Below are 113,558 nucleotides of genomic sequence, written 5' to 3'. Positions count from 1 at the left end.
GTGGACGGACTCCGCGGTCCGCCGCTACGTCCGCGACGCGGGACCGCTTCTCGACCGGCTCCACAAACTGACCCGCTCCGACTGCACCACCCGCAACAAGCGCAAGGCCGCCGCACTGTCCCGGGCGTACGACGGCCTGGAGGAGCGCATTGCCCAGCTCCAGGAGCAGGAGCAGCTCGACTCGATCCGCCCGGACCTCGACGGCAACCAGATCATGGAAATCCTGGGCGTAGGACCGGGCCCGACGGTGGGCAAGGCCTACAAGCACATGCTGGAGCTCCGCCTGGAGCACGGTCCGATGGAGTACGACACGGCGGTGACGGCACTCAAGGAGTGGTGGGCCGAGCAGGGCTGAGATCGCCGAACGGGGTCATGTTTCACGTGAAACATGACCCCGGGCCGAGTGGACTGTGGGGGGATGTTTCACGTGAAACATCCCCCCACAGCACGCTTGACCGCTACTTGTTGTCTCCGAGGCAGAGAACGAACGAGTCGCTGCCTTCCTTCCACTCAAGGGCAGCGGTCGTTCCCTTGACGGACTGGCAGGCGATCGTGGACACGCTGGTGCTGCCGTCCTTCTTGAGGACCTTGTAGTCCGCCTTCGGGTCGCTGCAGTCCAGCTGCTTGACCTTCACATCGCTGTCGGTTCCGTTGTTCGTCAGGCAGTCCCCGACAGCCAGCTTCTTGGCGTCGTCGTTGTTGTGGTTGAGGTACCAGCCGCCGGCAACGACGATGAGGCCGACGATGATGCCGCCTATGCGCAGGTACTGCCTGACGCTGCGCTTCGGCTGCTGTGGGGGCACCGGAGCGTACGGCGCGCCCGCCTGCGGCGCTCCCGGCTGCGGCGGGTACGGGGCCTGGCCCTGTGCGAACGGGTTCTGGCCCTGGGGCGGCGGAGTAGTCACTTGGGGGTCCCCCTAGAACGTGGGTGCGCATGGCTGGAACATGGGTGCGCATGGCGCGAGGTAAGACCCACGTAAGTTAGCGGTTCCCACTGACAACCCTGTAACCCAGGGCCCCTCTGTTTCTTTGATGTGACACTTACCGGCGCTCAAAGCGGCCCATAGCCACAGCAACCGCTCCGTAGATGACGGCGACCGTGACCACCAGGACCGGGGAGCGGCCGTCCGGCGGGAGCATCAAGGCGGCTGCCCCGGCGGCGCCGACGAAGGCGACGTTGAACAGAACGTCGTAAACGGAGAAGATCCGGCCACGGAAGCCGTCCTCGACGCAGGACTGCACGATCGTGTCCGTGGCGATTTTCGCCCCCTGGGTGGTCAGTCCCAGGACGAAGGCCGCGATCAGCATGGGGACGGTGGCGAAGGGCAGTCCGAGGGCCGGTTCCAGGACCGCGGCCGTCGCGGCACACACGGCGATCCAGCGCCCGGGGCCTAGCCGTCCGGCCGCCCAGGGCGTCACCAGGGCCGCCGCGAAGAAGCCGGCACCGGACATCCCCAACGCGAGCCCCAGCAGGCGGAGTCCGCCCTGCGGGGTGGAGGAGAGGGCGTACCGGCACAGCATCAGCACCATGACCAGCAGCGCGCCGTAGCAGAAGCGCATCAGCGTCATCGTGAGCAGTGCCCAGACGGCCTCCCGGCGCTGCGGCGCGGCCAGATGCCGTACGGCCGCCAGCAGTTCCCGCGCGGTGCCCACAAGCGCCGCGCCCAGGTGCGGAAGTTCATGGTCGCGGTCGGGGCCGAGCAGTCCGGGAGCCATGGTCAGCGAGGCGAGGGACGCACACAGGTAGAGGGCGGCGCCCAGCAGGACCACCGCGGCGTCCGAGTCCGACACCACCAGCCGTACGAGGAAGGCGAGACCGCCGCCGGCGGTCGCGGCGAGCGTTCCGGCGGTCGGGGAGACGGAGTTGGCCATCACCAGGCGCTCGGTGTCGACCACCCGCGGCAGGGAGGCGGAGAGTCCGGCGAGAACGAAGCGGTTGACGGCCGTGACGCACAGCGCGGAGACGTAGAACAGCCAGTCCGGCACCTGGCTGACCATCAGGACGGCCGTGCCCGCCGCCAGCACGGCGCGCAACAGGTTGCCGTACACGAAGACCTGACGGCGCCGCCAGTGGTCCAGCAGGACGCCCGCGAAGGGGCCGACGAGCGAGTACGGGAGCAGCAGCACGGCCATCGCCGAGGCGATCGCGGTGGCCGAGGTCTGTTTCTCCGGGGAGAAGACGACGTACGTGGCGAGCGCGACCTGATAGACCCCGTCGGCGCACTGGGAGAGCAGGCGTACGGCGAGCAGGCGCCGGAAGTTCCGGAAGCGGAGCAGGACGCGCAGGTCGCGAACGACGGGCATGGGGCACAGCCTCACACATGCGGGAGGGTCCCCGGGGCTGGAAACCCGGGGACCCTCACAGCCCTGGCAGGAGCGTTCTCGGTCGAGCGCCCGTCTCAGCGCTCGACGTCGCCGCGGATGAACTTCTCGACGTTCTCGCGGGCCTCGTCGTCGAAGTACTGGACCGGCGGGGACTTCATGAAGTACGAGGACGCGGAGAGGATCGGGCCGCCGATCCCGCGGTCCTTGGCGATCTTCGCGGCACGCAGAGCGTCGATGATGACACCCGCGGAGTTCGGGGAGTCCCAGACCTCGAGCTTGTACTCCAGGTTCAGCGGGACGTCACCGAAGGCACGGCCCTCGAGGCGGACGTACGCCCACTTGCGGTCGTCGAGCCAGGCCACGTAGTCGGACGGGCCGATGTGGACGTTCTTCTCGCCGAGCTCCCGGTCGGGGATCTGGGAGGTGACGGCCTGCGTCTTGGAGATCTTCTTGGACTCCAGGCGCTCGCGCTCGAGCATGTTCTTGAAGTCCATGTTGCCGCCGACGTTCAGCTGCATCGTGCGGTCCAGGACGACACCCCGGTCCTCGAACAGCTTCGCCATGACGCGGTGCGTGATGGTGGCGCCGACCTGCGACTTGATGTCGTCACCGACGATCGGGACGCCCGCCTCGGTGAACTTGTCCGCCCACTCCTTGGTGCCGGCGATGAAGACCGGGAGGGCGTTGACGAAGGCGACCTTGGCGTCGATGGCGCACTGGGCGTAGAACTTCGCCGCGTCCTCGGAACCGACGGGCAGGTAGCAGACGAGAACGTCGACCTGCTTGTCCTTCAGGATCTGGACGACGTCGACCGGCTCGGCCTCGGACTCCTCGATGGTCAGGCGGTAGTACTTGCCGAGACCGTCGAGGGTGTGGCCGCGCTGGACGGTGACACCGGTGTTGGGCACGTCGCAGATCTTGATGGTGTTGTTCTCGGAGGCGCCGATGGCGTCCGCGAGGTCGAGGCCGACCTTCTTCGCGTCGACGTCGAAGGCGGCGACGAACTCCACGTCACGGACGTGGTACTCGCCGAACTGCACGTGCATCAGGCCGGGGACCTTCGACGCCGGGTCGGCGTCCTTGTAGTACTCGACTCCCTGCACCAGCGACGCGGCGCAGTTGCCCACGCCGACGATGGCTACGCGAACCGAACCCATTCCGGTTGCTCCCTGTGTGTACGAGTGAGGCCCTGCGTGGGCTTCACGTGGCGGTGTCGTCGGGCGTATCCGTCCCGGGGGTGTCCCCGGGACGGGGCAGGCCGCCCGTCGCTCCAAATGATGTGTCCTGCTGAGCGGGCCCCCCGGACGCGGAACCCCTGAGGTCCCGCCCGGCCCGCTCGCTCTCGATGAGCTCGTTCAGCCAGCGCACTTCGCGCTCCACGGACTCCATCCCGTGGCGCTGGAGCTCAAGCGTGTAGTCGTCGAGTCGCTCCCGGGTACGGGCCAGCGAGGCGCGCATCTTCTCCAGGCGCTCCTCAAGCCGACTGCGACGGCCCTCCAGTACGCGCATGCGCACGTCGCGTGACGTCTGTCCGAAGAACGCGAACCGGGCGGCGAAGTGCTCGTCCTCATACGCGTCGGGGCCGGTCTGCGAGAGCAGCTCCTCGAAGTGCTCCTTACCTTCCGCCGTCAACCGGTAGACGATCTTGGCACGGCGTCCCGCGAGGGGAGCGGCCAGGGCGTCCTCGTGGGTGCTGCCCGGCTCCTCGATCAACCAGCCGTTGGCGACCAGCGTCTTGAGGCAGGGATAGAGCGTCCCGTAGCTGAACGCACGGAACACACCCAATGACGTGTTGAGTCGTTTGCGCAGCTCGTAGCCATGCATCGGAGACTCGCGGAGCAGGCCGAGTACGGCGAACTCGAGGATGCCGGAACGCCGGCTCATCGTCGCCTCCTCTCGTCCTTATCTCTCGCTGATGTATCGACTCGATACATCAGCACGATAGAACGGCCTTCCGCATGCGACAAGAGGGGGGGCGGTGAACGGGATCACATCACCGATTCGCAGGAGGCAAGTTGCCTGATTTGTGATGAATATCCGTAAAAGCAGGTTTTGGCGGTGCGTAGTCTGTGCGGCATGCACACCGCCGGGAACCAAGTGACGTCTGGGGAGCGTCCACGTCCTCGGTGCAGTACGGGTGAATGCAAAACCGACCACATCCGTACTTCGGGGGGACCGGAAACCAGCCGCCTTTTCCAGGCGCGCAAGGGTGCGCCTGCCCGAGGAGTAGTCGTTCGATGAGCGAGCACCGTCGCAAACCGCCGCCGCCGCAGGGAGGCGGACGTGCCGCGGCCCGACGCGGCCAGTCCGGCTCGTCCTCCGGCCGCCGCGCGGCACCGCGAGGCGCCACCGGGTCCCCTTCCGACTCCTATGGGTCCGGTGCCTATGGGGCCAGAGCCGAGGAGCGCCCCTACGGCAGCCGTGCCGAGGCCCGTCGGGCGGCGCAGAGAAGCACGGGAGGCCGCCGCAGAGCGGTCGACGAGGGTCCGGGTGGCCGACGCGGCGGCCCGGGCGGGCCGGGGCGCGGAAGAGGCCGTCCGATGCCCGCCAAGAAGCGGTTCATCGACTACCCGCGCTACGACAAGGACGGGTGGCACCGCTGGGTGCCCTCCTGGAAGCTCGTCTCCGGGATGTTCATCGGCTTCGTCGGCAGCCTGGTGGCCATGGTCGGCGTCGGCTACGCGATGGTCTCCATCCCCAATGAGAACGACGCGGCCAAGTCCCAGAACAACGTCTACTACTGGGCCGACGGCTCGCAGATGGTCGCCACCGGCACGGGCGCGAACCGGCAGAACGTCACGATCGACCAGATCCCCGACGCCATGCAGTGGGCGGTGATCTCGGCCGAGAACAAGAGCTTCTACCAGGACTCGGGCGTCGACCCCATGGGCATCGCCCGCGCCCTGGCCAACATGGCCAGCGGTGGTCAGACGCAGGGTGGCTCGACGATCACCCAGCAGTTCGTCAAGAACACCTACCTGAGCCAGGACCAGACGCTGTCCAGGAAGTTCAAGGAGATGTTCATCTCCATCAAGGTGGGCACGAAGCTCTCCAAGCAGCAGATCCTGCAGGGCTATCTGAACACCTCGTACTACGGTCGTGGCGCGTACGGCATCCAGGCGGCCGCGCGCACCTACTTCGACGTGGACGCGGTCAAACTCCAGCCGAGTCAGTGCGCCTTCCTCGCCGCGCTGCTCAAGGGCCCGACGTACTACGACCCGGCCGGAAACTCGGACATCGACCCCGCGGCGAACCCCGACGCGAACCGCAAGCGCTCCGAGGCGCGCTGGAGCTGGATTCTCGGCGAGATGCACAAGGACAAGCACATCACCGACCAGCAGTACCAGGAAGCCATCAAGTCGTATCCGAAGCCTCAGGGCCGCAAGGCGACCAAGGGCATGACCGGCCAGATCAGCTACCTGGCCGACACGGCGAAGAAGTACGTCCTGGCGCACTCCGACATCTCGGAGAAGGAATTCGACCAGGGCGGCTACCAGATCTACACGACGTTCAAGAAGGACAAGGTCGACGCCCTGAGCGCGGCCGTCAAGAAGATCGAGAAGCAGCGGCTCGACCCGAAGACGCGCGAGAAGGACAAGTACGTCCAGTTCGGTGCGGCCTCGGTGGTGCCCAATGACGGCGCGATCGTCGCGCTGTACGGCGGTGCGGGTTACGAACACAACCATTTCACCAACAACGCCGACACCTCGGGTGTCCCCGTCGGTTCGACATGGAAGCCGTTCGTCCTCGCGGCGGCCATGCAGTACGGCACGTACAAGACGAACCCCCAGGGAATCTCGCCGCTGAGCAAGTACAACGGCAATGACCACCTCAAGGTCAGGCAGCAGGACGGCTCCTATGTGCTGAACAAGGACAACTCGGTCTTCTACCAGAACAACGAGAGCGACCACCGCTGGGGCTACATCACCCTGCGCAAGGCGATGGAGCAGTCCATCAACACGCCGTTCGTGCAGCTCGGCGTGGACGTGGGAATGACGCACGTACGAGACGTCGCCAAGGCCGCCGGCATCCTGCCCCAGAGCATGTCGCAGAACCTCAACCCGTCGTTCGCCATCGGTACCTCGACCCCCAGTGCGGTCCGCATGGCCGACGCCTACGCGACCTTCGCCGCCTCCGGCAGGCAGACGGACCCGTACTCGGTGACCAAGGTCAAGAAGAACGGGCGGGACACGGGGAGCTTCACCAAGCCGAAGTCCTCGCAGGCGATGCCGTCGGACATCGCGAACAACGTCACCGACGTGCTGCAGAACGTCATCCAGAACGGTACGGGTCAGAACGCCAAGGCCCTGGGCCGTACGGCGGCGGGCAAGACCGGTACCACCGACAGCAACAAGTCGGCCTGGTTCGTCGGCTACACCCGGCAGCTGTCGACGTCGGTCGCCATGTTCCGCGAGAACCCGAAGGACCACGAACTGCTCTCCATGAACGGCACGGCCGGTGTCGCGTCCATCCACGGTGGTGACATTCCGACCTTGGTGTGGACCGAGTACATGAAGGAAGCACTGAAGAACGCCAGCGACCCCGGCTTCCCGGAGGCCACCAAGATCGGCGAGGTCGCGGACGAGGCGGGCGCTCCCTCCCCGACCCCGTCGGTCACCATCACTCCGAGCGAGACCCCGAGCGAGACGCCCAGCGAGACGCCCAGCGAGACGGCCACCCTGCCGTCCCCCTCCGCGACCGAGACCTGCAGGTTCAAGTTCAACTGCGGCACCACCACTGGCGGGGCCACCGGCGGCACGGACGGTGGGGTGACCACATCGCCGACTCCCACGGACACGTCGGGTACCGGCAGTACCAGAGGCAACGGCAACGGAGGGTTCTTCGGAGGGTCGACAGGCTAGTCGGTGAAACGTCCGGTTGGTGATCATTTCGCCCGCCGAGGGTGTTTCACGTGAAACACGGGGCCGCCGTACCTCACGAGGTGCGGCGGCCTTCGGCGTACTGCTGGACACGTACGGCAGGATGTGCCCCATGCCCAGTGCAGAAACGACGCCCACGAGCGTGCACGAGCCGGATCCGGTGCGGCCGACCAGGGAGGACGAGGTCGCCGCGGCCGGCAGTGAGCTGATCGGCGGCCCCGTCGGGCGGTACGCCCTGCTCGGAACGACCTGGTGGACCCCGGTACGGGTCGTGGTGCTGGTGGCGATCGGCATGTTCGCCCTCGGCCTGGTCCAGAAGGCGCCCTGCTACGACGGCGCCTGGTTCTTCGGCGCCAGTTCGCAGTACACGCACGCCTGCTACTCGGACATCCCGCACCTCTACCAGGGGCGCGGCTTCGCCGACGGGCTCGTGCCGTACTTCGACAAGCTCCAGGGCGACATGGAGTACCTGGAGTACCCGGTCCTGACCGGAGTGTTCATGGAGGTGGCCGCCTGGCTCACCCCCGGCAGCGGCAGCCTCCAGCACCAGGAGCAGGTGTACTGGTTCGTCAACGCCGGGATGCTGATGGTGTGCGCCGCCGTCATCGCCGTCTGCGTGAGCCGTACGCACGCCCGGCGCCCCTGGGACGGCCTGCTGGTCGCCCTGGCGCCCGCCTTCGCGCTCACCGCCACCATCAACTGGGACCTGCTGGCGGTCGCTCTGACGGCCGCGGCGATGCTGATGTGGTCGCGGGGCCGCTCCTTCGCGTTCGGCGTCCTGCTGGGGCTCGCCACGGCCGCCAAGCTCTATCCCGTCCTGCTGCTCGGCGCGCTGCTCGTGCTGTGCTGGCGCGCGGGCAAGTGGCGGGACTTCGGCGTGGCCCTGGGCGGGGCGACGGTCGCCTGGCTGGCCGTGAACCTGCCGGTGATGGCGTTCGCCTTCGAGGGCTGGTCGAAGTTCTACACGTTCAGCCAGGAGCGGGGGGTCGACTTCGGCTCCTTCTGGCTGATCTGGGCCCAGAACTCGACCAGCCCGCCCAGCACCGACACGGTCAACACGCTCGCCACTCTGCTGATGCTGCTGTGCTGCGCGGGAATCGCGGTGCTCACCTTCACCGCTCCGCGCCGCCCGCGCTTCGCCCAGCTCGCCTTCCTGATCGTGGCGGCCTTCATCCTGACCAACAAGGTCTACTCGCCGCAGTACGTGCTGTGGCTGGTGCCGCTGGCCGCACTGGCCCGGCCCAAGTGGCGTGACTTCCTGATCTGGCAGGCGTGCGAGGTGGCGTACTTCCTCGGGATCTGGATGTACCTGGCGTACACGACCAGCGGAGACGCCCACAAGGGACTGCCGACCCATGGATACCAATGGGCGATCGCGGTGCATCTGCTGGGCACGCTGTACCTGTGCGCCGTGGTCGTACGGGACATCCTCATGCCGGAGCGGGACGTGGTGCGCCGCGCCGGTGACGACGACCCCTCGGGCGGCGTGCTCGACGGCGCGCCGGACGTCTTCGTGCTCGGCGCCGCGGCCCATCCCCCGCGGCACGCCGCCCATTTCGACGCTCCTCAGGTGGGGTGGGGCAGCCCGGAGGCGGAACCTCCGCCAGGTCGTTCGCTCTGAGCGAACAGGTCCCGGACGCCCGCGTCACGCGGGGGCGGCGGGCACGGAAAAGGCCGTACACGGAACTCCCGTGTACGGCCTTTCGGCTGTTCGTGGGCCGCTCACCGGTCCACGAGCCGGTCGAACTGCGTGGTGGTGTGCCGCAGATGGGCCACCAGCTCCTCACCGACCTTCGGCTCGGACGCGTCCGCCGGCACGAACAGGATCGACACCTGCATGTGCGGCGGCTCGGCGAACCAGCGCTGCTTGCCGTCCCAGACGAACGGAGAAAGGTTCCGGTTCACGGTCGCCAGGCCGGCCCGTGCGACGCCCTTGGCGCGCGGCATGACGCCGTGCAGCGCCTTCGGGGCCTCCAGGCCCACCCCGTGCGACGTACCGCCTGCCACGACCACCAGGAAGCCGTCGGAGGCCGCCTTCTGCTGGCGGTAGCCGAACCGGTCCCCCTTGGCGACGCGCGTGACGTCCAGGACCGCCCCGCGGTACTCGGTGGCCTCGTGGTCCCCCAGCCACAGCCGCGTGCCGATCCGGGCGCGGAAGCGGGTCTGCGGGAACTGCTGCTGGAGCCGGGCGAGTTCGTCGGCCTTGAGGTGGCTGACGAACATCGTGTGCAGCGGCAGCCGGGCCGCGCGCAACCGGTCCATCCAGCCGATGACCTCCTCGACGGCGTCCGAGCCGTCGGTGCGGTCCAGCGGCAGATGGATGGCGAAGCCCTCCAGCCGGATGTTCTCGATGGCGGAGTGCAGCTGCGGCAGGTCCTGCTCGCTGATGCCGTGCCGCTTCATCGTGGACATCACCTCGATGACCACACGGGCGCCCACGAGGCCGTACACGCCGTCGATGGACGACACCGAGCGGATGACCCGGTCGGGCAGCGGTACGGGCTCCTCGCCCCGCCGGTACGGCGTCAGCACCAGCAGGTCACCGCCGAACCAGTCCTTTATGCGCGCGGCCTCGTACGTCGTACCGACGGCGAGGATGTCCGAGCCCAGGCGTGTGGCCTCCTCGGCCAGGCGTTCGTGCCCGAAGCCGTAGCCGTTGCCCTTGCAGACCGGGACGAGCCCCGGGAACTGCTCCTGCACGTGCTTGTGGTGCGCACGCCAGCGCGCGGTGTCGACGTAGAGCGTGAGCGCCATGGCCGGACCTGGAACCTTTCTCGTGGCTGCGGGGTGTCAGAGGTATGGAAGCACCGAACGGGACATCAGCGACGTGACATGTAGATGTCGAGAGCCTTGTGGAGCAGCTTGTTCAGCGGGAAGTCCCATTCGCCGAGGTATTCGGCGGCCTGCCCGCCGGTGCCCACCTTGAACTGGATCAGGCCGAAGAGGTGGTCGGTCTCGTCCAGCGAGTCGGAGATGCCGCGCAGGTCGTAGACCGTCGCGCCGAGCGCGTAGGCGTCGCGCAGCATCCGCCACTGCATCGCGTTCGACGGCCGGACCTCACGGCCGATGTTGTCGGAGGCGCCGTAGGAGTACCAGACGTGCCCGCCGACGATCAGCATGGTCGCCGCGGAGAGGTTCACGCCGTTGTGGCGGGCGAAGTAGAGCCGCATGCGGTTGGGGTCCTCGCTGTTGAGGGCCGTCCACATGCGCTGGAAGTACGACAGCGGGCGGGGCCGGAAGTGGTCGCGCACGGCCGTGATCTCGTACAGCCGCTGCCACTCCTCGAGGTCCTGGTAGCCACCCTGGACGACCTCGACGCCGGCCTTCTCCGCCTTCTTGATGTTGCGGCGCCACAGCTGGTTGAAGTTCTTGTGGACCTCTTCCAGGGAGCGGTTGGCCAGCGGCACCTGGTAGACGTAACGCGGCTGGACGTCCCCGAAGCCGGCCCCGCCGTCCTCGCCCTGCTGCCAGCCCATACGGCGCAGCTTGTCGGCCACCTCGAAAGCGCGCGGCTCGATGAAGTCGGCCTCGATGTCACGCAGGCGCTTCACGTCCGGGTCCTGGATGCCCTGCTTGATGGAAGGGGCCTCCCAGCGCCGGATGATCACCGGCGGGCCCATCTTCACGGAGAAGGCGCCCTGCTGCTTGAGGTGGGCCAGCATCGGCTGGATCCAGTCGTCCAGATTCGGCGCGAACCAGTTGATGACCGGCCCCTCGGGAAGGTAGGCGAGGTAGCGCTTGATCTTGGGCAGCTGGCGGTAGAGGACCAGACCCGTGCCGACCATCTCGCCGGTGCGGTCGTCGAACCAGCCGAGGCTCTCGGACCGCCACTCCGCCTTGACATCGGCCCAGGCCGGGACCTGCATGTGGCTCGCCGCCGGCAGGCTCTGGATGTATGCCAGATGCTGTTCGCGGCTGATGGTCCTCAGGGTCAGGCTCATGTCGGGGGCGCTCCTCGGGCTGGTGTGTCTCCCCATGGGTACAGGGGCTCCGGCTCTCGCGCCGAAGCCTACTGCGCCTTGCGGGCGCCCCGACTGGGCGCACGGGTCCTTCGCCCCGGCCTGTCGCGCGCCGAGGGTGGTCAGGGATGTTCTACGGATGTTCGAGGAACGGCGTCCGGACGGTCATCCGAGCCCGCCGAACAGTCCGCCGTGCGCCATTCCCAGGTAGAAACCGACGGCCGAGGCACCGAGACCCAGGATCAGACCGAGGCGCTCACGTGTGGTCTCCGAGATCCACTGGCCGTAGGCGCCGGTGATGATCCCCACCAGGCCCGTCCAGGAGCTGATCAGGTGGAGGTTGTCGAACATCGCCGTGACGAAGGACGTCACACCCAGGACCAGCGTCACCACGGTCAGCGCGTCCTGGAGGGGATGAGGTTTGCCGTCCGTCGCGAGGAAGGATCCGGCGGTGTTGGGTCGCAATACCTGCTGTGCCATGGGGCACCTCCTGCGGAAGGCGGCGCATCGTAGCGCCATACACACCCGACGTGTACAGATTGGCGGTCCCCCCGGCCGGATTTCAACCGGAAGCCGGTGTGCGGGTACTCTGTACCGTCTGCACCGGTGTCTGCCCAGGCCACCGCGGAGGCTCCCGGCGGGAGCCTCCGATTGTCAGTGGCGGCTGTTTTACTGACAGACACTGTTGCGTACGCATCACAACCCTCCTGCCACGGAACGACCGTGGCCGCTGAGTCCAAAGGAGGTGGGTTCCACATGCGTCACTACGAGGTGATGGTCATCCTCGACCCCGATCTGGAGGAGCGCGCTGTCGCCCCCCTGATCGAGAACTTCCTCTCCGTCGTCCGTGAGGGCAACGGCAAGGTGGAGAAGGTCGACACCTGGGGCCGTCGTCGTCTCGCGTACGAGATCAAGAAGAAGCCCGAGGGCATCTACTCGGTCATCGACCTGCAGGCCGAGCCTGCGGTCGTCAAGGAGCTCGACCGCCAGATGAACCTGAACGAGTCGGTCCTCCGGACCAAGGTCCTCCGCCCCGAGACCCACTGAGCCCTCCCGCTCAGCTGATCTCGGAATTCGAGTAGCAGCAACCAAGCAGCCAGAGCAAACCCGCCGAGAGGTTCCCCATGGCAGGCGAGACCGTCATCACGGTCGTCGGCAATCTTGTCGACGACCCCGAGCTGCGCTTCACCCCGTCCGGTGCGGCGGTCGCGAAGTTCCGCGTCGCGTCCACTCCCCGCACCTTCGACCGTCAGACGAACGAGTGGAAGGACGGCGAAAGCCTCTTCCTGACCTGCTCGGTCTGGCGTCAGGCGGCGGAGAACGTCGCCGAGTCGCTCCAGCGAGGCATGCGCGTCATCGTGCAGGGCCGACTGAAGCAGCGGTCCTACGAGGACCGTGAGGGCGTCAAGCGCACGGTCTACGAACTGGACGTCGAGGAAGTCGGCGCCAGCCTGCGCAACGCCACGGCCAAGGTCACCAAGACCTCCGGTGGCGCTCGCGGTGGCCAGGGCGGTTACGGCGGCGGTGGCGGCCAGAGTGGCGGCGGCTGGGGTGGAAACTCCGGCGGCGGCCAGCAGGGCGGCGGCGCTCCTGCCGACGACCCGTGGGCGACCGGCGCTCCCGCCGGTGGCAGCCAGGGTGGCGGCGGCTGGGGTGGAAACTCCGGCGGCGGCGGTGGCGGCTACTCGGACGAGCCCCCCTTCTAGGTCTTCGGACCGAGGGCGGGTCGTACCCAAACTTCTTGATCACACAGGAGAAACACCATGGCGAAGCCGCCTGTGCGCAAGCCGAAGAAGAAGGTCTGCGCTTTCTGCAAGGACAAGGTCACGTACGTGGACTACAAGGACACGAACATGCTGCGGAAGTTCATTTCCGACCGCGGCAAGATCCGTGCCCGCCGCGTGACCGGCAACTGCACGCAGCACCAGCGTGACGTCGCCACGGCCGTCAAGAACAGCCGTGAGATGGCGCTGCTGCCCTACACGTCCACCGCGCGATAAGGGAAGGGTGACCGACACATGAAGATCATCCTCACCCACGAGGTCTCCGGCCTCGGCGCCGCCGGCGACGTCGTCGACGTCAAGGACGGTTACGCTCGCAACTACCTCATCCCGCGGAAGTTCGCTATCCGCTGGACCAAGGGTGGCGAGCAGGACGTGGCGCAGATCCGCCGCGCCCGCAAGATCCACGAGATCCAGACCATCGAGCAGGCCAACGCTGTGAAGGCCCAGCTCGAGGGTGTCAAGGTCCGTCTGGCCGTCCGCTCCGGCGACGCCGGTCGTCTCTTCGGTTCCGTCACCCCGGCCGACATCGCTTCCGCGATCAAGGCTTCCGGTGGCCCCGAGGTCGACAAGCGCCGCATCGAGCTCGGCGCGCCGATCAAGACGCTGGGCGCGCACGAGACGTCCGTGCGTCTGCACCCCGAGGTTGCCGCCAAGGTCAGCATCGAGGTCGTCGCGGCGTGACGCTGCGCTCAGCTTGATCAGCTGAGAGGGGCCGCCTCCTACGGGGCGGCCCCTCTTCCTTCGCGTGCGGTGTCGGCACGGCTGCGTGCCGGGCGCTGCATGTTTCACGTGAAACGGTCAGCGCGTCGCACCCGTCACGATCCACCGGCCCGAACGGGCGCGCAGCCAGAGGGTCAGCATCCTGACCGTCATCATGAGCGTCATGGCCGCCCAGAGTGCGGTGAGGCCACCGCCCAGCGCGGGGACGAGCAGCGCGGCCGGGGTGAACACCGCCAAGGTCACCACCATGGCCCAGGCCAGATAGGGCCCGTCCCCGGCGCCCATCAGGACACCGTCCAGGACGAAGACGATCCCGCAGACGGGCTGGGAGAGGGCCACCATCAGCAGTGCGGGCAGCGCCGCGCCCTTCACCACGGAGTCGCTGGTGAACAACGGGAGGAACAGCGGCCGGGCGGCCACCACGAGCAGGCCCAGTACGACACCGGTGGTGATGCCCCACTGGACCATGCGGCGGGACGCCTCTCGGGCGCCCTGGGCGTCATCGGCGCCGAGACAGCGCCCGATGATGGCCTGACCCGCGATCGCGATGGCGTCGAGAGCGAAGGCCAGCAGGCTCCACAGGGACAGGATGATCTGGTGGGCGGCCATGTCGGCGTCACTGAGGCGGGCCGCGACGGCCGTGGCGATCATAAGAATCGCCCGCAGCGACAGCGTACGGACGAGCAAGGGGGCACCGGCCTGTGCGGAGGCTCTGATGCCCGCGGCATCGGGGCGCAGGGACGCTCCGTGCTTACGGGCGCCCCGGACCACCACGGCGAGATAGACCATCGCCATGCCGCACTGGGCGATGACGGTTCCCCAGGCGGAGCCGGCGATGCCGAGTCCGACGCCGTAGACGAGTCCGACGTTGAGGACGGCATTGGCGACGAAGCCCGCGACGGCGACATACAGCGGGGTCCGGGTGTCCTGGAGCCCGCGCAGCACCCCGGTCGAGGCGAGCACGACCAGCATCGCGGGGATGCCCAGGGCCGAGATGCGCAGATAGGTCGTCGCGTAGGGAGCGGCGGTGTGCGATGCGCCGAAGAGGGACACGAGACCGGGCGCCAGGGGCAGGACGGCGGCGATGACTGCGGCTCCGAGCAGGAGCGCCAGCCAGATGCCGTCCATGCCCTGGCGTATGGCCGCCTGGAGGTCGCCCGCGCCGACGCGGCGCGCGACGGCGGCCGTGGTGGCGTAGGCGAGGAAGACGAAGACGCTCACGGCGGTTGTGAGGAGGGCCGAGGCCACACCGAGGCCGGCGAGCTGGGCGGTGCCGAGATGGCCGACGATCGCACTGTCGGCCATGACGAACAGCGGCTCGGCGACGAGTGCGCCGAAGGCCGGGACGGCCAGCGCGACGATCTCGCGGTCGTGCCGCCGTCGGGTGGGCCTGGGGGTCGCGGGAGCCAGTGGCATGGGCACTAATCTAATCGTCCACAGGTAAGAGGTGCAAATGCTTTCCAGTCCTTACCTCCCGTCTGACGTCGCGTAGGCTCGCGCACCGTTCGAACCGATCTTGATCCGACCGGAGAAGTTTTTCTTCTGCACAGCCGGTGGACGACAACCTTGCAGGTCAGAGCGATTTCTCTAGGGGGATCGAGGGCTTGTTCACAGGGCTGTCCACCGGGTCGTGCACAGGTTTTGCCAGTTTCTCCACAGCATCCGGGCCGTCGTCCACATGGCCTGTGGATAACCAGATTGGCTGACGGTGCCGACAGGCCTAACGTGGTCCGGCGCCCGCTCGGTCCGCCGACCTCGGAAACGTCACAAATCCGACGCGACGGAACCGGAGTTGGGCCTCTCAACTGTCAGTGTCGTGCCGTAGAAATGAGGGGCACGGCGAGGTCCGCTGGGCGGACGGGAGGAGGTGGCTCGGTGAGCATTTCCGAGCCCTTGGACGACCCGTGGGCCGACAGCGGTCCCAGTGATCGTCTGCCGGCCTCCCGTCGGCGCGGGGACGGCGGCCGGAGCCGTGACGAGCAGCACGACCGGGGCCGGGAGAACGGCGAGTGGGACGGCGGCGGCTCGGCCTTCGAGCGGGTGCCGCCACAGGATCTCGACGCCGAGCAGTCCGTCCTCGGCGGCATGCTGCTGTCCAAGGACGCCATCGCGGACGTCGTCGAGGTCCTCAAGGGCCATGACTTCTACAAGCCCGCCCACGAGACGATCTACACCGCGATCCTCGACGTCTATGCCAAGGGCGAGCCGGCCGACCCCATCACGATCGCCGCCGAACTCACCAAGCGCGGCGAGATCAACAAGGTCGGCGGCGCCTCGTATCTGCACACGCTCGTCCAGACCGTGCCGACGGCGGCCAACGCCGAGTACTACGCGGAGATCGTCCACGAGCGGGCCGTACTGCGCCGCCTGGTCGAGGCCGGCACTCGCATCACCCAGATGGGATACGCGGCCGACGACGATGTCGACGAGATCGTCAACCGCGCCCAGGCCGAGATCTACGCCGTCACCGAGCAGCGCACCAGCGAGGACTACCTGCCCCTCGGCGACATCATGGAGGGTGCCCTCGACGAGATCGAGGCCATCGGCTCGCGCAGCGGTGAGATGACCGGTGTGCCCACCGGCTTCACGGACTTCGACTCGCTGACGAACGGGCTGCACCCGGGCCAGATGATCGTCATCGCGGCCCGCCCCGCCATGGGTAAGTCGACGCTCGCGCTGGACTTCGCCCGAGCCGCCTCGATCAAGCACAACCTGCCGAGCGTCATCTTCTCGCTCGAAATGGGCCGCAACGAGATCGCGATGCGTCTGCTGTCCGCCGAGGCCCGTGTCGCCCTGCACCACATGCGCTCGGGCACCATGACCGACGAGGACTGGACACGACTGGCCCGCCGTATGCCGGACGTCTCCGCGGCCCCCCTCTACATCGACGACTCCCCGAACCTGTCGATGATGGAGATCCGCGCCAAGTGCCGCCGTCTGAAACAGCGCAACGACCTCAAACTCGTCGTCATCGACTACCTCCAGCTGATGCAGTCCGGCGGCTCCAAGCGTGCCGAGAGCCGTCAGCAGGAGGTCTCGGACATGTCCCGTAACCTCAAGCTCCTCGCCAAGGAGCTGGAGGTCCCGGTCATCGCGCTCTCCCAGCTGAACCGTGGCCCCGAACAGCGCACCGACAAGAAGCCGATGGTCTCCGACCTGCGTGAGTCCGGCTCCATCGAGCAGGACGCCGACATGGTCATCCTGCTGCACCGCGAGGACGCGTACGAGAAGGAGTCCCCGCGCGCGGGCGAGGCCGACCTGATCGTCGCCAAGCACCGTAACGGCCCGACCGCGACGATCACGGTGGCCTTCCAGGGTCACTACTCGCGGTTCGTCGACATGGCCCAGACCTGAGAAATGAACTCGACGCACAGCGCCGCACCGGATGGACTGGGCTCATGACGACATCGCAGGAAGAGCTGCTCCCCGGTACGCGACGAGCGCTGCTGCACCGGATCGCCGAGGCACAGGCGGAAGGGCGGGCGCCGTCGCTGGTGGCGGCTGTGGTGAGGGACGGCAGGGCCGTGTGGCACGGTGCGCGGACCTCGGTGGACGGGCACGCCCCGGACGAGAACGTGCAGTACCGGATCGGCTCGATCACCAAGACCTTCACCGCCGTCCTCGTGCTGCGGCTGCGCGACGAGGGACTGCTCGACCTCGGTGACCCCCTCGAGAAGCATCTGCCGGGCACCGGCGTGGGGGAGGCCACCGTGGCCGAACTGCTCGCCCACACCGGCGGGCTGGCCGCGGAGTCGCCCGGGCCGTGGTGGGAGCGCACACCCGGGTCGCTGCGCCCCGAACTCGCCGACGTGCTCGGTGAGCAGCCCTTCCTGCACCCCGTCGGCCGCCGTCACCACTACTCGAACCCCGGCTACACGCTGCTGGGCGCGCTGGTGGAGGAGCTGAGGGGCGCTCCCTGGGAGGACGTCCTGCGGCGCGAGATCCTCGAACCTCTGGGCCTGAGCCGGACAAGTGTGCAGCCCCAGGCGCCGTATGCGGGTGGCTGGGCCGTGCATCCGTGGGCCGATGTGCTGCTTCCTGAGCCCGCCGAGGATCTCGGGAGAATGGCTCCGGCTGGACAGCTCTGGTCCACCTCGGGCGACCTGGCGCGGTTCGCCGCCTTCCTGGCCGCGGGGGACGACCGGGTGCTGAGCGCCGAGTCCGTACGGGAGATGCGTATGCCGGCCGCACCCGCCGAGGCCGCGGATGTGGCGGACGGCGCCGCCTACGGACTCGGCCTGCAGATCCAGCACCGCCACGGGCGGCTGCTGGTGGGGCACTCGGGTTCGCTGCCGGGCTTCCTGGCGAACCTCATGATCAGCGTGGCGGACGATGTCGCGGCCGTGGTGCTGGCGAACTGCACCTCCGGCCCGGTGCTGTCCGCGGTGGGTGCCGATCTCGTCCGCATCGTCGCCGAGGCCGAGCCACGGATCCCGGAGCCGTGGCGGCCGTTGAGAGAAGCCGACCCGTCCGTGGTGGAGTTGGCGGGCCAGTGGTACTGGGGCACGCAGGCCTTCGCCCTGCGGGTGACGGCTGATGGGCTCATTTCGCTCGGGCCGCTGTCCGACAACGGCCGACGGTCACGCTTCCGGGCCAACGGCGACGGCACTTGGACGGGCCTGGAGGGCTACTACGCCGGAGAGCTTCTGCGGCCCCTACGGCGCCCGGACGGGGCGGAGAGCCATCTCGACCTCGGGTCGTTCGTGTTCACGCGGCAGCCGTACGAGGAGGGGGCTCCGGTGCCCGGTGGGGTGGATCCGGAGGGGTGGCGCGGGATCGGCTAGAGAGTCCCGTACAGGAGGTGGCCTGTTTCACGTGAAACAGGCCACCTCCTTGTGTCTGTCAGAGCTGGAGCTTGAAGCCCAGATGTGAGGCCGTGAAGCCGAGTCGCTCGTAGAAGCGGTGGGCGTCGGTGCGGCTGACGTCGGAGGTCAGCTGCACCAACTGGCAGCCCTGGTCGCGGGATTTGTCGATCGCCCACTGGATCAGCTGGGTGCCCAGACCGCTGCCGCGCTCGTCCGCGTGGATGCGAACCGCCTCGATGATCGACCGGGTGGCACCGCGCCGGGACAGCCCGGGAATCAGGGTGAGCTGGAGCGTGCCGATGACGCGACCCTCGCGCACGGCTACGACCACCCGCTGGTTCGGGTCGGCGGAGAGCCGCTCCAGCGCGGTCAGATACGGGGCCAGGTCGTCCGGTGACTCGCGCCGTGCCCCCAGTGGGTCGTCGGCGAGCATGCCGACGACGGCCGGGATGTCGTCGGCGATTACGGGGCGTATCTCGAGGTCTCCCATGCCCGCACCCTATGCGGGCACGCTCAACGACTCGACCACCCGTACCAGCGGGGTGAGCTCCGGGTTCCTGGCCGCCTCGTCAAGGGCCTCACGCAGGGCGGAGTCATTGGTCGGACGCGCCTCTTCGAGCAGCTTCAGGCCCGCTTCAGTGACGTTCGTGTAGATGCCACGGCGGTCGGTGGGGCACAGATAACGCTCGAGGAGCCCGCGGTCCTCCAGGCGCGTGACAAGCCGGGTGGTGGCGCTCTGGCTGAGGACGACCGCGTCGGCGACCTGCTTCATCTGCAGATGCCCACCTTCGCCGTCGTGCTGCCGGCTGAGCACGTCCAGCAGGGAGTACTCGCGCACGCTCAGATCGTGCTTCACCTGCAGGGCCCGCTCGATGTGGGCCTCGATCCTCCCGTGCAGCAGGGAGAGGGCACACCAGCCCTGGGCGAGGGCGGTGAGCGTGGGGTCCGTCGCTGTCATGGGCGTTCTCCTCCGTCCCGGAGCGGCTGAATCCCAGGATAGGGCAACTCCGCGACAGCCCGCTGTTGCATATAGCCCGCGTCTGCAACTATTGTGGACACACGCAAAGCGCTACTGCAATCATCTGGGAAGGGTATACCCCCACATGCCTCTCGCGCTCCTGGCCCTCGCGATCGGGGCCTTCGGAATCGGAACGACCGAGTTCGTGATCATGGGCTTGCTGCCCGAGGTCGCGGGTGACTTCGGCGTCTCCATCCCCACTGCGGGCCTGCTCGTCACGGGCTACGCGCTCGGTGTGGTGATCGGCGCTCCGCTGATGACCGCGCTCGGCACCAAGGTCTCGCGCAAGCGGATGCTGATGCTGCTGATGGGCCTGTTCATCGCCGGAAACCTGGTGTCCGCCCTCGCCCCCGCCTTCGCCGTCATGCTGATCGGACGGGTGATCGCCTCGCTCGCCCACGGAGCCTTCTTCGGCATCGGCTCGGTCGTCGCGGCCGATCTGGTGGCCCCGGACAAGAAGGCCGGAGCCATCGCGATGATGTTCACCGGCCTGACGGTCGCCAACGTCGTCGGTGTCCCGCTGGGCACGCTTGTCGGCCAGCACGTCGGCTGGCGCGTGACTTTCGGGATCGTCGCCGCCCTCGGCGTCGTTGGCCTGGCCGGCATCGCCAGGCTGGTACCGGAGCTGCCCAAGCCGGACGGTGTGCACCTGCGCCACGAACTGGCCGCCTTCAAGAACGCCCAGGTCCTGCTCGCCATGGTGATGACCGTCCTCGGCTTCGGCGGCGTCTTCGCGGCCATCACGTACATCGCGCCGATGATGACCCATGCCGCCGGCTTCGCCGACGGCTCCGTCACCTGGCTGCTGGTCCTCTTCGGCCTCGGCATGGTCGGCGGCAACCTCGTCGGCGGCAGGTTCGCCGACCGCGCGCTGATGCCCATGCTGTACGTCTCCCTGGGCGCCCTGGCCGTCGTGCTCGCCCTCTTCACGCTCACCGCGCACAACAAGATCGCGGCAGCCGTGACCATCGCCCTCATCGGCGCCCTGGGCTTCGCGACCGTCCCGCCGCTGCAGAAGCGCGTCCTCGACCAGGCGCACGGTGCGCCCACCCTGGCCTCCGCCGTGAACATCGGCGCCTTCAACCTCGGCAACGCGCTGTCCGCCTGGCTCGGCGGCATGGTGATTGCCGCGGGCTTCGGATACACCGCCCCCAACTGGGTCGGCGCCGCTCTTGCCGCAGCCGCGTTGGTCCTCGCCGTCCTCTCTGCGGCCCTGGAGCGCCGCGACAGCGGGCCCTCCGCTGTGGTGGCGGGCGGCGCACCTGCCGCACAGCGGACGGCCGTCCACCACTGAGCCGCACCCCACACCGAGCCCGACCCCCGCAGTACCCCAAGGAGAAACACCTCATGAGCACCACCGCCGTCGCCCCGCTCACCACCCACGACGCCGAGACCCTCATCACCGAGGTCCGCCGCGCGGCGGAGGCCGCCGGAGTCACCGTCAGGGTCACCGTCCTGGACGCGGGCGGTGATCTGCTCGCCTTCCGGCGCGACGACCGGGCCGTGCTGATCTCCGGGGAGACCAGCACCCGCAACGCCTACACGGCGCTCCAGCTGAACGCCCCCACCGCGGACCTCGTCGACGCCGTCCAGCCCGGCGGCCCGTTCCACACGCTGCCCACCGCGCTCGACCGGCCGCTGCTGTTCATCGCGGGTGGTATCCCGGTCCACCGCGACGGCCGTCTGATCGGTGCGATAGGCGTCGTCGGCGGTGCGCCGGAGCAGGACCACGGTTTCGCGCTCGCCGCCGTGGAGACGCTTGCCTGATCCAGCGTGTTCCCCGCGGCACGGCCGGCTCCCACCACACGGCGGGAGCCGGCCGTGCCGTACGTACGAGCGTTTCTCAGCCTGCCGCGACCGTCACCGGAGCGAACCGCCGGGTCCAGTCCCCGGGCAGTTCCGTGATGCCGTACGTCATGACGGCGTTGGAGGACACGGACTGCAGCCCGCGCTCCTGCGCCCAGGCCACAAGCTCCTCGTGCCGTACGTCGATGTCGATGCGGAGCGGACGCTCCGTGCGGGCGGCGAGCGAGGTGAGCAGAGCCTTCGCGGTCTCCGTGTCATGGGCGATCAGCGGGCCGACGACATGGGTGTCCATGTTGGGCCAGGCGGCCGTGTATCCGACGATCCGGCCGTTTTCCTCGGCGACGCGCAGCTGGTCGGCGAAGGCGGGCAGGCGCGTGATGAGGTGCGTGCGATCGGCGCCGAACACCTCTTCGTCGAGCCGGAGGATCGAGCCGAGGTCCTCGGCGGTGGCCGAGCGCGTCACCACCCGAGGCTCCGGCCCGCCCGGCGTGAAGTGTCCCCGGAGCATCTCCGCCCGCCCGGTGACCTTGAAGCCGAGCTCTTCGTACAGGGGCCGGCCGTACGGCGTCGCATGAAGCGTGAGCGGGGTGGTTCCCATCGTCGACATCACGTGGCACATCAGCCGGCGTCCGACGCCCTGGCGGGCGTGCCTCTCGGCGACCAGCACCATGCCGATGCCCGCAAGATCCGGCCGGTCCCCGGGGCCGTACTCCGTGACGACGTAGGCGGCGACAAGGCCACCGTCGGGGTCGTCGATGCCGTGGCCCTTCCCGGCCGTGAGGAGGAATCCCCACTTGTGTTCCTCGCGGGGCCACCCCCGGTTTTCTGACAGATCGGCGCAGGCGGTGAGATCGCGAGGCGTCAGTCGGCGGATGGGCAGAGCGGCGAGGGAAGGAGTCGGCACGCAGGTCAGGCTGTCCGACCGGCACCCCTGACGTCCACCTGATTCGGGGGGACGCATGTGCTTTTGGCCATGCCGTGGCCATCCGTACAACGTGTGGACAAGGCGGGTTGTTTCACGTGAAACATGGGGGACCCGATGAGCTTCGACGCCCATGAGACACGATGGACGCTCATGGTCAGCCGAGGTCGGGGGCGTGCATGGCGCGTACGCCTTCGATATTGCCGTCCAGATAGTGCCGCAGCGACAGTGGCACGAGATGGACCGAGGCGATGCCGACCCGGGTGAACGGCACGCGGACGATCTCGTACTCGCCGGCTGGCTCCTCCACTTCGGGGCCATGGCGCAGGGCCGGGTCCATGGACTCCAGCCGACAGACGAAGAAGTGCTGCACCTTCACGCCGGTCGCGCCACCGTCCTCACCGATGTGCTCCACGGTGTCCACGAAGCAGGGCACCACATCGGTGATCTTGGCGCCGAGCTCCTCGTACACCTCGCGGTGCAGGGCGTCGACGACGGTCGGGTCCTCCGGCTCGACCCCGCCACCGGGAGTGACCCAGTAGGGATCGACACCGGGCTTGGTGCGCTTGATCAGGATGAGGTCATCGCCGTCCAGGAGGACGGCACGGGCGGTGCGCTTGACCACGGGTCGGACGGTCATGGAGGAAATGTGGCCCGGCTGGTTCCACGTGAAACATCACAAACTGCCACCGTCCCATCGCGTGGCGTGATCCGCGCGCCGGGGACGCTCAGCCCCAGTCCGTGGCCGCTCGCTGGAGCCACTCGTACGCCCGCGCGACATGCGGCATGGCGAGCGTGCCGGTGCGTACCACCAGGAAGTACGTGCGCAGGGGCGGCACCGCGGGATCGTGGAGTGCGACGACCTCCCCGAGGCCGAGGGCGGTCGCGCACAGATAGCGCGGAAGCACCGCGAGCCCCGCGCCCGCGATCGCGCATGCGAGGACGGCACGCAGATCGGGGACGATGACGGTGCCCGAGGCGGCCGGGCGGGAGTCGAAGACGGAGGCCCAGTAGCGGGAGACGAAGGGCAGCGACTCATGGACCTCGACGACGGGCAGGTTCTCCAGGGCGGGTGCGCCCTTGCGGCGCAGCACCCCGGAGCCGATCTCCACGGCCCAGCGCGGCGCCGCGACCAGTACGTGCTCCTCGTCGCAGAGCGCAGTCGCCGTGAGCAGCGCGCCGCGCGGACGGGCCGTACTGATGGCCAGATCATGATGTCCGGCGGCCAGCCCCTCCAGGGTCTCCTCCGCGTTCCCGAAGGAGGCGCGCAGCGCGAAACCCTGGCCGTCCTCGCCGGTGAGCTCCGTGAGGACGGGCAGTGCGCGCTCCGCGGTGAACTCGGGCGGACCGGCCAGATGCAGGGTGCGCAGCGAGAACTCGTCGTCGAGTCCCGTCTCGGTGATCTCCACCAGGGCGTCGAGGTGCGGCGCGGCCTTGTGGGCGAGTTCGTCGCCGATGGTCGTCGGAGTCACTCCGCGGGCCTGCCGCAGGAACAGCGGGCGCCCCAGCTGTCTTTCCAGGGTGCGGATCTGTGAGGTGACGGCCGGCTGCGAGAGGCCGAGCAGGGCGGCGGCGCGGGTGAAGGAGCCTGCCCGGTGCACGGTCACGAAAGTGCGCAGCAAGGCCAGATCCATGGCGCGCCCTCCCCTTTCCCTGCCCTTCTCCGGCCCCCAGGCAGGGCCCAACTATAAATAAGTCGATAGGTCTCTGTCGCTACGGTGATTGGACACTGACACAGAGTCAACTAGCCTTGTTCGCGCGGTTCTTCGCGCGCAGAACCGGGGACGGTCCGAGCCACGAGGGGGGAGGCTCGGACCGTCCGTTGTACGTAGCCGGACCCCGGGCGGGCGTCCCCGAACCGGTCAGTCCGCCGATGCGTCGAGCGCCCGGAGCACGTCCGCCACCAGATCCTCGGCGTCCTCGGCACCGACCGACAGCCGGATGAAGCCCTCCGGCACCGGATCCCCAGCCCAGCGCCGCCGCCGCTCGGCGGTGGACCGCACCCCGCCGAAGCTCGTCGCGTCGTCCACGAGCCGCAGCGCTTGGAGAAAACGCTCGGCACGCGCGCGCGTGGGCAGCGTGAAGGAGACCACGCACCCATAGCGCCGCATCTGGCGCGAGGCGGTCTTGTACGAGGGGTCGTCGGGCAGACCGGGATAGCGCAGCCCGGTCACCTCGGGCCGCTCGCGCAATGCCCGCGCGAGCGTGAGGGCGGTGGCGTTCTGCCGGTCCGCGCGCAGCTGGAGCGTGGCGATGGAGCGGTGCGCCAGCCAGGCCTCCATGGGTCCGGCGATCGCCCCGACGATCTTGCGCCAGCGGCGTACGGCGGCCATGGCCTCGGCGTCGTGGCCGGCGACATACCCCAGGAGGATGTCCCCGTGCCCGGTGAGCTGCTTGGTGCCGCTGGCCACGGCGAAGTCGGCGCCCAGCTCCAGCGGCCGCTGCCCGAGGGGCGTGGCCAGGGTGTTGTCGACGGCGACCAGGGCGCCACGCGCATGTGCCGCCTCGGCGAGCCGCCGGATGTCGCACACGTCGAGGCCCGGGTTGGACGGGGACTCGATCCACAGCAGGTTCGCCCCGTCCAGAACCTCCAGCTGGGCGTCGTCGCCGGTGGGCGCGGTACGTACCTCGATGCCGTAGGCCTCCAGCTGGGCGCGGACCATGGGCAGCACCTGGTAGCCGTCGCTCGGCAGCACCACGGCGTCCCCGGCGCGCAGCTGGGAGAACAGCACCGCGGAGATGGCCGCCATGCCGGAGGCGAACACAAGGGTCTCGACGCAGTCCTGCCCGGGCGCCTCCAACTCGCCGATGGCCTGCTCCAGCAGGGTCCACGTCGGATTGTCGTCACGCCCGTAGGCGTACGGACCCGTCACCTCGCCCGGCAGATGGAAGTGCGCGGCGAAGACCGGACCGGGCAGGGTCGGTTCGTGCTTGACCGGTTCGGGCAGCCCGGCGCGCACCGCACGTGTGCCGTCCCCCGTACGGCCGTCGTCGGTCGCGGAATCGCTCATGCCACCCGTCCCTCCACCTGCTCGCGCACCGCGGCGAGCAGACCCGTGCTCGCCGCCTCCACCATCTCAAGACACTCCTCGAAGCCGCTCGTACCCCCGTAGTACGGGTCCGGTACATCGAGGTCGTCGCCTGCGGCGGGGTCGTACGAGCGGAGCAGCCGCACCTTGAGTGTGTCCTCCTCCGTGGGCGCCAGACGGCGCAGGGCCTTGAGGTGGCCGGCGTCGAGGGCGATCACGAGGTCGAGGTGCGAGAACCACGAGGCCCGGAACTGGCGGGCCGTGTGATCGGTGTCGTAGCCGTGCTCCTCCAGGACGGAGACGGTGCGCGGGTCCGCGCCCTCGCCCTCGTGCCAGTCGCCGGTGCCGGCGCTGTCGATCTCGACCAGGTCTGTCAGGTCGGCCTCGGCCACGCGCGCGCGGAAGACGAATTCGGCCATCGGGGACCGGCAGATGTTGCCGGTGCAGACGAAGCAGACGCGGTACGCCATCGGGGTCAGTCCTTGCCGTCGGGCAGGACGACGTTCAGTGCCCAGGAGACGATCGAGATGATCAGGCCGCCGAGGACGGCGGTCCAGAAGCCGTCCACGTGGAAGCTCAGGTCGAGCTTGCCGCACAGCCACGAGGTCAGCAGCAGCATCAGCGCGTTGACCACCAGGGTGATCAGGCCGAGGGTCAGGATGAACAGCGGGAAGGTCAGGACCTTCACGATCGGCTTGACCAGCCAGTTCACCAGGCCGAAGAGCAGGGCGACCACTATCAGCGTGCCGATTTTCTTGCCCGTGCTGTCACCGGTCAGAGTGATCTTGTCGAGCAGCCACACGGCGACCGCCAGGGCCCCGGCGTTGGCGATCGTCTTGACTACGAAATTCTTCATGTGTCTGATCGTGGCAGACGTGACCGGATCTGAGCAGTGAGCAAGGGCGGGCAAGTGCGATGAAGGCATTCCGGTTGGATGAACTGGAGGCGGAGCGTGCCGCCAACGAGGGTGCCTACCTCCAGTTTCTGCGGGAACGCAACATGTCGGTCGGTCTGTACGCCCTCAACGCGGGCGAGCACGACCCTCAGAAGCCCCACAACCAGGACGAGGTGTACTTCGTCGTGAGCGGCCGTGCGTCGATCACGGTGGGCATGGAGACGACCCAGGTCGCGCGCGGCAGCGTGGTGTACGTGCCGGCCGGGGTGGCCCACAAGTTCCACCACATCAGCGAGGATCTGAGGGTCCTGGTGCTCTTCTCTCCCCCTGAGGCCTGATCCCGCGCCTCAGGGTTCCCTAGGGGAACGGTCAGGGGAGGACAAGGGGTGCGAGGCCCCCGCCGGACCCCCTGGCGGCTCTAGCATCGAGTGCAGGACTTCGAGAACGCACAAGACTGCAAAGGACGAGGGCAATGCGAGAGATCTTCACGGGACTGCCGTGGTGGGTGAAGTGGATCGCGGTGCCGGTCATCGCCCTGGTCGTGTTCGGCGGGCTGATAGCCAGCGTGGTCGGATTCGTGGTCTACCTGCTCTTCAAGGTTCTGATCTTCGTCGCTCTGGTCGGCGGACTGATCTACGTCGTGCGGAAGTTCATATCGGGTTCCTCGTCGCGCAGCGACTGGTGAGGGCCGTGGGAAACGGGTGGCGGTAACAGGAATCGCCTGTTCCCTCGGGCGAGGGAAGTTTTCCGGGCAGGCCGTCTGACAGCGGTGGCGGGCCGTTAAAGTCCGGAATTCGACGCGGGGCCCAGCCCCGCGGGCGGCGTACACCCCACCCGTGTTCCTCCGCACGGGCTGCCCCCTCGCGCTTCGGGAGTGACCCTTGGCCACGGCTGACACCGCACCCGCAGTACCGCACGCACCCCCCGCACAGCCGCGCTCCTCCACACCCCCCGCGCAGCGGCCGACCTCCGCGGCGGTGCCCGAACAGCCGCACTCCGCGACCCTCATCGGATCCGTGCAACGGGCGATGCGGCTGCTGGAGACGGTCGCCGAGCACGAGTACGGCGCTCCCGCCAAGCAACTGGCCCGCGAGACCGGCCTGGCGCTCCCGACGGCGTATCACCTGCTGCGCACCCTCGTGCACGAGGGCTATCTCCGCCGTGACAAGGGCCTGTTCTTCCTCGGAGAGGCGGCCGAGCGGCTGGGCAGCAGCGGAGCCCAGCAGAAACGTCGCAGCGCGGTCGCGGCCGCGCTCGCGCAATGGCGCGATTCCATCGGTGTGCCGGTGTACTACGCGATGTACCGGGACGGCGAGATCGAGGTCATGTGCGTCTCCGACACCCCGAGCACCCCGGCGGTCGAGGAGTGGGCCGACTTCCGGGAAACCGGGCACGCGCACGCGATCGGGCAGTGTCTGCTGTCCCAGGTTGACGAGGATGCGCGCCGCGACCACCTCGACCGCTACCCGGTGCTGCCCCTCACCCCGTACACCGTGCGCGACAGTCAGAGCCTGCTGCGGCGTCTGGACCGGATGCGCCGGATGGAGCCGGTGACGGAGCGGCAGGAGTACGCGCTGGGGACGGTCTGCGCGGCGATCCCGATCACGGTCGGTACCACGGCGGCCACGATGGCCCTTTCCCTGCCCGCCCACCAGGCGGACCGGCTGCTGCCCGCGGCCCGGCAACTGCAGGCCGAGGTCGGACAGCACCTGGGGACACTGGCGATCTCTATCAGTATCTGAAAACTCACTCCTTGTGATCTCACATGTACTTTCTGCAAGATTTGACCAGCGTCAAGGAATCAATCCGGCCGGTCGGTGTCATAAGACGGGGTAGGCGATGCGCGAGTCCGTACAGGCAGAGGTCATGATGAGCTTCCTCGTGTCCGAGGAGCTCTCCTTTCGCATTCCGGTGGAGTTGCGTTACGAGACCTGTGACCCCTACGCCGTACGGCTGACCTTCCATCTGCCCGGTGATGCCCCGGTGACATGGGCCTTCGGGCGCGAGCTGCTGATCGACGGGGTGGGCCGGCCGTGCGGGGACGGTGATGTGCACATCGCGCCCGCCGATACGGACGTGCTGGGGGAGGTGCTGATCCGCCTTCAGGTCGGTGGCGACCAGGCGGTGTTCCGGTCCTCGGCGCCGCCGCTCGTGGCCTTCCTCGACCGTACGGACAAGCTGGTGCCGCTCGGCCAGGAGGGGGCGCTCGCCGACTTCGACGCCCATCTCGACGAGGCCCTGGACCGCATCCTGGCCGAGGAACAGAGCGCCGGCTGACGCGCTACGGCATGGCGGGCGAGGCGCCCCACGATGGCGTGCGGGGCGCTGCAGTAACGCTTCTCCTCGTAGGTCGTCGGCTCACCTCATAGGTCACCGGTTCTGCCGGAGCGTCACCTCTTGCGGCGCCGGCCCCGTCCACCGCGCGCCGCGGCGGACGGGACCTCGGCAGGCTTCCCCGCCCCCGCCTTCCCTGCCCCCTGTCCCGGCCTGTCGGCCGACACCACGAGGGCGGCCAGGGCCGTGGTGACCGGCACCGAGGCGACCAGGCCGATCGAGCCCACCAGGGTGCGCACTATCTCCTCCGCCACCAGTTCGCTGTTGGCGACGCTCGTCACGCTGCTCTGCGCGATCGAGAAGAGCAGCAGCAGCGGCAGCGCGGCACCGGCATAGGCGAGTACGAGCGTGTTGACGACGGACGCGATGTGGTCACGGCCGATGCGGATCCCCGCCCGGTACAGTCCGCGCCAGCCCATCGACGGATTGGCCTCGTGCAGTTCCCACACGGCCGAGGTCTGGGTCACGGTCACGTCGTCCAGGACGCCGAGTGAACCGATGATGACGCCGGCCAGCAGCAGACCGCTCATGTCGATCGACGGATACAGGCCATGGATGAGACCGGTGTTGTCGTCGGTGTTGCCCGTCAGCGCGGCCCAGTCGATGAACTCCGAGCCCAGGATGCCGATCAGCAGAAGCGACACCAGCGTGCCGAGCACCGCGACCGATGTGCGGGCCGACAGACCGTGGCACATATAGAGCGCGATCAGCATGATGGCGCTCGACCCGACCACCGCCACGACGAGTGGGTTCGAGCCCTGCAGGATCGCGGGCAGGATGAAGAGGGTCAGCACCAGGAAGCTGACGGCCAGCGCGACCAGCGCCATGACGCCGCGCAATCGGCCCACCACCACGACGGCGAGCGCGAAGATGCCGGCCAGCAGCGCCATCGGGAACTTCCGGTCCACATCGGCGACCGAGTACTGCAGCTCCTTGGGTGCCGAGGGCTCGTAGGCGACCACAACCTTCTCGCCCTCGTGCAACTGCCGTGACTGGTCCGGCTGCACGATCTCCGTGAACGTACGGCCCTTGTCCTTGCCGGTGTCGACCTGGATCGTCGCCTTCTTGCAGGTGCTGTTCTCCTCCTTCTGGGCGGAATTATCCCTTGCGGTGGGGGTGTCGCCCGTCGGCGCCTGCCCCGAGGCGTTCACCGACTTGCAGCTCACCTCGACGACCACGGTGACCGTGGCCTGCTGCGTCTGCCGGTCGAAGCCGACTCCCGTGCGCTGGTGCGGCGGGGCTCCACCGGGCCAGAGCACGACGAGTCCGACCACGACCGCCGCGGTGAACGGGATCAGGATCGCCGCGATGACCTTGCGCAGATGCTGGGAGACGGGCGCGGCGGGGCCATGGCTGTGGCTGTGCGAGTGGCCGTGGCCGCCGCTGTTTCCGGCACCGTGCCCGTGTCCCGGGGCCTGTCCATGGCCGGACCCGTGGCCGTGCTCATCGCTGGCACCGTGGCGCTCGTGGTCGTGTCCGCCGCGCTGTCCGGGGCCGGGTCGGCGCGGCGGCTCGGGCGGCGGGTAGGGGTACTGCTGTGTCGTGGTCACCGCCAGATCATTGCAAGAACGGTAGGGGCCCTCTGTTCACCGCGACCGAATTGACGCTAGCGTGGAGGCACCTTTGCACACGCGGGAGCTCGGAGCACCGGGCTGAGAGGGCGCTGACCTCCGTATTCGCGATGTTTCACGTGGAACTGAGTGATGTTTCACAGGAAACGCCGGCCGAGACGGAAATCGCTGCGTCGACCGCTGAACCTGTTACCGGGTAATGCCGGCGTAGGGAGTAGGTCTCATGACCAACAAGGACGCACGCACGCCTGCCTCCATGCAGAACTCTGCCCAGGGTGAGGCCGGGAAGTCCATCGGCTGGCACAAGGGGTATGTCGAGGGCTCACGCCCCGATGTACGTGTGCCGGTTCGTCAGGTGCACCTCACCAACGGGCAGTCGGTCACGCTGTACGACACCTCAGGCCCGTACACCGATCCACTCGTCGAGACGGACGTCCGCAGGGGCCTACCGCCGCTGCGGGAGAACTGGATCATCGCCCGCGGCGACACCGAGGAGTACGCGGGCCGTCCCGTCCGTCCCGAGGACGACGGGGTCAAGCACACCTCTCCCCGCGGCGGTCTGCGCAACCTCGACGCGGTCTTCCCCGGACGCCCGCGTCTGCCGCGCCGCGGCCGTGACGGCACGGCGGTCACCCAGCTCGCGTATGCGCGCCGGGGCGAGATCACGCCGGAGATGGAGTTCGTGGCCGTCCGGGAGAACGTTGCTCCCGAGGTCGTCCGCGAGGAGATCGCGGCAGGCCGGGCGGTGCTGCCCGCCAACGTCAACCACCCGGAGATCGAGCCGATGATCATCGGCAAGCGGTTCCTGGTGAAGGTCAACGCCAACATCGGCAACTCCGCGGTGACGTCCTCCATCGAGGAGGAGGTCGAGAAGATGACCTGGGCGACCCGCTGGGGCGCCGACACGGTCATGGACCTGTCCACCGGCCGCAATATCCACACCACCCGCGAGTGGGTGCTGCGCAACTCCCCCGTCCCCATCGGCACCGTGCCGCTCTATCAGGCCCTGGAGAAGGTCGACGGCAGGGCCGAGGAACTGACCTGGGAGATCTACAAAGACACGGTCATCGAGCAGGCCGAGCAGGGCGTGGACTACATGACGGTCCACGCGGGCGTTCGCCTGCCGTACGTCCCGCTCACCGCGAATCGCAAGACCGGCATCGTCTCGCGCGGCGGCTCGATCATGGCGGCCTGGTGCCTCGCGCACCACAAGGAGTCGTTCCTGTACGAGAACTTCGAGGAACTCTGCGAGATCCTCGCCGCCTACGACGTCACGTACTCGCTGGGCGACGGCCTTCGGCCGGGCTCGATCGCCGACGCCAACGACGAGGCGCAGTTCGCGGAACTCCGGACGCTCGGGGAACTCAACCGGATCGCCAAGCGTTTTGATGTTCAGACCATGATCGAGGGCCCGGGACACGTCCCGATGCACAAGATCAAGGAGAACATCGACCTTCAGCAGGAGATCTGCGATGAAGCTCCGTTCTATACGCTCGGCCCGCTGACGACGGACGTCGCGCCGGCGTACGACCACATCACCTCCGGCATCGGTGCCGCGATGATCGCCTGGTGGGGCACGGCCATGCTCTGCTATGTCACGCCCAAGGAGCACTTGGGCCTGCCCAACCGTGACGACGTCAAGACCGGCGTCATCACCTACAAGATCGCCGCCCACGCAGCCGACCTCGCCAAGGGGCACCCCGGTGCGCAGGAGTGGGACGACGCGCTGTCCGACGCGCGCTTCGAGTTCCGGTGGGAGGACCAGTTCAACCTCGCCCTGGACCCGGACACAGCACGGGAGTTCCACGACGAGACCCTGCCGGCGGAGCCGGCCAAGACAGCTCACTTCTGCTCGATGTGCGGGCCGAAGTTCTGCTCGATGAAGATCTCCCAGGACATCCGGCGTGAACACGGTGGCAGCCGGGTGGAGATCGAGGAGGGCATGGCTCAGAAGTCGAAGGAGTTCGCTGCCGCGGGCAATCGGGTGTATCTGCCGGTCGCCGACTGATCCGGCGGTTGTTCCGTCGCCGGTTGCCCGGCCTGCGCCCCGTCGGGGGCGCAGGCCGGGGCTATTCCGGCTGGTGTTCCGGGCCTCCGAAGTCCGGGCTCGTGTAGTCCGGGCTGGTGAAGCTCGGGCGTGGGCCCGGGGTGCTGCCGTCGTCGGGGCTGCTGAAGCCCGGGCGGTCGTAGCCGAGGCGCGGCATGCGGCTGGTCGGTGCCGGAGGGGCCGTGCGGTGCAGCGCGGTCGTGCCGGGGTTGGCGAGGGCTTCCTGGAGGAAGGGGAGGATGCCGCGTTCCAGGAGGGCTTCTCGCCAGGCTTCCCTGGCCCGGGTCACCTCCCCGTTCGCCTCGCCGTAGGCCCCGGCGTCCAGCGAGGGGCTGTTGCGCAGCGCGGTGAGCAGCAGCCCGACCGCGGCGACGAGGATCGCGGCCGCGGTCATGGCGCCGAACACCCATCCCGCGGTCAGCATGGTCTGGGCGAATGCCGGCTCGGGGTCGAGCATCTTCAGGATGTAGCCGACGAGCAGGAATATCGCCGCGGCGGTTCCGGCGAGGACGGGGGCGAGGACCGCGACGACGGCGACGGCGCCCGCGCCGGTGGTCTCGGCGGCCTCGCCGAGGGTGGTGGCGAGCCCCATCGCGCCCGCGGCGCCCGGCTCACCGGAGCCGGATTCACCGCTGGACGACGGGGTGGACGACGCCGGTTGGCGCAGTTCCTCGCGGACCTTCACATAGTGCTGGTACTCGGTCGCCGCGGCCGCCGTGATGAGTGTGGTGGCGTTCAGCGCCATGGTGCGCAGCTGTTCGGTGTTCAGCCGCTGTCCCACAGCGGCCAGTTCCGGGCGGTGTGGTGCGGAGCGCAGCGCCTCATCGAGGATCCGCTCGTATTCCTGGCGGTCCTCGCTGTGCAGGTGCTGCGGAACGCTGTTCATGTGCATCCCCCGATGCTCCGTAGGGCTTGGGGCTCGCACGCCGGCGAGCCGTCGGGCAGAAACGGAGGGGAGCCTGCTACGGATAAGCCGATGGTAGAGCCGCGACGGCACGCGGTGACAGGGGGTTGCCAGAAATTGGGTGCTGGCCTGCATGTACGCCGTCGGGGGACGCTTGCCCGTCGAACGCTCAGTTATCCAGGGGAAGTTGCTGGACCAGCAGCTTTCCGGCCATGGTCACGCCGCCGTCCATGGCGATGGCCAGGCCGTCGGCGTAGACGTGCGGTCCTTCGACCACGGGACCGGCATCCTCCTCGCCGTCCTCGGACCCGACCTCGCCCAGCAGGTACGGAATGGGGCTGTGGCCGTGAACGATGCGCGTGCCGCCGTACGTATCGAGGAGGGAGCGCACGGCGTCGGCGCCGCCCTCGTCGCGGAAGGAGAAGCGCTTGGTGAACTTGCGGAACAGGTCCCAGCATTCGTCCGCGTCGTTGCGCGTGAGCGTCTCGCGGACCGTGTCGTTGACCGCCTCGATCGAGTCGCCGTAGTCCAGGTAGGCGGTGGTGTCGGAGTGGACGAGCAGATAGCCGTCGACCTCCTCGACGGCGTCGAGGCGGGCCATCCACTGCAGATGGTGGTCCTGGAGGCGGTCCATGTCGGTCTTCTGGCCGCCGTTGAGCAGCCAGGCCGCCTGGAAGGTGGCGGTGCCCGCGCCGGAGTTGACGGGGGTGTCGCCGAACCGCTTGGCGCCGAGCAGCAGGAGTTCGTGGTTGCCCATGAGCGCCTTGCAGTAGCCGCCGGCCGCGGCGGCCTCCGCGGACAGCCGCATCACCAGGTCGATGACGCCGATGCCGTCCGGGCCGCGGTCGGTGAAGTCGCCGAGGAACCACAGCCGGGCGGTGCCCGCGCACCACTGGCCGGCCGAGTCGATCAGGTCCTTCTCCCTCAGGGCGGTGATCAGGTCGTCGAGATAGCCGTGCACGTCCCCGACGACATACAGCGGGCCCGTGCCGGTGGTCTGCCGCGGGGCCGGCGCGGGCGCCGGGTCGACGGGCACCTGGAGCGTGTCGCCCCGGTTGATGACGGGCAGGTCGCGCTGGGTGGGCGAGTACCCCTCCGGGTAGCCCTCGTCCACGGGGGCGACGGTGTTGCCGGGGCGGGCGCTGTGGGCATACGGACCGGTCTCATGGACGTACCCGGGTACCCGGAAGTCGCGCAACGTCGCCGTCCGCTCCACCTCGGGTCCCTGACCGGCCCCCTGAGTCATCAGACCCCTCCACCATCGCGCCGCATCTGCACCGGTTCGGACTGCCTGGTCGCAGCGGCCCGCGGTGTCGTGGGCCCATCATAGGAATGCGGATCGCGCCATGTGATGACCCAGGGGTGGTGAATCGGAGCAAGACTCCAGTTCAACGCGGCTTTCGCCCCGTTTGGGCAGGGCTTTCACCTTCCGATGGCAGCCTGAAGAACCCCTGGCACCGAGCGGACGACCTCCTGGCGTCAGGCTGACGACCCGCTGTCGCACACCGACGACCCACTGTTGTGACGCGGACGATCGCTGCCGTCGAGCCGATGACTCCCCGCGGGCGGCTGTCGAGTCGGGCCCGGAAGGTGTGATGGGCTCGTGACCGCCGGACCCCCGTTGCCGCTGCCCCCACCCGAGGGTCGGCCGGGCTTCCATGAGCCCGGCCCGCCGGCCCGGTGGTGGCTACTTCTCCTCCGGCATTCGCGGAGGGCTGACCGTCGTCCGCGGCGAACGGCGCTGGGACGAGGTGCGCACGATCAGTTCGGTCGGTATCACCTGCTCGACCGGGTGCTCCGAGTCGACTCCCTCGATGGCGTCGATGAGGAGCTGGACCACGGCCGTGCCGATGCGTCGGGGCTTGAGGGAGAGCGTGGTGATGGGCGGCTCGGTGTTGGCGTACACCGTGGACTCGCTGCAGCACACCAGCAGCAGATCGTCCGGGACGCGCAGACCGTAGCGGCGGGCGGCGGCCAGCAGGTCGGTGCCGTTGGGGTCGAAGAGGCCGTAGACCGCGTCGGGGCGGTCGGGGCGGGCCAGCAGCCGGTCGGCGGCGACGGCGCCGGCACACGGGTCGTGCGCCGGGTAGGCCTCGTACACCGGGTCCTGGCCGACCCGTTCGCACCAGTGCAGATACGCGGTGGTCGACAGATGGGTGTACGTGTCCGTCGTCGTCCCCGTGAGCAGCCCGATCCGGCGGGCGCCCGCGTCGGCGAGATGGTCGAGGATGCCGAGTACGGCGGCCTCGTGATCGTTGTCGACCCATGCCGTGACCGGGAGCGAACCGACCGGGCGGCCGTCGGAGACGACCGGCAGGCCCTGCCGGACCAGCTCGCTGACCACCGGGTCCTGGTCGGAGGGGTCGATGACGACCGTGCCGTCCAGGGCGACGTTCGACCACACGTCGTGGCGCGAGGTCGCGGGCAGGATCACCAGGGCGTAGCCGCGGGCGAGTGCGGCCGAGGTCGCGGCGCGGGCCATTTCGGCGAAGTACGCGAACTCGGTGAAGGTGAAAGGTTCATCCCCGTACGTCGTCACGGTCAGGCCGATGAGCCCCGACTTGCCGGTACGGAGCGTGCGGGCGGCGGCCGAGGGGCGGTACCCCAGCCGATCGGCGACCTCGCGGACATGGCGCCGGGTGGCGTCCGGGAGCCGGCCCTTGCCGTTGAGGGCGTCGGACACGGTCGTGATGGAGACCCCGGCGGCGGCGGCGACGTCTCTGATGCCTGCTCGACCCGGCCGACTGCCTCGACGTGAGGTTTCCGCGCGGCTCACCTGGTGCTTCCCTGCTGCTGTCATGGCGAGCCGATAGTAGGGCTCAGGCGGTGGGGTAGTGCGGACGCATATGCACGCGTTGACAGGCACGTTTCTGCATGGTCATAAGGGGTCAACTGCCTTAGAAAGAAAGTCAGTTGAACGATCCAATGGCAAGACGTGACTTGTCGGCGCGCATGGGCCTGCCAAGGGCCCGATGTTTCGAAGAGGTCTCAACTCACCTTGACGAGCGATGCGCGCCACGGCGCGAGCCACCGGCGCGTAGATATATGTGCGACGCGCCCCCCGTTTCGTACATCTTCATGCGGTGATGCCCCTGATGCGGGTGGGGCTGATGTGGTTTACGCCTCACTCATTCCCGTCGCTCCTCACCTGTACGCAGGAGCGCCGAATCCTCATAGGGTGAGCAGTATTGGAAGCCGGCGGCGCGCACGGGCCGCCGGGGGTCGCGAGGAGGACTGCGGTGAGCGAGACGAGCCCGAGGCTGCGCGCCGAGCTGGAGGGTATCCCCACCTACAAGCCGGGCAAGCCCGCCGCGGCCGACGGTCCGGTCGCCTACAAGCTGTCCTCCAACGAGAACCCCTACCCTCCGCTGCCCGGGGTCATGGAGTCGGTGACCGCGGCCGCCGCGAACTTCAACCGCTACCCGGACATGGCGTGCGGCGGGCTGATGGACGAGCTGTCGGAGCGCTTCGACGTCCCGCTCTCCCATCTGGCCACCGGCACCGGCTCCGTCGGCGTCGCCCAGCAGCTGCTCCAGGCCACCAGCGGCCCCGGTGACGAGGTCATCTACGCCTGGCGGTCCTTCGAGGCGTACCCGATCATCACGCAGATCAGCGGTGCGCGATCGGTACGGGTGCCGCTCACGCCGGGCGATGTGCACGACCTGGACGCGATGGCGGACGCTATCACCGACCGGACCCGGCTGATTTTCGTCTGCAACCCCAACAACCCGACAGGCACGGTCGTACGGCGGGCCGAGCTGGAGCGGTTCCTCGACCGGGTGCCCCGTGATGTCCTGGTGGTGCTGGACGAGGCCTACCGGGAGTTCATCCGCGACCCGGAGGTGCCGGACGGTGCTGAGCTCTACCGTGGCCGGCCCAACGTCTGTGTCCTGCGTACGTTCTCGAAGGCCTATGGACTCGCCGGGCTGCGCGTCGGGTTCGCGATCGCGCATGAGCCGGTGGCGGCGGCGCTGCGCAAGACGGCCGTGCCGTTCGGTGTGAGCCAGCTCGCGCAGGAGGCGGCGATCGCCTCGCTGCGAGCCGAGGACGAACTGCTCGGCCGGGTCGGCTCGCTGGTGTGCGAGCGTCAGCGTGTGGTCGAGGCGCTGCGCGCCCAGGGCTGGACGGTGCCCGAGACCCAGGCCAACTTCGTCTGGCTGCGGCTGGGAGAGCAGACGGCCGCCTTCGCCGCTGCCTGCGAGCAGCATGGCATCGTGGTCCGACCGTTCCCCGGCGAGGGTGTGCGGGTGACGGTCGGGGAGCACGAGGCGAACGACATCTTCGTGAAGGTGGCGGAAGCGTTCCGCAAGGAGCTCTGAGGAAGCCCTACCGCTCTGCTCGTCCACGAACTCGCGAGGCGGCATTCGTCGCCTCGCGAGCTCGGCGTGGTGCCGTAGGGGAGGGCGAGGACGTCGCCCTGCGTCCAGAGGCGACGGTGCCGGGTGCGATGCCCTGGTGGGCGTCCGTTTCACGTGGAACGGAGCCGCCCGGCATGCGCCGGATTCAACATTCCATTGAAGCGACAGGGGAAGCCCCTGTGTGCCATGGGCCCACCGGTCCTTTTCGGCCCGCATCCGTCTGATTGTGCTTAGGGACCCCCCACCCCTCCAACGTCGAACGGCCATGCGTCATAATTGCTTGTGAATGTGAACGCGTTCACAAGCGTGTCCCGGTTGCTCCGCTGATGTGTGTGACATAAGGGGCAAACTGCCGCTTGAGCACGGCATGTAAGGAGACTGTCGACGTGGACTTGGCTTTGGCGCCGGAGACACTGGCGCGCTGGCAGTTCGGCATCACCACCGTCTACCACTTCCTGTTCGTGCCCTTGACGATCTCGCTGGCGGCCCTCACGGCCGGCCTGCAGACGGCGTGGGTACGCACAGAAAAGGAGAAGTACCTCAGAGCGACCAAGTTCTGGGGCAAGCTCTTCCTGATCAACATCGCGATGGGCGTCGTCACCGGCATCGTGCAGGAGTTCCAGTTCGGCATGAACTGGTCCGACTACTCACGCTTCGTCGGTGACATCTTCGGCGCACCGCTGGCCTTCGAGGCCCTGATCGCCTTCTTCTTCGAGTCCACCTTCATAGGTCTGTGGATCTTCGGCTGGGACAAGTTGCCCAAGAAGATCCACCTGGCCTGCATCTGGATGGTCTCGATCGGCACGTTCCTGTCGGCGTACTTCATCCTCGCGGCCAACTCATGGATGCAGCACCCCGTCGGTTACCGGATCAACAAGGCGAAGGGGCGTGCCGAGCTCACCGACTTCTGGCACGTCCTGACCCAGAACACCGCGCTGGCCCAGGCCTTCCACACGCTCTCCGCGGCCTTCCTGACCGGCGGCGCCTTCATGGTCGGCATCGCCGCCTACCACCTGTCCCGCAAGAAGCACATCACGGAGATGAAGACCTCGCTGCGGCTCGGTCTGATCACCGTGGTCATCGCCGGTCTGCTCACCGCGGTCAGCGGTGACACCCTCGGCAAGGTCATGTTCAGGCAGCAGCCGATGAAGATGGCCGCCGCCGAGGCGCTGTGGGACGGTCAGGACTCGGCACCGTTCTCGATCTTCGCGTACGGCGATGTGGAGAAGGGCCACAACACCGTCGCGATAGAGGTGCCGGGCGTGCTGTCCTTCCTCGCGAACGACGACTTCAGCTCCTTTGTGCCCGGCATCAACGATGTCAACAAGTCCGAGCAGCAGAAGTTCGGACCCGGTGACTACCGGCCGAACATCCCCGTCACCTTCTGGTCCTTCCGCTGGATGATCGGCTTCGGCATGGCGTCCTTCGCCATCGGTCTGGCCGGACTCTGGCTGACCCGGAAGAAGTTCATGCTGCCGCAGCACCTGCGGGTGAGCGAAGACGAAGTGCCGCATCTGGTCCTGTTCAAGAACAAGGCCCTCGGCCCGAAGCTCACCACCTGGTCCTGGCGCATCGCGATCTGGACCCTGGCCTTCCCGCTGATCGCCAACTCCTGGGGCTGGATCTTCACCGAGATGGGCCGTCAGCCCTGGGTCGTCTACGGCGTCCTGCAGACCCGCCACGCGGTCTCCCCCGGCGTCTCCCAGGCCGAGGTCCTCACCTCGATGACCGTCCTCACCCTGCTGTACGCGATCCTCGCCGTGGTCGAGGTCAAGCTGCTGGTGAAGTACGTCAAGGCCGGCCCGCCCGAGCTCACCGAGGCCGACCTCAACCCGCCCACGAAGATCGGCGGCGATGTCCGTGACGCCGACAAGCCGATGGCCTTCTCGTACTAGGCCGAGGGAGCTGCAGTCATGGAACTTCACGACGTCTGGTTCGTCCTGATCGCCGTCCTGTGGATCGGCTACTTCTTCCTGGAGGGTTTTGACTTCGGGGTCGGCATCCTCACCAAGCTTCTCGCCCGGAACCGGGCCGAGAAGCGGGTGTTGATCAATACCATCGGCCCTGTCTGGGACGGTAACGAGGTGTGGCTGCTCACGGCAGGTGGCGCGACCTTCGCCGCCTTCCCCGAGTGGTACGCCACTCTCTTCTCCGGCTTCTATCTGCCGCTGCTGGTCATCCTGGTCAGCCTGATCGTCCGGGGTGTCGCCTTCGAGTACCGGGCGAAGCGGCCCGAGGAGAACTGGCAGCGCAACTGGGAGACCGCGATCTTCTGGAGCTCGCTGATCCCCGCCCTCCTGTGGGGTGTGGCCTTCGGCAACATCGTGCGGGGTGTGAAGATCGACGAGCACGCCGAGTACGTCGGTAGCGTGTGGGACCTGCTGAACCCGTACGCGCTTCTCGGCGGCCTGGTGACGCTGACGCTGTTCACCTTCCACGGCGCGGTGTTCACCGCGCTCAAGACGGTCGGGGACATCCGGGAGCGGGCGCGGAAGCTCGCGCTGAGGGTCGGTCTCGTCACGGCCGTGCTGGCAGTGTTCTTCCTGCTGTGGACGCAGATCGACAGCGGTGACGGCAAGAGCCTGGCGGCCATGATCGTGGCGGTCGTCGCACTGGTCGCCGCCCTGGTGGCCAACCAGGCCGGCCGTGAGGGATGGTCGTTCGCCCTGTCCGGCGTCACGATCGTGGCCGCCGTGGCGATGCTCTTCCTGTCGCTCTTCCCGAACGTCATGCCGTCCTCGCTCAACGGTGACTGGAGCCTCACGGTCACCAATGCCTCGTCGAGTCCGTACACCTTGAAGATCATGACCTGGTGCGCAGGGATCGCCACGCCGATCGTGCTGCTCTACCAGGGCTGGACGTACTGGGTGTTTCGCAAGCGGATCGGCACACAGCACATAGCCGAACCCGCGCACTGAGTCTGCGGCAGGAGGGGTGTTCACCATGTTTCACGTGAAACACCCCTCCTCGGACCGAAGGGCATGTTTCACGTGAAACCGATCGATCCGCGTCTGCTGCGCTACGCCCGCGCCACGCGACTCTTCCTGGTGGCGGTCGTCGCCCTGGGTGCCCTCGGCGCCGGACTCGTCATCGCCCAGGCCATGCTCATCGCCGAAGTGGTGGTCGGCGCCTTCCAGCACGGCCAGTCGGCGAGTGAACTACGCACCCCCCTGGTGTTGTTGGTGGCCGTCGCCGCTGGCCGTGCGCTGGTCTCCTGGCTCACCGAGCTTGCCGCGCACCGGGCGAGTGCGGCCGTCAAGTCCGAGCTGCGCGGACGCCTCCTGGCGCGCGCCGCGGCACTGGGCCCCGGGTGGCTGAGCGGACAGCGGACCGGTTCGCTGGTCACCCTCGCCACGCGTGGTGTCGATGCCCTCGACGACTACTTCTCGCGCTATCTGCCGCAGTTGGGGCTCGCGGTGGTCGTACCGGCCGCGGTGCTCGCGCGGATCGTCACCGAGGACTGGATGTCGGCGGCGATCATCGTCGGCACCCTTCCGCTCATCCCTCTGTTCATGGTGCTGATCGGCTGGGCCACTCAGTCCCGGATGGACCGTCAGTGGCGGCTGCTGTCCCGGCTCTCGGGGCACTTCCTGGACGTCGTCGCGGGGCTGCCCACCCTGAAGGTGTTCGGGCGTGCCAAGGCGCAGGCCGACTCCATCCGCCGAATCACCGGTGAGTACCGCCAGGCGACCATGCGGACCCTGCGGATCGCCTTCCTCTCCTCCTTCGCACTGGAGTTGCTCGCGACGCTGTCGGTCGCGCTGGTCGCGGTGACGATCGGTATGCGGCTCGTCCATGGCGACATGGACCTGTACATCGGACTGCTCATCCTGGTGCTGGCGCCCGAGGCCTATCTGCCGCTGCGCCAGGTGGGAGCGCAGTACCACGCGGCGGCGGAGGGACTTGCCGCCGCCGAGGAGATCTTCGCCGTACTGGAGACGCCGGTACCCGAGTCCGGGACCGGGTCGGTGCCCTGGGGGACCCTCGCCTTCGAAGGCGTGACGGTCCGGTATCCCGGGCGGTCCACGGATGCCGTCACGGACGTCTCCTTCGCCGTCGAACCCGGAGAGACCGTCGCCCTGGTCGGGCCGAGCGGTGCGGGCAAGTCGACGCTGCTGAACGTCCTGCTCGGATTCGTACGGCCCAGTGAGGGCCGGGTGCGGATCGGGGGAGCCGATCTGGCCGACATCGACCTGGAGCGGTGGCGCTCGCGCATCGCCTGGGTGCCGCAGCGGCCGCATCTGTACGCCGGGACGATCACGGAGAACGTACGGCTGGCGCGTCCCGACGCGGACGACGACGCCGTGCGCCGGGCGCTGCGTGACGCGGGGGCCCTGGAGTTCGTGGACGCGTTGCCCCAGGGGGCCGGGACCGTGCTCGGCGAGGACGGGGCCGGGCTCTCCGCCGGGCAGCGGCAACGGCTCGCGCTGGCCCGGGCGTTCCTCGCCGACCGGCCCGTACTGCTGCTGGACGAGCCGACGGCCGCGCTCGACGGGGCGACCGAGGCCGAGGTCGTGACGGCGGTGCGGCGGCTGGCGGTGGGGCGGACCGCCCTGCTGGTCGTGCACCGGCCGGCGTTGCTCGGCGTCGCCGACCGCGTGGTGCGGCTGGAGGCAGCCGAGCCCTCCGCCACCGTGGCCCCCGCCTCTCCCGCTTCCGCCGTTGCCGGGTCCCGGGACGTGCGCTCCGTCGGGGCGGTGCCGGCCGAGGGTGTTGCCGAGGACGGGCCCGAAGCGGGCCTCACGAGGTCCAAGGGGCAACTCCTCGCCCGTGTCCGCGATCTCGCCGGCCCCCGGCGTGGACGCCTCGCCCTCGCGCTGCTGCTGGGGAGCCTGGCGCTCGGCTGTGCCGTCGGACTGATGGCCACCTCCGGGTGGCTCATCTCGCGTGCCTCGCAACAGCCGCCCGTGCTGTATCTGATGGTGGCCGTGACGGCGACGCGGGCCTTCGGAATCGGGCGGGCCGTGTTCCGGTACGCGGAGCGGCTGGTGTCGCACGACGCCGTACTGCGGATGCTGGCCGACACCCGGGTCGCCGTGTACCGGCGGCTGGAGCGGCTGGCCCCCGCCGGGCTCCGTACCGCCCGCAGGGGCGACCTGCTGTCCCGGCTCGTCGCCGACGTGGACGCGCTGCAGGACTACTGGCTGCGCTGGCTGCTGCCCGCGGGGGTCGCGACGGCGGTGTCCGCCGGATCCGTGGCCTTCACCGCCTGGCTTCTGCCCGGGGCCGGAGCCGCGCTCGCCGCGGGACTGCTCGCGGCCGGGATCGGCGTACCGCTGCTGACCGGCGCCGTGGCGCGGCGCGCCGAGCGACGGCTGGCGCCCGCCCGCGGAGACCTCGCGACGCGAGTGACCGACCTGCTCACCGGCACCGCCGAACTGACGGTCGCCGGCGCGCTGCCCGCCCGCACCGACGCGGCCCGGCGGGCCGACGGCACCCTCACTCGGATCGCCTCGCGCGCCGCCACCGCCACCGCGCTCGGCGATGGACTCACCGCGCTGATCTCCGGCCTGACCGTGGCGGTCACCGCCCTGCTGGGCGCCCAGGCCGTCGCCGCGGGCCGGCTGGACGGGGTGGCGATGGCCGTGGTCGTCCTCATCCCGCTGGCCGCCTTCGAGGCCGTGCTCGGGCTGCCGGTCGCCGTGCGCTACCGGCAGCGGGTGCGCCGGAGCGCGGAGCGTGTGTACGAGATCCTGGACGCCCCCGAGCCCGTATGGGAGCCGGAGCGGCCGCGCCAGGCGCCCGCGTCACCGTTCCCGGTCGTGGTGAAGGGGCTGGCCGCCCGGTACTCCGGGCAGCACCGGGAGGCGCTCACCGGGCTCGATCTGACACTGGAGGAAGGGCGCCGGGTCGCCGTGGTCGGGCCGTCCGGGTCCGGCAAGACGACCCTCGCCCAGGTGCTGCTGCGATTCCTCGACCCGAGCGCGGGCTCCTACACGCTGGCCGGCGTGGACGCGCACGCCCTGGACGGCGACGACGTACGGCGGCTCGTAGGGCTGTGTGCCCAGGACGCGCACCTCTTCGACAGCTCCGTGCGCGAGAACCTGCTGCTCGCGAAGAAGGACGCGACCGAGGCGGAACTGCGGGACGCGCTGGCACGGGCCCGGCTGCTCGACTGGGCGGACGGACTGCCCGACGGACTCGACACGCTCGTCGGCGAGCACGGCGCGCGGCTGTCCGGCGGACAGCGGCAGCGGCTGGCGCTCGCCCGAGCGCTGCTCGCCGACTTCCCGGTCCTCGTGCTCGACGAGCCCGCCGAGCACCTGGATCTGCCCACCGCCGACGCGCTCACCGCCGATCTGCTGGCCGCCACCGAAGGCCGTACGACGCTGCTCATCACCCACCGTCTCGCCGGACTCGACGCGGTGGACGACGTGATCGTGCTGGACGAGGGACACGTGGTGCAGCACGGACCGTACGCCGAACTGGCTGCCATGGACGGGCCGTTGCGCACCATGGTGGAGCGGGAGGCCGAGGCGGAGCTGCCGGCTGGAGTGCGCTGACGCGGCCCGTCGTACGGGCGGACCCGTCCGCGGCACCCGATGGGGCTACGCCCGGGCCGTCAGCAACTGCTCGATGACGACGGCCACCCCGTCCTCGTTGTTGGCGACCGTCCGCCCCGACGCCGCGGCGAGCACGTCCGGGTGGGCGTTGCCCATCGCGTACGACTGACCGGCCCAGGTCAGCATCTCCACGTCGTTGGGCATGTCCCCGAAGGCGACGACCTCCTCGTGCGAGATACCGCGCTCGGCGCAGCACAGGGCGAGGGTGCTGGCCTTGGAGACGCCGGGGCCGCTGATCTCCAGCAGCGCGCTGGGGCTGGAGCGGGTCACGTTGGCACGGTCGCCGACGGCGAGGCGGGCGAGGGTGAGGAACGCGTCGGGGTCGAGATCCGGGTGATAGGCGAGGATCTTGATCACCGGTTCGGCGGCACCCGGACCGTCGGACGCCAGCAGTTCCTCGGCAGGCGCGAGGTTGTCCGGTATCTCCATGTGCAGCTTCGGATAGGCCGGTTCCTGGTGGAAGCCGTACGTCTGCTCGACCGCGTACACCGTGCCCGGCGCCGCGTCGCGCAGCAGTCGTACGGCGTCGAGGGCGTTCTCCCGGGCCAGTTCGCGCACCTTCACGAACCGGTGAGTGCCGGGGCCGCCGTGCAGGTCGACGACGGCGGCGCCGTTGCCGCAGATCGCCAGGCCATGGCCGTGGACGTGGTCGCTGACCACGTCCATCCAGCGGGCCGGGCGGCCGGTCACGAAGAAGACCTCGATGCCCGCCTCCTCGGCGGCGGCCAGCGCGGCGACCGTGCGCGGGGACACCGACTTGTCGTCACGCAGCAGGGTGCCGTCGAGGTCGGTGGCGATCAGCCGCGGCGGGACGACGGGACTGCCGCCCTGCTCGAGCGCGGTCGAGAGCTTGGGGGAGGCCGGGGTCTCGGGCGTTCCGGTGGCTGAGGTCACCGGGTCATTCTCGCGCATATGCCAGCACGGCCGTGCGAGAGCCCGCACAGATGAGACACAGATGACGTGTAGCCGACGGCGATGTGGCCGGGTGGCACCGGGCCGGGTCAGTCCAGTTGTGCCGGGGCCTCCATGGCGATCTGCTCGAAGACCTTCTGGTCCACGGCGAAGTCCGTGTCGGGGATGGGCCAGTGGAGCACGATCTCGGTGAAGCCCAGCTCCCGGTGCCGGCCCGCGAAGTCCACGAACGCGTCCAGGGACTCCAGTGGCCGGGTCCGGTCCGGGGTGAAGCCGGTGAGCAGGATCTTGTCGAGGCCGGCCACGTTCCGCCCCAGCGCGGCGCAGGCGTCGGCCAGCTTCTCGGTCTGCCCGCGCAGCGCCCGGACCGACTCCTTCGGCGTGCCGCTCTCGTACAGCTTCGGGTCGCCGGTGGTCACCCACGCCTGCCCGTACCGCGCGGCGAGCTTCAGCCCGCGCGGGCCGGTGGCGGCCACCGCGAAGGGCAGCCGGGGGCGCTGCACGCAGCCCGGGATGTTGTGCGCCTCGTGCGCCGAGTAGAAGTCGCCCTCGTACGACACCGAGTCCTCGGTGAGCAGCCGGTCCAGCAGCGGCACGAACTCGGCGAGGCGGTCCGCGCGCTCGCGCGGACTCCACAGGTCCTGGCCGAGCGCCGTGGCGTCGAAGCCGGTGCCGCCCGCGCCGATGCCCAGCGTGATCCGGCCGCCGGAGATGTCGTCGAGCGAGATCAGCTCCTTGGCGAGGGTCACCGGGTGCCGGAAGTTCGGCGAGGTCACCAGCGTGCCCAGGCGGAGGTGGTCGGTGGCGGCCGCGGCGGCGGTCAGCGTCGGGATCGCGCCGAACCACGGACCGTCGCGGAAGCCGCGCCAGGTCAGGTGGTCGTAGGTGTAGGCGGTGTGGAAGCCGAGCTGCTCGGCACGCGTCCAGGCCGAACGGCCGCCTTCGTGCCAGCGGCGGTACGGGAGGATCACGGTGCTCAGGCGCAGACTCATGCGTTCGAGACTAAGGGCACCCTGCGTTCAGGGACGAAACGGTCACCGTACGCGGCTGCTCAGCCACGGGGTGAGGCCGAGCGTCGGCACATACTCCTTGACCGTACGGTCGCCGGGCAGCGGAACGATCAGGAACCGGCTCGGCGGGAAGCGGCGGGCCTTGACGTGTGCGAGGCCGTCGAAGACCGAGCGGAGGAAGGCGGGCACGTCGTCGCGCGGCACGTCGGGGCACTCGACGCCCTCGACGGTGATCAGCGCGTCGTCCTCGGGAAAGAGCCGCACGCTCACCCGGGGCAGGCCGCCGAAGTCGGCGTACGCCTCGTGGGGCAGTGAGCCGTCCGGGTCGGTGGTGACGCCGACGCCCGCCGCGCTGCGGCGCGAGGTCCGGTCGGCGCCGATGTCGTGGGTCACCTCGATCTCGCGCGCGTATTCGGCGGCTATCGCACGGAGCGCGGTGACGGCGGCCTCGGTGGTCGGCAAGTGGTCCATGCCACTGATCATGCCGGAAGGGGGTGGCAGTACGGCTCGGAACGGCTGTGGCTCGGAGAAGCTCAGTGCGGCTCCGAGAAGCGGAGGTACTCGGGCGGTACGGCCTTCGTCAGCCACACGCCGTTCGCGCTGACGTGGAAGACATGGCCGGCGCGGTGCATGGCTCCCGCGTCGACGGCCAGCACGACGGGGCGGCCGCGGCGGGCGCCGACCCGGGTCGCGGTCTTGCGGTCGACCGAGAGGTGTACGTCGTGCCTGTTCATCGGCCTGAGACCCGTTGCGCGGATCGACTCCAGGTTGCGGGCGACGGTCCCGTGGTACAGGTACGGCGGCGGGGTCGCCGGGGGCAGTCCGAGGTCGACCTCGACGCTGTGGCCCTGGCTGGCGCGGATCCGGGTGCCCTCTACGGCGAACCGCTTCTTGTCGTTGGCGGCCACCACATGGTCGAGCTCGGCGCGGCTGAACCGGAATCCGTGCGCGGCCGCCGCGGCGATCAGGGTGTCGATCTCGACCCAGCCGCCCTCGTCGAGCGTGAGGCCGATCCGTTCGGGCTGGTGCCGCAGGTGCTTCGAGAGATACTTCGACACCTTCACGGTGCGCCTCTCGTCCATCTCTCTTTCGTTCACTCCACCAGCGTGCGGGAGAGACGCGGATCACGCAGGTTATTTTCGCTCGGAGGTTTTGTCCACAACCAAGTCCGGTTATCCACAGGGGAATTGGCGAAGTTGTGGACAAGTAGTGGGCGATTCAGGGAGTTTCGTCAAGATCCCCCATAGCGACATGACTTGCCGTCAGGTCACCCAAGGGCCGGGCGCGTACCTCCCGTTCGGCGGCCAGCGCGACGAACTCGGCAGCCCGCTCGGTACCAACCAGCCGCTCCACGGCCTGGATCGTCTCCGCCGGGACCGGTACGGGACGGCTCTCCCCGAACGGTTTTCGTGGCTCCCCCGCGCCCAGCTGCCGACGCAGCTGACGGGTGGCGAACAGGCGCATCGCACGGGCGAGTTCGGCATCCACGGTCTGCTGCGCGAGGGGGCGCAGACGCCGTACGAGCGAGGCCGCTTCCGCTGCCTGAGCGTCGGTGAGACGGTGCGGGTCGTCCAGGTAGCGAGCGAAGACGTGCTCGGTCGTGAACTCCAGGAAACGGGTGGCCATGTGCTCGACCTGGACCCTCAACTCCCGCAGGTGGCCGGTGATCGCGGACAGCGGGACTCCGGCCTTGTGCAACTCGACCGCGACAGCCAGCTCTTGGGGGCTCGGCACGAGGAACGAGTCGGGGTCCGCGGGTACGGGTTCGAGCACGCCGAGTTCGACCGCCTCGGCCACGGCGTCGTCGTCGGGGGTGCCGCCGAAGCGGGCGTCCAGCTCCGCGGGAGACCCGGGAGGGCTCCTCGTCGGTCCACGGGCCCTCGATCTCGGTGACCAGGCCGAGGACACCGCCCAGGCCGCGGCCGGTGTCCCAGGCCTCCAGGAGTTCCTTGATGGAGGCCAGGGTGTAGCCGCGGTCGAGGAGGTCGGCGATCTGGACGAGGCGGGTGACGTGGACGTCGGAGTAGACCTTGGCCCTGCCTCGGCGTTCGGGGCGGGGGAGGAGGCCGCGGTCCTGGTAGGCGCGGATGGTTCGTACCGTGGTGCCGGTGTGGTGGGCCAGGTCTTCGATGCGATAGGGGGCGGGGGCCGGGGGGTCGGTCACGTGGAGTTCCTTGGGAGGTGCCTGGGCGGGGGTGGGTTCGCTCACCGCGCTTGCGGGTGCCGCTGCGCCCACCCGTGCCGCTGGGGGTCCCCCCTGCTCGAAGAGCTTGGGGGAGGCACGACTGCCCGCAGTTGTGCAGGGCCGCCGTCTCACAACCTCGGTTCCACCCGGGCAATCGCTCTCAACGCCCCCGGCATGAAACGGGACATGAGGTGTGCGCCGCGGGCCTCCGGGGTGACCGGTACCACCGCCTCGTTGCGGGTCACCGCTCGCAGGATCGCCTCCGCGACCTTCTCCGGTGGGTAGTTGCGCATCCCGTACAGGCGGGCCGTCCGCTTCTGGCGGCGGCGTTCCTCCTGCGCGTCCACTCCCGTGAAGCGTGCGGTGGAGGTGATGTTGGTGTTGACGAAGCCGGGGCAGATCGCCGTCACGCCGATGTCCTGGCCGGCGAGTTCGGCGCGCAGGCACTCGGACAGCATCAGGACGGCCGCCTTGGAGGTGCTGTAGGCGGGCAGCGCCTTGGAGGGCTGGTACGCCGCCGCCGACGCGATGTTGACGATGTGGCCGCCTTGGCCCCGCTCGGCCATCTGTCCGCCGAAGAGACGGCAGCCGTGGATGACACCCCACAGGTTGACGTCCAGGACCTTGCGCCAGTCGTCCGGCGTGGTGGTGAAGAAGGAGCCCGACAGCCCGATCCCGGCGTTGTTGACCAGCACGTCCACCACGCCGTACGCGTCGGCGACCTTCTCGGCGAGCTTCTCCATGGCGTGCTCGTCGGAGACGTCGACGGTCTCCGCCCAGGCCTTCGGCGCGCCGAGCAGCCGGGACAGCTCCGCCGTGCGTGCGGCGGACTCCGCGTCCCGGTCGACGGCCACCACACGCGCGCCCGCCTCCGCGAACGCGAACGCTGTCGCCCGACCGATGCCGCTGCCGGCGCCGGTGACCAGCACGAGCCGGCCGCCGAACCGTTCGCCGTGGCGCCCGGAGGGCTTCGCCTCGGGGCGGCCGCCCTCGACGCCGGTGACGAACTCGTCGATCCAGGCGGCAAGCTGGTCGGGGCGGGTGCGCGGTACCCAGTGCTTGGCCGGCAGAGTCCGCCGGGTCAGCTGCGGAGCCCACTGCTCCAGGTCGTCGTACAGCTTCTCGGAGAGGAAAGCGTCCCCCAGGGGCGTGATGAGCTGCACGGGCGCGTGGGCGTACGCGTCCGGGCGTGGCCTGCGCAGGCGGGAGCGTACGTTGTCCCGGTACAGCCAGGCGCCGTTCGTGGCGTCCGTGGGCAGCGAGGAGGTCGGGTAGTCGCCGCCGGGGACCTTCTCGACCCGCTCCAGGATCTTCGGCCAGCGTTTGCCGAGGGGGCCGCGCCAGGCCAGTTCGGGCAGGGCGGGCGTGTGCAGGAGGTACACGTACCAGGACTTGGCGCCCTGGCCGAGGAGCTGGCCCACGCGGCGGGGTATCGGGCGCTTCACGCGCGCGTTGATCCAGTGGCCGAAGTGGTCGAGGGACGGGCCGGACATCGAGGTGAACGAGGCGATGCGTCCCTCGGTGCGCTTGACCGTGACGAACTCCCACGACTGCACCGAACCCCAGTCGTGGCCCACCAGATGCACCGGCCGGTCCGGGCTGACCGCGTCCACGACCGCCAGGAAGTCGTCGGTGAGCTTCGCCAGCGTGAAGGCGCCGCGCAGCGGCTTCGGCGCCGTCGACTTGCCGTGGCCCCGGACGTCGTACAGCACCACATGGAAGTGGTCGGCGAGGCGGACGGCGACCTCCGACCAGACCTCCTTGCTGTCCGGGTAGCCGTGCACCAGGACCACCGTCGGCTGCGCCGGGTCCCCGAGCTCCGCCACGCACAGTTCGACCCCGCCCGTCAGCACCCGGCGCTCCCGTGCGCCCTTCAGCGTCGTCACTCGTCCTCCGCCCAGCGCCGCACTCCCCCACGCTCGAACGACCTCGCGCGGGGGGACCCCCATGGCAGATCGTCGTCCAGCCAGAAGGCACTCTGTTCGGGGTCCCTGGAGTCGGTGACGACCAGGATCTCCTCGAACTTCGCGCCCGTACCCCGGAAGCCGAGGTGGGGTTCGACCGCCCACAGGCCCGGCCGCGGCGGGTGGTCGGAGAAGCGGTACGGCGACCACAGGGGAGACCAGCCCTCGCGGTGGCCGTGCAGCGCGTCGGACGCCAGGCCCTTCAGAGACTGGGTGCCGAATCCGAACAGGTGCGGCGACCAGCGGCGCTGCCGCACCCGGTCCACCTTGTGCGCGATCACCCCGAAGGGGTACGCGCGATGCCGGTTCGCGTAGCCCTGGCGGACCATGAGGCGGTCCACGTCCTCGTAGATCTCGCGCAGCGGCCGCCGCTCGCGCACCTCGCGCAGGATCAGCTCACGGTGCGCCTCGAGGTCGGCCATCAGCCGGTCCTGAACCGGGTTGGGGCCGAGCGAGCCCGAGTAGCCGATGTCCGCCGTGTATCCCTCGTACACCGGGGCCATGTCCAGGATGAACGGCATCCCGGGTGCCAGACGGCGGTTGGTGGGGAAGAACTGGAGCGGCACTCGGAAGTTCACGAATGCCGTCCGGTCCCCGAACCAGGCGAAGGGCAGGTGGAACCAGTCCCGCACGCCCCGCTCGCGCAGCCACTCGCGCTGCATGCGCGCGGCCTCGCGCTCGGTCACCCCGGGCTCCAGCTGTGCCGCCACCGCCTCGGCGCATTCGTACGCCAGACGCTGGACACGTCTGAATCCCCGCAGCTCCACGGGGAGTCCGCTGTTCACTGCCGTCGTCATGCCGCCCCGTCCCGTCGACTGCGGTACGCGTCCGTAACTTGACACCGGTGAATGTGACAGTTGTTAGAGGCGGCGTCAATAGGCGGGATCATGAGCTGTGGATAACTCTCAGGAAGGGCATCCCCTAGGGCCCCGTACGACTGGAGTCTGACGCCAAGACGGCTCTGCGGTCTGACGACTTGCGTGGCGCGCGTCACTACCGTCGAGGACGTGACTGTGATCGCGACCGAAAGCCTGAGCAAGCGGTTCCCCCGGGTGACCGCGCTTGACCGGCTCTCCGTGGACGTGGGACCCGGTGTGACGGGGCTCGTGGGTGCCAATGGAGCCGGCAAGTCCACACTGATCAAGATCCTGCTGGGTCTGTCCCCCGCCACCGAAGGCCGCGCCGAAGTGCTCGGCCTCGACGTCGCCACCAAGGGCGGCGCCATCCGCGAGCGGGTCGGCTACATGCCGGAGCACGACTGCCTGCCGCCCGACGTCTCGGCCACCGAGTTCGTCGTCCACATGGCCCGTATGTCCGGCCTGCCCCCGGCCGCCGCCCGCGAGCGCACGGCGGACACCCTGCGCCACGTCGGTCTGTACGAGGAGCGCTACCGCCCCATCGGCGGCTACTCGACCGGCATGAAGCAGCGGGTGAAGCTGGCCCAGGCGCTGGTCCACGACCCGGAGCTGGTGTTCCTGGACGAGCCGACCAACGGCCTCGACCCGGTCGGCCGTGACGAGATGCTCGGCCTGATCCGCCGCATCCACACCGATTTCGGCATCTCGGTCCTGGTCACCTCGCATCTCCTCGGCGAACTGGAGCGCACCTGCGACCACGTCGTCATCATCGACGGCGGCAAGCTCCTGCGCTCCAGCTCCACCCGGGACTTCACCCAGACCACGGCCACGCTGGCGATCGAGGTAACCGACACGGACGAGCACCCCGACGGCACCCGTGCGGTGCGCGACGCGCTGCACGCGCGCGGGGTGACCACCCTCGACGAGGGCAGCGGCCTGCCCGGCGCCGGACACATCCTGCTGCTCACCGCCACGGGCGAGGAGACCTACGACCTGGTGCGCGACGTCGTCGCCGACCTGGGCCTCGGCCTGGTGCGCATGGAGCAGCGCAGGCACCACATCTCGGAGGTCTTCACGAGCGACACGGACAGCGACGCACAGCACAGCGACGCACAGCGGAAGGAGGCGGTCGGCCATGGCGGTTGAGCCCACCGTGACGACACCGGCGGGTGACCAGACCCGCATCCACAACATCGGCTACCGCAGCTACGACGGCCCCCGACTGGGCCGCGCCTACGCCCGCCGGTCCCTGTACTCGCAGTCCCTGCGCGGCTCCTACGGCCTCGGCCGCTCGGTGAAGTCCAAGGTGCTGCCGATGCTGCTGTTCGTGGTGATGTGCGTGCCGGCGGCCATCATGGTCGCGGTTGCCGTCGCCACCAAGGCGCACGAACTGCCGGTGTCCTACACCCGCTACGCGATCGTGATGCAGGCCGTCATCAGCCTGTACATCGCCTCGCAGGCACCCCAGTCCGTCTCCCGCGACCTGCGCTTCAAGACCGTACCGCTGTACTTCTCGCGGCCCATCGAGACCGCCGACTACGTCCTCGCCAAGTTCGCGGCACTGGCCTCGGCGATGTTCGTCCTGACCGCCGCCCCGTTGCTCGTGATGTACGTGGGCTCGCTGCTGGCCAAGATGGGCTTCGCCCACCAGACCAGGGAATTCGGCCAGGGACTGGTCTCCGTGACGCTGCTCTCGCTGCTCTTCGCCGGTATCGGCCTGGTCATCGCGGCCGTGACCCCGCGCCGCGGCTTCGGTATCGCGGCCGTGATCGCCGTCCTGACCATCTCCTACGGCGCGGTCTCCACCCTCCAGGCCATCGCCGACACCCAGGGCAGCAGCGGCGCGGTTCCGTGGATCGGCCTCTTCTCGCCGGTCACGCTCATCGACGGGGTGCAGTCGGCCTTCCTGGGCGCCTCCTCCGCCTTCCCCGGAGGGGTCGGGCCGTCCGACGGGGAGGGCGCGGTGTACGTCCTCGTCGTCCTGGGCCTCATCGCCGCCAGCTACGGCCTCCTGATGCGCCGCTACCGGAAGGTGGGACTGTGACCACGCTCTCCATCGACCACGTCTCCCGCTGGTTCGGCAATGTGGTCGCCGTCAACGACATCACCATGACCATCGGCCCCGGCGTCACCGGCCTGCTCGGCCCCAACGGCGCCGGAAAGTCCACCCTGATCAACATGATGGGCGGCTTCCTGGCCCCCTCCACCGGCTCGGTCACGCTCGACGGGCAGCCGGTGTGGCGCAACGAGCAGATCTACAAGCACATCGGCATCGTCCCCGAGCGCGAGGCGATGTACGACTTCCTCACCGGCCGCGAATTCGTCGTGGCCAACGCCGAGTTGCACGGCCTGGGCGCCAAGGCAGCCCAACGCGCCCTGGCCACGGTCGAGATGGAGTACGCACAGGACCGGAAGATCGCCACGTACTCCAAGGGCATGCGGCAGCGCGTGAAGATGGCCTCCGCGCTGGTCCACGACCCGTCGCTGCTCCTGCTCGACGAGCCGTTCAACGGCATGGACCCGCGCCAGCGCATGCAGCTCATGGACCTGCTCCGGCGGATGGGCGACGAGGGCCGCACGGTGCTGTTCTCGTCCCACATCCTCGAAGAGGTCGAGCAGCTCGCCTGGCACATCGAGGTCGTCGTCGCGGGACGGCACGCGGCCAGCGGCGACTTCCGCAGGATCCGCCGCCTGATGACCGACCGCCCGCACCGCTATCTGGTCCGCTCCAGCGACGACCGCGCCCTCGCGGCCGCGCTGATCGCCGACCCGTCGACGTCCGGCATCGAGGTCGATCTCACCGAAGGTGCGTTGCACATCCAGGCCGTCGACTTCGGCCGCTTCACGACCCTGCTGCCGAAGGTCGCCCGGGACCACGGCATCCGGCTGCTCACGGTCTCGCCGTCCGACGAGTCCCTCGAGTCCGTCTTCTCGTATCTGGTCGCGGCGTAGGAGGCCGAAGATGTACGACCCCACAGTCGCCCGGCTCACCTACCGGGCCCTGCTCGGCCGTCGCCGGGCTCTCATCCTCGGCGCGCTGCCGATGCTGCTGATCGCGATCTCCGTGGTGGTGCGCGGCCTGGCCGGCGCCGACGACCAGACCGCGGCCGACCTGCTGGGCGGCCTGGCGCTCGCCACGATGGTGCCGATCATCGGCGTCATCGCGGGCACCGGTGCGATCGGTCCGGAGATCGACGACGGCTCGGTGGTGTATCTGCTGTCCAAGCCGATCAAGCGGCCCGCGATCATCTTCACCAAGCTGATCGTGGCGATCGCCGTGACCATGGTGTTCTCCGCGGTGCCGACCCTGATCGCGGGCTTCATCCTCAACGGCAACGGCCAGCAGATCGCCGTCGCCTACACGGTCGCGGCCCTGGTCGCCTCCATCGCCTACGCGGCCCTGTTCCTGCTCCTGGGCACGGTGTCGCGACACGCGGTGATCTTCGGGCTCGTCTACGCCCTCGTCTGGGAGGCACTGTTCGGCTCCCTCGTCTCGGGTGCCCGCACGCTCAGCGTCCAGCAGTGGGCGCTGGCGGTCGCCCACAAGGTCACGGGCGGTGACCTGGTCACATCGGACGTCAGCCTGACCACGGGCACGGTGCTGCTGGTCTCGGTCACCGTGCTGGCCACCTGGTACGCGGGACAGAAGCTGCGGTCGCTGACGCTGGCGGGCGAGGAGTAGGCGCAGGCGAGGAACAGGCACATCGGCCTTGACGGGGGCTTCACCCCCCGTCCGGGCACACTGGATCCGGGGGATGCACTGCTGGGAGGCACGGGAATGGCTGACGAGGCGCTGCCGTACGACGAGTGGGACGGGGTCGTCTTCGACGAGGACTTCATACGGTCCGCCGAGCCGTCCGAGCCGTCCGCCCGTGCCCGGATGCTCGCCGCCCGCTGGCGTGCCGAGTCGCCCGAGCCGCAGCCGTGGCGCTCCGACGAGCCGCCCGCGGGGTGGTTCTTCAGCAAGTCACGTCGGCGCAGGTGGCGCCGCCGGTAGGGCGGTTCCGCGCACCGGTTAATTCAGTGGCGCCCAACTCGGGGGCGGGGCAGAGTGGTTGTGCCCCACCCGCCGGGACGGACCCGGCGTCACGATCTGGGAGAGGAGCCGGGCGATGCCCATGCACGGCAGTATGCCCAGCTCCCGACAGGGCAGTTCGCAGCGGACTCCGGAGTAGCCGTTACCTCTCCGTGGAGCCGCGAACTGCCCGGGGCGGCCGCTTCGAGCACGCGATGTCGCTCTCGCGTGGGCCGCCCACCCGGAGGATTGGCCGAGTGGTAAGGCACTGGCTTGCTAAGCCATGGTCGGGTCGAGAGGCCCGCGCACGTTCGATCCGTGCATCCTCCGCGAGACGCTGTCACCGGGACTTGGTCGAGTTTCAGGGCCAGGGTACGTCAAGGATTTCAGGGCTCGGGTACGTCAAGAAGGCACCCGGAGCTGCAGGCTGTGCCCACCCTCCCCCACTCTCGGCTTCGCTCGAGCCGGGGGCCCCATTCGCCCTGCGGAACGACTGCCCACAGCGGTCGGGACGACTGTCCGCGGCGGTCGGAACGACTGCCCGCTGTGGTCGGGACGACTGTCCACAGCGGTGGGATGACTGTCCACGGCAGTCGGGATGACTGCCCACGGCGGTCGGAACGACTGCTCGCTGTGGTCGGGACCGCAGTCGCTGGCGTCAGTTCAGCAACCGTTCCAGTACCACGGCTATGCCGTCCTCCTCGTTGGATGACGTCACCTCGTTCGCCACTGCCCTCAGTTCCTCGTGGGCGTTGGCCATGGCGACGCCCCGGGATGCCCAGGTGAACATCGGGATGTCGTTGGGCATGTCGCCGAAGGCGATCGTGTCGGTGGCCTTCAGACCCAGGCGGCGGGCCGCCAGGGAGAGGCCCGTCGCCTTGGACAGGCCCAGCGGCAGCAGCTCCACGATGCCCTCGCCCGACAGGACGACCGTGACGAAGCCGCCCGCGGCCCGGCGGGACGCCTCGGCCAGCTCGTCGTCCGAGAGGGTGGGGTGCTGGATGTAGATCTTGTTCAGCGGCGCGGCCCAGAGAGCGGACGCGTCCGTGAGCGGCGTCGCCGGGAGCCTTCCGGTGACCGCGTACCCGGGGCCGACCAGCACCTTGCCGTCGAGGCCGTCCTGGCTCGCCGCGAGGAACAGCGGGCCCACCTCGGCCTCGATCTTGGCCAGGGCCACCGCCGCCACTTGGCGGTCCAGGGTGACGGAGGTCAGCAGACGGTGCTGGCCGGCGTCGTACACCTGCGCGCCCTGCCCGCAGACGGCGAGGCCCCTGTATCCGAGGTCGTCGAGGACGTGCCGGGTCCAGGGGGCGGCGCGGCCCGTGACCACGATGTGCGCCGCGCCCGCCTCGGTGGCCGCGGCGAGCGCGTCACGGGTGCGCCGTGAGATCGACTCGTCGGAGCGCAGGAGCGTTCCGTCGAGATCGGTGGCGACCAGCCCGTACGGGAAGCCGTCGCTCACTTGGCCACCGGCTCCAGGACCTCCCGGCCGCCCAGGTACGGGCGCAGCACCTCGGGGACCCGGACGGAGCCGTCGGCCTGCTGGTGGTTCTCCAGGATCGCCACGATCGTGCGCGGTACGGCGCACAGCGTGCCGTTCAGCGTCGCCAGCGGGCGGACCTGCTTGCCCTCGCGGACGCGGATCGACAGGCGGCGGGACTGGAACTCGGTGCAGTCCGAGGTCGACGTCAGCTCGCGGTACTTGCCCTGCGTCGGGATCCACGCCTCGCAGTCGAACTTGCGGGAGGCCGAGGCGCCCAGGTCACCGGTGGCCACGTCGATGACGCGGAACGGCAGCTCCAGCGAGGTCAGCCACTGCTTCTCCCACTCCAGCAGGCGCTGGTGCTCCTCCTGCGACTCCTCGGGAGCGACGTAGGAGAACATCTCGACCTTGTCGAACTGGTGGACGCGGAAGATGCCCTTGGTGTCCTTGCCGTGCGAGCCGGCTTCGCGGCGGAAGCACGGCGAGAAGCCGGCGTAGCGCAGCGGGAGGCGGTCCGCGTCGATGATCTCGTCCATGTGGTAGGCCGCCAGCGGCACCTCGGACGTGCCGACCAGGTACAGGTCGTCCTTGTCGAGGTGGTAGACGTCCTGGGCCGCCTGGCCGAGGAAGCCGGTGCCCGCCATGGACTGGGGGCGGACCAGGGCCGGGGTCAGCATCGGCGTGAAGCCCGCGGCCGTCGCCTGGGCGATCGCCGCGTTCACCAGGGCCAGCTCCAGCAGGGCGCCGACACCGGTGAGGAAGTAGAAGCGCGAGCCGGAGACCTTGGCGCCGCGCTCGACGTCGATCGCGCCGAGCAGCTGGCCGAGCTCCAGGTGGTCCTTGGGCTCGAAGCCCTCGGCGCCGAAGTCGCGGATGGTGCCGTGCGTCTCCCGCGTGACGAAGTCCTCCTCGCCGCCGACGGGCACGTCCGGGTGGACGAGGTTGCCGAGCCTGAGCACGAGCTCCTGGGTCTCGGCGTCGGCCGCGTCGCGCTCGGCGTCGGCGGCCTTGACGTCGGCCTTGAGCTGCTCGGCACGCTTGAGCAGCTCGGCCTTCTCGTCCGCCGGGGCCTTGGGGATGAGCTTGCCGAGCTGCTTCTGCTCGGCGCGCAGTTCGTCGAAGCGGACGCCGGACGACCTGCGCCGCTCGTCGGCAGACAGGAGGGCGTCGACGAGCGCGACGTCCTCTCCACGGGCGCGCTGGGACGCGCGCACACGGTCGGGGTCCTCACGGAGCAGGCGAAGGTCAATCACGGGCTCAAGGCTACCGGTGCCGGGTTGCCGCTCACGAATCACTATTCCAACGGGTTCCGATTCGCGGCTTACGTTCCGTTATGAGCGAATTGCCGAGCGTGTCAAGGAAAAGTGTCTCACTCCCTGGGACGGGGCAAGCGGCGGGCGTCGTGTTGACTCGATTCCCTTGTGGAAAGCGGGATTTGGAAGCTCGGTTGTCCACAGGGGTCCACACTCCGGGAAGGGTTATCCACAGGCTGTGCGGAAGGTCTGTGGATTTCGGAATTGATCACTCCGGAAGCGTTCGACGGGCCGAAGAATTCCCCACCCAAACCGCCCTGACACCTACTTTCGGGTGGAAAGTGGTCGCCCCAAAAGATGAACCAAAGGAAACGAGTGGACGAAGGGTGACCTGTGCGCCGGTGGCCCCATCTGGGGTCCGCAGGGCGATTTGTCGACTGAGTGGCACTTCGTTGTCGACTTGTCCCCAGGTCGAGAAGAGGGCCTGTGGATAACTCCTGTGGACAACGAAGGTATGCAGGTAGGACTTGCTAGAAGCGGCCGTCCTGGCACCGAGCCACCCAGTCCGCCGCCGCCACGAACTCCTCGTCCGACGTCCCCGGCAGCGTGGGCCGGACATCGTCGGGCTTGATGTCGGCCCGCGGGTACGAGCCGAGGAACCGCACCTGCAGACAGATCCGCTTCAGCCCCATCAGGGCCTCGGCCATCCTGCGGTCGGAGATATGACCCTCGGCGTCGATGCAGAAGCAGTAGTTGCCGATACCGGCGCCGGTGGGCCGGGACTGCAGCAGCATCAGGTTGATGCCCCGGGTGCCGAACTCGCCGAGGAGGTCGCGCAGCCCGCCGGGGTGGTCGTCGCGCTGCCACAGCACGACAGAGGTCTTGTCCGCGCCGCTCGGCGCCGCGGGCCGGGCCGGCCGGCCCACCAGGACGAACCTGGTCTGCGCGTTCTCCGCGTCGTGGATCCCGGTCTCGAGGGGCACCAGTCCGTACCGGGCGGCCGCGAACTCACCGGCGAAGGCGGCGTCGTAGCGGCCCTCCTGGACCAGCCGGGCGCCGTCGGCGTTCGAGGCGGCCGACTCCCAGACGGCGTCCGGGAGGTTGGCCCTGAGCCAGTTGCGGACCTGCGGCTGGGCGGCCGGATGGGCGGTGACCGTCTTGACCTCGGACAGCTTGGTGCCGGGCCGGACCAGCAGCGCGAAGGTGATCGACAGCAGCACCTCGCGGTAGATCATCAGCGGCGCGCCCGCGACCAGCTCGTCGAGGGTGGTCGTGATGCCGCCCTCGACCGAGTTCTCGATCGGCACGAACGCGGCCTCGGCCTCACCGGCGCGCACGGCGTCGAGAGCGGACTGCACCGAAACGTACGGGATCAGCTCCCGGGTCGCCGCCTCCGGAAGTGTGCGCAGGGCCACTTCAGTGAAGGTGCCCTCGGGGCCGAGATACGCATAGCTCGCTGGCATGTCCTCACCCTAATGGCCTCGGGGAAACGGGGCTCACGTGTCTCACGGCAGCCCCTCCCCTGAGTGAACCGGGGCGCGCTCAGCCCTCCAGCAGCCGCTGGCCGACGTACTCTCCGCGCGCCGCCCCGCCCGGCACGGCGAACAGACCGCTCGCCTCGTGGCGGATGTACTTCGACAGCGCGTCGCCCCGGTCGAGCTTGCGCTGCACCGGCACGAAGCCGCGCAGCGGATCGGCTTGCCAGCACACGAAGAGCAGCCCCGCGTCGGGCACCCCGTCCGTGTCGAAGCCGTCGTGGTACGAGAACGGGCGCCGCAGCATGGCCGCGCCCCCGTTCTGGTCGGGCCGTGTGATCCGGGCGTGCGCATTGCCCGGAACGACGTAGATGCCGTGGGCGTCGGCCTTCTCCAGGTCCATCGCGGTCGTCTCGGTGCCCCCGGACAGCGGCGCCCCGTCGGACTTGCGGCGCCCGATGACGTCCTCCTGGGCCTTGAGCGACAGCTTCTCCCAGTCGTCGAGGAGCATGCGGATACGGCGTACGACGGCGTAGGAGCCGTTCGCCATCCAGGCCGGGTCGTTCGAGCCGGACGCCGGGACGAAGATCCGCTTGTCGAAGTCGGCGTCCGCCGGCTTCGGATTGCGGGTGCCGTCGATCTGGCCCATCAGATTGCGGGCCGTCATGGGGTGGGCGGTGGCGCCCGGGGTGCGGTTGAAGCCGTTCATCTGCCAGCGGAGGCGGGCCGCGCCACCCGCCTCCTTCTGGATCGCGCGCAGGGCATGGAAGGCGACCAGGGCGTCGTCGGCGCCGATCTGCACCCACAGGTCGCCGTTGCTGCGCGCCTTGTCGAGGTGGTCGGAGGAGAAGTCCGGCAGCGGGTCGAGGGAGACCGGGCGCTGCTTTTCGAGCCCTGTTCTGGTGAAGAAGCTGTTGCCGAAGCCGAAGGTGATCGTCAGCGACGACGGACCGGCGTCCCGGGCCACGTACGTGTCGTCGTGTGCGGCCGCCTCGCCCGCCATCAGCCGCTCGGCCGTCGCCGACCAGCGGCGCAGCAGGGCGGCCGCCTCCTTGCGGCCCGCGCCCGCCGCGAGGTCGAAGGCGACGAGGTGGCCCTTGGCCTGGAGGCCCTCGGTGATGCCGGGCTGATGTTTCCCGTGAAACATCGCCCGGCCGGAGCCCACCGAGGCCGGCGGGGTGGCCTGGGCGGGTGCGCGTGCGGCCGCGTACCCCACGGCCCCGCCCACCGCGCCGAGCGCGAGCCCGGTCGCACCGGCGGTGCCGAGCAGCGTCCGCCGCGATATCCCCTCCCGGGGGTCGCCGCTTTCCGGGACGGCCTCTTCGGGGGCGATCGCTTCGGAAGGGGTGGACTGGTCGGTCATGGTGCGGTTCAGCCGATCTGCGCGTTCTTGGAGACGGTCGTCTGGTCGATGTCGGAGGTCCGCACGGTCACGGCGATCTTCCATTCGCCGGCCATGGGGATCTGCACTCCCTCCGCCGCCCAGTGCCCGGTGGTGATGTGGTCGGGGGTCACGGGAAGGGGCCCGATCTTCTTGGCCTCCAGGGTGAAGGCGACCTTCACCTCGGGGATGTCGAAGGCCCGGCCGTTGGGCCGCTGTACGTAGACGTGCATGTCGTTGCCGCCCACGCGCGCTGGGTCGAGGTCGAGTCGTACGACGCCTTTGCCGTCCTTGCCGCCGGTGTCGAACGGCATGTCCAGGGTCAGCGCCCCGGAGGTCGAGGACGACGAGGACGAGGCGGACGACGACGTGGCGGCCTTGGCCTCCTGCTCGGTGCGTCCCGGCTCGGTCTGGGTCAGCAGGGTGGTGACGGCGAGCAGGACGACCGCCACGCCCGCCTCCGCGAACACCGAGCGGCGCAGGCCGAAGCGGTTGGGGTCGGCGTCCCGCAGTCGCTTCTGCCGGGCGGCGTCCACGGCGGCCCGCTGCCGGGAGAGCTGGGCAGCACGCTCGGAGTCACCGGCCGTGGCCGGTGCCGTGACGTGCTCCTTGGCGGGCAGCTCCGCCTCGGCCTCCTCCGCGGTGGCCGAGGTAGCCGCGGTGTCCGTGAGCCGTGCTGTCCAGCGCCGCGAGATCCACGCGATGCCGACGAGCAGCAGGACGAGCCCGATCTTGACGAGCAGCAGCTGCCCGTACCGGGTGTCGGTGAACGCGGACCAGGAGCCGAGCTGGCGCCAGGACTGGTAGATGCCGGTGGCGACCAGTGCGGCCACGGATCCGAAGGCGAGGCGGGAGAAGCGGTGTACGGCGGCGGCCTCGACGGGTGTGTCGGCGGGCGCCCGGTGGAGCGCGACGAGCAGGGCGACGAGTCCGCCCAGCCAGGCGGCGACCGCCAGCAGATGGAGCACGTCGGCGGGCATGGCGATGCCGGGCTGGAGCCCGGTCGAGGCGTGCTCGGCCATCGCCCAGCTCGCCGCCAGCCCGGCGGCGACCACGGTCCCGCCGACGGCGAGCCCGAACCTCAGGTCGCGCTTCTCCTCGTCGTCCCTTGAATCGGGGTGCCGGCGCGCAGCGCCGTCGTTCAGGGTGGTGGTGGGAGACGGGCGGGCATAGGCCCCGAAGAGCACCGCGATGAACAGCGCGGCCGCGGCGAGCAGCAGCAGCCGGGAGACCAGTGCTGCGCCGGTCTTGGTCTGCAGCACCTGGCCGAGCAGGCTCAGGTCGAAGACGTCGCCAAACTTCCCCGAGGTGGTGTAGGAGCCGCGCAGGAGCAGCAGCCACAGGGTGGCCGAGGTGAGCGCGAGCCAGCCGCCGACGACGAGCCGCTGCAGGGCACGCACCCCGGAGCCGCGCTGCCAGCAGGCGAGCACGAAGGCGCCGCCGCCCACCAGCACGATGTAGCCGGCGTACGACACGTACCGCCCGAACCCGTACAGCCAGCCCACGACTCCGCCGCCCGCCGTCTGGTCGCCGACGGAGACGGTGGTCAGGGACGGGGCGCCGACGGAGAAGGTGTAGGCGCCGGCGACGGGGTGGCTGTCCGCGGAGACGACTTGGTAGGTGACGGTGTACGTGCCGTTGCCCAGACCGCTCTTGAGCTGCACGGCGTAGGTCGTGCCGCTCAGGTTGGACGGCTTGCCGGCGTCGACGCGTTTGCCCTTGGGGTCGAGGACGCGCAGCGAGTCGTCGTTCATCGCCACCTTCTCGGAGAAGGTGAGCGAGACCTGGTCGGGGGCCTTGTCGACCACCACCCCCTGCGCGGGATCGCTGCCGGTCAGCGCGGCGTGCGCGGAGGCCGGACCGGCGCCGGTGAGGAGCGCGCCGGTGACGGCCAGGAACAGCAGCACCAGGGTCCGCAGGCGGGGGGCGATGGTCCGGGTCAAGGTGGTCCCTCCCTCAGTGTCCGGTCGACGGGTTGTACGTGGCGGACTTCACCGGCATCTCGACGGTGAGGGGTCCGGACTTGGCAAACTTCAGCTTCAGCGTGATCGTGTCGCCCTGCTTCGGCCTGCGGTTCAGTTTCTCGAACATCAGATGGTTGCCACCGCTCCTGAACACGAGCCGGCCGTGTGCCGGGACGGCGAAGGAGGTGACCTCCCGCATGCTGCCGCCCATGGTGTCGTGCATGGTGACCCGGCCCGCGACGTCGCTGGTGACGGAGGTCAGCTCGTCCTTCGCGGCGCCCTTGTTCGTTATCGTCAGAAAGCCTGCGGCCATGTCGGCGGAGACCGGCTGGGGCATGTAGGAGGCGCCGACCGACAGCTCCGCAGCCGTGTCGTCGGTTCCGCCGCAGCCCGCGAGGGCGAGTGCGCCCGCCATCGCGGCGGCGGGTACGGCGAGACGCCTCACGGGTTCGCTCCCTTGATGATCTTGGGCAGGTCCTTGGTGAAGTCGTCGACCGTGGCGTCCTCGCCGTAGAGGAGGTAACCCCCGTCGGTCTTCGGCGAGAAGGCGATGACCTGGGTGCCGTGGACGGAGACGATCTTGCCCTTCTTGTCCTTCGTCGTCGGCTCGATGGAGATGCCGAGGGAGCGGGCGCCGGCCTGGATGGTGGCGAAGTCGCCGGTCAGGCCGATGAACTGGGGGTCGATGCCCTTGAGCCACTTGCCGAGCTCGGACGGCGTGTCGCGGGCCGGGTCGGTGGTGACGAACACGACCCGCAGTTCGGCCTGCTCCGCCTTGGACAGCGACTTCTTGGCGACCGCGACGTTGTTCATGGTCAGCGGGCAGATGTCGGGGCAGTGCGTGTAGCCGAAGTAGACCAGCGTCGGCCGGCCCTCGGTCTCCTTGCGGAAGTCGTACTTCTTGCCGTGCGTGTCGGTCAGGACCAGGTCAGGCTTCTCGAACGGCTTGTCGAGAAGGGTGGCGGCCTTGGCCGAGCCGGACTCCTCGGAGACCACGGCGATGGGCGACTTGCCGTCGTCACCGCTGCCGCAGGCGGAGAGGGTCAGGGTGGCGGCGGCGAGCAGCGCGGCCGCGGCGAACGTCTTCTTGCGCATAGAAAAATGTCCCAGATATGAGAGCTCCGGAGCGCACCGGGGGTCGTACGCAAGAGTCGCACGACCCCCGGTGCGCGGTGCGGGCACCAGGGTCAGGCGGCGGACCGCCGGCGCCCGGCGAGCACGCCGTACGCGACTCCCGCCGCGCCGACGACGATGCCCGTCACGCCGAGTACGCGTGCGGTGGTGTCACTGCCGCCGGAGGAGCCGGAGTCCGACGCGGCCGCGGTCTCGGCCTTCTTGTCGGAGGCGTCCTGGGCGGTCGTGGAGCCGTGCCCGTGCTCATCGGCGGAGGCGGCGGACAGGGTGAGGACGGGGGCCGGGTTGTCGGGCTCCTCCTGGCCGTCCTGCTGCACCTCGATCCAGCGCACGACCTCGTTGTTCGAGTACGTCTGGACCGCCTTGAAGAGGAGTTCGTCGGTGTCCTCGGGCAGGGTGCCCAGGGAGAGCGGGAACTTCTGGAAGAAGCCGGGCTCGATGCCCTTGCCGTCGGCGGTCCAGGTGACCTTGGTGACGGCCTCGTCGATCTTCTTGCCGTGCAGCTCCAGCGGCTTGTCCAGCTTGGACTTGGTGACCTTTGCCGTCCAGCCGTCGATGCGCTGCGGCATCACGGAGGCCAGCGGGTGGTCCGCCGGGAAGTTGACCTCGAGCTTGGTGGTCGAGGCGTCGTCGCGCTCGTTGGGGACCTTGAAGTCGACGACCGCGTAGCCGCCCTTGGCCGCGGTGCCCTCGGGCTGCACGGAGACGTGCGCGAAGGCGGGCGCGGAGAGGGCGAGGACGGCCGAGCCGGCGACGGCGGCGGCCGCGGCGATACGAGAAGCCTTCATGGTGTGGAGCACTCCACTCTGTGTGAGTTCCGGTGAAAGAAGGGGGCGCGCACGATGTGCACGCGCGCGTGCCGCACGACGGTGGCCGGCCCCTCCGTCCCGGTGCGGGTGGAGTGGTGTGGTCGCGTCGCGTCAGGCAGCGAGGACGAGTGCGGCGGCCGCGGGTGGGCCGCGCCGGATCACCGAGTGCTGGAGTGCGGTGGCCTGCGGTGCGGGTGGTTCGTCCCCGGCGGGGTGCCGCTGTCGCGGGCCCGCCTCGGGAGCGGCCGGAAGCCCGGCGCACAGGGCACGCACCAGCGCGAGCGCCCCGCGCAGGGAACGTACGAGTGCTCCCTCGGCGACTCCATGCGCCGACAGCTCCATCAGACGCAGTACGGCCAGGTCGCCGCGGCGCAGCAGCCAGCCGACGGCGACCGCGGCGAGCGTGTGACCGAGCAGCATCGGCAGGGACGGCAGCAGCGGCTCCGGGGAGCCGGTGGCGTCCGCCGTGTGGTGCATGGCGCTCATGTCCGCGCCGGAGCCGGTGAGCAGGTGTGCCTGGGTGAGGATCCGGTAGGCGTGGGCCGGGGTGATCGCCGCGACGCCGGTGCCGCACACGAGCCGCGCGGCCTGCTCGACCAGCGTGGTGTCGCTCATCCCGGGCATGGAACCCATCGACATCGCGCCGGACGACATGGCGCCGGACGACATGGCGCCGGACGACATCGCGGCCGTACCGTGCTGGCCCAGCCCGAACAGCGTGTGCAGCGCGGTCTGGCCGAGCGCGAGCAGCGCGACGATTCCGGGCAGCGAGCGCTCGCGCCCGGTGAGCGGTGCCACGAGCGCGAGGGCGCCGAGGAAGCCCGCGCCCAGCGTCCACAGCGGAACGGTGGCGCAGGAGGCCAAGGTGTGCCCGGCCGCGGCCAGCACGACGCAGACCGCGGCGAACACCGCGGCCCGCAGGATCCGGAGTCGGTTTCCGGAGCGCGCCGTGCGCTGGTGGGGGGCAGTCATGGCCGCCTCATCATCGCACTGGACCCGCCGCTGCCCGACGGCAGGTCCACAAGGTTCCGTTCGACCGGAAGATCACGCTTTGTCGCGGGCCGCCCCCTCATACACCGATTCCTGCCCGCGCGCATCGTCCGTATGGGCGGCGTCACGCGGACCGGGTGCTTACACCCGGGGATTGGCGGCAATAGGTAACGGTATGTCGAGCCGCGGCCTGGAGGCTGGAGCATGAGCATCTGGTGGTCACTCCATCTGCGCCGCGAGGCCGCGAGCGTGCCGCTCGCCCGCCGGTTGCTGCTCGGCACGATGGAGACCGCGGGCGTCGACCCCGATGTGTCCTACGACCTGTCCGTCGCCCTCGGCGAGGCCTGCGCGAACGCGGTCGAGCACGGCGGGGACGCGACGCGCGGCGGCTCGTCGGAGGCGTACCGGGTGACCGCGTACCTGGACGGCGAGAAGTGCCGTATCGAAGTGGCCGACTCCGGGCCGGGGTTCGCCCGCGCCCATGCTCCGCGCCGGCCGCGCGTGGACGCCGAGCACGGCCGCGGCCTGTTCTTGATCAGGGAACTCGCCGATCACGTCCACATCGGCGACAAGCCGGGCCGGGGAGGGACAGTGGTGAGCTTCGACAAGATGCTCAAGTGGAAGAAAGATCCTTCTCTGCTTACGGCATGACTGCTGCGCAGGCATAACGGCCGCGCTAAGGTGCGCGCATGAATATCGAAACCGAGGGAATATTCGAGGGAGTACGGCTCCGGCTGCTTGCTCAGGACGATGCTTCGGCGCTTTGTTCCGCATACGTGGAGAACCGGAAGCACCTCGAACCGTGGGAGCCGTGCAGACCGGACTCCTTCTTCACCGTCGAGGGCCAGACGGAGCGCCTGGAGGGGCTGCTGCGCCAGTTCGCGGAGGGCGCTCTGGTGCCCTGGGTCCTTGAGTCGGACGGCGGGCGGATCGTGGGAGCGATCACGCTGTCCGGCATCTCGATGGGCCCCTTCTGCAGCGCCTATCTGGGTTACTGGGTCGCCGCCGACCAGCAGAACCGGGGGCTGGCGAGCAGCGCCGTGGAGCGGGTGTGCCGCATCGCGCGGGACACGGTCGGACTGCACCGGATCGAGGCGTCCACGCTTATCGAGAACACGGGTTCACAACGCGTCCTGAAGAAATGCGGATTCGAATCGATCGGCATGGCTCCGAGTTATTTGCATATCAATGGGGAATGGCGGGACTGTCATCTCTTCCAGCGGATCCTGCACGATGCGGATCCGGCCATCTGACCGAGGCGTTCCGGCCGCCCTCGGATTCCCGGTCTTTCACAGCCCGTTGAAAGCTCGCGCCCAGGTGTCTCACAAGCGGCCTGCCTGGCTTGCTCGGCCATGACGGGCAATCACCCCATGAGCAGCCGCGAGGACGACGCGCCGGCGCGGGCCGCCGTGGACGCGCTCACCTGTCAGCTGGCACTGTCGCCGAAACCGGGGCTGCCCGACCCGCGCGACCTCGACGCCCGCCCGCCCCGCCGGGACCACGGCTCCCTGCGCTGGTCGGCCAAGGCGCTCGCGCCCGGCCTCGCGGCGATGGCCGCCTCCGCCCGCCGTACCGGGCGCCCCACCCAGACGCTGCGGGCGGAACTCGGCGCCATCGGGCGGTCCGCCGAGCACTCGGTGTCGCTGGCGGGCGGCGGCCACCGGGGAGCCCTGTGGGCGCTCGGCCTGCTGGTCGCAGCCGCCGCCCTGGACCCCGGGGCACAGGCCCGGGAAGTCGCCGCGAACGCCCGGCGGATCGCCGCGTCACCGAGTAGCCGGAGGATGCCCCGTCCTTCAGGGCGGGGAGGAACCCCGCTTCCCGCGTAGCGGGGCACGGGATGGAGCAGTCGCCGTCAGGGCGATTGGTCGTCTCCACCGTCCGGGCTGAGCGCGACCTCGAGCAGGTGGACGATCTCGGAGTTGAGGGACCGCCGGTCGGCACGCGCTCTCTCAACCAGGCGTGCATGCAGGTCCGTTGGCAGGCGGAGAGAGATCCGCTTCTGGTCTTCCCGGCTAAAATCGTGCCATGACGACACCAAAGAAGCACTCCGGGGATACCGGGCACGCCCGGTACACCTACCGGCTTCGCGTGTCGTCGACCGCCCGCGTTGCCCTGCTCGCCGAGTGGGACCGATGCCGGTGGATCTGGAACGAATGCGTCGCCAAGTCCCGGCAGGTACACGCCCACAACCGGGCGCACCCCGACGACAAGCTGACGTGCGGCCCGGCCCAGCTCGACAAGATGCTGACCGAAGCCCGCGCTAGGACGCGGTGGCTGTGCGAGGGCGCATCAGTTCCGCAGCAGCAGATCATCCGCGACTTCGCCAAGTCCCGGTCCAGGGCTACGAAGGACATCGAGAAGCGTCTGCCGACGCGGCAACGCGCGGGCATGCCCCGGCCGAAGAAGAAGCGTGAGGCGCTGCCTACGCTGAACTACACGCAGCGCGGGTTCCGGCTGAAGGACGGCCATCTGCACCTCGCGGGCGGCATCAGCCTGACGGTGGTGTGGTCCCGCGAACTGCCCGCCACGCCCTCCAGCGTGCGCGTGTACCGAGACAGTCTCGGGCACTGGCACGCCTCGTTCGTCGTCGCCACCGAGACACAGCCACTCCCGCAGACGGGCGCCGTCCTCGGTGTGGACTGGGGTGTCAAGGAGACCGCCACCACCACATCCGACCCGCACGACCTCCCCCACCCGCAGCACGGGCGCAAGGCTCAGGCGAAGCTGACCCGGTACGACCGGATGGTGGCGCGCCGCAAGCCCGCCAGGGGACAGGCGTCGTCGAAGGGTTACCGCGAGGCGAAGAAGTGGCGCGCGAAGACCTACGCGAAGATCGCGCGTCAGCGGCAGGACACCGCCCGCAAGTGGGCCAAGCGCGTCGTCCGCGACCACGACGCCATCGCGGTCGAGGACTTCCGGCCGAAGTTCCTGAGCCGTACCATCATGGCCCGCAAGGCCGCAGACGCGGCGATCGGTGCCACCAAACAGGCCCTGGTCGAGATGGGCCGCAAGCACGGGCGGGACATCCGCCTCGTGCACCCCGCGCACACCACCATGAACTGCGCGTCGTGCGGAGCGAGAACCAAGCACGCACTTCCTCTTTCGGAACGTACCTACACCTGCACCGCGTGCGGAGTCGTCTCTCCGAGGGACAAGAACTCCGCACGCGTGATGCTGGTCCGGGCTGGTCTCAACCCGGCTGGTGTCGAGGGCATAAGACCTGCGGGAGCACCGCTCCCGGAGGCAGCCTGAGCCAGGAATCCCCTCTCTTCAGGGAGGGGAGGATTCAAGTAGTAGGCGCCGTCGCTGGAGTTGGTCAACTGGGCCAGTGCCAGGACGCGCTGCGGACGGTTCGTCGTACGGACGACACTAGAAGCGCGTTGGACCCGTCAACAGGCCCAATATGAAGGCTCTTTGATGGCCCGATTCAGGCCCCGACCAGCACCTTGGCCAGCACCTCCAGCGCCTCCGGATACGCCCGCTCCCGAGGCGTGCCGTACCCGACGACCAGGCCCTGCTGCCGCTCTTCGCCGGGTGCGGCGGGCGTGTGCCAGTGGTTGCCCAGGCGGCCGAGGGCGAGTCCCTCCGCCTCCGCGCGCGCGAGCACCTCCGTCTCGTCCGTGACCTCCACCAGGGCGTGCAGCCCGGCCGCGATACCGCGCACCTTCCGGCGCGGGCCCAGCCGGTCCAGGAGCTGGTCCCTGCGGCGCCGGTATCTGAGCCGGCACGCGCGCACGTGGCGGTCGTAGGCATGGCTGTCGATGAGCTCGGCGAGCGCCAACTGGCCGATGGACTCGGTGTGGTGGTCGCTGTGCAGCTTGGCGTCCGCGACCGCGTCGACCAGGTGGGGCGGCAGCACCATCCAGCCCAGCCGCAGTGCGGGGCCCAGGGTCTTGGAGGCGGTGCCCAGGTACACCACCTGGCCCGGCGCCATGCCCTGGAGCGCGCCGACGGGCTGACGGTCGTAGCGGAACTCCCCGTCGTAGTCGTCCTCGACGATCAGGCCACCACGCGCGCGTGCCCAGTCGCTGAGCGCCCGCCGCCGCTCCGGGTGCAGGGTCACGCCGGTCGGGTACTGGTGGGCGGGCGTGACGACCACGGCGGCCGCGTCGCCGAGTTCCTGTGCGCGGGCCCCGCGTTCGTCGACGGGCACGGGCACCACCCGGCCGCCGTTGCGCCGCACCACCTCCCGGTGGAAGGGCAGCCCGGGGTCCTCCATGGCGACGGCGGCGCCGTCCAGCACGCGGGTGAGGAGCGCGAGGCCCTGTACGTACCCGGTGGTGATCACGATCCGCTCCGGCGGGGCGATCACCCCGCGTGCCCGCCCCAGGTAGCCCGAGAGCGCCGTGCGCAGTTCGATCCGGCCGCGCGGATCGCCGTAGTCGTACGCCAGTGAGGGTGCCGTCGCGATGGCGCGGCGCAGCGCCCGCAGCCAGGCCGCCGCCGGGAACGCCCCGACGTCGGGGCTGCCGGGCCGCAGATCGAAACGGGCGCACGCGCGCGTGCGGCCGCTTCCGGTGCGTCGGCGTCGGCGGAGGGCAGCGAGGCCACCTGGGTGCCCGAGCCCTGCCGTGCCGTCAGATATCCCTCGGCGACCAGCTGGTCGTACGCCGCCTTGGCCGTGCCGCGCGAGATCCCGAGCTCGGACGCGAGCCGCCGGGTCGCGGGCAGCCGGGTGCCGGGCGTCAGCCGCCCGTCGCGCACGGCGTCGCGCAGCGCCCGCTCCAGCCCGACCCGGCGTCCGTCCGCAGAATCGGGCTCCAGATGCAGATCCACACCGACACCGGACCAGAAATCGTCCACGAAGACCCTCCCCCTAGGCACGTGAATGGCCGGGCACCGCACAGGTACCCGGCCATCAGTGTCGTATCAGTCGCTGATCCGCACTATAGGGCTTCGATCAGCCACTCGCTCAGCGCTTCAGGGACGCTCAGCCCTTCGGGGATTCTCAGCCCTTCAGGGATGCCATCCACGCCTCGACCTCGTCGGACCGGCGCGGCAGTCCGTCTGAGAGGTTCCGGTTGCCGTCCTCGGTGACCAGGATGTCGTCCTCGATGCGGACGCCGATGCCCCGGTACTCCTCCGGCACGGTCAGGTCGTCGGCCTGGAAGTACAGGCCGGGCTCGACCGTGAGCACCATGCCGGGCTCCAGCACACCCTCGACGTACGTCTCCGTCCGTGCGGCCGCGCAGTCGTGGACGTCCATGCCGAGCATGTGCCCGGTGCCGTGCAGGGTCCAGCGGCGCTGCAGGCCGAGCTCCAGGACGCGCTCGACCGGGCCCTCGACCAGGCCCCACTCGACGATCTTCTCGGCGAGCACGCGCTGGGCGGCGTCGTGGAAGTCGCGGTACTTGGCGCCCGGCTTCACGGCCGCGATACCGGCCTCCTGCGCCTCGTACACGGCGTCGTAGATCTTCTTCTGGATCTCGCTGTACGTGCCGTTGACCGGCAGCGTGCGCGTGACGTCCGCGGTGTACAGGGTGTGCGTCTCCACGCCCGCGTCCAGCAGGAGCAGGTCGCCGGAGCGGACCGGGCCGTCGTTGCGGACCCAGTGCAGCGTGCAGGCGTGCGGGCCGGACGCGCAGATCGAGCCGTAGCCGACGTCGTTGCCCTCCACCCGCGCGCGGAGGAAGAAGGTGCCCTCGATGTAGCGCTCGGAGGTGGCCTCGGCCTTGTCGAGGACCTTCACCACGTCCTCGAAGCCGCGCGCGGTCGAGTCGACGGCCTTCTGCAGCTCGCCGATCTCGAACTCGTCCTTGACCAGCCGGGCCTCGGAGAGGAAGACACGCAGTTCCTCGTCGCGCTCGCCGGTCACCTTGTCGGTCAGGGCCGCCTCGATCGCGGAGTCGTAGCCGCGCACCACGCGGACCGGGCCGGTGGCCTCCTTCAGCTTCCCGGCCAGCTCGCGCACGTCGGCGGCGCGGATGCCGTAGAGCGCCTCGGACTCGGTGAGCGAGTGCCGGCGGCCGACCCACAGCTCGCCCTGGCCGGAGAGCCAGAACTCGCCGTTCTCTCGGTCGGAGCGCGGCAGGAGGTAGATCGTTTCTTCGTGGCCGTCGGCGGTGGGCTCCAGGACGAGGACGCCGTCCTCGGTCTGGTTGCCCGTGAGGTACGCGTACTCGACCGACGACCGGAAGGGGTACTCGGTGTCGTTCGAGCGGGTCTTCAGGTTGCCCGCCGGGATCACCAGGCGCTCACCCGGGAAGCGGGCGGACAGGTCGGCGCGGCGGCGGGCGGTGTGCGCGGCCTGCGCGATCGGCTTGAGGTCATGCAGCTCGGTGTCGGCCCAGCCGGACTTCATGTTCTCGGCGAGCTCGTCGGAGACGCCGGGGTACAGGCCGTTCTTCCGCTGCTTGATGGGCTCCTCGGACTCAGTTTCCGGGGTCTCCGGAGTGAGCTCGTCGGCCACGGTCATCCTCCTCGATACGGCACGGTCCCCCGATCCCTCGGCGATCTCGGTTCCGCTCGAGCAGGGGGACCCCATCATCGTACGGTCGTACCGGGGTGGCTCTGGGCGGGAAGAGCTGTTATGCCCACGCATGCGAACCGCGCGGGCCCGCTCGGCCGCAGTGACGTGCTGCCCTGCTCGGCCGGAGTATCGTGCCGCCGCGCTGTTCGGCCCGAGTGATGCGCTGCTCCGCCCGGTCCAAGCGGTGCGCTGCCCTGCTCGGCTGAAGCGACGTGCTGCCTTCCCGGCCGCGGCGGTGCGCTGCCGCGTTCGGCCCGAGCGACGTGCTGCCCTGCTCGGCCGGAGTATCGTGCCGCCGTGCCGCCGCGCTGTTCGGCCCGAGTGATGCGCTGCTCCGCCCGGTCCAAGCGGTGCGCTGCCCTGCTCGGCTGAAGCGACGTGCTGCCTTCCCGGCCGCGGCGGTGCGCTGCCGCGTTCGGCCCGAGCGACGTGCTGCCCTGCTCGGCCGGAGTATCGTGCCGCCGCGCTGTTCGGCCCGAGTGATGCGCTGCTCCGCCCGGTCCAAGCGGTGCGCTGCCCTGCTCGGCTGAAGCGACGTGCTGCCCTGCTGGCCGCAGCGACGCGCCGCAGCGCTCGGCCCAAGCGGTGCGCTGCCTCGCCCGGCTGAAGCGACGTGCTGCCCTGCTGGCCGCAGCGCTCGGTCCAAGCGGTGCGCTGCCTCGCCCGGCCGAAACGAACCGTTCCGTCCCTTCAGCCGTCGCGGGCCGTGTCGCCCCTCAGTCGAAGCGGGCCGCCAGCAGGACGACGTCCTCCTCGCTGTCCGCCGTGTCCAGGCCGTCCGGCAGTACCGTGCGCAGCACGTGGTCGGCGATGGCCTCGGGGTCGCGGCGCAGGGTGCGCGGCACGCTCGCGGCCGCCGCGTGCAGTCGGGCGAAGGCGCGGTCCGTGGGGTCCTTGGTGCGGTGCAGCAGCCCGTCGGTGTAGAGGAGAACCGTCTCTCCTGCTTCGGCCTGGAACTCCACGCTGGGCGCCTCCCAGCAGGCGAGCATCCCCAGGGGCGCGGAGACGGAGGTCTCCGCGAACTCGGTGCGCCGCTCGCCGATCAGCAGTGGCGGACTGTGACCGGCGCCGGCCAAAGTGACCTTGCGCAGCGCGGGTTCGCAGTAGGCGAACAGGGCGGTGGCGGAGCGGGCCGGCTCGGTCAGGCGCAGCAGCAGCTCCAGGTCGGACAGGACCGCGACCGGGTCCTCGCCCTCCATCACGGCGTACGCCCGCAGGGACGCCCGCAGCCGGCCCATCGCGGCGACCGCGCTGGGCCCCGACCCGGTCACCGAGCCGACCGCGAGGCCGAGCGCGGCGTCGGGCAGCGGCAGCGCGTCGTACCAGTCGCCGCCGCCGCGCGGGCCGGTGCGGTGCCGGGCGGCGAGCTGGACGCCGGCCACCCGGGGCAGCCGGGACGGCAGCAGTTCCTCGGAGATGGTGGCCAGGCACGCGCGCGTGCGCGCCACCTCCAGCAGCCGGGCGAGGTGTTCGGTGGCGTAGCGGACGTACAGGCCGGCGAGATGGCGCTGGCGCTCGTTCGGTTCGGCGGGCTCGTCGTAGAGCCACACGGCGGCGCCCAGGCGGCCGGCGGCCTCGGTGGACAGCGGCAGGGCGTAGCTGGCGGCGTAGCCGAGCCGGGCGGCCACCTCGCGGTGGCGGGGGTCGAGGCCGTCCTCGGCGAACAGATCGGGGTGGACGATCTCACCGCCGGCGCCGGGTAGTCCGGCGGTCGTGTCGAGAAGCTCGCCGTACGACATCGCGCCGCGCGGCACGGTCTCGATGTGGCCGAGATCGGCGCGGCCGAGGCCCAGGCCGATGGTGGTGTCGGGGCCGAGGCCGTCGGCCGGTTCCAGTACGACGAGACCGCGCCGGGCGCCCACGAGGGCAGCTCCGGCGCGCAGCAGTTCCTGGAGCGCTCCGTCGAGTGAGTCCGTACGGGCCAGGCGCTCGGTGAGTTCGTGGAGGGTCGTGAGATCCGAGACCCAGCCGGCCAGCCGGTCCTGGAGCAGGGCTCCCGGCGCGGGGGAGTTCGGCGCGGGGACGGGAGCGGTGCCCGGGACGGGAGGTGCGGGCGCGACAGTGTGTGCGGGTGTGGGAACCGTTGAATCGATTCCGGCCACTTTCGAATGGTGAGGGGCGTTCATGGTGTCCGGCCTTCAGACCGGTGCGTATTGCTCAAAAGCATCGCAAACCCCCATGTCATTCTGCGCCGCCGGCGGTGTCTCCACATGTACACGCACTCGTGAGGGGATGTCCAGCATTGTCCTGCCGGGATTCCTGGTGTCCGTGGGCCTCTTGTGGGTTTCTTCCGGACCCCTTGCGGAAAAGCAAAGTTGGCTTAAAACTGCCTCGGGTATCGGTTCATTGCGGTCGACTGGGTTTGCTCCACGGAGCGTCACGACGGTCGAGATGGGTACGTACTCGGAGAAGGCCAGGGGTGGCTGGGGACCCACCCGGAACCTGGCGGCGGACCCGGGCGTCTTAGCCACCGACGACCGTGCCCCATCCTCCCGTGGCGGAGGCGAAGAGAAATACGCGGAACGCAAAACGCCAGACTTCGCCACCCCGCGCCGCGGCCGTGCTTTTGATAGACGCAGTATGGATGTGAACGCGGCCAACGTTCGACCCCTTGGGGTTCCCCTCGCTCTGGGCGGGGGCGTGATGCGCCATTAGGTACGCACAGTGAAGTGATCGACACATGATGTGATGTGGTCCACGGTGTTGCCAGCGGTGCAACGGAAAGGAACGAGCGCTCATGCGCGAGATCCTCGGAAGGCGACGCAGGCTCCTGTCCAAGCGGAACGACGGGAGGCCTGAGATGCTCAAGCCGGCCCTGACCTTCGCGACGGAATGGCAGTGGCCCGTACTCCCGGGCGTGGCTCCGGACCCGCAGGGGCGAGGCCGCTGCGCGTGCCCCGACCCGGAGTGCACGGTGCCCGGCGCGCACCCCTTCGACCCCGGCCTCCTCGCGGCCACCACCGACGAGCGCATGGTGCGCTGGTGGTGGACCAACCGGCCGCACGCGCCCATCGTCCTCGCCACCGGCGGCAAGGCCCCCTGCGCGGTCAGCCTGCCGGCCCTCGCGGCCTCCCGCGCCCTCGACGCACTCGACCGGCGCGGTATGCGCCTCGGTCCGGTGATCGCCTCGCCCACGCGCTGGGCGCTGCTCGTCAAGCCGTACTCCATGGAACAACTGGGCGAACTGCTGTACGCCAAGGACTTCGTCCCTGGCTCTCTGCGCTTCCACGGCGAGGGCGGCTATCTCGCGCTGCCCCCGTCCGAGACCGGCGCGGGCGCCATCCGCTGGGAGCGTGCTCCGCTGCCCGGCTCGGCCTCGCCCTGGGTGCCCGATGTGGAGGCCGTGGTGGATGCCGTGGTCGACGCCCTCACTCGTACGGGTGTGAGCGCACCCGAGTTGTAGGGGTGTCGGGCGCGGGTGGGACCGGCCGCCCGCCCTCGGTCGTTATCTTCCGGTACATGAACGTTCGTCTGCTCGCTCTCGCGGGCGTCGTGGCCTGCGTGGTCGTACTGCCGCTGACCGTGGCGTCCGCGGGACAGGTGGGCGACCCCGCGCGGCCGGTGGCCGACGGGGCTCGGGCCACCGTGCGGACCTCTCCGGACGACGACGCCAAGATCCCCTCCGGCGCCCCCGGCAGCTCGCCGCGGCTGCTCGGCCTGGGCCTGGCCACCGCCACCCGATGCGGCCTGGAAGTCTCTTCCCCCGACGGTGTCGAGGCGCAGACCTGTGTCCTGACCCAGGGCGAGGACACCTGGGCGCGCACCTACTACCGCAACGCCACCGGCAAGGCGCTGGACTCCCTGCTGAGCCTCATGGGGCCCGGCGACCGCACCGTGCAGATGCGCTGCGCCGCCGGCGCCGACGACGAGCCCGCCACCTGTGAGACCCCCAGGGAACACACCCGGGGCGGCCTGGACGCGTACACGGCCGTCGCGGAGTTCGCGCAGCGCGGCTCCGACGGGCCGCTGCTGTTGCGTTCGGGCAGCAACTACGCGGCGTCCGACGGCAGTTGACGGACGTCTGTATTCCGTACACCGGCGCCGGGCATGGAAAGGCCCGGTTGCTGGCGACGGGGGATGCACCAGCAACCGGGCTACTGGAACGGTAACAAGAGATCGGCGGTTAGCAAATTCGATCTCGGCTATTCGGACACCGATTTGGCTGTCCCGGCGGGGAGTTGTGACAGGAGTCACCTGATGTGACCGCCTGACAGCGGCTGACCGGTCGGTCAGCCGCCGCCCCGGTGGATCCACATGTCAGCTGAGCGTGACCTGCCGGTTGGTCAGGCCGCCGCGCGCGCGGCGCTCTTCGGGGGTGAGCGGTGCCTCCGAGGCCAGGGCGGCGGCGAGGCGCTCGGCGAACTCGGCGGCCGGCTTCTCCACGTCCTCGGCCGTGACACCGCTCGGCAGGTCCCAGACCGGCACGGTGAGCCCGTGGGCACGGAAGGAACCGACCAGCCGGGTGCCCTCGCCCAGGCCGGAGCGGCCCGCCGCGTGCAGCCTGGCAAGAGCGTCCAGAAGCCGCTCCTCGGGATGCGGCATGACCCAGCGCAGATGGTTCTTGTCCGGGGTCTCGCACCAGTACGCGGCGTCCACACCGGTCAGCTTCGCCGTGGGGATGGCCGCGGCGTTGGCCCGCTCCAGGGAGGCGGACACCTCCGGCGTGGCGTTCTCCGGGTCCGGGACCCAGAACTCGAAGCCGCTGTGCACAACTGGCTCGAACGCGCCTTCGGGGTCGAGCAGGTCCTGCAGCCGCGGACCCTCGGCCGGGGCCCGCCGGCCCTGGACGGGCGTGCCCGGTTCGGCGGTGAGGGCGCGCTGGAGGGTGTCGGCCAGATCGCGGCTGATGTCACCGGACGCCGTGTCGTTCTGCAGGCCCAGCAGGACCGAGCCGTCGTCGCGGCGCAGCGCCGGCCAGGCCATCGGCAGCACCGTGGCGAGCGTGACCGAGGGGACGCCCTCGGGGAGGCCGCCCTTCAGATGCAGTTCGACCGTGGCGGCGGGGACCAGCTCGCGCAGCGCCACCCAGTCGCCCTCGCCCGGCAGGCCCTCGAAGGGGCGGTGCACCAGTTCGGTCGCGGCGTGCGCGGCGGCCCGGCCGTGGCAGGCCTTGTAGCGCCGGCCGCTGCCGCAGGGGCAGGGCTCGCGGGCGCCGACGACCGGGATCTCACCGTCCGTGAGCTGAGGGCGCTTGGCCTTGGTCTGAGGTCGCTTCTTGGCCATCGTGGGTGTCTCCCGGTTACGGCTCTCGTCTCGTACGGGCGGGAGCCTAGCCGTTCGCGCCATCACCGACGGGGACCTGGGGAAGGCGCCGGAATGGCGACGACCGCCGCCGGGTCGGTCCGGGTTCAGTCCAGGTCGTCGAAGGCGTCCGTGAAGTCCAGGCCGGGCAGCGCGGAGACCACGGGGGCCGTGACGCGCGTAGCGAAGTCGTCGCGACGGTGTCTCGCGTCGGGATCGTGCACGTCCTCGTGGACCACGACCCACACCGTGACCTCGCCCCGGGCGTCGTCCCTGACGCCCCAGTCGTCGGCCAGCGCCGTGATGATGTTCAGCCCCCGGCCGCCGTGCGCAGTCACCGACGGGGTCGCCGGAGCCGGACGGGTGGGGCCGCCGCCGTCCGTCACCTCGACGACGAGCCGGCCGCGCGGGTCCACGCGCCATGCAGCCCGGACGTCGCCGTCCCCCGCCGAGGCGTCGCCCAAGGGGCGTCCGTGTTTGCACGCATTGCTCAAAAGTTCCGAAAGGATCAGTACGGCATCGTCGATGACCGGTTCCGATACGCCACCCATGCGCAGCTGATCACGCATCCGGTGTCTTGCTTCCCCCACGCCCGCAGGGCCATGGGGTACGGCCATGCTCGACGACGTGGGCACCTCCTGTGCCACCACCAACGCCACCCCCGAGACCTCCTTTGCCCCACGCCACGGTGTGAATGCCCCATTGGCCTGTACCGGAAACCGGCCAATCCAGGTCCAGTGACGCATTCGCAACGTTCGAACACGGAGCGAACGCGCCGGTGCACTCCCTGTCATGGTGTGGCGGGATTTCGTTGGTGTGGCCGAGAACGGAGGATGCTTCAGCGGACCGGCCGGGTCAAGAGCCACGGAACGGTCCTTACGGGGCTCTTTACTTCCGCCTGTGCTCTTCTGCTCAGCCGCGGAGCTGGTGCAGCACCGCGCGCGGGCGGTTGGTGATGATGGCGTCTACGCCCAGCTCGACACAGAGATCGACGTCCTCGGGCTCGTCCACGGTCCACACGTGCACCTGATGGCCGGCCCGCTTCAGACGCTCGATGTAGGCCGGGTGGTTGCGCACGATCCGGATGGACGGACCCGCGATCCGTACGCCCGCGGGCAGTCGCCCGTCGCGCAGCCGGGGCGAGACGAACTGCATCAGATAGACCGTCGGCATCGTCGGCGAGGCCGCCCGCACCCGGTGCAGCGAGCGGGCCGAGAAGCTCATGACCCGGACCGGCGACTGGGCCGCGGAGGCCGGGGCGTCCAGCCCGAACCGCTTCAGGAGGAGCAGCAGCCGCTCCTCGACCTGCCCCGCCCAGCGCGTGGGGTGCTTCGTCTCGATCGCCAGCTCCACCCGGCGCCCGGCGTCCGCGATCAGCTCCAACAGCCGCTCCAGGGTGAGTACGGAGGTGTCCGCGCGGTCCTCCGGGCGGTACTCCCAGTCGGGCTCCTCGTCCCGGCCGCGCCAGGTCTCGCGCCTCTTCCAGGAGCCGAAGTCCAGAGCGGTGAGTTCGGCCAGCTCCAGGGCCGACACCGCCCCGCGGCCGTTGGACGTACGGTTGACCCTCCGGTCGTGGACACAGACGAGGTGGCCGTCCGCGGTCAGCCGGATGTCGCATTCAAGGGCGTCGGCACCGTCCTCGATCGCTTTCCGGTAGGCGGCGAGCGTGTGCTCGGGGGCGTCCTCGGAGGCTCCTCGGTGGGCGACGACCTGAAGGTGGTGCTGTCGTGCGTGGGTCACCGCGTCATGGTGCCACCACCACGGGGTACGCGTGGTGCCATGGGTGCGTACGTGCGACGAACGGGGGCATGGACCCCGCCATGGAATGGAGTTTTTGTCGTAAAGGTCCTATATAAAGGTTGACGCCATACCCACAGCCACCGCTTATGGTGCTCTGACGGCCCGTGGGAAAAGCTGACGACAGGCAAAAGTACATGCACAGCTGAATCGCGCCGGACCATCGACCAGCGTGACCGAGTGCGACCGAGAACAACAGCCGTGGACCTAGGAGAAGAGCTGTGAGCACCGAGAACGAGGGCACCGCGGTACCCCCGGCCCCGTCCGCACCTCCCGTGCCGGTGGCATCTCCCGCTGCTTCCCCGCAGGCAGCCGCAGCCGACGGGGGCGCACCCACCACTCCACTCCCGACGACGCCTCCGGGCGCCCCGGAGCAGGGCGGCGCGGCGGCCGCGCACGCCTCCGCCGGCCCGTCCGGCGGGCCGCAGGGCGCCGGCCCCGCCCCGGACGGCTCCTGGCCGCCCCCGGCCCCGGCCACGCCCTACGCGGACGGCGGCGCCGGAGCGGGTTCCGGCGGCTGGGGCTCGTCGTACCAGCAGCCCGCGCCGAAGCCCCGCAACGGGCGCGGCGGGCTGGTCGCCGCGGTCCTGGTGGCCGCGCTGGTCGCGGGCGGCCTGGGCGGCGGGCTCGGGTACACCCTTGCCAAGAGCAACGACGACACCGGCTCGACCACCGTCTCCGCCTCGGACAACGGCGCCACGCAGGTGAAGCGCTCGCCGGGCACCATCGCGGCGGTCGCCGCCAAGGCCCTGCCGAGCACGGTCACCATCGAGGCCGAGTCCACCAGCGGCGAGGGCGGCACCGGCACCGGGTTCGTCTTCGACACCCAGGGCCACATCGTCACCAACAACCACGTGGTGGCCGACGCGGTGGACGGCGGCAAGCTGACCGCGACGTTCCCCAGCGGCAAGAAGTACGACGCCGAGGTCGTCGGCCACGCCCAGGGCTACGACGTCGCCGTCATCAAGCTCAAGAACGCCCCGTCCGACCTCAAGCCGCTCGCCCTCGGCGACTCCGACAAGGTGGCCGTCGGCGACGAGACGATCGCCATCGGAGCGCCCTTCGGCCTCTCCAACACGGTGACGACCGGCATCATCAGCGCCAAGAACCGCCCGGTCGCCTCCAGCGACGGCAGCGCCACCAGCAAGGCGTCCTACATGAGCGCCCTGCAGACCGACGCCTCGATCAACCCGGGCAACTCCGGCGGCCCGCTGCTGGACGCCTCCGGCGCGGTGATCGGCATCAACTCCGCGATCCAGTCCAGCAGCAGCGGCGGTCTGGGCGGCTCCGGCCAGTCCGGTTCGATCGGCCTCGGCTTCGCCATCCCGATCAACCAGGCCAAGTACGTCGCCCAGCAGCTGATCAAGACCGGCAAGCCGGTCTACGCGAAGATCGGCGCGTCCGTCTCCCTGGAGGAGGGCTCGGACGGCGCGAAGATCACCGACACGGGCGCCAGCGGCACGGCGGCGGTCGAGTCGGGCGGTCCCGCGGACAAGGCGGGTCTCAAGCCCGGCGACGTCATCACCAAGCTCGACGACAGGGTGATCGACTCCGGCCCGACCCTGATCGGCGAGATCTGGACGCACAAGCCCGGCGACAAGGTCACGATCACCTACAAGCGGGGCGGTCAGGAGCAGACCGTCCAACTCACCCTGGGCTCCCGCGCGGGCGACAGCTGACCCGCACGCGCCCGCGCCAACCGGTTACTCTTGTCCCCGCGTCGCCGATCCGGGCCGACGCGGGGAGGCGTGCCCGAGCGGCCTAAGGGAACGGTCTTGAAAACCGTCGTGGCAGCGATGTCACCGTGGGTTCAAATCCCACCGCCTCCGCACAGGTCATAAGCGTTGCAGGTCAGAAGGGGTGCCTCTCAACGAGAGGCACCCCTTCCGCATGGCCCTGTATCACCTTGATCCGGCTCTGTCGCGTAGCGGATCAGCGCGTGTGGACCAGGCGTGGACCAAATCGCGGACCGGCAAACCTGAGATGTAGGACCCGGTCGTTATTGCGAGCCGCAGAGTGAGACGACCCTCTGCTCATCCTCCGAGAGGCTGGGGCCGGGTGTGGGAGTGGGTGTGGCGCCCCCGGCCTCGCCGTCACCGGTTCCGGCGTTGTACTCGTGATCGGCCTTCTTGCGCTCGGCTTCCTTCTTGCAGGCGGATGCCTGCACGGACAGCTCCTGGACCTTCGACACGGCTGCTGGCAAGTCGCCCTCCGCGATCGCGTTCTTGACTAAGTTCTGCTGGTAGGGCGGCAGGTACCTGAGTTCGATCTCGGGGTGGTCTTTTTCGACCTTCGACAGCGACACCCAGGCCAGGTCTTGGTCGATGCCGCGGTAGAGCGCAACGTGGTCGCCGTTCGCGCCGATGTAGTACTGAGTCTGTGTCCACTGGTAGCAGACAATGAGGCCGCCGACGAGGACTGTGAAGCCGACGCCAAGCAGGATCACTGTCTTGAGGTTCCAACGGATGCGGACGTGTCGAGCGGCGGGCGCCGGGGCCAAAGCAGCGGTATTCGGCGGCTTCGGAGGCGCAAGCGGCATCGGCGGCAGGCCTGTCGGCGCAGTGGCCGCCGTAGGCGGGCCAGGGCTTCTTGGGCTAGGGGTGTGGCCGAGTAGCTGGGGCGCGGGTCCTACTGCGGGTCGTTCTGCCGGGCCGGGAGTGGCGGTGTCGGGGGCGGGCGGGAGCGTACGGGGTTGTCGGGGCCCGACCGGAGTGTGGTGCGCCCCGGGTGCTGCCGGGGCGGCGGGCGCGGCGGGTGGTGAGGAGTGGGGCAGGTTGATCGATGACGGCAGGGGTGGCCATGGTGGTGCGGAGGCATCCGGGGTGCCAGGGAGGGGGCGGTGTGGAGTCTCGGGCGGTGCGGGGCCCGCATTCGGCGGTGTCGGCGGCAGGGTGTGAGGGATGGGGGTGGAGGCGTGGTCCCGGACGAACCGGGCGACCGGGGCGGGCATCCAGCCGGGCTCGGTGAGCCGTAGCGAGGCGGTGGATGTTCGGCTGGCCTCGTCCGCGCCGTCTGTGGTGGTGAGCTGGTCGAGAAGGTGGGCCACGGTGGGGCGCTGCCCGGGCTGTTTGGCCAGGCAAGCGGCCACCACCTCGCGCAGTTCGGGCGGGAGGGTCTCCAGGTCGGGCGGTTCGTGGACGACGCGGTAGTGCAGGGCGTGCGGAGTGCCGGCGCCGAACGGGCCGACCCGGGTGGCGGTGTAGGCCAGCAGCACACCGAGGGAGAAGACGTCGCTGGCCGGCCCGACCGGCCGCCCGGTGATCTGTTCGGGGGACATGAAGCCGGGGGTGCCCATCGTCATGCCGGTGTGGGTCAGCACGCTGGCCTCGCTGGCCGCCGAGATCCCGAAGTCGATCACACGGGGGCCGTCGGCGGCCAGCAACACGTTGGAAGGTTTGAGATCGCGGTGGACGATGCCGACCACATGGATCGCCTCCAGGGCCTCGGCCAGCCCCGCGCCCAAAGCGAGGACCGGTCGCGTTGGCCAAGGACCATGCCTGGCAATCGCCTCCCCCAGCGGGACACCGGGGACGTAGACGGTGGCCAGCCAGGGCGGCGAGCCGTCCGCATCGGCGTCCACCACGCCGGCGGTGAAGGCCCCGTTGACCCGCCGGGCCGCGGCCACCTCACGGGCGAAACGGCGCCGGAAGTCACCGTCCCCGGCCAGCTCGGGGCGCACCGTCTTCACCGCGACCGCTCGCCCGCCGGGCGAGCGCGCCAAGTACACCTGGCCCATTCCCCCAGCACCGAGCCGTGCCACGATCCGGTAGCGCCCCACCCGCCGTGGGTCCTCCGGCTCCAGGGCCTTGAACATTGCCATCCCACGCCCCCCTGCGCCCTGCTCTACGCCCCCAGATTGTGCCCGTAGATGGCGCGTAATTCCCGACTTTCCCCTTCCTGTTCAATCCAGGATGCAGGCAGATGGCTAGGCGTTCTGTCTCTGGAGGTTGTGGACAGGTGAGCCAGGTCTCGGCTGAGGGATCTTGAACGGGTGAGGGCCTTCCGGTTCGGTGTGGATTGGGACGTATACACCAAAAGAAGGGCCCTCGTGCCCCACCGTAATGCACCCCTGACCAAGACCGGACGGCTGCGTCTGGCCCGCTGCGTGGTCGAGGACGGCTGGCCGCTCCAGGCCGCATGGCCCACAGAGCCGCAGTTCGAGCCCAGTTGCCATGCCGCGCCGGAAACGCCCACGTCGGATCGAAGTGTGGGCCGTGGCGCATGGGTGAAGCGCGGCTGAGGCCAGCACGGGGTTGCTGGAAACACACGTGGCGGGGTGCTCATTCGGCGTACTCGCCGTCGTGGCTGACTTTCGGTGGCTCAGGTCAGAACCTCTCTCCAATTCGACAACGAAGCAGCGGAGTTGCAGGAGCACCCGCCCGAGCACGCCAACCACCCCGGTGCCATCGGCACCGGGGTCCTGATGAGGGCTTCCGTGACCGGACCATCCGGAATGCTGTCCAGGCTGAGGGGCGGTCCGGTCTTTGGTTGTCGGCCTTAGCCGTGCGAGTCGCGTCGGGCGAAAAGCGGCCTCAGAGGCAGCTGAGCGCCTTGCCCACCTCGAAGATGGTTGGCCGGTCTTCGGGGACATGGCTGAGCATCGCGTCGATCAACTTGCCGAGCTCCCCGGGTGCCTTCACCGATCGGCGCCGGCCGTTGGCCACAGCCCGTCTCTGGACTGGGCGTGGAGCGTCGTCCGGGTACTCGACAGCCCGCCAACCGGTGGCGGAGATGAGCAAGGAGGCGCCGAGTGCGTAGATGTCGGCTTCCGGTGTCGGCTCGGCTTCCCCCGTGGCGAGCACGCTGCGCGCGATCTCCGGCGCCTCGTAGTGGACGAGGCAGCCGCGGAACGGGAAGTCGTAGCCCTCGGGCACGTGTCCGTCCCGGGCAAGGGCGAGGTCGATGAGATGCGTCTGTTCTGGCCCGATGATGAAGTGGGCGGGCTGTACGCTGCCCAGGACCAGGCCCGCTCGGCTGTCGACATCACCCCACGGGTCCTGTCCATGCTGTCGATGCGTGAAGCCTTCGCTCACGCCACCCTCGGCAACACGGACTCCACCCACCGGGCCATTGGGGAGGCGCACCGCCACTTCGAGCGGATTCGAGTGAGCGACCCGGACACGTCCTGGGTGACGTACTTCGACGAGACGAAGCTGATCGTGGACACGGGGATCGCTCACGGGCGGCTGGGCGAAGCAGCTACCGCCGAACCTCTGATCGCGGACGCCTTGCGGCGCGAGGCCCGCACCAACCAGCGCGGCCGAGCGTTTCACTCGTTCTGGCTTGCCCGAACGCAGTTGGATCAGGGCAAGCTAGACCAGGCGTGCGACACCGCCACGCAAGCACTGGGACCGGCGTCGGCAGTGGCCTCCGAGCGCGTGTCAGGTCATCTCAGGGAGTCCTACGACCAGTTGGCGCCGCACAGACAGGAGCCCATAGCGTTGGCCTTCGAGGCTCGGCTACGGGCACTCCTCCCGCCGGTCAGCGGATCGCTTCGTCCATGAGCAGGTACAGCAAGCCGACGAGCGAGCCGCTGCTCACGACCTCCCGGCGGTCGATCATGCCTCGCACCTCGCTGAGTGGGATCCACTCGATGCGGTCGGACTCGTTCTTCTCCGTGGGAGGACCGGCGTAGGTAGCGCCGTCGATCCTGAAGACGTGGTGCTGCGAGTCGGTGATCCCGTTGGCCGGCTCGGCGTAGAGCAGGGGCTTGATGGGTCCAGGGCGCCAACCGGTCTCCTCCAGGACCTCACGAGCCGCCGCTTCCTCGGGCGTCTCGCCTTCCTCCACCAAACCCATGGGCAGCTCCCAGGCCCACGAGTCCGTGATGAAGCGGTGGCGCCACATCATCAGAACCTCTTTGCGGTCGTTGACCACGGCAGCCACGGCCAGGTGCCGGAGGCGAACAACGTGGTACTCCCACCTGCGCCCGTCAGGCTGTTGGACATCGACCAGACACAGGTTCACCCACTTGTTCGTGTAGATCTGTCGCTCACCGTGGGTCTTCCACTCCATACCTGCGGCCTCTCTCGATCGGTCTCCAGGATCTCAGATCGATGCGAAGGGGGACGCAAGTTCGGCTACTTTCGCGTCAGCTTGACGAGATGGGCGGGGTTGGTCTGCGTCCTGCCTGAAGATGGCTCTGCCCGTTCAGAACCGCTCTGATCGAAGACGCGCGTTTTGCTCGATGCGCACAGGTTTGGGCCGCCCGGTCATTCCGAAGTCAGGATCGAGTAACAAGCTGCGTGGTGCTTACGGAAGAAGGGGGCATCCGCCTAACTCTCCGCCCGATCCTGCGGATCACGTAGATCAGACGATGTCGATCATATCGACAAGCTGGCTCCGTAGAAGAAGGAGGCCGGTGACGACGTTGGCGTGGCATGCCGGAGCATGCTGACTGCGAGGTTCTGTTGCCGTTTTGGCAGACTCGACTCGTAGCAGGCGGCATACTTGTGGCGTCTTTGCGCCTTGGGGGGTTTATGGACGTGTTGTTGTCGGTTGAGGCCGACCGCGCTGACGAGGTCTTGGCTGAGCTCCAGGAATGGCTATGTCAGGAAGCTGACTTCCGCGGCCTGGTCATGCCAATGCCCCAGGAGCCCAAGCCGGGCGAACTGGGATCGATCACCGAGGTATTGTCGGTAGCAGTGGGGGGTGGCGGGGTACTCAGTATCTTGGCAGCGTCGCTGAAGACGTACTTCACCCAACCGCGTCGATCAGACGTGCGGATCAAGATCCGCAGTTCGGACGGCCGTAGCGTAGAAATCGATGCCAAGCGAGTGAAAGACGTGGAGGCGTTGGTGTTGGGCACTCTCGGCCAGGCCAGATGAGTGCGCGACCGGTAGATCCCACGCGATCACGGATCGTCCTGGTCGGTACCCCCGCCTATGATGACCCACATTTGCCCGATGTGAAGGTTGTCGCCAACAACGTTACCGACCTCGCTCAAGTGTTCACCGACCGGGACTTCGGCGGTTTCGACACGGCCCACTGCGTACTCGCCCCTCCCCGGGCCAGCACCGCGGATATCGGCGACTTGCTGTTCGAGGCCGCCGCCGAGGCGGAAGATCTACTGCTGTTCTACTACAGCGGGCACGGGTTGCTCGGCCCGATGCGCCGGGAGTTGTACCTGAGCTTGGCCGGCACGCGGCCTGACCGGCTGGCCTTCACCGCTTTGGCTTTCGAGGCGGTGAGAGATGCCTTCCTGACCAGCCGGGCCACGAACCGGGTGGTGATCCTGGACAGCTGTTTCAGTGGCAGAGCAATTGGTCAGCCGCTGGCTGGCGTCGATGAGGAGGTATTGGGCCAGCTGCAGGTCAAAGGTACGTATACGCTGACCTCGGCCCCGGCGAACCGGACCGCACTGATCTTGCCCGGCGAACGGAACACGGCCTTTACCGGGCGGATGCTCCAGCTGCTTCGGGACGGTATGCCGGGTGCTGGTCAGGCGATCGGGCTCGGTGACATCTACCGGCACCTGCACCGCCAGATGCTCGGTGCGGGCCTCCCGGTGCCACAGCAGTGCGGAACCGAAACCGCGGATCTGCTCGGGTTGGTCCGGAACCGGCACAGGCACAAACTGCTGCACGTAGGTGAACTCCCAGACTGGCGTGCCCTGAAGATATTGAACGGCCACCAAGGCCGCATCCTTGCTCTGGACTTCAGCTCAGATGGGAAGTTGATTGCCAGCGGCGGCGGCGCTAGAGATCAGTCGGTACGACTGTGGGATACGACATCCAAGCGTCACATAGATACGATGACTGGACACAAGCGTCGCGTACACAGTGTCAAATTCAGTCCAGACGACGCCAAGATCGCAAGCTGCGGTGACGATGGTCAGCTGATTATTCGAGATTCACTGACCCGTCGATTGGTCAAGTCCTACGACTGCCAGGGCTTTCCACTGAACGCGCTCGCATTCAGTCCTGATGGAGCGACCGTTGCTGCAGCAAGCGACGATGGCACTGTGAGGCTTTGGGATCTGATGAGTGATGCCCAATGCATGGTCCTTCGGGGCCACATTGCTCCTGTCCGAGCACTCTGCTTCAGCCCGGATGCACGCATAATCGCGTCCACGGGCGATGACTCGACCGTAAGGATTTGGGAACTGGCGAGCGGAAGACTCGTCCAGCAACTTTGCGAACACACTGGCAAGGTGTTCGGAGTTCGGTTCAGTCCCGACGGCCAAACTCTGGCCACCTGTGGGATGGACAGGACTGTGCGATTGTGGGACGTCGAGTCTGGTGCGTGCACGGCGGCGTTGACTGGGCACGCCGACTCAGCGCGTTGTGTGGCCTTCAGCCCGGACGGCAAGGTGATCGCCAGCGGTGGTGACGACGGTACTGTTCGCCTCTGGGATTTGAGCTCAAACAAGTTAGTCTCGACGCTACACGGTCATGGCGGGTTCCCCACGCGCTGGGTCATGTGGGTTGAGTTTCATCCTGATGGAGATCTCTTGGCCAGCTGTGGACACGATCGCACTATCCGTCTGTGGCGAAGAGTGTCCGTCGGAGAGGGATGAGACCGCTGGGCGTAAGCTTCCAGGCGCTGGCGCGGGGCTGCGGACGGGGTGCTGGTCGGAGTGGTGCCACTGCGGAGCTGAACGGAGCCAGTGGACCCCGTGTGGACCACGGGCCCCCGCGCAAGGCGTGAGGCCGGTACGCTGTACCCTCTCCGCCCCCGGCGGCCGGGAGCGAGATGGGTTGCCCGAGCGGCCTAAGGGAACGGTCTTGAAAACCGTCGTGGCAGCGATGTCACCGTGGGTTCAAATCCCACCGCCTCCGCACAGGTCATAAGCCTTGCAGGTCAGAAGGGGTGCCCCTCGTGGAGGGGCACCCCTTCTGCATGGAGCCTGTATTGCCTTGATGCGGCTCTGTCATGATCCTTTGAAGAGGATCAAGAGGACGACGCTGACGGTGGCCGTGTATATCCCCAGGACGATGGCCACGTTCCGTACTTCCCGCTGCCGCCAAGGCCGCCACTGTCCTGCCGGGCGTTGATCGTTGCCGGCCACATCGGTGGGGTGGACGCCTGCCCACGGGCCGAAGCCGCGCCACAGCAGGTTCGCAAGAGCCGTGTCACGCGGGGGCTGTGGCGTCGTGGGTTCGGGCGTTGGGGGCTGTGTTGCCCCGCTCTGCGCGGCTGCGTCTTCCTGCGGTTCGGCGGTCTTCTCTTGCTTCTCTTGCTTCTCTTGAATCTCTTGTTTCTCTTCGGAGATTGCCGTCGCTGTCGCGGCCCAGCGATTGCGGGTCAAGGCGATGCCGTGTCCGGCGTTGCGGGTCCGCTGCTGCGGCACCGGCCGTCCCTTGGCCTTCAATTCCCTGCGCACGTGGTGGAACAGGGAGCCCATCCGCAGAGGGTCCGGCGCATCGGGGACGCCTTCTGACAGGGCCTTCACCACTTCGCCCGTGAAGGCGGTGAACTCCTCGCCCTCCGGGGCCCAGGCGAGTTGGGTCTCGGACGACGCGGTCATCACATACGTACCCTCGACGTCCGCCAGGTCCGCCACTTCGGCTGCCGGATTCATGTATCCCTGCAGCGCGCGTCCGCTGTAGCAGCAGTCCAGGATGACCACCCTGCTGAGGGCGGTACATGTGTCGACCATTTCGTGCCGGAGCGAGTCATAGGGTACGGCCCGGTACAGCCGCTCGTTGTCCGACTTCGGCAGCGCCAGATGCAGGTTGCCGTGCGACGACAGCAGTCCATGGCCCGCGAAGTACAACAGGAACGCCTCCTGCGCCGCGCCCGCCGCTGTATGGACCTCGTCGAGCAGTCCCTCGTAGGACTCGGGGTTGCTCAACACCACGCAGTGCTCCGCCGGCAGGCCCCACACCTGGGGATCCCTCAGCAGTGCGGCGAGCCGGTGGACGTTGTTGCGCACCCCCGGCAGGTCGTCCAAGTGCTGGTAACGGTCCACTCCGATCAGGACCGCACGAGACGCCGCGGGATCGGGCAGGTCCATCAGTCGTTCTCGGACCGCAGCAGTTCCGTGATCCGGCGCACCGATTCCTCCGAACCGTCCGTCACCGTGACCGACACCCCGTCGACCGTGATGGTCACCGGAGAGGACGCGGGACGGCCGGTGCGCCAAGTGGCGTACGCCAGGGCAAGGTTGGCTGCCGCGATACCTTGGTTGAGGACCAGGTCGATGACCTCCAGAGTCCCCATGGAGCCGCCCGTCTGACGCGGCTGCCGCAGCCGTACCTCGGCATGGCGCCGAAGGTCGCCGTCCTGCCGGAACCAGCGGTAGAGATCGATGAGCGTCGTACCGCCGTCATCCTCGGCAACCCTGATCTGGACCTGCATGGGACTCCCCTGCGTCGCCTCTGCCACCGTGCCTACGATAGACACATCCGATCAAGCCCGCGTGGCCAACGGACCGGTTGCGCAGCGGTATTGGCGCCGTGCCGGCCCGGGTCAGGCGTCCACCCTTCCCCGCACATGCCGCTCACGACCGTGTGGCAGTCCCGCACCCCGCGTCGCCGGCCTCCCGCATGCGCTCTTCCATCGACGTGCTCCGGTCGTACGGGTCCACCTCGGGGCCGTCACCCTGGCTCGAGGACGCGCGCTCCGCGCTGAACTTGGGTGTGAGGTAGCCGGTGAAGGTGTCACAGCCGCCGTTGGTGGTGTCCACCTTGTAGGAGACGAGGGAGAACGTGTCCGGCTCGATGACGATCTTCGCCGGGTCGTCCCAGCTCATCACGACCTCACGGCGCACGATGGTGCGCGCGACCTCGTCGCTTCCCGCCGCGGCGCGTACGACGGGATAGACGTACGTGACATCGGTGGTCACCTCGACCGCACCGCGCTTGCCTTCCCGGTATGTGATCCGCCCTCGTGTCTTGACCACATCCCCGACGAGCCGGACCTTCGTCTTCTCGAAGCGGCTGAACAGCAGCAGAGGATCGTTGTCCCGGCTGGGCGCGCGGAACGCGGTCGCCAGGTAGTCCTGGACATCCCGCTGATGAGGATTGACCAAGGCGATCGCCTTCCTCGGCCGCTCCCCGCCCAGCACACCAGGATCCAGACTGGACGCGGCGAGGAAGTCCCGGGATTTTTCGAGCGTCCGCGCGACCTGCTTCTTGCTCATCCAGCCGGTCGCCCGCGCCTGAGGCAGGCCGATCCCAGCCGTACCGTCACCCCACCGCGCCGCGGGCGACCCCTTGAACGGCTGCCCCAGGGTGGGAAGTTGGCCTGCCGCTTCCGTCGGCGGCGGTTGATCCGGACGTTTCGACTCCGCGGCGAGCGGCGCACTCTCACCGCCCCCGCCCCCGAACCATCCAGTCACCCGCCCTGGATCCAGGGCCACGACCAGCACAGCGGCCGTGACCAGCAGACCGACCGCGTACCAGCCCTTGCCCCCTCGCCGCCGGGCCGGTCGCTGACCTCGCCATGGCTCGGGTCGGCCGGTCTCCTCCCGCAGCCGCCGCGCCACCATCCGGGCCCGCGCCGACGGTTCCTCGGGCGCGCCCGGAGCCCCGGCCTCGGTCTCACGAAGGAAGCGCTCCCACTCTTCGTCGGGTATGGACCCCTCACCCTTGCCCACGACGGGCCCCGCCCTTCTCACGCACCAGGCCCCTCCCCAGGGCCGGCCATCTTCCGTGCATCATCACACAGCTCGGCTCGGCCCCATGATTGATGGTCGCGTTGACCTGAAGCTCAGATGTAGCTCAGCGTTCGGCCTGTGACCTCCCCGTCGGGCGGGCCGGTCAATACGATCACCGCATTGGTCGCAAGGCCGAGACCAAGGCCGGGGGGCCGAGAACGGGCCGGTCGGGCCGGTGATTTCAAGGGGGGAACAGGCATGTTCGGAACGTTGGACACCGGGGTGGTTCTGGGGATGCTCGCCGCGCTCGTTCCCGTGGTCGCGGCAGCCCTCTGGCTCGTGCGCCGCTGAGGCGGGTTCACGGGCGGTGGCCCGTCATGCGGGCCGCCGACGCGATCGTCGCTCGTGCCTCGCGTTCGGTCAGGCCGGTGTTGAGGGCCGCGGCGACCAGGGGCGAGATGAGGGCGCGGCCGATGCCGTTCTCGTAGGCGCGGCAGGCCGCCCAGAAAAGGCGGGTGTTGCGCTGGCCCTCGTGGGCCGCGAGGACGAACTGGACCAAGCCCTGGCCGCGGTCGCCGAGCGAGGGATGCGTCGCGGCATGGGTGGGGCGCGGCGGCGGGAGCAGCAGCCGGAGCAGCGCGGTCGGGCAGGGCGCGGGGGCCAGGTGCGCGGTGCCGGGAGCGGTGCCGTAGACGCCGTGGCCGGTGCGTGAGCCGGGGCCGACGAGATAGCCGCCCGCGCCCCGGATGTCGATGCCGGGGGCGAGCCGGCTCGCCGAGTTGGGGACGACGACGTCGGGCGGGCCGGTCAGCCAGAGGTGGCGGCCGCCGCTCGGGGTCAGTACGACCACGGTCTCGGGGATCGTGAACAGGTGCCGCAGGGCCAGTTCGCGCAGTGCGGCCGAGGAGTCCGTGCCGGACTTGGTGTCGAGGTCGATGCCGATGAGGCGGTGCGGGGGCAGGCCGCACGCGATGCCGTAGCCGGTGGCCCAAGGTGCGGCGGAGAACAGTTCGCGGATGCGGACCGGGTCGGACGAGGCGTCGTACACACCGTGGCCGAAGCGGCCGCATTCGCCGTGGCAGGGAGCCGGGTCGGGGTCGTCGTGGTGGGGGGAGCGCAGGGCCGGGAGCTTCGTCCGGGTCAGGGGGATGACGGCCAGTCCGCGTTCGGCGGCTGACAGGGCGTGTGCGAGGGCCAGCGTCGTGGCCTGCCGGTCGGTGGTGGCCATGGGTCTATTTTCGTACATGCGTTCGAAAAAGGGAAGAGGGGGCGAGGGCGACTCGCCGGGGCGGCAAAGTTGGCCAGAACTGTGCTGGAACGATTCCTCGCTTGTGGTGCCCGGGGTGGAGAAGGGCGGGTTGGTGATGCTTGGGGCAAGGGATTGCTAAAGGTGGTGAAAGGGGTTTATCGACATGTCATCACGCTTGAGGGCGAATCAGGGCATCCGGGGTGGTTCGCCGGGGATCCGCTGGGCAACTCTGGACTCGCGACGTCGTGCACAACCACCGGGGCGGTCGGCCAACTTCCCTGGCAGAAGCGGTACTTGACGTACCTGACGTACTAGACGTACTCGCGGCCGGCGGCCGACGGGTACTCCGTTCTGGAGGAACAGACATGGCAAGCATCCGTACCGCCCGCGTTCTCGCCGCCGTCTCCGCGCTTCCGCTCGCAGCCGCACTGTTCACCGGCGTCGCGGCCGCGGACAACGGCGGCTTCGCGGCCGACGGATCGAACGCGGGCGTGGCGAGCATCGTCGGCAGCGGGGTCGGCCATAACAACAGCGGCAACTCGTCCACCACACAGCAGAACGCGGCCGGCCACGGAGCCTCGAACCAGAGCAATACCGCGCAGGTCAACCGCTCAGCGTTCACGGCCGTCAACCAGGGCAACGAGAACGTCCTGATCCACTTCACCAAGCTGTGGTGAGCCGCGTCTGAAGTCCCTTGTGGGGTGTGCTTCTCGGGGTCGTCATGCGTCTGTGCGGCGGTGCTTCGGCATCGCCGCACAGGCGTTTTCGCGCTCCTGGAGCCGACCTTGACACCCGACGGTATCTGACGGACAGTCAGAAACTGTCATTCGTACGACGCCGGGAGGCCCCCGCCGTGCACCTCGCCCCCACCGAGCGCCAGCAGCGGCTGCGCGCCGAACTCCGCGCGTACTTCCGGGACCTGATGCCCGACGGGCCCCTCGATGTCGACGAACAGCGGGCGCTGCTGCGCCGTATCGGCGCCGACGGCCTGCTCGGGCTCGGCTGGCCGGTCGAGTACGGCGGTCAGGGCCGGGGCGCGGACGAGCAGTTCGTGTTCTTCGACGAGGCCTGTCGCGCGGGCGCCCCCGTCTCGATGGTCACCCTGAACACGGTCGGGCCCACGCTGATGAAGTACGGGAGCGAGCAGCGGAGGGCCTGGTTCCTGCCCAGGATCCTGCGCGGCGAACTCGTCTTCGCGATCGGCTACAGCGAGCCGTCCGCCGGGACCGACCTGGCGTCGCTGCGGACCCGGGCCGTGCGCGAGGGCGACGGCTGGGTGGTGGACGGCCAGAAGATCTTCACGTCGGGCGCCCAGCACGCAGACTGGATCTGGCTCGCCTGCCGCACCGACCCCGAGGCGGCCAAGCACCGCGGCATCTCGATCCTCCTCGTCCCCACCGACGCGCCCGGGTTCTCCTGGACGCCGATCGAGACGGTGGGCGGGCAGACGACCACGGCCACCTACTACGACGGGGTCCGGGTCCCCGCCGGGAACCTCGTCGGCACCGAGAACGACGGCTGGTCGCTCATCACCAACCAGCTCAACCACGAGCGGGTCGCCCTGGCTGCCATCGGGTTGCAGGCCGAGGACTTCCATGCGGCCGCGCTCGCCGCCGCCCGTACCCCTGATCCGGTGACCGGCAGGCGCCGGGTTGACGAGCCGTGGGTGCGTTTTCGGCTGGCCGAAGCGCATGCCCGGCTGGCCGCGAATCGCCTGCTCAGCTGGCGTTTGGTGGCGGACGTGGGGGCGGGTCGGCCGGCCCCCGGTGAGGCCAGCGGGGTGAAGTTCGCGGGAACGGAATCGACTGTCGCGACGTATCGCATGTGTCAGGAAATCGTCGGCGAGACGGGACTGGTCCGCTCCGGCTCCCCGGGCGCGTTCGGGGACGGCGAACTGGAGCGGCTGAACAGGGCGGCGCAGATCAACACGTTCGGGGGCGGAGTGAGCGAGGTGCAGCGGGAGATCGTCGCGACCATGCGGCTCGGGATGACGAGGGGGCGGCGGTGAGCGACGGGCCGGACGAGCCGGACACACGGCTCAAGGAGAAGGAGCACGCGGAGCCGGACGGACAGCTCAAGGAGCACGACGAGCTGTACGTACGGCTCAAGCAGTACGAGGGGCGGGCCGCCGCCGTCGGCTGCGTCGGCAAGGACCCGGTCAACGTGCCGATGATCCGGCACTGGTGCGAGGCGATCGGCGACACGAACCCGGCCTACGAGGGGCCGGACGCCATCGCCCCGCCCACCATGCTCCAGGCCTGGACGATGGGTGGCCTCTCCGGCCACGAGGGGCGCACGCCCGCGTTCGACGAGCTGATGGCCCTCCTCGACGACGCGGGCTGCGTCTCGGTCGTCGCCACCGACTCCGAACAGGAGTATCCACGGCCCCTGCGGCCCGGGGACGAAGTCACGTTCGACACGGTGATCGAGTCGGTGTCGGAGCGGAAGACGACGAAGCTCGGCACGGGGTACTTCATCACCACCCGCATGGACGTGCGGGTCGGCACGGAACTCGCGGGCACGCACCGCTTCCGCATCCTCAAGTACGCCCCGTCGCGCCGCAGACAGCGGGCCCCGCTTGCCCGGCGCCCCCGCCCGGTGGTCAACCGGGACAACGCCGGCTTCTGGGAGGGCGTCGAACGGCACCGACTGCTCATCCAGCGCTGCGCCGACTGCGGCACGCTGCGCCACCCCTGGCTGCCGGGCTGCAACACCTGTGGCTGCCTGGACTGGGACACGGTCGAGGCGAGCGGCGAGGGCACGGTCCATTCGTACGTCGTGATGCACCACCCGCCGTTCCCGGCCTTCGACCCTCCCTACGCGGTGGGGCTGATCGAGCTCGTGGAGGGCGTGCGGATGATCAGCAACGTGGTGGGGGTGCCGTACGACAAAGTGCGCATCGGTCTGCCGGTACGGGTGGAGTTCCGGACCTACGAGGACGGGGAGGACGCGGAGGGCGCACTGGTCCTGCCGGTGTTCCGGGTCATCGGGGGCGAGGCCTGACATGGATTTCACGCCCACGGAGGAGCAGGCCGCGGCCCGTGACCTGGCCGCCCGGATCTTCGACGACCTCGCGACGCACGAGCGGCTCGAAGCCACCGGCACCGGCAGCGACCCCGGGCTGTGGAAGGCGCTGTGCGGGGCGGGCCTGGTGAGCGCGGTGGCGGAGCTGGGCCTGCTCGGGCTGGTGCTGCTGCTGGAGGAACAGGGCCGTACGACGGCTCAGGTGCCGTATGCGGCGAGCTGTGTCTATGGGCTGCTCGCCCTCACGGCCCACGGCACCCCGGAGCAACGGGAGCGGCTGCTGCCGGGCATCGGGGACGGTTCCGTGGTGGTGAGCGGGGCGCTTCCGGGGCAGGGCGGGGTACGGGCCTCGGCGCAGGGAGGGGTAGGGGACTCCGTTCGCGGCGCGTTGACCGGCACCGTCCCCGTCGTCCCCTGGCTGCGGGACGCCACGCACGTCCTCGTCGCCGATGCCTGCCGGCAGCTGTGGATGACCCCGCTCGCGGAGGGCACCACCGTGACGCCGGTCGAGCTGACCGCACCCTGGTCGGCCGGGCACCTCACCCTCGACGGCGCGCACGCGGAGCGGCTCGGCGGCCAGGACGCCTACGCCGACGTTCTTGCCACCGCCCGCATCGCCTTCGCCGGGCTGCAGGCCGGGGTGTGTGCGGGATCGCTCGCGCGGGCCGTGGCGCATGTGAACGGCAGGCTGCAGTTCGGGCGCCCGCTCGCCACCCGGCAGGCGGTCCAACTGCGGGCCGCCGACGCGTACATGGACACCGAGGCGATACGGGTGACGGCGTACGAGGCTGCCTGGCGGCGCGACATGGGGCTCCCCTACGACACGCACGCGCTGACCGCCGCCTGGTGGGCCTCCGAGGCGGGGATGGGGGTCCCCCGCTCGAGCGAAGCCGAGAGTGGGGGAGGGCCGTCCACACGGGTCAGCATCTGCACGGCGGTGCGGGCGCCGACCTCGGCCATCCGGTGCACCGGCACTTCCTGTGGGGGCGGCAGCTGGACGCCTGTCTGGGATGCGGGGGCGAAGTGCTTCAGGAGCTGGGGGAGTTGATCGCGAGTGCGGAGTGAGGGCATGACGGTGCCGACGGCGGGCGCGGAGCTGCCGCCGCTGGAGATCCCGATCACGCGGACCCTGATCGTGGCCGGTGCGATCGCGTCCCGCGACTACCAGGACGTCCACCACGACGCCGAGTTGGCCCGGCAGAAGGGCTCCCCGGACGTCTTCATGAACATCCTGACGACGAACGGGCTGGTCGGCAGGTACATCACGGACCACTTCGGTCCGACGGCCGTGCTGCACAGGGTCGCCATCCGGCTGGGGGCACCCAACTACCCGGGGGACACCATGGTGTTGACCGGCCGGATCGAGGAGGTTGACGGCGACACCGCCACCGTCCGGGTGACCGGCTCCAACGGCATCGGCAGACATGTGACGGGCACCGTGACGGTCACGGTCCTGCCCGAGGGCGGTGCGCGATGAGCGTACGCACCCGGGACACGCTCGGCGGACGCGCGGCGATCGTCGGCATCGGTGCCACCGAGTTCTCCAAGGACTCGGGGCGCAGCGAGCTGCGGCTGGCGGTGGAGGCGGTGCGGGCCGCGCTCGACGACGCGGGGCTGATGCCCGGCGACGTGGACGGTCTGGTGACGTTCACGATGGACACCAGCCCGGAGATCACCGTGGCCCAGGCCTGCGGGATGGGTGAGCTGTCCTTCTTCTCCCGGGTCCACTACGGCGGCGGCGCGGCCTGCGCGACCGTGCAGCAGGCGGCGCTCGCGGTGGCGACGGGCGTCGCGGAGGTGGTGGTCTGCTACCGGGCGTTCAACGAACGCTCGGGGCGGAGATTCGGCTCGGGCGTGCAGCACCGGGAGCCGTCGGCGGAGGGCGCGGCGCTCGGCTGGGCGCTGCCGTCCGGACTGCTCACCCCGGCGTCCTGGGTGGCCATGGCGGCACAGCGCTATCTGCACATGTACGGGCTGACCCCGGAGGCGTTCGGGCAGGTGGCCGTGGTCGACCGCAAGTACGCGGCGACCAACCCGGCGGCGTACTTCCACGGCCGCCCGATCACGCTCGCCGACCACGCGGCCTCACGCTGGATCGTGGAGCCGCTGAGGCTGCTGGACTGCTGTCAGGAGACGGACGGCGGGCAGGCGCTCGTCGTCACCTCCGTGGAACGGGCCCGCGACCTGCCCCACCCGCCCGCGGTGATCGCGGCCGCCGCGCAGGGGGCCGGTCGTGCCCAGGAGCAGATGACGAGCTTCTACCGCGACGACCTGACCGGCCTGCCTGAGATGGGGGTGGTGGCCCGGCAGCTGCGGCGCACCTCCGGGCTGGCCCCGGCCGACATCGACGTGGGGATCCTGTACGACCACTTCACCCCGTTCGTGCTGATGCAGTTGGAGGAGTTCGGGTTCTGCGGACGGGGCGAGGCGGCGGACTTCGTGGCCGAGGAGCGGCTGCCGCTCAACACGCACGGGGGACAGCTCGGGGAGGCCTACCTCCACGGTATGAACGGGGTGGCGGAGGGGGTACGCCAGGTGCGGGGCACGGCGGTGAACCGAATATCGGGGGTGGACCGGGTACTGGTGACGGCGGGGACGGGGGTGCCCACGTCGGGGCTGATCCTCGCGGTCGACGGCTGAGCCCTCAGGGACGCTCAGGGGTCAACCCGGAGTAGCGGGCGCTCGGCAGTCCACCTTCAGGAGGTGTAGCAGACCCCACTCCTACAACCTGAGGGGGACTCTGCTTCGGGACCTGGGACCGATCCGCCGTGCGGGGGGTCGCTCATAGCGTGGAGCCATGACCACACCCGTCTGCACAAGCGCGTCGGACGCCGCCACATCGGTGAGGCAGACCCTCTCCCCGTCCCGGCTCCGCTCGACCGGGGGAACTCCCACGTACCCGTCGTTCGCGTCGTATGTGAGGGCCCGCCAGCCGGTGCTGCTGCGTACCGCACGGTCGCTGACCGCGAACCCGAGCGACGCGGAGGACCTGCTGCAGACCGCGCTCACCAAGACGTATGTCGCCTGGGAGCGGATCGAGGACCACCGGGCGCTCGACGGCTATGTGCGCCGGGCGCTGCTGAACACGCGGACCTCGCAGTGGCGCAAGCGCAAGGTCGACGAGTTCGTGTGCGACGAGCTGCCCGAGCCGGAGCCGGTGCCCGGCGGGGACGACCCGGCGGAGCGGCAGGCGCTGCACGACGCGATGTGGCGGGCGATCGCGAAGCTGCCGGCGCGGCAGCGGGCGATGGTCGTCCTGCGGTACTACGAGGACCTGAGCGAGGCCCAGACGGCCGAGGTGCTCGGGGTGTCGGTGGGAACGGTGAAGTCGGCGGTGTCGCGGGCGCTCGGCAAGCTGCGCGAGGACCCGGAGCTCGACCTGGTGCGATAGGTGCGCGGCCCTCCGAAGCACGCCTGCGCGGCCCTCCGAAGGTTGCAAGTTTGCCTGCCCCTAGTGACATACCGCGCGGTATGTGCGCAGAATCAGCGCAGCCCTTACCACCGCGTAGGCAAAGTCGCCCCGGGAGGACTCCGTGCTGAGCACCATGCAGGACGTACCGCTGACCGTCACCCGCATCCTTGTGCATGGTGTGCTGGTGCACGGACAGTCCCAGATCACCACCTGGACCGGGGAGGGCGAGCCGCAGCGGCGCAGCTTCGCCGAGGCGGGCACCCGCGCGGTACAGCTCGCGAACGCCTTGCGCGACGACCTCGGCATCCGGGCCGACGACCGGGTCGCCACGCTGATGTGGAACAACGCCGAGCACGTCGAGGCGTACTTCGCGATCCCCTCCATGGGCGCCGTCCTGCACACGCTCAACCTCCGTCTGCCCGCCGAGCAGCTGGCCTGGATCGTGAACCACGCCGCCGACCGCGTGATCATCGTCAACGGTTCGCTGATCCCGCTGCTCGCCCCGCTGCTGCCGAGGATGACGAGCGTCGAGCACATCGTCGTCTCGGGCCCCGGTGACCGCTCCCCGCTCGCCGGCGCCGCGGCGCAGGTGCACGAGTACGAGGAGCTGATCGCGGACAAGCCGAAGACGTTCGACTGGCCGGAGATCGACGAACGCCAGGCCGCCGCCATGTGCTACACCTCCGGCACGACCGGTGACCCCAAGGGCGTGGTCTACAGCCACCGTTCGATCTATCTGCACTCCATGCAGGTCAACATGACCGAGTCCATGGGGCTGACCGACCAGGACACCTCGCTCGTCGTCGTGCCCCAGTTCCACGTCAACGCCTGGGGCCTGCCGCACGCCACCTTCATGACCGGCGTCAACATGCTGATGCCGGACCGCTTCCTGCAGCCGGCCCCGCTCGCCGAGATGATCGAGAGCGAGAAGCCGACCCACGCGGCCGCCGTCCCCACCATCTGGCAGGGCCTGCTGGCCGAGCTGACCGCCAAGCCCCGGGACGTCTCCTCGCTCACCCAGGTCACCATCGGCGGCTCGGCCTGTCCGCCCGCCCTGATGAAAGCCTTCGACGAGCTCGGCATGCGGGTCTGCCACGCCTGGGGCATGACCGAGACATCCCCGCTGGGCACGGTGGCCCGCCCGCCGGCCCACGCGGTCGGTACGGAGGAGGAGTTCGGCTACCGCCTCACCCAGGGCCGCTTCCCGGCCAGTGTCGAGGCCCGCCTCACCGGCCCCGGCGGCGAGCGGCTCCCCTGGGACGGCGAGTCGGCCGGTGAGCTGGAGGTGCGCGGCCCGTGGATCGCGGGCGCGTACTACAACGGCCCCGACGCCGAACCGCTCCGCCCCGCCGACAAGTTCAGCGAGGACGGCTGGCTGAAGACCGGTGACGTCGGCGTCATCAGCCCCGACGGCTTCCTCACTCTCACCGACCGCGCCAAGGACGTCATCAAGTCGGGCGGCGAGTGGATCTCCTCGGTCGACCTGGAGAACGCGCTGATGTCCCACCCGGACGTCGCCGAGGCCGCCGTGGTCGCCGTCCCCGACGACAAGTGGGGCGAGCGCCCGCTGGCCACGGTCGTGCTGAGGGAGGGCTCCAGCACCGACTTCGCGACCCTGCGCACGTTCCTCGCGGAGGAGGGCAAGATCGCCAAGTGGCAGCTCCCGGAGCGCTGGACGCTCATCGAGGCGGTGCCGAAGACGAGCGTGGGCAAGTTCGACAAGAAGGTGCTGCGCAGGAAGTACGCCGAGGGCGACCTGGACGTGACCACGCTCGGCTGACGCGCTTCTGTACGACCGACAGCCCCTGGCCTGCGCCGGGGGCTGTTCGTCATGCGGGGGTTTCGGGGGAGGGCGGGAGCGGGTCGGATACGAACCAGCCTCGCTGAGGGACGGTGAACACCCAGCCCTCGTCGGCCAGCAGGGCCAACCCCCTCCTGACGGTCGTCCGCGCGATCCCGTACCGCTGCACGAGCTGGGCCTCGCTCGGCAGCATCCGCCCCGGCTGCCAGTCTCCGCGTCGAATCTGTGCGCGCAGGATTTCCGCAAGCTGCCGGTACGGCGTCAGAGGCGCGCCGTGATCGATCTCAGCATCGGGGTTCATGGAATCGACGCTAGGCAAGGGGATTGATGCACGCTCTTCGGGATACGTATCGCAACGTAGCGATACAAGGCGCTACCATCGCAGTCATGAAAGCGCCCCGGCGGGAAGTGTGGAGCTTCCTTGCCGGGGCTGAGCCGACTACAACGGAGTCGACCTGTGCGCAGCCGACTCGTCGCGATCCTGCGATTCCTGCTCCCCGCTCGTGGAGCCCACCGGGCAGAGGGGCCCGTGTCCGCACCCTCTCCCTGCCATCGTCCTGCCCCGACCACACCGCGGTCCTCGTCCGTCGTCTTCGTCCACGGTCTGCCCCTCGTCCGCCCCTACGTCCCGGTGGAGGTCGCCGTATGAGCACGCGCCGCCTCCGCAGTCTCGGCGTCGACCCGGCCACCGGCAAGGCGGTCTACGCCGTCACGGAACCCGGCGGTTACCTCGCGGCGCTCGCCGACGCCCACGCCGTGCGCGTCGCGGTCGCCCTGCTCGCCGTCGTGGGCGCCGTACTGGATTCCGACCGGGCATCCGACGCCGAACTCGCCGCGTTCGTAAGGCCGTTGTACGACGCCCTCGCGGAGTGCGTCGCGATGGTGACGGCGGACCCGGAGTAGAACCCCGGGCCCTTCCTAGTTCGTACCGATCCTCGACAGCAGGTCGACGATGCGGCCCTGCACCTCGCCGCTGGTCGACCGCTCCGCGAGGAACAGCACCGTCTCGCCGGAGGCCAGCCGTGGCAGGTCGGCCTGGTCGACAGCGGCGGTGTAGACGACGATCGGAGTGCGGTTGAGCTGCCCGTTCGCGCGCAGCCAGTCCACGATCCCGGCCTGGCGCCGGTGCACCTGCATCAGGTCCATCACGACCAGGTTCGGCCTGAGCTGCCCCGCCAGCGTCACTGCGTCGGCATCGCTCGCCGCCCGCGCGACCTGCATCCCGCGCCGCTCCAGCGTCGAGGTGAGCGCCAGCGCGATCTCCGCGTGCTCCTCGATGAGCAGGACCCGCGGCGGGTGCTGCTCACTGTCCCGCGGGGCGAGCGCCTTCAGCAGTACGGCGGGATCGGCGCCGTACGCCGCCTCGCGCGTCGCCTGTCCGAGCCCGGCCGTCACCAGCACCGGCACCTCCGCCGCCACGGCGGCCTGCCGCAGCGACTGCAGCGCGGTACGCGTGATCGGCCCGGTCAGCGGGTCCACGAACAGCGCGGCCGGGAACGCGGCGATCTGCGCGTCGACCTCCTCGCGGGAGTGCACGATCACGGGACGGTAGCCGCGGTCGCTGAGCGCCTGCTGGGTGGTGACGTCCGGTGCGGGCCACACCAGCAACCGCCGCGGGTTGTCCAGCGGCTCGGGCGGCAGCTCGTCGTCCATCGGCTGCGGGCGCGGCGGGTCCGCGACCTCGATCGCGCCGCCCGGCCCGTCCAGCGGCTCGGGACCCTCGGCGGCGTTCTCGTCCGGGGCACCTATGGCGTACGACCGTCCGGCACCCTCGGTGGTGGCCGGGGCGAGCCGGGACTGCCCGGCCAGGGTCTGCCCGGCGAGGGACTGTCCGGCCAGGGACGGCTGCGCGGGCGGTTGCTCGGTGGTCGGCGGGTGCGGGCGAGCCCCCTGCTCCTGGCGCTGCTCCTGGCGCGCGGCCGGGTCGGGCGGTGTGCCCAGCTTGCGGCGGCGACCGGAACCGCCCGGCGTCTGCGGGGGCGGGGTGGGCGTCGGCTGTTGCACCTGCGCCGCCTGCCGGCTGAACGGCACGCCCTGCCCCAGGGTCCGCACGCTGATCGCCCGCCCCTGCGTCGAGTTCGGGTCGACGGGGGCGGCCGCCTCGGCGGGCAACGGCTGGGCGGCACGGTGCTCCGGCGGGAGCGGGGTGCCCGCGCCGGGGGTGTCGGTGCCGTTCGGAGAGACGGCGGCGGCACCGATCGGTGTGCCGGGGGCCGGGGTCGCCTGGGCGGCGGGGGCCACGGGCGCCGCGGGCGCCGCCTCCGCGGGGAGCGGCAGGGCCTGACCGACCGTGCCCTGCGCGGGCACGCCCTGCGCGGGCACGCCCTGCGCGGGCACGCCCTGCGCGGGCACGCCCTGCGCGGGCACGCCCTGCGCGGGCACGCCCTGCGCGGGCACGCCCTGCGCGGGCACGCCCTGCGCGGGCACGCCCTGCGCGGGCACGCCCTGCGCGGGCACGCCCTGCGCGGGCACGCCCTGCGCGGGCACGCCCTGCGCGGGCGTCGCGGACATCTCGGCCGACTGGGCCACGGCCCGTCGTCGGCGGCCCGTCGGCGCGCTGGTGGGGTGCGGCTGGGGTGGCGTGTGGTCCTCGGCCTGGTCGTGCGGTACGGCGTCGTGCCGCCCGTCGTCGCCCGGTGCGCCCTCACTCGGCACCGGAGCCTGCATCTGGGCCGGGACCGGGACCGGAACCGGGGCGGGCACCTGCCCGTTCGTGCCGTCGGCCACGGGCACGGGCGTGGGCTCGGAACCGGGTGAACGGTCGGCCTCGGCCGGCGGCAGCGCGAAGACCGTACGGGCCCCCGCCTCCTGCGCGGCGGCACGCTCGGCCGCGGCGGCCAGGGCCCGACGGCGGCGCCCGCCGGGCTGGGCACGGTCGGCCGGGACGGGCTCCGCTCCGGTCTCCGGGGCAGGGGAGGGCGCGGGCAGCGCGGGCGGCAGGGCGGCCTGCGCCTCCCCGCCGTCACGCCGGGCACGCCGACCGGTGGGCACGGGCACGCCCTGCGGCGGTACGGTCCCGCCGAGCCCGCTGCCCACGGCGGCCGTACCCGCCGCGTGCTCGGCCGCCGTCACGACGGCACCCTCGGCCACGTCCTCGTCCTGGCCACCGGTGGCGTCCTCGGCGGGCCGGCCGCGCCGTCGCCCGGTGCCGCCGGAGGCCTCCGTGGCCTCGGCCGCGACCTGCTCCGGCTCCTCGGCCGCGCGCCTCCTGCGCCGCCCGGTCGGTGCGGGCGCATCCGTCTCGGTGGCGTCGGACCGGCTGGGAACCTCGCTCTCCAGGAAGGCGTCCACGGAGTTCCGCCGGGCCCGCCATGCGGCCTCCGCCGGAGGTTTGCCCGGCCGGAGCGCCCGCCTCGGAGCCACCCTCCTCGGCGGCCGTGACGGCGGGAGCCGGAGCCACGACGGCCCCGGCGCCGCCGCCGAGCGGCACCTCGAGGACGTACGCGCTGCCGCTCATGCCCGGCACCTCGTGCGTCTGCAGCACACCACCGTGCGCCCGCACGATCCCGCGCACGATCGGCTCGTGCACCGGGTCTCCCCCGGCGTACGGCCCGCGCACCTCGATGCGGACGACCTCGCCGCGCTGCGCGGCCGCCACGACAACCGTGTTGTCCATGTAACCGCCCGCCGACACGGGCGCGTTGCCGGTCGCGTCGACACCGGCCACGTCCGCGACGAGATGCGCGAGCGCGGTGGCGAGCCGCTGCGGGTCGACCTCCGCCTCGATGGGCGGTGCGTGCACGGCGAACTGCACCCGCCCCGGCCCGATCAGATCGACGGCCCCCTCGACACCGGCGGCGACGACGGCGTCGAGCATCACCTTCGTACGGGTGATGTCCTCCGTACCCGCGTCCAGCCGCTGGTAGCCGAGGACGTTGTCGATGAGCTGGGTGATGCGCGAATAGCCGGCGGAGAGGTGGTGGAGCACCTGGTTGGCCTCGGGCCACAGCTGCCCCGCGTCGTCCGCGGCGAGGGCGGCCAGCTCGCGGCGCAGCTCGTCCAGCGGTCCGCGCAGCGAGCCGGCGAGCAGCGTGAGCAGCTGTTCGTGCCGCCCGGCCAGGGCCTCGTACCGGTCCTTCTCCCGCTCGCCGAGCGCGGCGTACCGCTCCTCATCGGCCGCGAGCTCCTCCGCGTGCTGCTCGCGCAGCCCTTCGAGCTCGGTCACGTGCTTCTGGCGCAGCGCGGTGAGGTCGGAGGCGTGCTCCTCGGAGAGCCGCTCCCGCTCCTCGGCGTGCGCCTTCTCCTGCGCCGCCTTCTCGTCGGCCAGGGTGTCGTAGGGCCGCCGGTCGGTGAAGGTCATCACGGCGCCGACGAGCTGGTCGCCGTCGCGCACGGGCGCGGTCGTCAGGTCGACCGAGACCTTGTCGCCGCTCTTGGCGTACAGCACCTGGCCGCGCACTCGGTGCTTGCGTCCGGAGCGCAGGGTGTCGGCGAGCGGGGACTCCTCGTACGGGAAGGGCGAGCCGTCGGCGCGGGAGTGCAGGACGAGGGTGTGCAGCTCCTTGCCGCCGAGCTCACCGGCCCGGTAACCCAGTATCTGGGCGGCGGCCGGGTTGACGAGGACGATCCGCCCGTCGGTGTCCGTGCCGACGACGCCCTCGGACGCGGCCCGCAGGATCATCTCGGTCTGCCGCTGCGAACGGGCGAGCTCGGCCTCGGTGTCGACGGTTCCGGACAGATCGCGTACGACGAGCATCAGCAGCTCGTCGCCGGTGTAGCCGTAACCGTCGTACGCCTGCTGCCCGTTCTCCAGGTTCGCGCTGGTGACCTCGACCGGGAACTCGGTGCCGTCGGTCCGCCGGGCGATCATCCGCGTCGGCTTGGTCCGCCCGCGCGGGTCCATGTGGTCGGGCCGCCTCATCGAGCCCGGGATCAGCTTGGAGTCGAACTGGGGCAGCAGATCCAGCAGCCCGCGCCCGACCAGAGCCGTACCCGGAGTCTCGAACGCCTCCAGCGCGATCGTGTTCGCGTTGACGACCGTCCCATTGGCGTTGACCAGTACCAACGCGTCGGGAAGCGCGTCGAGTATGGCTGCGAGGCGAGCAGCGCCTCGGGATGGCCTGCTGCTCACGAGACGCTTCCTCCCTGTTACCGCACCTAGCCGACCGCTCGGGCCATCTTGCCAACCGGCCCGCAACGTGTCACGCGAGGGAGTCTAAGGGCAGCGATTGCGCTAGTGACGCCGGATGAGAGGGAGGTCGCACGCGGAAGTGAGGGGGAACGTGTGACCACGTGCTCCGGCCGCCCAAGACCTTCGCGGGACTTCTGGGGGACCTGGGATTCCGCCATGAAATGACTGTCGACCGTGAACGCCGGGTGACTCCTACGAACGGATGTCCGGCAGGAGCGGCACCATGCGGTTCCACCGTGCGATCTCGCAGCCGTTGCTGCGGTCGTACGTCGCGTCGACCGGGCGTCCGGCCCAGGTCCCGGTGACATGGGCGGTGGCCGGGCCGCCGTAGACCATCGTGCAGACGCTGCCCGGCGCCACCGGCGCGAAGGCCTCGCGGCCCCACCGGGTGCTCCGGTCCACGGCCCGGCACGCGCCGGCCACGTCCGGGTGACTGCCGACGGCGGGATGACAGGACACCACGTACGTCCCGTTCCGCCCGGCACCCGCGTGCCGGACGATGACGGTCAGCCGGTCACCGACCCCGGCCGGCCGATCCTCGGCCCGAACGGGCGGGGGCGCGGAGACGGAGACGGCGGGCAGGGCCACGGCGGGGACGGCGGCGACGGAGACGACGGAGGCCGCGGAAGCCATGGACGCCACGGACGTCACGGAGGCCAGAACGGCTCGGGAGAAGACCGGCAACATGCCCTGATCAACGCCCGTGGCCCCCGGACGTTGCGCACCCGCCCCACCGGGGAGAAGGGCTTTGCCCTGTGGCCCGAGTGCCTAGTACCGTAGGGGGCGATTGGTGACAGCACGCTCGACTGTGTCATCATCTGCACGCACCACTCGCGCGCTCGCGTGGGAGGTTGTGTGGGAGGCGTCGCCTAGTCCGGTCTATGGCGCCGCACTGCTAATGCGGTTTGGGCCTTAAAGCCCATCGAGGGTTCAAATCCCTCCGCCTCCGCACCTTGACCAGGGAGTTCGGCCCGTAGCGGCTGGGCTCCCTGAGTCGTCTTCAGAGCCACTTTTAGCCCCCTGATGGCACGGTGTTGGCACCAACCGCTGAAAGCCGGTTCTGGCGCGGGATGAAGGTCGCGATCCGGCGGGTGGCGTCGTCGGCCAGCTCGTCGGCGACGACCGCGTACACGTCCTTCGTGAAGGCCACCGAGGCGTGCCCGAGGACCTCTGACACGAACTTGTCGTCCACCCCGGCGGCGATCAGCATCGTCGCCGCACCGTGACGTAGGTCATGGAAGCGGATGGGCGGGAGCGGCATCCGAAGCGCCACCTCGACGGCCGCCAGGGTCGTGCGGAACTTCCGTGCGATCCGCTCCGCCGGCCAATCCTCGGCAGCCTTCGCGCGGATGTTGGCGTACCGCTCGATCAGGATCCGGAAGCGGCTCGACAGGTACTCCGCCTTCAGCGCGGTCCCGTCCTCGTAGCAGAACACCCGCCCCGCGTCCTGGTAGGCCTCGCCCCACGCCAGACGCTCGCGCAGCTTCTGCTTGTGCCAGGCCTTCAGCACGCGCACGGTCTCGTCGTCGAGGGGGATCTGCCGATACCCAGCCTCGGTCTTCGTGTCGTCCAGCTCGTCGTCCGACTGCGCCTGCAGAACGTGCAGGCGCCGGCGGCCGAGGCTGAGGTCTTTCTCCTCCGCGCCGACCAGCTCGCCGCGGCGAGGCCCGTAGTACGCATCGAGGTGGAACGCCGGATACAGCCGTTCCTCGCTGGCCTCGGCGAAGTCGAGGAACGCGCCGCACTGGTCGCTCGTCCACACCATGACCTTCGCCGGGACGTTCCCGGTCTTCTCCCACGCCTCGACGCGTTCGGCCGTCCACAGCAGGGGCTTCGCGCGGCCCTGCTTCCGCTTCCCACCCTTCGACCGCCAGACCCCGTCAGTCGGGTTGTCCGGCCGGATCTTCGACAGCTTCACGGCGTCCGTCATGGCGCCATGCAGGACCGCGTGAACGCGGCGGATGCGGCCCTCGGAGATCGGACGGGAGTGCAGCCGCCGGCCATCCCGGGTGGCCCGGGCGTCCTTCAGGCGCCGCAGGATCTCCGACCGGTCGCCCTGCTCCTCCGGCCGGTTCAGCTTCCGCATGGCCGCGTACAGCTCGCGGAAGTGCTCGTCGGTGAGGTCGACGACCTTGATGTGCCCGAGTCCGGGATTCCCGTACAGGTCGATGGCCTCGCGCTCGGCGTCCAGCGTGGACTTCTTCAGGCCCTCGCCGGTCTCCGCCTCGGAGACGCGCCAGGTGTAGCGGCGTTCGAGGTACTCGCCGAACGTGGTCTTGCGCTCGTCGTGCGCCTTCGGACTGGCGGCCGTGCCGAGCACCTTGCCCAGCTCGGCCTTGCACTCCCGTTCCGTGGGGAACGGACCGACGCGCGGTTGACGGCGTTTCCCGTCGGCGGACTTGGGTGCCTCGTAGCGGGCGTACCAGCCGCCGTGTCCCTTCTTGCTGAGGTCAGGGCACTTCTTGCCGAGTAGCCGTTTCGTCTCCGAGTCTCGACATGAGCACGCCTTGTACGGCTTCACTTATCAGTCCCCCTCTGGCTCCTCGTCGGCGGCACCCTGCTCCTGGTGCTTCGCACGACGGCCCTGTTCCTGGCGCTCCCATGCGAGGGCAGCGCGGTTGTTCTCCGCCTGTCGCTCCGGCCCGAACCACGCCACCGAGGCCGCACGCTGGCGCTCTGGTGACATCGACTCGAAACCGGCAGCGAGGTCGGCGACGTTCTGCGGAGGCGTCTCGTACCCCTCCTGGAAGATCCGCCCGAACTCCTCCGGACTCAGGTCGCGCAAGCGCGGTCCGGGCTCGGCGCCGGCGCGGCCCTTGACGCTCGGTCCGAGCCAGCCAGCCTTACGGGCCCGGGCGATCCACGAACGCACGGTCTCTTCCGGGCGGTCAAACTCCTGCGCCATGCGCTTCACGGCACCGGCCGGGCGACCGGGAGCTGTCTCCGCAAGGTAGGCGACCGCAACGCTTCGGAGGAGCTCGTCACTGAGGGCACCGCGGCCGCCGCTCCGGGACTTACTCGAAGCCTCGGGGAAGGTAGGGCCGTCCGTCTCGCTGTGGACGGCCAGCGCGACATGGGCGCGGGCGACGTGAAGGATGTCGCTGACTTGGATCCGGCGCAGCAGGCCGCCAGTGACGCCGCTCCCGGACAAGTCCTTGGAGATGAGTTCGAGGCGGGAGATCACCAGCCCCTGCGCGTTCCGGGTGACGTCTCCCGCTACCGCCCACTCATCGCTTCGGGGGCGGCATTGGAAGGTGGCGACCACGCCTTCGGCCTGGCTGATGGCGGCGCCGCGGTCGACATTCGCCGTGATGAGGACCTCATCCGGGTTGTCGGAGGGCGTGGGGGTCTCGGATTTCGTCACCTGGCGAGCATCGCAGCAAGCGCAACAGTAGGTCAACACACCAGCCCGGCAGACGTGGCACACCACCTCTGCTGACATGGTTGACCTGGTGTGGCCAGGTCTGCCAAGCTGGCCACATGACAGCCACAGCGCTTCGCGTTCGTGCTCGTCTGCGCCTGCGCCAGGACCTTCCGTCCCCTGCGGAGCGACGAGCGATTCGTAAGGCCGCGGGTCTCTCACAGGGGGAGCTCGCCGAGGCAATCGGAGTCACCCGCCAGGCCGTCAGTCACTGGGAGGCCGGCACTCGCACCCCGCAGGGCGCGATGCTCGACCGCTACGTGTCCGCCATCCGCACCATGCGGGGTGCGGCGTGACCGGCGTCTGGACGCGCGAGGCAGTCGAGGCGCTCGGCCCGACCACGGACGTCCCCACAGTGGCGTCGATCTTCGGCGTCAACAAGGACACCGTGTACGCGCAGATACGCCGCGGCGAGTGGACCGCAACCCGCGTCCTCACCCTCGGCCGGAAGATCAAGATCCCGACGCGCGACCTGATCGCACTTCTGTACGCGCCGGAAGCCTCCACCGAGCCCGCTCCCCACGGAATCCCGGCAGTGCCAGCACAGTGCCACCACACCGAATACCCGCAGGCCACGGCCAACGAACCGCAGTCTCAATGCGGTTGCAGGGTTGGGGAATCGGCGGCGATCCGCCCCCTCCGGGGCGCATGAGATGGCCCTGCTGTCGGCGATTCCAGCGCCAGCAGCAGGGCCTCAGCGCAGAACCCGTCCAACAGCGAAGCCCCGGGCTCATCGCCTCCACAGCGACCCAGGGCATTCGCACTCACAGAACGGACCACACCTGTGGAAAGCATCGCACACCAGCCCCCGCCGAAGAAGCGCAGCGGGCATAAGCGGCACGGCTACCGGCCGCGCGGCGCCAACGCCCGGCGGGGGTCGGGGACGTCGACGCTTGGTCGTGAGCACCGGCTCATGGAAAGCCGCCTCCGGGTCCGCGCCGAACTGCGCGCGCTCCGCCTGACGAGGGCCGTGTGACCCGCCGCCCCGCTCTCGGAACCCTGGTCGCCACGGCGGCCGGGGAATCCGACATGCACGAGCGTGAGCGGATGCTCGCGCAGTACCACCGCGAACGCGCGCGGCGGGTGCTTGTCCTCGACAGCATCCGTGCGCATCTCGACGAGCAGCCCTCCCCACGCGCTGTCCGCGCATGCGCTCGCAACTGGATCGCCGACCTCCTCGCCCTCGCAGACAAGGTCGCGAAGAACAAGGCCGAGGACACCATCAACACCGACGACTTCGGCGGTGCCGCATGACGACCGTCACCTACACCGCCATCGAGAGACTCCGCGACGACCTGCGCGACCTCGGCGAGCCGATCCGCATGGACCGAGGCGACAGCTTCCGCACCCGTGGACGGTGCCACGACGGCGACGCACCCGACACCGTGTCCGTGCGACGCGGGGACGGGAAGGTCGACATCCACTGTCACAAGTGCGACGGCGACGACCAGTACCTGACCGCGATCGGATGGACTGTGGCAGATCTGTACGACGAGCCGCGCGAGCGCGGTCAGGGGTCTTCCGCGGTGCCGCCCCGTCCACGACCGAAGCCTTCCCCGCCGAAGACCCCGCGGATCCGGACGAAGGCCAAGAGGCCTCTTCGCGGTGAGACCGCAAGCTACCCGTACTGCGACGAGAACGGCGTGCTCCTGTTCGAGGTCGTCCGGATCGAGATTCCCGGCCAGAAGAAGACTTTCCAGCAGATCAGCGCTGATGGCTACTTCGGCACGTCCGGTATCCGCCGTGTCCTCTACCGGCTGCCGGACGTCGTCAAGGCTGCGCAGGCCAGTGAACTCGTCGCCGTCGTCGAGGGCGAGAAGGACGTCGAGACCCTCGTAGCCATGGGCATCACCGCTACCACGATGCCCGGCGGTAGCGGCATGGGTTGGGCGGACGACTACACCCAGCGACTCAAGGGCGCGGGCGAGGTCACCGTGATCGCCGACAACGACGAGACCGGGCTGACCCACGCCGAGACTGTCGCCGCTTCCCTCGATCGTCACGGGATCGGCTACCGCGTTCTCGTCTCCGACCGGGCGAAGGACATCACCGACCACTTCGCGGCTGGCGGAACGCTTGACGACCTGGTCCCGGTGGACGCGCCGTCCGAACGGACGGCCGATCAGCCGGAGATCCCGCCGACCCAACTGCCGCTGGAATTCTGGGACTCCCGAGAGTCCCTGAAGAGCGTCCGGCGCCTGGCCCACTCGAAGCTGCTGCCCGCGGACACGACACTCGGCGCGATCATGGCCCGCGTGTCGGGTGCCATCCCCCACACGTTCACCGCAGAGAGCCCCATGGGGCGTGCGTCCCTGAACCTTCCGGTTGCAATGGTCGGCGGCCCGTCCGCCGGGAAAAGCCAGTCCGCCCGGGCTGCGCGAGAGGCATTCCTGACGCCAGACCGCCTACAGGAGCGCGACGCACTTCCGATCGGTTCTGGTGAAGGCCTCACAGAGATCTTCATGGGCTCCGTCGAAGAGCCGACCGGGGAGGTGCACCAGAAGGGTCCCCATAAGGGCGACCCCGTCATGGTGGCGATCCGCAAGCAGATCCACCACAACGCGTTCGTCTACGTCGACGAAGGCAAGTCCATCGGCGACATCGAGGAACGCGGCGGCTCCACTCTCGGCGAGACGATCCGCCGGGCCGCCATGGGCGAGGCCCTGGGGCAGACGAACGCGACGCAGGAACGCAAGCGGTACGTGGCGCCCATGTCATACGCAATGGGCGTCCTCGTCGGCCTCCAACCGTCAATCGCCACGACCCTCCTGAAGGACGCCGGCACGGGCACGCCGCAACGCTTCCTGTGGCTGTGGGCGCGGGATGTGACGATCTCCGACGAAATGGTCAGGCACCCCGGCGCAATCGCCATCCCGGGCCTTGATGCCTCCCACGACGACGCCGGCCCGGTCTCGTTCCGGGTTCCGGATGCGGTGGCGGCAGAGATGCGGCAGAAGCGGCTGCGTGCGGTTCGTACGGGCGGCATTGATGACGACGAACTGAACGGCCACGAGCCCGTCATGAAGATGAAGTTCGCGGCCCTGCTCGCGGTCATCGACGGCCGGTTCCACATGACGATGGACGACTGGCATCTCGCCGGGATGCTGTGGGCCACGTCGTGCGCGGTCCGGGACGACCTCGTCAGTTTGGCGGAGCGGGAAGCTGCCGCCGCTCGCAGGGCCGCAGCAGACGCGGAGATCGAGCTCGCAACCCGCAAGGACGACGCCCTCGACGCGGCCGCGATGAAGCGTGAGGCCCGCCTGAGGAAGGTTCTCGACCACCTCGCGAGTACTGGCGGCCGGATGAGCCGGACCGACCTGGTCCAGAGGTTCCATTCCCGGTACCGCGGCGAACTCCCGAGCGTGATTGAACGGGGCGTCGCCAAGGGGGTCCTGCGCACCGTCGAGGAAGACGGGGACTGGTGGGTCCATGCAGTGGCCTAGCTCCGGCCCATGCGGGGGTCCAGGACACGTAGGACACCTGTCCTGGTCCCCCTGTGTGACTCCAAGACTTCACCTCTCCACATGTGTACGTAACGAGAGAAAAGGGACATCAAATCTCTTTCGCGTGACGCGCGAGAGGGGGGCCAGGACACCTGTCCTTTCCTGTCCTACGCAGGTCAAGGGGTGTCCTGGGTGTCCTAGCCGCGAGAAGTGTCCTCAGAAGCAACCCACACCGCAGCCTGAACGGAGCCCCCATGCCTGACCTGATCTCCGCCGCCGGCCATGTCGCCGTCTTCACGGGCCTTGACCCGGACGGCCGCACCACCTACCACCATCGCCCGCTGATCGCGTGGACCGTCGGCGACGACGGCCTCCTCACTGGCCAGTACGTCAACGGGCAGGGCAGGACCGCCATCGCGAGCAACATTCCCAACTTCCACCGGTACATGACCGAGGACGAATGGGCGGTGTTCAGCCTTGCCCAGTACCGCCTCCCCCGCCCGATCCGATCGGAGACCTCATGACCACCGACTACGAGGCCATCAAGGCTGGGGCGAAGGAAGCCGTCGCCGAATGGCTGGAGACGCACCCTGACCGCATCAAAGCTGGCGTGCGGACCGCCGTCCTCGACTGGATAGAACTCACGGCGCAGGGCAGCTGCGCCATCGACTCCGGCGCCGAGCGTGCCATCGCCGAATGGGTCAAGGCCCACGAGCCCGAACTCCTCCGGGCCTTCACCGAGGCCATGGCCAAGCGGAGGTCGTCGTGACCGAGTCGACCAGCGCCGTGGAGCAGGCGGTGCAGGCCCGTATCGCCGCAGCGCGCATCAAGGTCCAGGCCGCGAGGGAGCGGCGTGAAAGCCTCGCCGCCGCCCGTCGGGTTGGCCTGGCCCGACGGCACGCGAACAAGCTGCGCCGGCTCGCTGAACAGCGCCACGGAGCCGACGAGGACGACCGCCAGGACGACGAGCAGCACGACCAGGACGACGAAGGGACACCGCAATGACCGAATCCATGGGTCCCCTGCGGTCAGACCCATCCACGGGTCCGCGCTGCTCAGCCCGCCGCAGCAACGGTGAGCCGTGCAGGAACCGGCCGATGCGGGGTCAGGCGGTGTGTCGGAAGCATGGGGGTGCTTCGCCTCAGGCTCGTGCTGCTGCTGAGCGTCGGCAGGTCGAGGGGCAGGCTCGTTCGCTGCTCGCCGAGCTCGGCGTCGCGCCGGTCGAGGATCCGCTGGCGCAGTTGTTGCGGCTTGCGGGTGAGGTGTTGGCGTGGCAGCGGGCGACGGCGCAGCTCGTCAACGAGTTGGAGTCGATTCGCTATCGGGCGGCGAACGGCACCGAGCAACTCCGCGCCGAGGTCCTGATCTACGAACGCGCCATGGACAGGGCGGTGAACGTCCTGGCGGCGATTGCCCGGCTCGGCATCGACGAGCGGCTCGTCGCGGTGACGGAGAAGCAGGCGGATGTTGTTGTCGCGGCGATCAACGCGGCGATGGAGGCGGCCGGGATCAGCGGTGAGCAGGCGGAGCAGGCGCGGCGTGCGGCTGCACAGCACTTGAGGAGCGTGGCGTGATGGACATCTTCAGGACGGCGGCGGACTGGGTGGAGCATGGTCGGCCGGGTGAGCGGAGTGCGGCTGCGGAGGCTGCGGAGTTCGGGGAGCTGTTGTGGGATA

At 69.7% G+C, this 113,558-nt stretch carries 102 protein-coding genes, 3 tRNA genes and 7 pseudogenes (2 of these 112 running past the window's edge); 56 read left to right on the top strand and 56 right to left on the bottom strand.

Translation table 11 applies throughout. The features are described 5' to 3' along the window. Positions 1-355, top strand: partial view of a CCA tRNA nucleotidyltransferase gene (locus N8I87_RS20290; RefSeq protein WP_263210590.1) — the 3' portion only. Its footprint begins 1,112 nt before the window's first position; only the last 355 of its 1,467 coding nucleotides appear in the window; its start codon lies beyond the left edge, outside the window; it ends in the stop codon at positions 353-355. Between the two features lie 103 nt (positions 356-458). Here the strand turns inward: N8I87_RS20290 and N8I87_RS20285 are convergent, their stop codons facing one another. The 4 genes from N8I87_RS20285 to N8I87_RS20270 form a co-directional block, all read right to left on the bottom strand. Further along, positions 459-905, bottom strand: coding sequence for an LppU/SCO3897 family protein (locus tag N8I87_RS20285; protein ID WP_263210589.1), 447 nt, complete (start codon positions 903-905; stop codon positions 459-461). A gap of 136 nt (positions 906-1,041) precedes the next feature. After that, positions 1,042-2,304, bottom strand: a complete 1,263-nt coding sequence (locus N8I87_RS20280; RefSeq protein WP_263210588.1) for an MFS transporter — start codon at positions 2,302-2,304, stop codon at positions 1,042-1,044. A 95-nt stretch (positions 2,305-2,399) separates the two neighbouring features. Continuing rightward, positions 2,400-3,482: an inositol-3-phosphate synthase gene (locus N8I87_RS20275; RefSeq protein ID WP_263210587.1), complete on the bottom strand. Its 1,083-nt coding sequence runs from the start codon at positions 3,480-3,482 to the stop codon at positions 2,400-2,402. 43 nt (positions 3,483-3,525) lie between these two features. Further along, a complete protein-coding gene (locus N8I87_RS20270; protein ID WP_263210586.1) occupies positions 3,526-4,209 on the bottom strand; it encodes a PadR family transcriptional regulator in 684 nt (227 codons plus the stop codon). 353 nt (positions 4,210-4,562) lie between these two features. Here N8I87_RS20270 and N8I87_RS20265 point away from each other — a divergent pair, with 353 nt between their 5' ends. Together N8I87_RS20265 and N8I87_RS20260 are read left to right on the top strand one after the other, a co-directional pair. Next, complete coding sequence (locus N8I87_RS20265; RefSeq protein WP_411577256.1) at positions 4,563-7,187, top strand: transglycosylase domain-containing protein; 2,625 nt, start codon at positions 4,563-4,565, stop codon at positions 7,185-7,187. 130 nt (positions 7,188-7,317) lie between these two features. Further along, entirely contained in the window at positions 7,318-8,826 is a 1,509-nt protein-coding gene (locus N8I87_RS20260) for a glycosyltransferase family 87 protein (protein WP_263210585.1), read from the top strand. Positions 8,827-8,927: 101 nt separating this feature from the next. Here the strand turns inward: N8I87_RS20260 and N8I87_RS20255 are convergent, their stop codons facing one another. The 3 genes from N8I87_RS20255 to N8I87_RS20245 all read right to left on the bottom strand — a co-directional run bounded on the left by N8I87_RS20255 (position 8,928) and on the right by N8I87_RS20245 (position 11,644). Further along, positions 8,928-9,959 (bottom strand): alanine racemase, encoded by a 1,032-nt coding sequence (locus tag N8I87_RS20255; protein WP_263210584.1) that lies wholly within the window; start codon positions 9,957-9,959, stop codon positions 8,928-8,930. Between the two features lie 65 nt (positions 9,960-10,024). After that, a complete protein-coding gene (femX, locus tag N8I87_RS20250; RefSeq protein WP_263210583.1) occupies positions 10,025-11,146 on the bottom strand; it encodes a peptidoglycan bridge formation glycyltransferase FemX in 1,122 nt (373 codons plus the stop codon). Between the two features lie 183 nt (positions 11,147-11,329). Then, on the bottom strand, positions 11,330-11,644 hold the full coding sequence (locus tag N8I87_RS20245; protein ID WP_263210582.1) for a hypothetical protein: 315 nt from the start codon (positions 11,642-11,644) through the stop codon (positions 11,330-11,332). 276 nt (positions 11,645-11,920) lie between these two features. Between N8I87_RS20245 and rpsF the strand changes: the two genes are divergently transcribed. The 4 genes from rpsF (at position 11,921) to rplI (ending at position 13,629) form a co-directional block, all read left to right on the top strand. Continuing rightward, positions 11,921-12,211 (top strand): 30S ribosomal protein S6, encoded by a 291-nt coding sequence (rpsF, locus tag N8I87_RS20240; RefSeq protein ID WP_003956532.1) that lies wholly within the window; start codon positions 11,921-11,923, stop codon positions 12,209-12,211. 77 nt (positions 12,212-12,288) lie between these two features. After that, positions 12,289-12,870 carry a single-stranded DNA-binding protein gene (locus tag N8I87_RS20235; protein WP_263210580.1) on the top strand — a complete coding sequence of 194 codons (582 nt, stop codon included), beginning with the start codon at positions 12,289-12,291 and terminating at the stop codon, positions 12,868-12,870. 57 nt (positions 12,871-12,927) lie between these two features. Next, a complete protein-coding gene (gene rpsR, locus N8I87_RS20230; RefSeq protein WP_003949403.1) occupies positions 12,928-13,164 on the top strand; it encodes a 30S ribosomal protein S18 in 237 nt (78 codons plus the stop codon). A gap of 18 nt (positions 13,165-13,182) precedes the next feature. Further along, positions 13,183-13,629, top strand: a complete 447-nt coding sequence (gene rplI / locus N8I87_RS20225; protein ID WP_263210579.1) for a 50S ribosomal protein L9 — start codon at positions 13,183-13,185, stop codon at positions 13,627-13,629. Between the two features lie 117 nt (positions 13,630-13,746). Here the strand turns inward: rplI and N8I87_RS20220 are convergent, their stop codons facing one another. Further along, a complete protein-coding gene (locus tag N8I87_RS20220) occupies positions 13,747-15,084 on the bottom strand; it encodes an MATE family efflux transporter (RefSeq protein WP_263210578.1) in 1,338 nt (445 codons plus the stop codon). A 459-nt stretch (positions 15,085-15,543) separates the two neighbouring features. Here N8I87_RS20220 and dnaB point away from each other — a divergent pair, with 459 nt between their 5' ends. Both dnaB and N8I87_RS20210 read left to right on the top strand, forming a co-directional pair. Further along, positions 15,544-17,022, top strand: coding sequence for a replicative DNA helicase (dnaB, locus tag N8I87_RS20215; RefSeq protein ID WP_263210576.1), 1,479 nt, complete (start codon positions 15,544-15,546; stop codon positions 17,020-17,022). 44 nt (positions 17,023-17,066) lie between these two features. Then, positions 17,067-18,452, top strand: a complete 1,386-nt coding sequence (locus N8I87_RS20210) for a serine hydrolase domain-containing protein (RefSeq protein WP_263210575.1) — start codon at positions 17,067-17,069, stop codon at positions 18,450-18,452. A 58-nt stretch (positions 18,453-18,510) separates the two neighbouring features. Here the strand turns inward: N8I87_RS20210 and N8I87_RS20205 are convergent, their stop codons facing one another. Both N8I87_RS20205 and N8I87_RS20200 read right to left on the bottom strand, forming a co-directional pair. After that, on the bottom strand, positions 18,511-18,963 hold the full coding sequence (locus tag N8I87_RS20205; protein WP_263210574.1) for a GNAT family N-acetyltransferase: 453 nt from the start codon (positions 18,961-18,963) through the stop codon (positions 18,511-18,513). Between the two features lie 9 nt (positions 18,964-18,972). After that, positions 18,973-19,431 (bottom strand): MarR family winged helix-turn-helix transcriptional regulator, encoded by a 459-nt coding sequence (locus tag N8I87_RS20200; protein WP_263210573.1) that lies wholly within the window; start codon positions 19,429-19,431, stop codon positions 18,973-18,975. Between the two features lie 145 nt (positions 19,432-19,576). Between N8I87_RS20200 and N8I87_RS20195 the strand changes: the two genes are divergently transcribed. Both N8I87_RS20195 and N8I87_RS20190 read left to right on the top strand, forming a co-directional pair. Next, positions 19,577-20,785, top strand: a complete 1,209-nt coding sequence (locus N8I87_RS20195) for an MFS transporter (protein WP_263210572.1) — start codon at positions 19,577-19,579, stop codon at positions 20,783-20,785. Positions 20,786-20,838: 53 nt separating this feature from the next. After that, positions 20,839-21,258: a GlcG/HbpS family heme-binding protein gene (locus N8I87_RS20190; protein ID WP_263210571.1), complete on the top strand. Its 420-nt coding sequence runs from the start codon at positions 20,839-20,841 to the stop codon at positions 21,256-21,258. 76 nt (positions 21,259-21,334) lie between these two features. Here N8I87_RS20190 and N8I87_RS20185 read toward each other — a convergent pair whose 3' ends face one another. From N8I87_RS20185 to N8I87_RS20160, 6 genes are all read right to left on the bottom strand, one after another. After that, on the bottom strand, positions 21,335-22,201 hold the full coding sequence (locus N8I87_RS20185; protein ID WP_263210570.1) for a GNAT family N-acetyltransferase: 867 nt from the start codon (positions 22,199-22,201) through the stop codon (positions 21,335-21,337). 175 nt (positions 22,202-22,376) lie between these two features. Continuing rightward, positions 22,377-22,859, bottom strand: coding sequence for an NUDIX domain-containing protein (locus tag N8I87_RS20180; protein WP_263210569.1), 483 nt, complete (start codon positions 22,857-22,859; stop codon positions 22,377-22,379). Between the two features lie 88 nt (positions 22,860-22,947). Beyond that, positions 22,948-23,853, bottom strand: a complete 906-nt coding sequence (locus N8I87_RS20175) for a LysR family transcriptional regulator (protein ID WP_263210568.1) — start codon at positions 23,851-23,853, stop codon at positions 22,948-22,950. A gap of 228 nt (positions 23,854-24,081) precedes the next feature. Beyond that, complete coding sequence (locus tag N8I87_RS20170) at positions 24,082-25,230, bottom strand: cystathionine gamma-lyase (RefSeq protein WP_263210567.1); 1,149 nt, start codon at positions 25,228-25,230, stop codon at positions 24,082-24,084. After that, on the bottom strand, positions 25,227-25,718 hold the full coding sequence (locus N8I87_RS20165) for a low molecular weight protein-tyrosine-phosphatase (RefSeq protein WP_263210566.1): 492 nt from the start codon (positions 25,716-25,718) through the stop codon (positions 25,227-25,229). Before N8I87_RS20165 ends, N8I87_RS20170 begins: the two co-directional genes overlap by 4 nt. A 5-nt stretch (positions 25,719-25,723) precedes the next feature. Continuing rightward, positions 25,724-26,104, bottom strand: coding sequence for a phage holin family protein (locus tag N8I87_RS20160; RefSeq protein ID WP_263210565.1), 381 nt, complete (start codon positions 26,102-26,104; stop codon positions 25,724-25,726). Positions 26,105-26,163: 59 nt separating this feature from the next. Here N8I87_RS20160 and N8I87_RS20155 point away from each other — a divergent pair, with 59 nt between their 5' ends. From N8I87_RS20155 to N8I87_RS20140, 4 genes are all read left to right on the top strand, one after another. Then, entirely contained in the window at positions 26,164-26,481 is a 318-nt protein-coding gene (locus tag N8I87_RS20155; RefSeq protein WP_263210564.1) for a cupin domain-containing protein, read from the top strand. Positions 26,482-26,615: 134 nt separating this feature from the next. Then, positions 26,616-26,828 carry a DUF5326 family protein gene (locus N8I87_RS20150; protein ID WP_263210563.1) on the top strand — a complete coding sequence of 71 codons (213 nt, stop codon included), beginning with the start codon at positions 26,616-26,618 and terminating at the stop codon, positions 26,826-26,828. A gap of 196 nt (positions 26,829-27,024) precedes the next feature. Beyond that, positions 27,025-27,885 carry an IclR family transcriptional regulator gene (locus N8I87_RS20145; protein WP_263210562.1) on the top strand — a complete coding sequence of 287 codons (861 nt, stop codon included), beginning with the start codon at positions 27,025-27,027 and terminating at the stop codon, positions 27,883-27,885. A gap of 97 nt (positions 27,886-27,982) precedes the next feature. After that, positions 27,983-28,420: an SsgA family sporulation/cell division regulator gene (locus N8I87_RS20140; RefSeq protein ID WP_263210561.1), complete on the top strand. Its 438-nt coding sequence runs from the start codon at positions 27,983-27,985 to the stop codon at positions 28,418-28,420. 113 nt (positions 28,421-28,533) lie between these two features. On the opposite strand, the gene N8I87_RS20135 is transcribed toward N8I87_RS20140, so the two are convergent. Then, entirely contained in the window at positions 28,534-30,027 is a 1,494-nt protein-coding gene (locus N8I87_RS20135) for a YibE/F family protein (RefSeq protein ID WP_263210559.1), read from the bottom strand. A 244-nt stretch (positions 30,028-30,271) separates the two neighbouring features. Between N8I87_RS20135 and thiC the strand changes: the two genes are divergently transcribed. Then, the gene (gene thiC / locus N8I87_RS20130; RefSeq protein WP_317633482.1) at positions 30,272-32,056 is read left to right on the top strand and encodes a phosphomethylpyrimidine synthase ThiC; all 1,785 of its coding nucleotides are present in this window, start codon (positions 30,272-30,274) and stop codon (positions 32,054-32,056) included. A 61-nt stretch (positions 32,057-32,117) separates the two neighbouring features. Here the strand turns inward: thiC and N8I87_RS20125 are convergent, their stop codons facing one another. From N8I87_RS20125 to N8I87_RS20115, 3 genes are all read right to left on the bottom strand, one after another. Continuing rightward, on the bottom strand, positions 32,118-32,987 hold the full coding sequence (locus N8I87_RS20125; RefSeq protein ID WP_263210558.1) for a hypothetical protein: 870 nt from the start codon (positions 32,985-32,987) through the stop codon (positions 32,118-32,120). A gap of 181 nt (positions 32,988-33,168) precedes the next feature. After that, positions 33,169-34,245, bottom strand: coding sequence for a metallophosphoesterase (locus N8I87_RS20120; RefSeq protein WP_263210556.1), 1,077 nt, complete (start codon positions 34,243-34,245; stop codon positions 33,169-33,171). A 441-nt stretch (positions 34,246-34,686) separates the two neighbouring features. Next, complete coding sequence (locus N8I87_RS20115; RefSeq protein ID WP_263210554.1) at positions 34,687-35,799, bottom strand: LacI family DNA-binding transcriptional regulator; 1,113 nt, start codon at positions 35,797-35,799, stop codon at positions 34,687-34,689. A 439-nt stretch (positions 35,800-36,238) separates the two neighbouring features. Here N8I87_RS20115 and hisC point away from each other — a divergent pair, with 439 nt between their 5' ends. The 4 genes from hisC (at position 36,239) to cydD (ending at position 43,860) form a co-directional block, all read left to right on the top strand. Beyond that, complete coding sequence (gene hisC / locus N8I87_RS20110; RefSeq protein WP_263210553.1) at positions 36,239-37,318, top strand: histidinol-phosphate transaminase; 1,080 nt, start codon at positions 36,239-36,241, stop codon at positions 37,316-37,318. A gap of 425 nt (positions 37,319-37,743) precedes the next feature. Continuing rightward, positions 37,744-39,252, top strand: coding sequence for a cytochrome ubiquinol oxidase subunit I (locus tag N8I87_RS20105; RefSeq protein WP_263210551.1), 1,509 nt, complete (start codon positions 37,744-37,746; stop codon positions 39,250-39,252). An 18-nt stretch (positions 39,253-39,270) separates the two neighbouring features. Beyond that, positions 39,271-40,275, top strand: coding sequence for a cytochrome d ubiquinol oxidase subunit II (cydB, locus tag N8I87_RS20100; RefSeq protein WP_263210550.1), 1,005 nt, complete (start codon positions 39,271-39,273; stop codon positions 40,273-40,275). A 63-nt stretch (positions 40,276-40,338) separates the two neighbouring features. Beyond that, positions 40,339-43,860 carry a thiol reductant ABC exporter subunit CydD gene (gene cydD, locus N8I87_RS20095; RefSeq protein ID WP_263210549.1) on the top strand — a complete coding sequence of 1,174 codons (3,522 nt, stop codon included), beginning with the start codon at positions 40,339-40,341 and terminating at the stop codon, positions 43,858-43,860. A gap of 45 nt (positions 43,861-43,905) precedes the next feature. Here the strand turns inward: cydD and N8I87_RS20090 are convergent, their stop codons facing one another. From N8I87_RS20090 to N8I87_RS20060, 7 genes and pseudogenes are all read right to left on the bottom strand, one after another. After that, on the bottom strand, positions 43,906-44,832 hold the full coding sequence (locus N8I87_RS20090; protein WP_263210548.1) for an HAD-IIB family hydrolase: 927 nt from the start codon (positions 44,830-44,832) through the stop codon (positions 43,906-43,908). Between the two features lie 89 nt (positions 44,833-44,921). After that, positions 44,922-45,824: an LLM class flavin-dependent oxidoreductase gene (locus N8I87_RS20085; protein ID WP_263210547.1), complete on the bottom strand. Its 903-nt coding sequence runs from the start codon at positions 45,822-45,824 to the stop codon at positions 44,922-44,924. A gap of 42 nt (positions 45,825-45,866) precedes the next feature. Continuing rightward, complete coding sequence (locus N8I87_RS20080) at positions 45,867-46,313, bottom strand: hypothetical protein (RefSeq protein ID WP_263210546.1); 447 nt, start codon at positions 46,311-46,313, stop codon at positions 45,867-45,869. A gap of 62 nt (positions 46,314-46,375) precedes the next feature. Then, positions 46,376-46,924, bottom strand: a complete 549-nt coding sequence (locus tag N8I87_RS20075) for an RNA 2'-phosphotransferase (RefSeq protein ID WP_263216558.1) — start codon at positions 46,922-46,924, stop codon at positions 46,376-46,378. A 136-nt stretch (positions 46,925-47,060) separates the two neighbouring features. Next, positions 47,061-48,006: pseudogene (locus tag N8I87_RS20070) on the bottom strand (MerR family transcriptional regulator). Between the two features lie 149 nt (positions 48,007-48,155). Then, positions 48,156-49,913, bottom strand: a complete 1,758-nt coding sequence (locus N8I87_RS20065; protein WP_263210545.1) for an SDR family oxidoreductase — start codon at positions 49,911-49,913, stop codon at positions 48,156-48,158. Next, positions 49,910-50,788, bottom strand: coding sequence for a M24 family metallopeptidase (locus N8I87_RS20060; RefSeq protein WP_263210544.1), 879 nt, complete (start codon positions 50,786-50,788; stop codon positions 49,910-49,912). The genes N8I87_RS20065 and N8I87_RS20060 overlap by 4 nt, the downstream gene beginning before the upstream one ends. Positions 50,789-51,004: 216 nt before the next feature. On the opposite strand from N8I87_RS20060, the gene N8I87_RS20055 reads away from it, so the two are divergent. The 6 genes from N8I87_RS20055 to N8I87_RS20030 all read left to right on the top strand — a co-directional run bounded on the left by N8I87_RS20055 (position 51,005) and on the right by N8I87_RS20030 (position 55,193). Continuing rightward, entirely contained in the window at positions 51,005-51,994 is a 990-nt protein-coding gene (locus tag N8I87_RS20055) for an ABC transporter ATP-binding protein (protein ID WP_263216555.1), read from the top strand. Next, positions 51,984-52,892, top strand: a complete 909-nt coding sequence (locus N8I87_RS20050) for an ABC transporter permease subunit (protein ID WP_263210542.1) — start codon at positions 51,984-51,986, stop codon at positions 52,890-52,892. Before N8I87_RS20055 ends, N8I87_RS20050 begins: the two co-directional genes overlap by 11 nt. Further along, positions 52,889-53,800: an ABC transporter ATP-binding protein gene (locus N8I87_RS20045; protein WP_263210540.1), complete on the top strand. Its 912-nt coding sequence runs from the start codon at positions 52,889-52,891 to the stop codon at positions 53,798-53,800. The genes N8I87_RS20050 and N8I87_RS20045 overlap by 4 nt, the downstream gene beginning before the upstream one ends. A 10-nt stretch (positions 53,801-53,810) precedes the next feature. Then, the gene (locus N8I87_RS20040; protein ID WP_263210538.1) at positions 53,811-54,530 is read left to right on the top strand and encodes an ABC transporter permease; all 720 of its coding nucleotides are present in this window, start codon (positions 53,811-53,813) and stop codon (positions 54,528-54,530) included. A gap of 96 nt (positions 54,531-54,626) precedes the next feature. Further along, positions 54,627-54,845 carry an SGM_3592 family protein gene (locus N8I87_RS20035; RefSeq protein ID WP_263210537.1) on the top strand — a complete coding sequence of 73 codons (219 nt, stop codon included), beginning with the start codon at positions 54,627-54,629 and terminating at the stop codon, positions 54,843-54,845. Between the two features lie 261 nt (positions 54,846-55,106). Beyond that, positions 55,107-55,193: transfer RNA gene (locus N8I87_RS20030), tRNA-Ser, on the top strand. 328 nt (positions 55,194-55,521) lie between these two features. Here N8I87_RS20030 and N8I87_RS20025 read toward each other — a convergent pair. The 9 genes from N8I87_RS20025 to N8I87_RS19985 all read right to left on the bottom strand — a co-directional run bounded on the left by N8I87_RS20025 (position 55,522) and on the right by N8I87_RS19985 (position 65,334). Then, on the bottom strand, positions 55,522-56,325 hold the full coding sequence (locus N8I87_RS20025; protein ID WP_263210536.1) for an HAD family hydrolase: 804 nt from the start codon (positions 56,323-56,325) through the stop codon (positions 55,522-55,524). Next, positions 56,322-57,599: a serine--tRNA ligase gene (gene serS / locus N8I87_RS20020; protein ID WP_263210535.1), complete on the bottom strand. Its 1,278-nt coding sequence runs from the start codon at positions 57,597-57,599 to the stop codon at positions 56,322-56,324. Before serS ends, N8I87_RS20025 begins: the two co-directional genes overlap by 4 nt. Before the next feature lie 530 nt (positions 57,600-58,129). Continuing rightward, on the bottom strand, positions 58,130-59,062 hold the full coding sequence (gene pheA, locus N8I87_RS20015) for a prephenate dehydratase (RefSeq protein WP_263210534.1): 933 nt from the start codon (positions 59,060-59,062) through the stop codon (positions 58,130-58,132). Positions 59,063-59,141: 79 nt separating this feature from the next. Continuing rightward, positions 59,142-60,437, bottom strand: coding sequence for an iron uptake transporter deferrochelatase/peroxidase subunit (gene efeB / locus N8I87_RS20010; RefSeq protein WP_263210532.1), 1,296 nt, complete (start codon positions 60,435-60,437; stop codon positions 59,142-59,144). An 8-nt stretch (positions 60,438-60,445) separates the two neighbouring features. Continuing rightward, a complete protein-coding gene (locus tag N8I87_RS20005) occupies positions 60,446-62,398 on the bottom strand; it encodes a copper resistance CopC/CopD family protein (RefSeq protein ID WP_263210531.1) in 1,953 nt (650 codons plus the stop codon). Positions 62,399-62,411: 13 nt separating this feature from the next. Next, entirely contained in the window at positions 62,412-62,864 is a 453-nt protein-coding gene (locus tag N8I87_RS20000) for a copper chaperone PCu(A)C (protein ID WP_263210530.1), read from the bottom strand. Further along, positions 62,861-63,514 (bottom strand): SCO family protein, encoded by a 654-nt coding sequence (locus tag N8I87_RS19995; protein ID WP_263210529.1) that lies wholly within the window; start codon positions 63,512-63,514, stop codon positions 62,861-62,863. The genes N8I87_RS20000 and N8I87_RS19995 overlap by 4 nt, the downstream gene beginning before the upstream one ends. 92 nt (positions 63,515-63,606) lie before the next feature. Beyond that, a complete protein-coding gene (locus tag N8I87_RS19990) occupies positions 63,607-64,341 on the bottom strand; it encodes a YcnI family copper-binding membrane protein (protein ID WP_263210528.1) in 735 nt (244 codons plus the stop codon). Positions 64,342-64,473: 132 nt separating this feature from the next. Further along, positions 64,474-65,334 carry a hypothetical protein gene (locus N8I87_RS19985; RefSeq protein ID WP_263210527.1) on the bottom strand — a complete coding sequence of 287 codons (861 nt, stop codon included), beginning with the start codon at positions 65,332-65,334 and terminating at the stop codon, positions 64,474-64,476. A 222-nt stretch (positions 65,335-65,556) separates the two neighbouring features. Here N8I87_RS19985 and N8I87_RS19980 point away from each other — a divergent pair, with 222 nt between their 5' ends. The 3 genes and pseudogenes from N8I87_RS19980 to N8I87_RS19970 all read left to right on the top strand — a co-directional run. Next, complete coding sequence (locus N8I87_RS19980; RefSeq protein ID WP_263210525.1) at positions 65,557-66,003, top strand: ATP-binding protein; 447 nt, start codon at positions 65,557-65,559, stop codon at positions 66,001-66,003. Between the two features lie 38 nt (positions 66,004-66,041). Beyond that, the gene (locus N8I87_RS19975; protein WP_263210524.1) at positions 66,042-66,605 is read left to right on the top strand and encodes a GNAT family N-acetyltransferase; all 564 of its coding nucleotides are present in this window, start codon (positions 66,042-66,044) and stop codon (positions 66,603-66,605) included. A gap of 117 nt (positions 66,606-66,722) precedes the next feature. Continuing rightward, positions 66,723-67,163, top strand: a pseudogene (locus tag N8I87_RS19970) (triphosphoribosyl-dephospho-CoA synthase); the annotation flags it as partial. 41 nt (positions 67,164-67,204) lie between these two features. Here the strand turns inward: N8I87_RS19970 and N8I87_RS19965 are convergent. Further along, positions 67,205-67,387 carry an Arc family DNA-binding protein gene (locus N8I87_RS19965; protein ID WP_317633481.1) on the bottom strand — a complete coding sequence of 61 codons (183 nt, stop codon included), beginning with the start codon at positions 67,385-67,387 and terminating at the stop codon, positions 67,205-67,207. Between N8I87_RS19965 and N8I87_RS19960 the strand changes: the two genes are divergently transcribed. Continuing rightward, a complete protein-coding gene (locus N8I87_RS19960; RefSeq protein WP_263210521.1) occupies positions 67,378-68,604 on the top strand; it encodes an RNA-guided endonuclease InsQ/TnpB family protein in 1,227 nt (408 codons plus the stop codon). The two genes, N8I87_RS19965 and N8I87_RS19960, sit on opposite strands and share 10 nt — an antisense overlap. A gap of 175 nt (positions 68,605-68,779) precedes the next feature. On the opposite strand, the pseudogene pdxR reads toward N8I87_RS19960, so the two are convergent. The 3 genes and pseudogenes from pdxR to N8I87_RS19945 all read right to left on the bottom strand — a co-directional run bounded on the left by pdxR (position 68,780) and on the right by N8I87_RS19945 (position 73,947). Beyond that, positions 68,780-70,155 (bottom strand): annotated as a pseudogene (pdxR, locus tag N8I87_RS19955) (MocR-like pyridoxine biosynthesis transcription factor PdxR). A gap of 145 nt (positions 70,156-70,300) precedes the next feature. Beyond that, entirely contained in the window at positions 70,301-71,767 is a 1,467-nt protein-coding gene (locus N8I87_RS19950; RefSeq protein ID WP_263210519.1) for an aminopeptidase P family protein, read from the bottom strand. 770 nt (positions 71,768-72,537) lie between these two features. Next, entirely contained in the window at positions 72,538-73,947 is a 1,410-nt protein-coding gene (locus N8I87_RS19945) for a PP2C family protein-serine/threonine phosphatase (protein ID WP_263210517.1), read from the bottom strand. A 611-nt stretch (positions 73,948-74,558) separates the two neighbouring features. Between N8I87_RS19945 and N8I87_RS19940 the strand changes: the two genes are divergently transcribed. Beyond that, on the top strand, positions 74,559-75,224 hold the full coding sequence (locus N8I87_RS19940; RefSeq protein WP_263210516.1) for a bifunctional DNA primase/polymerase: 666 nt from the start codon (positions 74,559-74,561) through the stop codon (positions 75,222-75,224). Positions 75,225-75,280: 56 nt separating this feature from the next. After that, positions 75,281-75,835 carry a hypothetical protein gene (locus tag N8I87_RS19935; protein WP_263210515.1) on the top strand — a complete coding sequence of 185 codons (555 nt, stop codon included), beginning with the start codon at positions 75,281-75,283 and terminating at the stop codon, positions 75,833-75,835. A gap of 243 nt (positions 75,836-76,078) precedes the next feature. Here the strand turns inward: N8I87_RS19935 and N8I87_RS19930 are convergent, their stop codons facing one another. The 3 genes from N8I87_RS19930 to N8I87_RS19920 form a co-directional block, all read right to left on the bottom strand. Next, entirely contained in the window at positions 76,079-77,044 is a 966-nt protein-coding gene (locus tag N8I87_RS19930) for an SEC-C domain-containing protein (RefSeq protein ID WP_263210513.1), read from the bottom strand. 125 nt (positions 77,045-77,169) lie between these two features. Next, the gene (locus N8I87_RS19925) at positions 77,170-77,808 is read right to left on the bottom strand and encodes an ATP-binding protein (RefSeq protein WP_263216554.1); all 639 of its coding nucleotides are present in this window, start codon (positions 77,806-77,808) and stop codon (positions 77,170-77,172) included. A 166-nt stretch (positions 77,809-77,974) separates the two neighbouring features. After that, positions 77,975-78,802: a glycerophosphodiester phosphodiesterase gene (locus N8I87_RS19920; protein ID WP_263210511.1), complete on the bottom strand. Its 828-nt coding sequence runs from the start codon at positions 78,800-78,802 to the stop codon at positions 77,975-77,977. Between the two features lie 278 nt (positions 78,803-79,080). On the opposite strand from N8I87_RS19920, the gene N8I87_RS19915 reads away from it, so the two are divergent. Beyond that, entirely contained in the window at positions 79,081-80,538 is a 1,458-nt protein-coding gene (locus N8I87_RS19915; protein WP_263210510.1) for a S1C family serine protease, read from the top strand. A gap of 63 nt (positions 80,539-80,601) precedes the next feature. Beyond that, positions 80,602-80,688, top strand: a tRNA-Ser gene (locus N8I87_RS19910). A gap of 170 nt (positions 80,689-80,858) precedes the next feature. Here the strand turns inward: N8I87_RS19910 and N8I87_RS19905 are convergent. After that, on the bottom strand, positions 80,859-82,679 hold the full coding sequence (locus N8I87_RS19905; protein WP_263210508.1) for a serine/threonine-protein kinase: 1,821 nt from the start codon (positions 82,677-82,679) through the stop codon (positions 80,859-80,861). A 712-nt stretch (positions 82,680-83,391) separates the two neighbouring features. Further along, positions 83,392-83,826 (bottom strand): annotated as a pseudogene (locus N8I87_RS19900) (protein kinase family protein); the annotation flags it as partial. On the opposite strand from N8I87_RS19900, the pseudogene N8I87_RS19895 reads away from it, so the two are divergent. Then, a pseudogene (locus N8I87_RS19895) lies at positions 83,806-84,363 on the top strand (NsdA family TPR-like regulatory protein); the annotation flags it as partial. The pseudogenes N8I87_RS19900 and N8I87_RS19895 overlap by 21 nt on opposite strands. Here N8I87_RS19895 and N8I87_RS19890 read toward each other — a convergent pair. Then, positions 84,341-84,874, bottom strand: a complete 534-nt coding sequence (locus N8I87_RS19890; protein ID WP_263210507.1) for an NUDIX hydrolase — start codon at positions 84,872-84,874, stop codon at positions 84,341-84,343. The pseudogene N8I87_RS19895 and the gene N8I87_RS19890 sit on opposite strands and share 23 nt — an antisense overlap. Positions 84,875-85,338: 464 nt before the next feature. On the opposite strand from N8I87_RS19890, the gene N8I87_RS19885 reads away from it, so the two are divergent. Both N8I87_RS19885 and N8I87_RS19880 read left to right on the top strand, forming a co-directional pair. Beyond that, entirely contained in the window at positions 85,339-85,686 is a 348-nt protein-coding gene (locus tag N8I87_RS19885; protein WP_263210506.1) for an effector-associated constant component EACC1, read from the top strand. Further along, complete coding sequence (locus N8I87_RS19880; protein ID WP_263210505.1) at positions 85,683-87,377, top strand: caspase, EACC1-associated type; 1,695 nt, start codon at positions 85,683-85,685, stop codon at positions 87,375-87,377. The genes N8I87_RS19885 and N8I87_RS19880 overlap by 4 nt, the downstream gene beginning before the upstream one ends. Before the next feature lie 354 nt (positions 87,378-87,731). Here N8I87_RS19880 and N8I87_RS19875 read toward each other — a convergent pair whose 3' ends face one another. The 4 genes from N8I87_RS19875 to N8I87_RS19860 all read right to left on the bottom strand — a co-directional run bounded on the left by N8I87_RS19875 (position 87,732) and on the right by N8I87_RS19860 (position 91,629). Continuing rightward, positions 87,732-88,817: a caspase family protein gene (locus N8I87_RS19875; protein ID WP_263210503.1), complete on the bottom strand. Its 1,086-nt coding sequence runs from the start codon at positions 88,815-88,817 to the stop codon at positions 87,732-87,734. Further along, a complete protein-coding gene (locus N8I87_RS19870) occupies positions 88,817-89,188 on the bottom strand; it encodes an effector-associated constant component EACC1 (RefSeq protein WP_263210502.1) in 372 nt (123 codons plus the stop codon). The genes N8I87_RS19875 and N8I87_RS19870 overlap by 1 nt, the downstream gene beginning before the upstream one ends. A 115-nt stretch (positions 89,189-89,303) precedes the next feature. After that, positions 89,304-90,401: a hypothetical protein gene (locus N8I87_RS19865; RefSeq protein ID WP_263216553.1), complete on the bottom strand. Its 1,098-nt coding sequence runs from the start codon at positions 90,399-90,401 to the stop codon at positions 89,304-89,306. Between the two features lie 358 nt (positions 90,402-90,759). Next, the gene (locus tag N8I87_RS19860) at positions 90,760-91,629 is read right to left on the bottom strand and encodes a bifunctional DNA primase/polymerase (RefSeq protein WP_263210501.1); all 870 of its coding nucleotides are present in this window, start codon (positions 91,627-91,629) and stop codon (positions 90,760-90,762) included. A 386-nt stretch (positions 91,630-92,015) separates the two neighbouring features. Here N8I87_RS19860 and N8I87_RS19855 point away from each other — a divergent pair, with 386 nt between their 5' ends. The 8 genes and pseudogenes from N8I87_RS19855 to N8I87_RS19820 all read left to right on the top strand — a co-directional run bounded on the left by N8I87_RS19855 (position 92,016) and on the right by N8I87_RS19820 (position 99,866). Continuing rightward, complete coding sequence (locus N8I87_RS19855; protein WP_263210499.1) at positions 92,016-92,327, top strand: hypothetical protein; 312 nt, start codon at positions 92,016-92,018, stop codon at positions 92,325-92,327. A gap of 176 nt (positions 92,328-92,503) precedes the next feature. Beyond that, a complete protein-coding gene (locus tag N8I87_RS19850; RefSeq protein WP_263210498.1) occupies positions 92,504-93,658 on the top strand; it encodes an acyl-CoA dehydrogenase family protein in 1,155 nt (384 codons plus the stop codon). Positions 93,659-93,741: 83 nt separating this feature from the next. Then, positions 93,742-94,653 (top strand): bifunctional MaoC family dehydratase N-terminal/OB-fold nucleic acid binding domain-containing protein, encoded by a 912-nt coding sequence (locus tag N8I87_RS19845; RefSeq protein WP_263216552.1) that lies wholly within the window; start codon positions 93,742-93,744, stop codon positions 94,651-94,653. Position 94,654: 1 nt separating this feature from the next. Then, positions 94,655-95,739: pseudogene (locus N8I87_RS19840) on the top strand (acyl-CoA dehydrogenase family protein). Between the two features lie 4 nt (positions 95,740-95,743). Then, positions 95,744-96,151: a MaoC/PaaZ C-terminal domain-containing protein gene (locus N8I87_RS19835; RefSeq protein WP_263210497.1), complete on the top strand. Its 408-nt coding sequence runs from the start codon at positions 95,744-95,746 to the stop codon at positions 96,149-96,151. Beyond that, entirely contained in the window at positions 96,148-97,314 is a 1,167-nt protein-coding gene (locus N8I87_RS19830) for a lipid-transfer protein (protein WP_263210496.1), read from the top strand. The genes N8I87_RS19835 and N8I87_RS19830 overlap by 4 nt, the downstream gene beginning before the upstream one ends. Positions 97,315-97,471: 157 nt before the next feature. Continuing rightward, entirely contained in the window at positions 97,472-98,065 is a 594-nt protein-coding gene (locus N8I87_RS19825; RefSeq protein ID WP_263210494.1) for a SigE family RNA polymerase sigma factor, read from the top strand. A gap of 142 nt (positions 98,066-98,207) precedes the next feature. Beyond that, positions 98,208-99,866, top strand: a complete 1,659-nt coding sequence (locus N8I87_RS19820; protein WP_263210492.1) for a long-chain fatty acid--CoA ligase — start codon at positions 98,208-98,210, stop codon at positions 99,864-99,866. Between the two features lie 49 nt (positions 99,867-99,915). Here the strand turns inward: N8I87_RS19820 and N8I87_RS19815 are convergent, their stop codons facing one another. Beyond that, complete coding sequence (locus N8I87_RS19815; protein WP_263210491.1) at positions 99,916-100,188, bottom strand: GntR family transcriptional regulator; 273 nt, start codon at positions 100,186-100,188, stop codon at positions 99,916-99,918. A gap of 344 nt (positions 100,189-100,532) precedes the next feature. Between N8I87_RS19815 and N8I87_RS19810 the strand changes: the two genes are divergently transcribed. Then, positions 100,533-100,790: a hypothetical protein gene (locus N8I87_RS19810; RefSeq protein WP_263210489.1), complete on the top strand. Its 258-nt coding sequence runs from the start codon at positions 100,533-100,535 to the stop codon at positions 100,788-100,790. A gap of 15 nt (positions 100,791-100,805) precedes the next feature. Here the strand turns inward: N8I87_RS19810 and N8I87_RS44395 are convergent, their stop codons facing one another. The 3 genes and pseudogenes from N8I87_RS44395 to N8I87_RS19800 form a co-directional block, all read right to left on the bottom strand. Next, entirely contained in the window at positions 100,806-103,178 is a 2,373-nt protein-coding gene (locus N8I87_RS44395; RefSeq protein WP_411577255.1) for a response regulator, read from the bottom strand. A gap of 1,054 nt (positions 103,179-104,232) precedes the next feature. Next, a pseudogene (locus N8I87_RS44390) lies at positions 104,233-104,958 on the bottom strand (PAS domain S-box protein); the annotation flags it as partial. 252 nt (positions 104,959-105,210) lie between these two features. Next, positions 105,211-105,651, bottom strand: coding sequence for an SSI family serine proteinase inhibitor (locus tag N8I87_RS19800; RefSeq protein WP_263210488.1), 441 nt, complete (start codon positions 105,649-105,651; stop codon positions 105,211-105,213). Positions 105,652-105,876: 225 nt separating this feature from the next. Here N8I87_RS19800 and N8I87_RS19795 point away from each other — a divergent pair. Further along, positions 105,877-105,967, top strand: a tRNA-Ser gene (locus N8I87_RS19795). A gap of 63 nt (positions 105,968-106,030) precedes the next feature. Here the strand turns inward: N8I87_RS19795 and N8I87_RS19790 are convergent. Together N8I87_RS19790 and N8I87_RS19785 are read right to left on the bottom strand one after the other, a co-directional pair. Continuing rightward, positions 106,031-107,539 carry a site-specific integrase gene (locus N8I87_RS19790; RefSeq protein WP_263210487.1) on the bottom strand — a complete coding sequence of 503 codons (1,509 nt, stop codon included), beginning with the start codon at positions 107,537-107,539 and terminating at the stop codon, positions 106,031-106,033. A 3-nt stretch (positions 107,540-107,542) separates the two neighbouring features. Further along, complete coding sequence (locus N8I87_RS19785; RefSeq protein ID WP_263210486.1) at positions 107,543-108,460, bottom strand: hypothetical protein; 918 nt, start codon at positions 108,458-108,460, stop codon at positions 107,543-107,545. Positions 108,461-108,498: 38 nt separating this feature from the next. On the opposite strand from N8I87_RS19785, the gene N8I87_RS44385 reads away from it, so the two are divergent. The 9 genes from N8I87_RS44385 to N8I87_RS19745 form a co-directional block, all read left to right on the top strand. Further along, a complete protein-coding gene (locus N8I87_RS44385; protein WP_411577254.1) occupies positions 108,499-108,735 on the top strand; it encodes a helix-turn-helix domain-containing protein in 237 nt (78 codons plus the stop codon). After that, positions 108,732-109,091: a helix-turn-helix domain-containing protein gene (locus N8I87_RS19780; RefSeq protein ID WP_263210485.1), complete on the top strand. Its 360-nt coding sequence runs from the start codon at positions 108,732-108,734 to the stop codon at positions 109,089-109,091. Before N8I87_RS44385 ends, N8I87_RS19780 begins: the two co-directional genes overlap by 4 nt. 320 nt (positions 109,092-109,411) lie before the next feature. Continuing rightward, entirely contained in the window at positions 109,412-109,693 is a 282-nt protein-coding gene (locus N8I87_RS19775; protein ID WP_263210484.1) for a hypothetical protein, read from the top strand. Between the two features lie 389 nt (positions 109,694-110,082). Continuing rightward, positions 110,083-111,882: a hypothetical protein gene (locus tag N8I87_RS19770; RefSeq protein ID WP_263210483.1), complete on the top strand. Its 1,800-nt coding sequence runs from the start codon at positions 110,083-110,085 to the stop codon at positions 111,880-111,882. A 254-nt stretch (positions 111,883-112,136) separates the two neighbouring features. Next, positions 112,137-112,406 (top strand): DUF6253 family protein, encoded by a 270-nt coding sequence (locus N8I87_RS19765; RefSeq protein WP_263210481.1) that lies wholly within the window; start codon positions 112,137-112,139, stop codon positions 112,404-112,406. Continuing rightward, on the top strand, positions 112,403-112,651 hold the full coding sequence (locus tag N8I87_RS19760) for a hypothetical protein (protein WP_263210480.1): 249 nt from the start codon (positions 112,403-112,405) through the stop codon (positions 112,649-112,651). Before N8I87_RS19765 ends, N8I87_RS19760 begins: the two co-directional genes overlap by 4 nt. Beyond that, positions 112,648-112,887, top strand: coding sequence for a hypothetical protein (locus tag N8I87_RS19755; RefSeq protein WP_263210478.1), 240 nt, complete (start codon positions 112,648-112,650; stop codon positions 112,885-112,887). The genes N8I87_RS19760 and N8I87_RS19755 overlap by 4 nt, the downstream gene beginning before the upstream one ends. Then, entirely contained in the window at positions 112,884-113,456 is a 573-nt protein-coding gene (locus N8I87_RS19750) for an HGGxSTG domain-containing protein (protein ID WP_317633480.1), read from the top strand. The genes N8I87_RS19755 and N8I87_RS19750 overlap by 4 nt, the downstream gene beginning before the upstream one ends. Beyond that, positions 113,456-113,558: the 5' portion of a hypothetical protein gene (locus tag N8I87_RS19745; protein ID WP_263210474.1), read on the top strand. Its footprint extends 119 nt past the window's final position; 103 of the gene's 222 nt are visible here — the first part of the coding sequence; its start codon is at positions 113,456-113,458; the stop codon falls past the right edge of the window. The genes N8I87_RS19750 and N8I87_RS19745 overlap by 1 nt, the downstream gene beginning before the upstream one ends.

The sequence above is a fragment of the Streptomyces sp. HUAS 15-9 genome (genome assembly GCF_025642155.1).
Classification (GTDB): domain Bacteria; phylum Actinomycetota; class Actinomycetes; order Streptomycetales; family Streptomycetaceae; genus Streptomyces.
The sequence above is the reverse complement of the archived record's forward strand: the minus strand, read 5'-3'. Positions and strand labels throughout refer to the sequence as shown.

Coding starts and splice junctions, on each gene's coding strand:
- N8I87_RS20280 (WP_263210588.1), bottom strand. CDS start 2,304: ATGCCCGTCGTTCGCGACCTGCGCGTCCTGCTCCGCTTCCGGAACTTC.
- N8I87_RS20275 (WP_263210587.1), bottom strand. CDS start 3,482: ATGGGTTCGGTTCGCGTAGCCATCGTCGGCGTGGGCAACTGCGCCGCG.
- N8I87_RS20270 (WP_263210586.1), bottom strand. CDS start 4,209: ATGAGCCGGCGTTCCGGCATCCTCGAGTTCGCCGTACTCGGCCTGCTC.
- N8I87_RS20265 (WP_411577256.1), top strand. CDS start 4,563: ATGAGCGAGCACCGTCGCAAACCGCCGCCGCCGCAGGGAGGCGGACGT.
- N8I87_RS20260 (WP_263210585.1), top strand. CDS start 7,318: ATGCCCAGTGCAGAAACGACGCCCACGAGCGTGCACGAGCCGGATCCG.
- N8I87_RS20255 (WP_263210584.1), bottom strand. CDS start 9,959: ATGGCGCTCACGCTCTACGTCGACACCGCGCGCTGGCGTGCGCACCAC.
- femX (WP_263210583.1), bottom strand. CDS start 11,146: ATGAGCCTGACCCTGAGGACCATCAGCCGCGAACAGCATCTGGCATAC.
- N8I87_RS20245 (WP_263210582.1), bottom strand. CDS start 11,644: ATGGCACAGCAGGTATTGCGACCCAACACCGCCGGATCCTTCCTCGCG.
- rpsF (WP_003956532.1), top strand. CDS start 11,921: ATGCGTCACTACGAGGTGATGGTCATCCTCGACCCCGATCTGGAGGAG.
- N8I87_RS20235 (WP_263210580.1), top strand. CDS start 12,289: ATGGCAGGCGAGACCGTCATCACGGTCGTCGGCAATCTTGTCGACGAC.
- rpsR (WP_003949403.1), top strand. CDS start 12,928: ATGGCGAAGCCGCCTGTGCGCAAGCCGAAGAAGAAGGTCTGCGCTTTC.
- rplI (WP_263210579.1), top strand. CDS start 13,183: ATGAAGATCATCCTCACCCACGAGGTCTCCGGCCTCGGCGCCGCCGGC.
- N8I87_RS20220 (WP_263210578.1), bottom strand. CDS start 15,084: ATGCCACTGGCTCCCGCGACCCCCAGGCCCACCCGACGGCGGCACGAC.
- N8I87_RS20210 (WP_263210575.1), top strand. CDS start 17,067: ATGACGACATCGCAGGAAGAGCTGCTCCCCGGTACGCGACGAGCGCTG.
- N8I87_RS20205 (WP_263210574.1), bottom strand. CDS start 18,963: ATGGGAGACCTCGAGATACGCCCCGTAATCGCCGACGACATCCCGGCC.
- N8I87_RS20200 (WP_263210573.1), bottom strand. CDS start 19,431: ATGACAGCGACGGACCCCACGCTCACCGCCCTCGCCCAGGGCTGGTGT.
- N8I87_RS20195 (WP_263210572.1), top strand. CDS start 19,577: ATGCCTCTCGCGCTCCTGGCCCTCGCGATCGGGGCCTTCGGAATCGGA.
- N8I87_RS20190 (WP_263210571.1), top strand. CDS start 20,839: ATGAGCACCACCGCCGTCGCCCCGCTCACCACCCACGACGCCGAGACC.
- N8I87_RS20180 (WP_263210569.1), bottom strand. CDS start 22,859: ATGACCGTCCGACCCGTGGTCAAGCGCACCGCCCGTGCCGTCCTCCTG.
- N8I87_RS20175 (WP_263210568.1), bottom strand. CDS start 23,853: ATGGATCTGGCCTTGCTGCGCACTTTCGTGACCGTGCACCGGGCAGGC.
- N8I87_RS20170 (WP_263210567.1), bottom strand. CDS start 25,230: ATGAGCGATTCCGCGACCGACGACGGCCGTACGGGGGACGGCACACGT.
- N8I87_RS20165 (WP_263210566.1), bottom strand. CDS start 25,718: ATGGCGTACCGCGTCTGCTTCGTCTGCACCGGCAACATCTGCCGGTCC.
- N8I87_RS20160 (WP_263210565.1), bottom strand. CDS start 26,104: ATGAAGAATTTCGTAGTCAAGACGATCGCCAACGCCGGGGCCCTGGCG.
- N8I87_RS20155 (WP_263210564.1), top strand. CDS start 26,164: ATGAAGGCATTCCGGTTGGATGAACTGGAGGCGGAGCGTGCCGCCAAC.
- N8I87_RS20150 (WP_263210563.1), top strand. CDS start 26,616: ATGCGAGAGATCTTCACGGGACTGCCGTGGTGGGTGAAGTGGATCGCG.
- N8I87_RS20140 (WP_263210561.1), top strand. CDS start 27,983: ATGCGCGAGTCCGTACAGGCAGAGGTCATGATGAGCTTCCTCGTGTCC.
- thiC (WP_317633482.1), top strand. CDS start 30,272: ATGACCAACAAGGACGCACGCACGCCTGCCTCCATGCAGAACTCTGCC.
- N8I87_RS20125 (WP_263210558.1), bottom strand. CDS start 32,987: ATGCACATGAACAGCGTTCCGCAGCACCTGCACAGCGAGGACCGCCAG.
- N8I87_RS20120 (WP_263210556.1), bottom strand. CDS start 34,245: ATGACTCAGGGGGCCGGTCAGGGACCCGAGGTGGAGCGGACGGCGACG.
- N8I87_RS20115 (WP_263210554.1), bottom strand. CDS start 35,799: ATGACAGCAGCAGGGAAGCACCAGGTGAGCCGCGCGGAAACCTCACGT.
- cydB (WP_263210550.1), top strand. CDS start 39,271: ATGGAACTTCACGACGTCTGGTTCGTCCTGATCGCCGTCCTGTGGATC.
- cydD (WP_263210549.1), top strand. CDS start 40,339: ATGTTTCACGTGAAACCGATCGATCCGCGTCTGCTGCGCTACGCCCGC.
- N8I87_RS20090 (WP_263210548.1), bottom strand. CDS start 44,832: ATGCGCGAGAATGACCCGGTGACCTCAGCCACCGGAACGCCCGAGACC.
- N8I87_RS20085 (WP_263210547.1), bottom strand. CDS start 45,824: ATGAGTCTGCGCCTGAGCACCGTGATCCTCCCGTACCGCCGCTGGCAC.
- N8I87_RS20080 (WP_263210546.1), bottom strand. CDS start 46,313: ATGGACCACTTGCCGACCACCGAGGCCGCCGTCACCGCGCTCCGTGCG.
- N8I87_RS20075 (WP_263216558.1), bottom strand. CDS start 46,924: ATGGACGAGAGGCGCACCGTGAAGGTGTCGAAGTATCTCTCGAAGCAC.
- N8I87_RS20060 (WP_263210544.1), bottom strand. CDS start 50,788: ATGACGACGGCAGTGAACAGCGGACTCCCCGTGGAGCTGCGGGGATTC.
- N8I87_RS20050 (WP_263210542.1), top strand. CDS start 51,984: ATGGCGGTTGAGCCCACCGTGACGACACCGGCGGGTGACCAGACCCGC.
- N8I87_RS20040 (WP_263210538.1), top strand. CDS start 53,811: ATGTACGACCCCACAGTCGCCCGGCTCACCTACCGGGCCCTGCTCGGC.
- N8I87_RS20035 (WP_263210537.1), top strand. CDS start 54,627: ATGGCTGACGAGGCGCTGCCGTACGACGAGTGGGACGGGGTCGTCTTC.
- pheA (WP_263210534.1), bottom strand. CDS start 59,062: ATGCCAGCGAGCTATGCGTATCTCGGCCCCGAGGGCACCTTCACTGAA.
- efeB (WP_263210532.1), bottom strand. CDS start 60,437: ATGACCGACCAGTCCACCCCTTCCGAAGCGATCGCCCCCGAAGAGGCC.
- N8I87_RS19995 (WP_263210529.1), bottom strand. CDS start 63,514: ATGCGCAAGAAGACGTTCGCCGCGGCCGCGCTGCTCGCCGCCGCCACC.
- N8I87_RS19990 (WP_263210528.1), bottom strand. CDS start 64,341: ATGAAGGCTTCTCGTATCGCCGCGGCCGCCGCCGTCGCCGGCTCGGCC.
- N8I87_RS19985 (WP_263210527.1), bottom strand. CDS start 65,334: ATGACTGCCCCCCACCAGCGCACGGCGCGCTCCGGAAACCGACTCCGG.
- N8I87_RS19980 (WP_263210525.1), top strand. CDS start 65,557: ATGAGCATCTGGTGGTCACTCCATCTGCGCCGCGAGGCCGCGAGCGTG.
- N8I87_RS19975 (WP_263210524.1), top strand. CDS start 66,042: ATGAATATCGAAACCGAGGGAATATTCGAGGGAGTACGGCTCCGGCTG.
- N8I87_RS19960 (WP_263210521.1), top strand. CDS start 67,378: ATGACGACACCAAAGAAGCACTCCGGGGATACCGGGCACGCCCGGTAC.
- N8I87_RS19950 (WP_263210519.1), bottom strand. CDS start 71,767: ATGACCGTGGCCGACGAGCTCACTCCGGAGACCCCGGAAACTGAGTCC.
- N8I87_RS19945 (WP_263210517.1), bottom strand. CDS start 73,947: ATGAACGCCCCTCACCATTCGAAAGTGGCCGGAATCGATTCAACGGTT.
- N8I87_RS19940 (WP_263210516.1), top strand. CDS start 74,559: ATGCGCGAGATCCTCGGAAGGCGACGCAGGCTCCTGTCCAAGCGGAAC.
- N8I87_RS19935 (WP_263210515.1), top strand. CDS start 75,281: ATGAACGTTCGTCTGCTCGCTCTCGCGGGCGTCGTGGCCTGCGTGGTC.
- N8I87_RS19930 (WP_263210513.1), bottom strand. CDS start 77,044: ATGGCCAAGAAGCGACCTCAGACCAAGGCCAAGCGCCCTCAGCTCACG.
- N8I87_RS19925 (WP_263216554.1), bottom strand. CDS start 77,808: ATGCGTCACTGGACCTGGATTGGCCGGTTTCCGGTACAGGCCAATGGG.
- N8I87_RS19905 (WP_263210508.1), bottom strand. CDS start 82,679: ATGGCAATGTTCAAGGCCCTGGAGCCGGAGGACCCACGGCGGGTGGGG.
- N8I87_RS19890 (WP_263210507.1), bottom strand. CDS start 84,874: ATGGAGTGGAAGACCCACGGTGAGCGACAGATCTACACGAACAAGTGG.
- N8I87_RS19885 (WP_263210506.1), top strand. CDS start 85,339: ATGGACGTGTTGTTGTCGGTTGAGGCCGACCGCGCTGACGAGGTCTTG.
- N8I87_RS19880 (WP_263210505.1), top strand. CDS start 85,683: ATGAGTGCGCGACCGGTAGATCCCACGCGATCACGGATCGTCCTGGTC.
- N8I87_RS19875 (WP_263210503.1), bottom strand. CDS start 88,817: ATGGACCTGCCCGATCCCGCGGCGTCTCGTGCGGTCCTGATCGGAGTG.
- N8I87_RS19860 (WP_263210501.1), bottom strand. CDS start 91,629: ATGGCCACCACCGACCGGCAGGCCACGACGCTGGCCCTCGCACACGCC.
- N8I87_RS19855 (WP_263210499.1), top strand. CDS start 92,016: ATGGCAAGCATCCGTACCGCCCGCGTTCTCGCCGCCGTCTCCGCGCTT.
- N8I87_RS19835 (WP_263210497.1), top strand. CDS start 95,744: ATGACGGTGCCGACGGCGGGCGCGGAGCTGCCGCCGCTGGAGATCCCG.
- N8I87_RS19830 (WP_263210496.1), top strand. CDS start 96,148: ATGAGCGTACGCACCCGGGACACGCTCGGCGGACGCGCGGCGATCGTC.
- N8I87_RS19825 (WP_263210494.1), top strand. CDS start 97,472: ATGACCACACCCGTCTGCACAAGCGCGTCGGACGCCGCCACATCGGTG.
- N8I87_RS19815 (WP_263210491.1), bottom strand. CDS start 100,188: ATGAACCCCGATGCTGAGATCGATCACGGCGCGCCTCTGACGCCGTAC.
- N8I87_RS19810 (WP_263210489.1), top strand. CDS start 100,533: ATGAGCACGCGCCGCCTCCGCAGTCTCGGCGTCGACCCGGCCACCGGC.
- N8I87_RS19800 (WP_263210488.1), bottom strand. CDS start 105,651: ATGGCTTCCGCGGCCTCCGTCGTCTCCGTCGCCGCCGTCCCCGCCGTG.
- N8I87_RS19785 (WP_263210486.1), bottom strand. CDS start 108,460: ATGTCAGCAGAGGTGGTGTGCCACGTCTGCCGGGCTGGTGTGTTGACC.
- N8I87_RS44385 (WP_411577254.1), top strand. CDS start 108,499: ATGACAGCCACAGCGCTTCGCGTTCGTGCTCGTCTGCGCCTGCGCCAG.
- N8I87_RS19765 (WP_263210481.1), top strand. CDS start 112,137: ATGCCTGACCTGATCTCCGCCGCCGGCCATGTCGCCGTCTTCACGGGC.
- N8I87_RS19760 (WP_263210480.1), top strand. CDS start 112,403: ATGACCACCGACTACGAGGCCATCAAGGCTGGGGCGAAGGAAGCCGTC.
- N8I87_RS19750 (WP_317633480.1), top strand. CDS start 112,884: ATGACCGAATCCATGGGTCCCCTGCGGTCAGACCCATCCACGGGTCCG.